Origin of the sequence: Bryocella elongata, assembly GCF_900108185.1 — a bacterium.
In the GTDB taxonomy this organism is placed as follows: domain Bacteria; phylum Acidobacteriota; class Terriglobia; order Terriglobales; family Acidobacteriaceae; genus Granulicella; species Granulicella elongata.
Window position 1 is genome coordinate 115,344 of record NZ_FNVA01000004.1, and the last position, 115,089, is coordinate 230,432.

Here is a 115,089-nt window from a genome sequence, read left to right on the forward strand (position 1 = left end):
ACGCGACTCGGGCTGGATGCGGAGTATCGCTGGTACGTGGATCCGCTGGACGGCACGACGAACTTTGCGCATACGTTTCCGGTGTTTGGGGTCGTGCTTGGTTGCGAGCATCGCGCGAAGAACCTGCCCAGCGACCAGGACGGTCAGCTGGTGGCGGGTGTCATCTACGATCCGCTGCGGGATGAGCTGTTCTCGGCGGAGCGGGGTGGCGGGGCGCGGTTGAACAACCGGCCGATTCATGTCTCGAAGACGCCTACGCTGGGCGAGTCGCTGACGGGGACGGGCTTTCCGAGCCGCAAGCGGCATGGGTCTCCAAACGTGCACTTTTACCACGAGTTCACGCTGCGGTCGCATGGTGTGCGGCGAGCAGGCTCGGCGGCATTGGACCTCGCTTGCGTAGCTTCGGGGCGGCTGGACGGCTTCTGGGAGTTCAAGTTGAACCCTTGGGATACCTCGGCGGGTGTGCTGCTGGTGGAAGAGGCCGGCGGCAAGATCACGCACTTCGATGGCGGCAAGTTCACGCTGGACAGCCGCGAGGTGCTGGCGACGAATGGGCTGATCCACGGGGAGATGGTGCAGCTGTTCAAGGATCTGTTTGCGGGTAAGGACCTGAGCACGCCGACGAGTCCGAAGGAGTATGCGGCGCAGATGTTGAAGGGCGAGGAGTGAAGAGCCTTGTCTCTCGAGAAGAGGTTTTGGCTCAGCGTTATTCCTGTGATTGGCGTAGCCGCCTGGTTCCTGTATTACCTCCAAGTTCCAGCGGATTGTGACTTGACCGTTGATGGCCCATGTAATTTGACGATGAGTCTCCGGCTCATTGGGTCGGTCATTGGGGCGGTGATTTTCCTGTGCTTCTGGGTATTGATTGTGAAGGCCTGTACCAGCGGGGCTCCATCGGAAAGAGGACCGACCTTTCGTCTTCGCCGCAGCGCCCGGGTGTTTCTCTTCAACGAAGACGGAGAACTGCTGCTGATCCGCTTTGTTGCGCAGCGGCCGGACGGGCCTTACACCTGTTGGGTGACTCCGGGAGGCGAGGTCGAGGTAGGTGAGCCCGACCTCGAAGCGGCGCAGCGGGAGCTGTTCGAGGAGTTGGGGATTCGGCCTGCGCTGACGGGTCCGGTGCATGAGGAGTCGGGTGGGGAGTACCTCCACCTGGGCGAGACGGTGCGGAACTACGACGTTTTCTTTGCGGCGCGATGTGGGTGCGCGGAGCCGGTGCTCAGCGGCGTGACCGAGGACGAGATTCGGCTGATGCGCGAGGCTCGGTGGTGGACGTTGGAGGAGTTGAATGCGGCCCGGGAGCCGGTGTTTCCGCCTCGATGCGCTCAGCTGGCGGGGCGGGTGCTGAGAGCGCTCGCTTAGGGAGCGGCTGTCCCTGCAGGTCTCCCCACTGCGCGTCGCCAGGGGCGCGACGCTTCGGTCGAGATGACACAGCTCAGGAAAAAGCAAACGCCGTCCGCAACAGTCCGAGTTCCCTAGCGAAAAACGAGCGCTTCGTCTGTGATCGAGTCACTGGACGGCGCGAGGTTTCTTGCTAGAATCGAAGCGACCTCGCAACCCGACCTCGCTGACGTTGGCCGTAAACGCGATGGACTACAAGGAGATTGACTAGATGGCGTATGTGATCGCAGAACCCTGTATCGGCACCAAGGATCGCGCGTGTGTTGACGCTTGCCCCGTGGATTGCATCCACCCCAAGGCGGATGAGGCGGGCGGCGATACCGCCGAGCAGCTGTTCATCGACCCGGTCGAGTGCATCGACTGCGGCGCCTGCGTTCCGGTGTGCCCGGTGTCGGCGATCTACGCCGGCGACGACCTTCCGGAAAAGTGGGAAGAGTTCAAGGACAAGGCTGCGGCTCACTTCGGTCGCTAAGGTTCCTCGAAAGTTTTGGTGGAGACAGACGCGCGGCTTCGGCTGCGCGTTTTTCTTTTGCGCTTTGAGAAGAACCCGCGTTTCAGATTCGAGACGTGGGGCACCCAGATGGTACGGGGATGAGACGATAGGGCGTGGCCGAAGGCAGGCAAATTCCGCATCACGGCGAGGCGATTGTGCTGCGGTCGTGGCCGTTTCTAGAGGCGGACCTGCTGGTGAGCCTGTTCACGCGCGAGCAGGGCAAGGTGAAGGGCGTGGCGCGGCATGCGATGCGGTCGCGGCGGAGGTTTGGGGGGGCGCTGGAGCCGGCGACCTATGTGCAGGCGCACTACACGGAGCGGCCGAAGCAGGATCTGGTGCGGCTGGATCAGTTTGAGATTCTTTGGTCGCCGATGACGGCTCCGGTGGACTGGCTGCGGGCTGCGGGGATGCAGTTTGTCGTCGAGGTGCTGGACGAGGCGATGCCGGATCTCGCGGCGGAGGATAACGTCTTTCGGCTGGCGATGACTTGTTTGACGGCGATGGAAGGTGGGGCGAGGGGCCAGGGGCCAGGGTTTAGGGCCCAGAGTGCTGAGGAGCCTAGGGGCTCCACGGTTTGGATTGCTGCGATGTACTTTGCGCTGTGGATGAATCGGCTGATGGGGTGGATGCCGGACCTGGCGCACTGCGCGGCGTGCGGGCTGGATCTCCGCGAGGAGATGCAACAGGGGCGGCCGGTGTGGTGGTCGCCGACAGCGGATGGGGTGAGCTGCGGGGATGATCGCAAGCCGGATAGCCGGGCGCTGAGTGCGCAGTCGGTGGCGGAGAGCTACAGGATTGCGCGGACTCCGCTGAAGGAGTTGCTGGAGGAGGAGTGGCCGGCGAAGCGGGCGGGGGATCTGCGGGCATTCGCGATTGCGGTGCTGGAGCGGCATCTGGAGCGGAGGATACGGAGTGGGGCGGGATTCTCTTGATTTTGCGTATGGGTAGGACGATGATCATTTTGTGGAAGGCGAGGCACCCATGATTACGGAAGTGAATGTCGCGGAGTTCGCTCAGAACGCGGGAGAACTTCTCAATCAGGTTTCTGGGAGCGGAAGCGTGGTCATTAGCCGCGACGGGACTCCGGTCGCTGTTCTGGTGGATGCAGAACTCTTCGCCCGTATGCAGCAGATGCAATGGGAACAGTTCGACAAGATCAGGAATCGGATTGCGGACGCCTATGCCAACGTGCCGGAAGAAGTTGGCCTCGCTGAAATCGATGCCCTCGTTGCGGATGAGCGCAGGCGGCAACGCCAGTAAATGCGTGCTGTTCTTGATACGAACGTGCTGGTGTCAGGCATTGTCTATCCCGTAAGTAAACCAGGGAAGATTCTCGCGGCCTGGAGGATCGGTGTGTTCGATCTCGTGGTGTCCCATTACATCCTCGAGGAAACGGTGCGTGTGTTGCCTCGCATGAAGCATGCCAACATAGGCCCTGAAGATGCACGGTCCCTTATCGAGAAATTGTCGGAAAAGGTTGAGATCGTTGCTCCGTTCTTGCGAGCAGACGACGAACTTCGGGACCAAGCCGACCAGCCGGTGCTGGGGACTCTGCTGGCCTCGAGAGCCGATTATCTTGTCACGGGCGACAAGGATTTGCTGGTGTTGGCGGAGAGGTATCCGATTGTCACGCCTGCGGAGTTCTGGGCGCGGCATGGGTAAGAGGCGGAAGTTTGCGATTGCGGTGCTGGAGCGCCGGATTCGGAGTGTGACGGGGCTGGTCTATCTAGCTCGCCGTTTTGGATGCTATTGCAGCCCTAGCCGAGTTTTTCTTTAGCGTGCGACCTGTCCGGTACAGGTACTTGTCCAGCGTCTTGTACGAAAGGTTGGGCTCGCACAACCGAGTTCGCAACGCATCGATTTCCTCTCGGAATGCCTTATAAGTGCGGTCGGCCTTAGAGACGCAACTCCTTCGCTTCTCCCCCTTCGCAAGCGCCATCAGTGTCCTGTAAACGTTGGCGTCGTAAATGGGATACTTCTCCGTTTGATGAAAGCTACAGTACTTCGTCGCGAACGAGAAGTGTATCCTCGTAACCCCATTAAGAGTGAGGCTCGCAATGCGTTCCACTACAGACGGGCAGCCGACGGCGAGGCAGTCGTCGATCACGCTGCCCGCTTCCGAGATGTGCGCAGCCATCTCGCGAACGGCGTAGACGTTGGTGGAATACAACTGATTGAGTGCCACTACCTTCAGCAACACTTTGTTGTAGTCGGTATTCCCCGTTGCCCAGCCGAAGAGATTTACGAGAGCTGTATCTGCTCGATCCTCTTGATCGAAGGCTTTCGCGGCACTGTTGATCTCGTACAGGGACGGCATACTGATGCTAGTTGCCATAGTTGTAAGTGCTCCAGTATATGGCGGAAGGATACACTGGTAGTGCAAGACTCAAGTTTGGAAGGCAATGTCGAACAAGAATCCTCTCACTTTTCAAGAGCTCCTCTTCACGCTCCAGAAGTTCTGGTCGGAGCATGGGTGTGTTTTGCAGCAGCCGTATGACCTTGAGGTCGGGGCGGGGACGATGTCTCCCGACACGTTTTTGCGGGTGCTCGGGCCGAAGCCTATTTCCATTGCGTACGCGCAGCCTTCGCGGCGGCCGGCGGATGGGCGGTATGGCGAGAACCCGAACCGGTTGTTTCGGCACACGCAGCTGCAGGTCATCTTGAAACCACCACCTGCAGACGTGCAGTCGTTGTACCTCGAGTCGCTGGTGGCGATTGGGATTGATCTGCGTCAGCACGACATCAAGTTCGAGGAAGACAACTGGGAGTGGCCGGTGGGCGGCGCGTGGGGCGTGGGCTGGCAGGTGATGCTCGATGGCCAGGAGATCACGCAGTACACGTACTTCCAGCAGTGCGGCGGCATGGATCTCGACCCGATCTCAGGTGAGATTACGTATGGCCTGGAGCGCATTGCGCAGTTCCTGCAGGACAAGGACTCTATCTACGACATCGTGTGGACGCGGGACGCGCAGGGTCGCGAGCTCACCTACGGTGATGTTCGTCTGCACGAAGAGCAGCAGTTCTCGGCGTATGCGTTTGACTATGCCGACACGGCGAAGCTGTGGGAGCACCTGAACCTTTATGAGGCGGAGTGCAAGGCGCTGCTGGATCGCGCGAAGATCGTCTTCGGCGAGGGCTCTAAGGCTGAGGGTTCAGGGGCCAGGGCCCAGGGCTCAGAAGGCGATGCTGCGGATGCGCTCACTGTGTTGCGGTTTCCTACGATGGGGGCTTATGAGCTGGCGCTGAAGTGTTCGCATACGTTCAATCTGCTGGATGCGCGCGGTGCGATCTCGGTGACGGAGCGTGTGGGTGTGATGGGGCGGATTCGCAACCTGATTGTGGGTGTGGCGAAGGTGTATGCCGAGCAGGGAAGACTGACGGCGCGAGTCAGCGAGTCGGCTGGTGAGCAAGCCAGCGTGGTGGGTGCATAAGTGGCAGAGTTTCTGTTTGAGATTGGATTGGAAGAAGTTCCTGCGCGGATGATTGCCTCGGCTGAAGCGGAGTTGTTGCGGCGCACGCTGGCGTTGCTGGGTAAGGAAGCGTTGCTGCCTGCGGGTTTCGATCCGCTGACGGATGCGAAGTCGTACTCGACGCCGCGACGGTTGGCTGTGCTGGTAAGCGATGTGCTGGAGCGGCAGCCGGACCTGAGCGAAGAGGTGGTGGGGCCTTCGGCCAAGATTGCGTTCAAGGATGGAGCCCCGGCGCCTGCGGCCGAAGCGTTTGCGCGCAAGAATGGCGTGGACGTGAGCGCGCTGCGGACGATCACGACGCCGAAGGGCGACTACGTTGCGGTGACCACGACGAAGGTGGGCCGCGCGGCGAGCGAAGTGATTGCGAGCGAGCTGCCGAAGGAGATTGCGGCGATTTACTGGGCGAAGAACATGCGGTGGATCGCAGGATCGAAGCAGACGTTTGTGCGGCCGGTGCAGTGGATCGTGGCGTTGCTGGGCGAAGATGTGGTGCCGGTGAGCTTTGGTGGGCGCACGGCGGGTCGCGCGAGCTTTGGGCATCGTGTGCTGTCGAGCGGCGAAGCCTTTGAGATCGAGACGCCCGCGAGCTATGTGGCGCAGCTCGAGGGCGAGTACGTGATCGCCGATGTGGAGGCGCGGCGGCACAAGATTCGCAAGGCGCTGGATCGTGTGTGCCGCACGGTGCCTGGTGCTCGTTGGCGTGAGGACGAGGCGCTGGTCGACAAGATGACGCATCTGACCGAGTGGCCGGATGTGCTGCTGGGCAGCTTCGATGCGGCGTACCTGGACCTGCCGGAAGAGGTGCTGGTGACGGTGATGCGCGACCACCAGAACTACTTCGCGGTGGAGAGCGCGGCGGGCAAGCTGGCGCCGTACTTCCTCGCGGTGACGAACATTGCGCTCGATGAAGAGAACGCGGGGATCGTCAGGCAGGGCAATGAGCGCGTGCTGCGGGCGCGGTTCAACGATGCGCGCTTCTTCTACGACTTCGATCAGCGGACTCCGCTGGTGGAGCGTGTGAAGCTGCTGGAGAATGTGACCTTCCAAAAGGACCTGGGGAGTTACGCGAAGAAGAGCGAGCGGGTGAGAGAGCTCTGCCATCGGCTTGCAATGACCGCGGGAATGATTGCTCCTACTTATGATGTGAACGCGATTCTGGACGCTGCGTCGCTGGCGAAGACCGATCTCACCACGGAGTTGGTGAAGGAGTTCACGGAGCTGCAGGGCATTATCGGTGGGCTGTACGCCGAGAAGCAGGGTGTGAGTCAGGTCGCCGCGGAGGCGATCTACGACCAGTACCTGCCAGCGAGCGCGGACGATCGCATTCCGCGGAGTGCCGAGGGCGCACTGCTGGGGCTTGCGGATCGGATCGATACGATTGCGGGGATGTTCTCGCTGGGGATGGAGCCTACAGGATCGAAGGACCCGTTTGCGCTGCGGCGTGCCGCGAATGCTGTGGTGCGGATTCTTGCGGAGTCGGGCTTGCCGTTGACGCTGAGCGATGTCATGGGCGCAGCGTCACCGCAGCCTGAGGTTGAAGCCAAGCTGAAGAGCTTCTTTGCGGAGCGCGTGGAGTTTTATCTGCGTGAAGCGAAGGGGCAAGCTTATGACGTCGTCAAGGCTGTGATGGCTCCTGGGTATGACGAGATCGCGGATGTGGTGGCTCGTGCGGAGGCGGTGAGTGCGGCGCGGGGCAGCGAGGATTTTCTTGCGGTGAGCGCGGCGTTCAAGCGGATGAAGAACATCCTGGCGCAAGCGGGGTATCAGGGACCGACGCCCGGCACAGGTTTCATTCACGCTTTCGAAGATCCTGCAGAGGCTCCACTCGCGCGTAAGTCCTTAGCTGCGGTCAAAGAGAGGCATGAGCTTTCGAACTGGCGAAGCTATGGTGAGAGGCTCGCATCGGTGGCATCGATTCGGCCCGAAGTCGACGCCTTCTTCGCACAGGTCATGGTGATGGATCCAGACATCGCGGTGCGAACTCGCAGACTGAATCTGCTGTACATGGTGCTTCAGAATTTCTCAGATATCGCCGACTTCTCGGAGATTGTGACTGCCGGATGACGACCTACACGGAAGGGTGATGAGGTTATCGCTATTTCGAATGGAATCAAGGGAACTGCGAAACGATTCGACCACGGTCGAATCGTTTCGTGTTTTGATGACATCTGTTCTTTGTGGCTATTGCCTATGGAGATGCTTCGAATGTCTACGCTTTTTGATCCGATCCAGGTCGGGGACCTGACGCTTCCCAACCGCATCCTCATGGCTCCGCTGACGCGGCTGCGTGGCACCAAGGACCACATGCCGACGGCGATCCAGGCGGAGTACTACGCACAGCGCGCCAGCGCCGGGCTGATCATCAGTGAAGGCACGCCGATTGATCCGATGGGCGTTGGGTATCCGCAGGTTCCCGGGTTGTGGTCGGAGGCGCAGGCGGAGCTTTGGAAGCCCATTACGGATGCGGTGCATCGCGAGGGCGGACGGATCTTCTCGCAGATCTGGCATGTGGGCCGTATGTCCGATCCTGAGCACCTGAACGGCATGTTGCCAGTGGCTCCGAGCGCGATTGCGGCGGCGGGGCACGTGAGCCTGCTTCGCCCGATGCGGCAGTTTGAGGTGCCGCGTGCGCTTGAACTGGATGAGATCCCGGATGTGATCGCAGCGTACAAGCAGGGGGCGCAGTACGCGAAGGACGCGGGCTTCGATGGCGTGGAGCTGCACGGGGCGAATGGGTATCTGCTGGAGCAGTTCCTCTCGAGCCTCTCGAACCATCGCACGGACAAGTACGGTGGCAGCGTGGAGAACCGGGCGCGGTTGATGATCGAGGCGGCCGAGGCAGCGGCGGAGGTCTTCGGCGAAGGCCGTGTGGGCATGCATCTCTCGCCGCGTTGCGATGGACAGTGCCCGGGCGATGGCAACCCGCTGGAGACGTTTACCTATGTTGCGGAGGAGCTGGGCAAGCGCAAGCTGGCGTTCCTGATGGCTCGCGAGTATGAGGGGCCGGACTGGATCGGACCACAGCTGAAGCAGGCGTTTGGAGGAGTGTACTTCGGCAACGAGCGTTTCACGCAGGCGAGCGCGGAGGCGGCGGTCGAGCGCGGCGACGTGGACGGCGTTGCTTTCGGCAAGCTGTTCATTGCGAATCCGGACCTGGTCCAGCGCTTCCGCGAGGATGCTCCGCTGAACGAGCCGATCCCGGCGACGTTCTACTCGCACGAGGCCGAAGGGTACGTGGACTATCCGGTGCTGACGCCGCAGAGTGTCTAGAATTCGCGGACCGTTACCCGAACGACTGACAAGCCCTCGTACTTCTTCAGCAACGCATGGTTGCTGTTGAGGTGCGAGGGCTTCAGGTTTTCCGGGGCGAGGTCGAGCGGGTGCTATTGAGCGATGAGCTGTGACGTTTGGAGCTATGAGGCTTAGTTCAGACGCTGCAGTCTTGCGATGAGCTTTTCGGCGAGGGGCTCTCCGCTCTCGGTCCAGAGGAGGCGGGAGCTGATGCCGCAGTGCTTCTCGATGAGCAGGGTGAAGGCGAGGAGCTTCTCGATGTTCTGCTGGATCTTGGCGGCGTCCTGGCGGCTGAGCTCTTCTTCTTCCTGGACCCATGGTGTGTCGAGGCCGAACTCTACGCGGACCTGGCCATTCTGGTCATAGGCGCCAGCGTCGAACTCGGGACCAAAGCCGGCGATGCGAACGCGGGCGGGTTCGAGCTTCCAGCGGGAGGGTTTGGCGGCGGGCATGGTGATGAGGTTCGACGGGCGGGCGTCCTCTTCGTCCTCGATGTCAATATCGAGGTGACCGGTGGATCTTTCGCTTTCGGAGGCGATGGACTTCATGTCGCTGGGAAGCCAGAGCAGCCAGCGCATCTCGAACTCGTAGGCGACGTCTTCGTGGAGCTGCTCCGTGGCCTCGGCGACGGCGTTCTCGATGATGGCGTCGTCGGTATCGGCGGTGTCGTCAGAGCGGGTGTCGTTGACGAAGATGCGCTGATAGGTAGGGGACTCGGTCCAATCGATGGGGAAGGCGCTGGCCGCCCAGACGCGACCGAAGAGGCTGCCAGGCTTCCCTTCGCCAGCGACGGTTGCGAACTGGCGCAGCACTCCCGTGAGCGCGCTCGGGAGCGATTCGAGGCGAAAGTTCGGATACCACAGGCTGAGATAGAGCTGATCGGACATGGTCAGCGTCATTCTACGTGGAGCCCGGGCAAGATACGAGCCTCGGGGGCTGAATCCGGCACGGGAGACAGTGGCGGGTTCGTTACGTCGGGCCGCGTGGGGATGAGAGAATCGAGGCAGGACTCTGGATGAGATTTTCGATTGAACGGCTGCGGTGGTTCCTGGTGGCGGGTGCGGTCCTTCTCATCGCCGGCCTGGTGGCGACCATCGCGATCAGCTCGTACCGGGCCAAGAAGGCCTTTGTCGAGAAGCTGAAGAACTTCGCTCATATTGCGCATGAGACGAAGAACTTTACGTACTCCGATGCTTTGCTGGGGCACACCTCGTACACGCTGCATGCGGGCCGGGTGGTGCAGCATGGCGATGGGACCTATTCGCTGTTCGATGTGGCCGTGCAACTGCACAGCAAGACCTCGACCGAGGTGGATCACATCTATGCCAACGAGATCGAGTATGACCAGAACACGGGTGTGGGCAAGGCCATTGGCGAAGTGCGGATGGAGCTTGAGGTTCCGCAGTCGGTGGCGGGGACACGGCATGGCACGCAGTCACCTCCGACCGCTGCGGTAACGACATCGCCGCAGGTCGTCTTCGTGGATACCTCCAGCGTGGTGTACGTGAAGAAGCTGGGTGTGGCCGCTACGGCGGACGAGGTTCGATTCCGCTGGGGCAAGCTTTCGGCGCGGGCGAAGGGGGCGGAGTTCAGCCCCAACGACAGCACGCTGCGGCTTCTGGCCGATGTCCATGCGACGGGGATTCTCCACCAGCAGCAGCTGGACATGACGGCGTCGGAAGCTCTGATTGATCGGAACAGCAACATCGCCACGTTTGGGCACCCGACGGCTCGTACGGGCAACCGCACGGGCAAGTCCGACTCGGCGATTGTGTACCTGCGCAAGGATGGGTCGATTGAGCATGGATCGGCGACGGGGAATGTGGAGCTTACGGAGGGCACAGCGCTGATCAAGGCTGCTCACCTCGATGCGGTGCTGAATGAGAGCTCGGTCCTGGAGTCCGCGAAGCTCATCGGTGGCGTGACGATGGTGGACTCGAACCCATTGCGGCCGACTCAAGGCAGCGCGCAGACGGTGGATGCGAGCTTCGATGCTACTGGCGCACCGACGGTGATCGTCGGCCGCGGGCAAGCGGCGGTCGCGATGCAGCAGGGGGCGCCAGGCGGGCGGACCATGCACCGCGCGATGCACGGTGACACGATCACGGCGAACTTCGTGCACGACGCAAAGCACGCAGGGGCCGGGCATGCAGGGAACGACGCGCACTCGAGCGCTTCGCTGATCAAAGGACTCCACGCGGTTGGTTCTGCGCAGGTGAGCGGGGATTCCGTGACTGCGGCTCAGGGTAAGGCGGCGGAGCTGAAGCAGAACGCAGTGGACGCCGATGACCTGGTGGCTTCCTTTACGCAGACAGCCGAGGGACGGGCGCTGCTGAGGACGCTGGTGGGCACGGGGCACACGAAGCTTCACCAGGAAGGCTCGGAAGGGGATGTCTCCGAGAGCAGGGCCGATGTGCTGAACGCCGACTTTGTCCCCAGCGCGACGGGAGCCGCTCAACTGGAGACGGCGAAGCAGACGGGGCACTTGACCATGATGAGCCGGTCTGTCCGGAAGCCGGCAGCGTCGGGCCAAGCACCGGGCAGTTCCAAAGGGCCCGCGACGCCGACGGTTTCGACCGGAAGCGCGGCCGAAGGTACCTACGTGGCGGCGACGGATACGTTGACGCTGGTGGGTGGGACGCACTTCAGTGACGGCGAGAATTCTCTGACGGCGAATGAAGTGACGGTTCACGAGGGCTCGGGCGACGCAGAGGCTCGCGGGAACGTGCTGGCGTCCATTGAGCAGCATGACGCGCAGCCCAGCGGCAAGGTGCGAGAGGCCCAACCGGTGACGCATATCGCGTCGACGGAGGCGAAGTTTGTCCGTGCCGGGAAGATTGCGGAGTTCCGAGGAACCGACGGAGCGCCGGCCCGGTTGTGGCAGGGCGGCTCCCAGGTGCAGGCGGCGAATCTGCTCTTCGACGGGGTGCGCCGGTCATTGACGGCACGGCCCGCCGGATCGTCAGGGCTGGTGCGGGCGGTCTTTGCCAGCATGGGCGGAACGGGCCAGGTCGTCGGAGCAAAGAAGGCCAGTGGAGAGCGCAAGACGGCTGCGACGATTGTGCATGTGGCCAGCCCGAGGTTGGACTACTCCGACCTGTCGCGCCAGGCGGTGTTTTCAGGTGGAGTGAAGATCGAAGGAACGATGGGCCAGGTGGAGTCGCAGCGCGCCGTTGCGACGTTGAATCCGTCCAAGCCGGCAGCACCGGCTGCGGATGGCCCTGCCAGTTCGGCGGCAGCGCAGGCTAACCCGGTCAACGGCACGCTGGAGAAGGTCGTGGTCTATGGCGATGTGCACATGCGCCAACCGGGGCGCACGGGCACGGGAGATCAGCTGACGTATACGGCGGCCGATGATGAATACGTCCTGACCGGGAGTCCGCCGCATCTACCTCATATTGTTGATGCCCAGCAGGGAAACGTAACCGGAGCCACGCTCGTCTTCAATAATGCGGGGAGTACGATCATCGTATCGGGGAACCCCGGCCAGCCTGGCGGGCGGGTTCGGACTGAAACAGAAGTGAGGCAATCGCATTGACGATGAGAACGCTTGCCACTGAAGAGCTGACCAAGGCTTACGGTGGACGGCAGGTGGTGCGAGGGGTAAGCCTCCATATCCGGCAGGGCGAGGTGGTGGGTCTGCTGGGGCCGAATGGCGCCGGCAAGACGACGACCTTCTACATGACGGTCGGCCTGGTGCGGCCGGACTCCGGGCGGATCCTGACGGACAACTCCGACATCACGCGGACGCCGATGTACCTGCGCGCGCGCGAGTTTGGCATCAGCTACCTTCCGCAGGAGCCTTCGATCTTCCGCAAGCTGACGGTGGAAGAGAACATCATGGCGGTGCTGGAGACGCTGCAGGTAAGCCTGGAGACGCGCCGGATGCGCATGGAGTCCCTGATCGCGCAGCTGAACCTGGGACACGTGCGGCGCACGCAGGGCTATGCTCTGTCGGGCGGCGAGCGCCGGCGCGTGGAGATTGCGCGCTGCCTGGCGATCGATCCGGCGTTCATCCTGCTCGACGAGCCGTTTTCGGGGATCGATCCGATTGCTGTGCTGGAGCTGCAGCAGATCATCCTGGATCTGAAGAACACGGGCATCGGGATTCTGATCACCGACCACAACGTGCCGGAGACGCTGAGTGTGACGGACCGCGCGTACATCATCAATGACGGTCGGATCTTCTTCGCGGGCACTCCCGGGGAGCTGGGGCGGAACCCGGAGGTGCGGCGCATCTACCTTGGGGAACATTTCTCGATGTAGGTGGGCTCGGGCAATTCCAGGGCCGCTGGCGCCGCAGGGTACCAGGATCGTTAATCCATCACCCGTTTTCGGAATTGCGCTGTCCGGAATCGCCTCTAATCTTTGGGCAGATGGAATTCGATTCCATGGCTTCCAGTTTGGGATCGCAGCTGGGCCGCTGCCGGGCGAAATTCTGGTGGCCTGCGGTTTCGGAGTACACTAGGCCCACGCCGGCCAGACAGCATAGGGCCGTCCGGCAGGCGCGGGTCGAACCGTGCTCGGCTGGCGGTTCCGCGGTGAGGTTGAAGAGTTGTTACAACCACGTCTGAACGTCAAGTTGTCGCAGCGCCAGGTGCTCACGCCCGGGCTTGTTCAGATGGTAGGCGTGCTCGCGCTGACCAAGCTTGAGCTGAAGGACATGATTAACGGGGAGTTGATCGAGAACCCCGTCCTGGAAGAGATCGACGAGACCTCCGAGACGCTGGACGAGCGTTCGGGCAAGGAAGGCGATCTCGAGCGCAGCGTGGCGGAGATCTCTGCCGAGAGCGAACGTCCTGAAAAAGATCCGTTTGATGAGATCGACTTTGGCAGCTACTTCCAGGACTTCCTGGACCCCGGATATCGCACTGCCGGCACGCTTGAGGACTACGATAAGCCCTCCTTTGAACACTTCCTCTCGGCGCCTTCAACGCTGACCGACCACCTCACCTGGCAGTTGGGCTCGATGAGCATCAGCCGGGCGTTGCGGCAGGCTGCAGACATCATTCTGGGGAACCTGAATGAGGATGGTTATCTCACCGCAACCGATGAGGAGATCGCCGAATCGCTGTCTGGTGAGCTTTCCATCGAAGACGGTCTGGCGCTGATAGCGCAGGCGCGTGAGGTCGTTGCGCAGCTAGACCCGGTGGGGATCGGCGCTCGCGATCTGCGCGAGTGCCTGTCGATGCAGATACGGGCGCAGCAGCGCGAGGCCCGCCATGCCGAGGAGCGCGCCACGCTGGGAGAGGAGCAGGCAGAGCATCTGCTGAGCGTTCTTGAACTGGCGTCGACCATCATCGACCAACACCTGGCGCTGCTGCAGAAGCGCGATATGCGGGAGCTGAACCGGCTCTGCCGCCAGCCTGCGGAGGTGGTCAATGAGGCTGTTGATGTCATCCGAAGACTCGATCCTCGGCCCGGCCAGCGATACAACCAGTCGGCAACACGACTGATCGAACCGGATGTGGCCTTTGTGCGGCGCGATGACGAGTGGGTGGTGGTGATGAATGAGGAGGACATGCCCGCTCTCCGGCTGAACAACAGCTACCGCAAGATGCTTCGCGAGAAGAGCGTGGAGCGCGATGTCCGGGAGTATGTGAAGGAACGCTATAAGTCCGCGATTCAACTGCTTCGGAACATCGAGCAGCGCAAGAACACGATCGTGCGGACGTGCGAGTCGATCGTGCGGCGGCAGCAGGAGTTCCTGGAGCGTGGGGTGGAAGGCCTGCGGCCGATGATGATCAAGGAGGTCGCCGAGGAGATAGGCGTTCATCCCAGTACGGTAAGCCGGGCTGTCGCGAATAAATATGTCCACACCACACAGGGCGTGTATGAGCTACGATTCTTCTTCTCCGAGGCCGTAAATGGTCCGGAGGGGGGAGATCTTCCGCTGCCGTTGCTGAAGCGGAAGGTGAAGAAACTGATTGAAGAGGAGGATCCCCGCAAGCCGTGGACAGATGATTATCTGGCCGCGGAGCTGCAGCGCCAGGGCATCAAGGTAACGCGCCGCACTGTAGCGAAGTACAGGGAAGACATGCAGATTCCCTCTACGCACCAGCGCCGACAGCGCTGATCCGGGCTTTTCTTCTGCCGATGCGAGTCCGCAGACGCGACACGCTATGACGTCCTTCCCGGGGAGGGACGCGCATGGAAGCCGGGTTTGGAGGAGTCGAACGACAGAGGACGGCTCAAGCGTACTCTCAGCTCCAGCCAAGGAGATATTCCACATGACGATCGAGTTCACAGGCCGTCGGACGACGGTAACTTCCCAACTCAAAGCGCAAGTCGAAGCCGGGATGGAACGTATTTCCCGGGTCACCCGCCGTTGTACCGGCGCGCACGTCATTCTCACTGAAGACAAGTACCGCCACATTGCCGAGATTCTGGTGAAGTGCCGCGGTGAAGAGCTGGTGGCCCGATGTGAGTCCACCGCCATGGAAGTAGCGCTGCATCATGCGTTGCAGACGGTTGAGCGACAAGCCATCCGGAACAAGCAACGATTTGAGACGGTGCGCCAGCACCCGAAGCCGCTTCCCGCAGCTGCCGCGTAGCCTCACCGGCTACATATAGAGCAGCTTCCACACCCAGGCCCTCACCAACCCCACTGAAGGAACCGCCGCGTCACATTGAATCCGCGTGGATGCTTTGCTGTCGAAAGAGCCAAAGCGATTTTCGCGGGGCAATGCTAGGATGCACGCATGGCGCGGCGGTCCTCAGAGAAGACGGGAAAGATCCCGAAGATCGAGAAGACCTTGGAGGTTCCCAAGGTCCCCAAGGCTCCTAAAGCGGCAAAACCCTCGAAGGCCGCAAAGCTTCCGAAGCCCCCCAAGACGAAGAACAAGAGAAAGAAATCGAGCGCGACCACGGTGAGTGGCCGTGAGCTGGCGCACCTGCCGGACGGCGAGACGCGCGATCTCGTGATCCTGACGGGGCTGTCGGGCTCGGGCAAGATGTCAGCGGCGAAGGCGTTCGAGGATCTTGGCTACTACTCGGTCGACAACCTGCCGATGGAGCTGATTCCAAGCTTCGCGGAGCTGGTTCTGAGCTCGGCTGAGATTACCCATGCGCTGCTGGTGGTGGATGTGCGCGAGGGCAGCCGGCTGGACCGCTTTCCATCGATCCTGAAGCAGGTGCGGAAGACGCTGCCGACACGCGTCGTCTATCTCGAGGCCAGCGAGGATGCGCTGATCCGGAGGTTCTCGGAGACGCGGCGTCCTCATCCTCTGCGCCGCGAAGAGACGGTGGTGGACTCGATCCGCGCCGAGCGGGGACGCCTGGAGCCGGTGCGCAACGTCGCCGACATTATCCTCGACACCACCAAGTTCAATGTTCATGAGCTGCGCGCGCACATCAACGCTCAGTTTGAGCGGGGGCATGGCGACGGGCAGGCGCTGTCGCTCTCGGTGATGAGCTTTGGCTTCAAGAACGGCGTGCCCGCCCACGCCGACCTGGTGTTCGATGTGCGCTTTCTGCCGAATCCCCACTTCGTCCCCAAGTTCCGCAACCTGACGGGGAAGGACAAGCGCGTCGCGAAGTACGTGATGGACTTTCCGCAGACGAAGGAGTTCCTGGACAAGGCTACGGAGATGCTTACGTTCCTGTTGCCGCACTACATCCAGGAAGGAAAGAGCTATCTCACGGTGGCGATTGGGTGCACCGGCGGACAGCACCGGTCGGTGATGATCGCCGAAGAGTTGCGAAAGCGGCTGGCCGACGCAGGCTACCGGGCGAAGGCGGAGCACCGCGACATGCCCCGATAGTTTCTGGCCCAAAGTCTTCTCCCGGGGAACTGCGCCCTCTCGCCCGCGGCGCACGTCTCACACCCCAGGGACGACGGCCTGATGCCGAGTCCGCGTACACTCACAGTGGATGGAACGAGCACGAATGAGATTGGCCGGTAGCCGCGGATGAAGCGCATTCTTCGCCTGTTGAGCTATATGCGACCGTATGCCCTGTACACGGTGGGCGCACTGTTGCTGATGGTCCTTTATGCGTTGATGGCGGCGGTGCGCGTGATGCTCATCAAGCCGATCATCGACAACGTGCTGAGCGCCCAGGCGTCTCCGGACAAGGTGCTCGTGTTCCCGATTCCGCATACGCGGTTGGTGTTCAACCTGCAGTTCCTGATCCCCCATCACTTCCACAATGCGTGGACGGTGGTGGCGGTGGCGCTGATCGGCTCGGCGATCATCAAGTCCATAGCGGACTACCTTGGGACCCTGCTGGCCAACAAGGCCGGGTTCGGCATGATCACGGACCTGCGCAACGCGCTCTACGAGTCGATCCTGCGGCGGTCCTCGGCGTTCTTTCAGCAGCATTCGTCCGGGACGCTGATCTCCACGCTCATCAACGATGTGGAGCGTGTGCAGACGGCGATGGCGACGGTGCTGATCGACTTCTTCCAGCAGTTTTTCACGATGCTTGTGCTGATCGGCGTGGTGATCATGACGGGCGGCTGGCTGGCGCTGGTGCTGCTGGTGTTTGTGCCGATCATCATCGTGTCGTCGCGCAAGGTGGGGCGCAGCGTGCGCAAGACGACGCGCAGCGGACAGGACAAGCTGGCCGAGATCCAGAACATCGTGCAGGAGACCATCACCGGTAACGGGATCGTGAAGGCCTTTGGCATGGAAGCGTGGGAGATGAAGCGGTTCCGCCGGGCCGCGGACAAGCTGCTGCGCGCGAACATGCGGTCGGTGTCGGTACAGGCGATCAGCTCGCCGTTGATGGATGCCCTTGGAGCTGTGCTGCTGGCGATGCTCCTCTGGCTGGGACGCACGGTTGTCCTTCGTGGAGCGTCGGAGGGCACCTTCATTACCTTTCTTGGCGCGGTGATCATGCTCTACGATCCGGTCCGCCGGATGCCGACCTACTACAACAGCTTTCAGCAGGCGGTTGGTGCGAGTGACGAGATCTTCCACTTTATCGACGAGCAGGATGACGTGCGCGAGAGCAAGGGTGCGACGTCCATCAAGGGCTTTGAAAGCGCCATTGAGTTTCGCAACGTGCACTTTGCGTACGATCGCCATGGCGAGACGCGCGAGGTGCTGCATGGAATCAACCTCACGGTAAGGCGGGGCGAGGTTGTCGCACTGGTAGGGCCCAGTGGTGGCGGCAAGTCCACACTGGTAAACCTGCTGCCCCGGTTCTACGACGTGACGGCCGGAGAGATCCTCGTCGATGGGCGCAACGTGCGTGACCTTACACTGGCGTCGCTGCGGGCACAGATCGGCAAGGTGACGCAGGAGACCGTGTTGTTCAACGACACGGTGCGGAACAACATCGCGTATGGCCAGCCCCACGTGTCAATCGACGCCGTGAAGTCGGCTGCCGGCGCCGCGCTGGCCGACGTCTTCATCGATCGCCTGCCGGGCGAGTACGATTCGGTGATCGGCGAGAAAGGCACGCGGCTTTCTGGCGGCGAGCGGCAGCGGCTTGCGATCGCGCGGGCGCTGCTGAAGGACGCGCCGATCCTGATCCTGGACGAGGCGACCTCCGCGCTGGATACCGAGAGCGAGGCTGCGGTGCAGGCCGCGCTGGCGAACCTGATGCAGGGCCGAACGACTCTGGTGATCGCGCATCGGCTTTCGACGGTGCGCCGGGCTGACAGGATCGCTGTGCTGGAACAGGGAGCGATCACCGAGCTTGGCACGCACGACGAGTTGCTGGCTCGCAATGGGACCTATGCGAGGTTGTATCGCCTGCAGTTCGGCGAGGATGCCGAAGAGACAGCTGTCGCAGAGATGGCTACCGCGGCGGGGGCTGAAGGCATCGCATAGCGGAAGGAGATGGTTTCGTGGCGCTGAAGTTTACATACTCCTACCTGGAAGATTCGCTCTCGCTCTTCCACTACTACAAAGGTCTGGCCGACCGAGCGATTGCCCAGGTGAACGATGAGCAGCTGTTCGCAAGCCTCGACGCGGACGGGAATTCGATCGCGATCATCATGAATCACCTGAGCGGGAACATGCGGTCGCGGTTTTCGGAGTTCATGGCGAGTGACGGTGAGAAGCCTACCCGGAACCGGGACGCTGAGTTCGATACTCCGCCGGTGAATCGAGAGGAACTGCTGGAGATGTGGGAGCAGGGATGGGGATGCGTCTTCGGCGCCCTGGAGCCGCTGACGGAGGCGGACCTCACACGGACGGTCACGATTCGTGGCGAAGCGCATTCGGTGATGCAGGCGATTAACCGGCAGCTGGCTCATTATCCTCACCACGTCGGCCAGATTGTGCTTCTGGCCAAGCACTTTGCGGGCGGGACGTGGCAGACGCTCAGCGTGGCTCGCGGAAGTTCGGTGGAGTTCAACCGCCGAGTGGCTACGGGCGAGATCAGCCAGCGTTAAGCTGTGCGGCGGGCCGGCTCCATTACACTAGCAGGGATCACCATGGCAGGCCTTCTCTTCATCATTTCGGCTCCCAGCGGGAGCGGTAAGTCCACTCTCGTCAGCGAGGTACGGCGACTTGTCTCCGGGCTGGAGTTCTCCGTCTCCTACACTACGCGCGCGCCTCGCGGCAGCGAGGAAGACGGCAAGGAGTACCACTTCATCACGCGCGAACGGTTTGAGCAGATGATCGCTGCGGACGAGTTTCTGGAGTGGGCGCAGGTCTTTGGCAAGGACTACTACGGCACAGCCCGCGCGGCCCTGACGCACGCCGGGGAGCAGGGGCATGACCTGCTGCTGGACATCGATGTGCAGGGCGCGTTGCAGGTGATGGAGAAGATGCCCGAAGCAGTGTCGATCTTCATCCTTCCGCCGAGTCCGCAGGTGCTGGAGCTGCGGCTGCGCAATCGCAGCCAGGCCGAGGGTGTGACCGAAGAAGAGGTGATCGAGCGGCGTTTGAACCAGGCACGCACGGAGCTGAGCCGGATCGAGCGCTACCGCTACGCGCTGGTGAACGACGTTCTGGACCAGGCTGCGAGCGAGATGCGGTCGATCGTTTTGACCTCGCGAAATGAGGCCAGCGAGGAAGAGGAGCAGCTTTCGCTGGCCTGCAAGACGTCTGCGGGCTCGCCGCGACTGGCGTCTTCGCTGGCGAGCTTTGGTGTGTCGCTAGGCGATTAGGTTGATCCCGCTGAACGGTTACTGATATACCTCTGAATTTGCGTTTCCTGCCGGTTCCCGTGAGTATTCGCAGGGGCTTCGGGGTTACTATGGACGCACTCCCCGGAGGTCCTATATGTCAGAGAGCTCTTCTCTCTTTAACAAGTATTCGCTTGTGAAGGGCGCTGCACGCCGTGCCCGCCAACTGCAGTCCGGAGCTCCCGCACTGGGTGTCTCGAAGTCCATGAAGGCGTGCCGTGTGGCTCAGGATGAGATTCGCAACGGCAAGGTGACCTACACGGTGGGTTCGACGAAGCCGATCTCCACAGCCAGCCTGTAGTTCTTCGGGGCCCGCTGGGCCTTAAGATAAAGATCGTCATGGAAGTCACACCCGCGCAGCAGCTGCGTTCGTACGTCGAGTACCTGCGCGAGCTTGGACTGTACGATCTTTATCGCCGTGCCGAACCATCGATCGCGCTGAGCGAGACGATGCGGCAGGCGTTGCTGCCTGCAGCCCCGCCTGTGCAGCCACGATCGGGGCCAGGTCCGACAGCAAGCGTGGCAGTTGCACCGGCTGTGGCGCGACCTGCTCCCGCGCGACCTGCTCCGCCAGCACCGAACCGTGGCGCAGGAGCGAGTCCCATTTCCGGTGCTGCGAACCCCGGGCCTTCGCCGTTTGCGCGTTCGAATGCCGCGGTTACCCCTCCTCCGGCAGCCGGGCCGGCGGCGCCGAAGTCTCCTGCTCTACCCGCCGCAGCGGATTTCCCGGAGTTTCCGGATCCGCTGGGCGACCTTGCTGCACCTATGCCCAAGCCAAAGTCTTTTGACAATCTTGCTCCGCCGCCGTTGGAGATTCTTCCTCCTGCTGCTCGAGTCGCCGCTCTTGCTGCGATCCAGGCTGACATTGGCGATTGCACGCGCTGCCCGCTCGCGTATGGAGGTCGCCACAAGATTGTCTTCGCGGACGGCGATCCCAACGCGACGCTCATGTTCGTGGGCGAGGGCCCGGGCGCGGACGAGGATGCGTCGGGCCTGCCGTTTGTGGGCAAGGCAGGGCAGCTGCTGAACAACATGATCACAGCGATGGGCATCGCGCGCGAGCAGGTATACATCGCGAACATCGTGAAGTGCCGGCCCCCGGCTAACCGCACGCCGGAGTATGTAGAAGCGACGACGTGCTCCCAGTTCCTGCTGCGGCAGATCGATGTCGTGAGGCCGCAGGTGATCGTGGCTCTCGGCGCTACGGCCGCGACGTACCTGCTGGGGGTGCGGCAGTCGCTGGGATCATTGCGGGGCAACTGGTACTCGGCGCGGGGAGCCAAGGTAGCTGTGACGTACCACCCGGCGTTCCTCCTGCGCGATCCGCGCATGAAGGGCGAAGCGTGGAAAGATCTGCAGCGCGTGATGGTCGAGCTGGGACTGAAGTCGCCGGTGAAGAGGAAAGACAGTGAGTAGCGAATAGTGAATAGTGAAAGGCAAGGCGCGACCTCAGTCGCGCCTTTGCCTTTGTTCCTGGCTTTCTACTTCACACTTCTCACTTACCACTCTCAGTTGGACGAGTCGTCGTAGCCGCCGCCGTCATCGCTGGATGAGTCGTCAAAGCCCGAGTCATCGCTTGAGCTGTTGTCGTCGAATCCCTGCTGGCTGTCGTCGTTCGCGTCGTTATTTCCGGTGTCCGCGAAGCCGCGGCGATCTTCGATGTCGGGTGAGAGGTCCTTGCTGCTGGCATCGTTGGCTGCGTTGTAGAAGCTGGAGTCGTCGTTGCCTTCGAGGTGATGCTCGTGGCCTGATTCGGGGCGATCGTCGTCGTAGTAGTTGTTGTTGATGACCTCGGTCGGACGGCTGCCCCCGTAGCCGCCGCCTTCATGGCCGAAGCCGCGGAACATGTCCTCCATGCCCTGGAAGACCATCTCTCCGGCGGCGACTCCCGCGGCGGTCTGGAGAGCGCCGCGAAGGAACCCGCCTCCGCCAATTGGGCTACCCATGCCTCCACCCATGCCATAGCCCATGGGCTGCACGGGAACGGCCTGCACATAACCGGGCTGGGCGTATCCCTGCGGAGGATAGCCTTGCGGATATCCCTGCTGCGGGTAGCCCTGCTGGGGCTGGGGATTGTCCGTGCCGAAGAGGTGTCCGAGGAAGCTGCCGGACTTCTGAGATTGCTGAGCCTGCTGCGCCTGGGCTCGCGCCTGGTCAAGCTGGGCCTGCAGGTCGTCTGCCTGCTGCTGGGCCGCCTGGAGCTGTTGCTGCGCGTTCTGCAGGCCATACTGCTGCACTAGCACCGTCTGTGCGAGCACGTAGAGCACGTCCGGCACGCTGTCGAGGTTCTGGTGAAGGTACTTGTCGGCGTCAACATCCTTGTCCGTCGCCGGGGTGGATCGGATGCGGCTGATGAGGCCATCGATGAGCTGTTGCTCCTGCGGGGTCATACAAGATCCTCCGTGTATCCAGAACGTGGGATGCGGGCGGAAAGTTCCGCGCTGCGCGAGTCGTGCCGCGAATCGCGCTGCCTTCGATTGGACTCCTTCTGTTGCTGATTGTCGCGGGCCTCGTGGCGCGGACATGAGGGAGGCAAGGAAAAAGGGAAGGTGCGGATCGGAAGCCACCGGGCTGGCCAGAGTTTTCCTGAGCCCCAATTGGTCGCTGCTGGAATCTCTGGTAAACTCACTTTTGAAGCAGGATGGATGCGCGCCAGATTGGCGGGCCCGGACTGCGCTCTCGTGGGGCTGTAGCTCAGCTGGGAGAGCGCCTCGTTCGCAACGAGGAGGTCAGCGGTTCGATCCCGCTCAGCTCCACCAATAAATCACTTTTCAATTAAATGTGGTGGAACGGATTCCCTTCCGAGGAATCTGTCTTTGTCAGCTCAAATGACTTCGGGAACAAGGTGGGCTCTCGCTGTTCCCTGATGCCAACCTTCGAAGGATTCAATCTCTGTTCATATAGACCGACTCTGCCTGTATAAGCAGAGCATTTTTCCACTAATATCTCAGACTTGTTGCTCATCATTTAGGCCCATTGATTGCCCTAGACCGAGTCGTGGTTACTTGTCTTGCACATTCAAGGGAAGATCGAACGCAATAAGGTCTTTCTTTTGCGTCGTTTCCATTGTGGTCATGACGCGATTTCGCGATATCGAGAATGTGGGGGCAGGTCACCCTTGTCCGGAATTTCTGCGTCAAACCTTTCAACACGCAAGGATTATGGCTCGACTGCCGTTCCTCAAAAGGATGTCTTCGGCGTCGGGCTGTGATGCTGTGAGGTGGACTTGCGCAGTAGAGTGGAACAGGACAACTGTTTGTCTAGAGAGCAAATCCAGGCATGCAAACAACGCAGAAGTCGTTGAAGCCGGTTGAAGTAGTGCGCCGACGTTGTAAACAGGGTTACGCCAGATGCGTTGCGCAGCAGACCTGATGACAATTGCAATAAGTATCCGCGTATGCATTGCTGGTTGGGTGCGACGGATCGCGGGCGATTCGCAATCCCTCACCTCAAAAAGCAGACGACACAGCAACTTGTGGCAGATACTGGGGTTCACCGCGACATAGGCCCGTCAAGACGCTATGATAAATTGACAACATTCCATCCCTTTGTCTTCAAGACGGATGCGCATTGCTTCAGGAATAGTTTTGTTGCATCAACCTCGTCTTCCACCTCTCTTCACCTTCAAGGAGGAACGCGTGCTTCGTGGGCTCGTAGAGGCTACAACTGCCCAAGTAAACGATATGGGCCCAACTCTTGCTGCCAAAGGCAAACCAGGAGTCACGGCCGATCCACATAGAGTACTTCCACTGAACCTAGTGCGGTCTGCAAGGACGCGAACTACATCGCTGCAATACGGCGTATGGAAACGGTTCGCTGATTTGCTCTGCTGTCTCTTGCTCATGCCTGTGGCGCTTCCTATCTTCGCTGCGGTAGCGATGGCCGTGCGGCTTAGTTCTTCTGGCCCGGTGTTCTATCGCGAGCAACGCGTAGGCAAGTCGGGAAAGCTGTTCAGGATCTACAAATTTCGGTCGATGTACACCAAGGAATATCAGCGTGAAGTTCTGCGGTATACGGAGTGTGACGTCCTCCAGATGCGTCGTCGCCAGGACCACAAGCATATGGGCGATCCCCGCGTCACGCCTGTGGGGCGAATCCTGCGCAAGTTGAGCCTTGATGAGCTTCCTCAGCTGATGAATGTGATTCGCGGGGAGATGTCCCTTGTGGGGCCAAGACCCGTCGTGGCGGCCGAGCTGCAGCGTTATGGGGCGGATGCCTATTTTTATAAGCTTGCGCGGCCCGGTATCACGGGACTCTGGCAGGTTTCAGGCCGCAATGATGTGAGCTACGAGCAGAGAGTGCGGCTTGATGTAACGTACTGCAGTGAATGGAGTCTTTGGCTAGATACGTTGATTATGTTGCGTACCGTTCCCGCAGTGGTGAAGACCAAGGGCGCATATTGATGGTGATAGCGGCTCCTGCGGCGGCACGGAGCCGCCTTTTCAATCTGTGGCGGTTAGATACATGCCAAGTCGTCCACATTAACGCCGCTCGGAGCGAGCGTAGTGGCATTATCGGATCGGACGATAACTCTCGCAGGCGTTTATGCTTGGTGGAGGATGGTCTGCAGCTCGGCTTACCCAAGTGATGTGCGCGGTGAGCTGAAGAGTCGAAGGGCTCGGCGTGGTGTGCCAAGTAGGGATCTTGACTGGATAGTCAGGCCATGGCCCGCGCCGTTCCCACTCTTCTACACGGGAGCAGTGATTCTTGAAAGAACCGCGGATGGATAGCGATGAGCTTTGGCGCAATACAGGGCCTGGACCGATGAAGTTCGGTGTGATCGTTCCGACGCTTCGTGCGGAGGGGATTTGGGATTCGTTCGCGAAGGCGCTTCAGGAAAACCTTGTGACTTCCGGACTGACTGCGTCGGATGTCCTAGTGATGGACTCCTCGTCGGACGATGCGACGCCTCGATTGGTTACCGAGTGCGGTTTTAGAATAAATTCCATTCAGAGATCGGAGTTCGATCATGGAGGAACCCGACAACTCGGGGTCATGCTCATGCCGGATGCTGATGTCGTTGTCTTCCTGACTCAGGACGCGGTGCTTGCTTCACCGGATGCGTTGCGAAGAATCCTCGGCGTGTTCGAGGATCCGCTGGTGGCGGCGGCCTACGGACGACAGTTACCCCACGCTGGGGCTGGGGCAATCGAAGCACACGCGCGATTCTTCAACTATCCGGCGGCAACAAGGATCCGCACACTGGAAGATCGCGTGCATAGCGGGATCAAGTCTATTTTCTTCTCTAACTCGTTCGGTGCGTATCGCCGATCGGCGCTGCTCGCGGTGGGAGGGTTCCCGGCAGGTGTGCTATTTGGCGAGGACACGATTGTGACGGGCAAGCTGCATCTGGCGGGGTATAAGACAGCCTATGTGGCTGACGCGGCTGTCCTGCATTCTCATGCGTACTCGGTCAGGGAAGAGTTTCGGAGGTATTTCGACATTGGCGTCCTACATGCTCAGGAGCGCTGGATGCTGGAGTCGTTTGGAGGAGCAAGTTCGGAGGGATCGCGGTTTGTTCGCTCCGAGCTGCGTTATTTGCTTGCTCACGAGCCATTAAGCATCCCATCCGCTGCCATGCGGACGGTGGCCAAGCTTGGAGCATACAAACTTGGCCGGGCCGAGCGCCACCTGCCTGCGGCTCTCAAGCAGTCGCTTTCGATGAACCGGATGTACTGGCGGCGCAAGGCAGCGGAAAACCTGAATTAGAGTTGGCCTTGTGGGGGGACGCTAAAGGTGCCCGCCCCCGGTTGGAGAGCGGGCACCCGACCTTGCAGGCTACTTCAATACGTTGATTGCAGCGACTCCCAAACCGAGCTGTCCGATCACGGTTGCAACGTCTACCAGATTACGGAGCAAAGGCCGCTTGTCCACCGTTTCGGGGACAGCGATCGTATCGCCTGGATTGAGGTGCTTATCGCGGAAGGAACCTGCGAGTGAAGCGCCGGAGAACTGCTTACTTTCGACGAGGCCATTGGCGCGCACGATGTAGATGCGATGGGTGTCAGCCGTACGCGTTCCGCCGCCGGCGTATTCTATGTAGTCCTTCACGCGGTGCTGACGCTCGTATAGGAACGAAGTCTGGTTATAGACGGCGCCGAAGACATTCACCGTGGCAGGAACCTGAGGGACGGTGAAGGTATCTCCGTCTTCCAGTGGAAGATCGGGGATGTCGGCCAGGTTGGTGCTTCCTGGTGGGATGAAAAGGACGATTCGTCCGGTGGCCTGCATCAGGCGGAGGCGCGCGGCGACGGTGCGGGCATTCTGCAGCGCCGCTACGGTCGCGACATCGTCCTGGGGAGTAAGGGAGTTGTTCGCGCTGTTGGCTTCGGCGAGCTTGATGCGCTGGTCGAGGTCATCGGCGTATGCGCCGATGCGCTGCTGCTGGACAACCCGGGTGGACTCACGGGTGAATTCCGAGCCATATAGGTAAGCGTCGTTTGCGAGACCGACGCGGGAGACGAGCTGTCGAAGTGTCTCACCTGAGTTCACGCGATATATCCCCGCGCTGGCGAACTCTCCTTCGAGGCGAACGAACTTGGTTTGCTGTGCCTGCTGCACGTGGATATCTGCAGTGGAGAAGATCGTCACGATATCGCCGGGCATCAGCTCAAGATTCTGAGCTGGATCGCCGTCGAGGATGGCCTTGCCGAGATTGAAGGGGATGAGCCGCGTAGAGAGATCGGCTGTATCGAGACGCTGGATGACGGCGTAAGACCAGTCGATTTCCGGTGCGCCGAGGATGACTTGATTGCGGACGGGGAATCGCGCCCTCACGTCCGTCACGGCGGCGCTGACAGAATCCCTTGGCGGCGCGCCCGGCTGCGATGCGCTGGTGGCATCGAGCGTGGCCGCTTGATCATTCTGGCTCCGGCGTGAGGCCGACTGTGAGGCGTTGCCTTGCGTGGTGGTGTTTGTTGTTACGAGGGGAGGAACCTCGACCTCGCGTCCGTAAACGTCGAGTTGGCGGCCATAGACGTTCGTGTCACTGTCCTGAGCATTGGGCAGGGATTGTGTCAGCGCCGTCGGCGACGGAGAGACTGCCCGACCATTGATCTGCGCGATGGGCTGGTCGGGAGCGTAGCGTCGAATGTCGGGCGTGGAATCCAGCGTGGGAAGGCCGAGTTTATTGCGCTGTTCCCAGTAGTTCCGGGTAAGCAGCGCTTCCTTGTTAGGAATAAGATCGCGGATGCGCATGCCCGGATGCCACGCGAAACGGCGCGGGTCGGCAACGTTTCCGCGGAGTGTCACGGCTTCCTTGAAACGATCAACGATAGGTGAGATCTCAAGGATGTCGCCATCCTGGAGGGTGCTTGAGAGGCCGCCCTCGTCCAGCTTGACAGCGGTAATGGAGCGGGTGTCCTCGGTGGTGCGTACTCTCTCGACCTGGAGATCGCTGGTGCGTGCCAGGGGAGAGAGGCCTCCTGCGAGCCGAATCACGTCTCGTAGGGACGTCGCGGACTTCAGCTCATAGATCGCCGGATGACGGAAGCTGCCGGCCAACGCGACGACTGGGCCTACCGGAGGGATGTAGATGACATCGCCGGACTCGAGGCGAATGTCTTTCGACTTGTCGCCCTTGAGGAGCAAGTCGTAGAAGTCGAATGTGCCAACGACTCTGTCCTTGCGGCGGACCTCAATATTTCGCATGCTTCCACCGGGCGTTGGACCGCCGCAGGCGAAAAGTGCATTGATGAGTGTGCTGAGCGAACTAATGGTGTAGCTGCCAGGCGTCTTCGCTTCGCCCACGACGAACACATCGATCGAGCGAAGCTGGCCGACATTGACGTTTAAGTCAAAGTTAGAGAAGTTTTTGCCAATCTGCGACTTGAGAAAATCGGTCAGGTGATCGTAGGAGATTCCAGCGACATGAATGGCTCCTACTTTTGGGATGAATATCGAGCCCGAGCGGTCGACCGTGAAGCTGCCATCGAGGGTGACGTGCCCCCAGATGCGAACGAGCAGCTCGTCACCTGGTCCGATGACGTAGTCCGGCGTGACAGGGATGCGGCTGACGGGGGCGAAGGTCGAAGGCGGGTTGCGGAACAGATCCTGACCGTACAGCGGCAGCACCTTGCCGATGGACGAGGCCGTGAGACGTTGGAAGTCGGTAAGTTCAACCGGCTGGTTCGGATTGCGATTTGGGGAGGTCCGATTGAGACTTTGCGTTGCATCCAGGTTCTGCTGGGCGTACGGATTTTGCTCCGCGTAGGGGCTCTGCTGTATCTGCGAGGAGGGTCTTGTAAGGTCCGAGCCTATCCGCGTGAAGGAGCCGGATTGCGTGGAACCATCGTCGCCGCCAGAGATCGGATTTCCCTGCGATTGGGATGACTGCCCGGATGAAGCGTCCTGCTGGGAAGATCCGGAGCTGGTGCTCTGGCCATGTATCGAGCCTGCTTCAAAGGCTGCGTATGCGAAGATCAGGACGCAAAGCCAGGTCGAACGGGACACCAGCAGACGCGGTTTGCTACACACCATAGTGAATCTCATTCCCTCAGCTTTGCTATTGAACGTTCCGAAGTTGTTGCCATGCCGATGCCTGATTTGAAGTGAATCGGAAAACAGAGCCACCGAGCGGTCTCGCTTGAGACCTACAAGAACGGCGCTTGTTCGAGACTCCGAGGAGGCGTTGAACAGAGCTCCCCGAACGCTTCAGTGGCGTCAGTGCAAGCCAAGTATAGTCGGCGGGGTCGCGGCTCGTCATCCGGCCTCGCTCGATGGCATTGGGGGGAAACTCTGGGATAAAGTACTGTGAGGTGAGTATGTCAAAGGAAGTTCGGCCCCCCCAGATTGTTTATGGCGTATTCAAGGGGATGGGGGATCTTCTGTGGGCTGTACCAGTGATTACTGCGGAGCTTGATCGTGGCTATCAAGTCCACCTGATCCTTTTTTCAAGTCCGGCTCTCGTAGAGTTCTGCACCTTGGTGGACTTTGGCCTGAATCGCAGCCTGCTCGTGATCCATACACTGCCACGGACCGCGCGCGAGGCCCTGGTGTTCCTGACGATGTGCAGTGGGGTGTCCCCGAAGATGGTATGGGTCTCGCCGCATGCGCCCGCCTTGGCGGCGAGCTGGAAAATTCCCCTGGTTTTGTGGACCCTGAAGACACTGTTCTGGGGATCGGCACGAGTAGTCGGCGCGACTACGGAGCCCATGGCGCGATTGTTCGATCGCGCACTGCCTGTGGACCGGTCCCTTCCCCTCAAGCAGCGGGAGTGGAGTATGTACGCGCTGTTGCGTGGAGATGCGGTTGCGGCAGACGTTCCACTGCCGCGATTCGCCCCGGAGATCATGCAGGAGGCAAGCGAGCCGTCGCGTTTCGATTTGATCATTCACCCCGGAGCCATGGCTCTGAATCGGACTTGGCCTCATAACAAGTATCCGGAGGTGATCGCACTGTTGCCGGAGGAGTGGACGATAGGGGTTCTGGGGCTGCCGCAGGACATAGAGCCACTGCGTGGGATGCTGCCTGCCGATCGGTCGATCGTGTTCCTTACCGGCTCGCTTCGGCAGGCGCTGTTGACATTAGCCGGGGCGCGGATTCTGCTGGTGATGGACAGCGGCAATGTTCATTTCGCCGAGGTGCTCGGGCGTCCGGCTGTCGCAGTGTTCGGCAAGGAGGATCCAAGCACGATCATTCCGCGTGGTTTGGTCGAGCCGGTGTATGAGAAGAGTGTTCCGTGCCAGCCATGTGGGCTAGCCGTATGCACGCAGACGGAGCCTTTCTGCATGACGAACCTTGCTCCGGCGACGGTTGCCAGCCGCCTCATACGTCTCGCCGGGGCCCATGCAAAGGGCATGGCATCTTTCTCAGCAGGCCGTTTCGATGTCCCCGCAGATTTGATTGCATTACTGAGCCATGATGCGTAGCGCTTACCGCGATACCACGTCAGCAGATTCGACCGTGCTACCGTACATCCTTCTCGCCGCCGGAATCATCCGCGCAGCTGTCGTCCTCCTGCTGCGCACATATCGCACCCCGCTTCTTTGGGAGGTTGGGCCACTCGCCGCGAATCTCTACCATCGGCTAGGCTATGCAGAACAACTGCCGGGACAGCAGCCGTGGCCCGCGATCTTTATGCCGCCCGGCTATGCTTTTTGGGTCGCGGCCTTCTACAAGGTTTTCGGGATGGGACCCACCGCATACATCGCCATCCAGGTATGCCAGATTGGCCTAGGGCTCGTTGTCGTGCTGCTGGTCTATAAGCTGGCCGTGATCCTCGTCGGACACGACTGTGCCGCTGCCGCTGCCGCAATGACCGCGCTGTACCCACCTCTGGTCTATCTCCCGGTCGAGTTTCATGCCATCAACCTCTATCTTCCGCTTGAAATGGCCTGCATCTACTTCCTTGCCGAATTCGCCACAGCCAGGAAAGGCACCACGTCGGTGTTCCTTGCCGCCGTCTGCATGGGGGGGCTCCTTCTGTTCCGCGCGGAGGCGTTGGCATTAGTGGTGATCTTCGCCGCTCTTCTCTTGGTCCTGCGTGGCAAATCTGCTCTCATACCCGCGCTATGGTTCCTGCTGATTTCGTTTGCTATCCTGGCACCATGGACCATTCGAAACTACGTCTTCTTTAGGTCCCTGATTCCGGTCTGTCAATCGAGTGGCACGAATCTGTGGATCGGTAATAACCCCCTGGCCACCGGGGACGATCGCTATCAGGCTGCGGACGACGTGCGGAGCGCGTTGAGCAAGGATACGAAGGGGGACGTCGCCAGGGAGTTTGGTCTCACGCAAATTCCTCTGGAAATCCGTGAGAGTTTCCGCCAAATACCTTTTGACAAGGACTCGTTGATCAGGAAGGATCGCGTGCTGCAAACCGTTGCGGTCCGTTTCATCGAAAGTCAGCCCAAGCAGTTCCTTCGCGTGGCCCTGAAGAAGAGCTTCTACTTTTTCTTCGTGGATTTCCATCACGAAATGGGACGCAGGCCTGTCTACTGGATTCCTGCATCGTTGCTGTCTCTTCTGGCTCTTGCAGGGCTCGTGCTTGGTTGGCGCGATTTGGACAAATCGTTCCTGCTCGTCATAGTGCCTATTCTTTTCTCTGTACTTTTAGGGGCTGTCGTCTTCGTCATTCCCCGCTACAGGATTGTCAATGATCCCCTCCTCATCCTTTGCGCGGCGTTACTCGCTCCGGCGATCAAACGGACGCGCGATGGAGACGCGCTCGTCGACCCGCTTGTCAGGCGTTTATCCTAGTGGAGGTGGAGCAGATGGCGTCAGAGAGCTTGGGCTGTTGCACAATAGTCAAAGGCAAGATCGGCATTGCCACAGTACTGTACAACTCCGGAGAGGTGCTGGCTGAGTTCCTCGCGTCCCTGCGGTCGCAGACTTACACGAACTTTGTGGTGTACGTTGTGGACAATGCTTCGGTCGACAACTCCGCAGAGCAATGCAGTCTCGCCGGCGATCGATTTATTGTGACGATCAACAAGCGGAATACCGGCTTCGCCTACGGAACCAATCAGGGGATCAGACAGGCTTTGGAGGATGGTTGCGAGTACGTCCTTCTGCTAAACAACGATGTGGCATTTGAGGCCGATTTCCTTGATCGATTCGTAAAGGGGATGGAGCGCACGGCAGCGGACATCGGAGCTCCGCTCACTTTCTACTACGACCGCCCCAATATTATTTGGGCGGCTGGAGGACGGTTTCAGAGGTGGGCAGGTTATCGCCCATTGCACCTCGGGATGGAGCAGCAGTACAGCGCAGAGTTTGCGCAAGATCGCCTCATCCAGTTTTCGCCGGGCTCCGGCTTGATGGCGCATCGACGTGTCTTCGAGCGCATTGGATTCCTGGACGAGACGTTCTTCACCTACTGGGAAGACACGGACTTCTCGGTGCGCGCGCTCAAGGCGGGCCTTCGGAGCTACCTGATCCCCAAGGCGAGGCTCTGGCACAAAGTGAGCAGCCTCACCGGGATGAACTCCGAGTTTCAACGCTTCTATGCGGTGCGGAATCACGCTCTGTATATAGCCAAGCACTGTGGCCCCCTTGAGGCTACGTTGCTCCACGGAATCTACCTCACGGCCTACCGTTTGATTGGGCTGCTGAGGCTGCGAACGGATGAGCGCGTGGCGTTCTGGAAGAAGGGGATTGAGATTGCTCGAACCGCCGGTTACAAATGACGCACTACTGCGCGAGGGCACGGATGCAACCGTCATGAAAGAGAAGCTTCCCGAGGCAAGGGAGGTAGCCAATAAGGCAATCTTCGGCATCTTGGCGCTGGGCAGCCGTCAGGTGCTGGTGCATGGCGTGAACCTTGCCGGCAACGTGATGCTGGCGAGATTGCTCTCCCCGAAGGACTTCGGCGTCTACGCGGTTGTGATCTTTCTCATAACTTTTCTGGGAACGTTCGGCGGAACGGGCCTGGCCAGCAATCTTATCCGTTCGGTGCGGCCGCCTACGGACGACGAGTACGCCGCCGTGTTCACTGCACAACAGATAGTGCTGTGCAGTGTGACTGGAGCGTTGACACTTCTGGCCCCGAAGCTCACGCAGATCTACCATTTGCAACGTTCCTACGTTTGGCTCTTCTGGTTGGCAGCGATGGCGTTGATGATCACTTCCCTCACCGTAATACCCCAGATTAGGATGGAGCGCGAACTAGCCTTCTCCAGACTGGCGGTTGCGGAGGTCTGGCAGACGATCATGTTCAACGTCTGCGCGGTCGTACTCGCCTGGCGCGGATTCGGAGGGATGTCATTCGGGATCGCGCTGCTTGTACGTGCCTTGACCAGCGTGATCGCGATTTATTTGCTGGAGCCGTGGCGCCCACGCTGGCACTGGGATTGGAAGATCATCCGCAGCAACCTGTCGTTCGGCATCTACTACCAGTTCTCCCAGGTGTTATCCCTCGTGAAGGACGCGATCGTTCCCTTGCTGCTTGGACTGGTTCTTGGAGCGGCGAGTGTGGGATACACGAGCTGGGCTAGCATGGTGGCTAGTTACCCCGTGCTTGCTCTCATGATTCTGCAACGAGTCTATCTGCCAACGTTTTCACGGTTGCAGCACGAGCCCCCAGCTCTCAAGCGCTTCGTCGAGAAAGTGGTGCTGGCGACCAATGCACTGGCGGCGCCAGCTTCGGTATTTATGTTGGTTCTCATCTACCCTTTGACGGCAATGGTCTACGGGCCGAAGTGGTACGTCGCCATCCCTCTTTACTTTCTTTTCTGGACGACCAATTTGTTTTCGCCCACGTCCACGCCGCTGCTTGCGTTGTTGAATGCCATGGGTTTCGCGCGGATCGTGTTTGCGTTCACGGTGCTCTGGATGGTAATGACGTGGGTCATCGGGATTCCCTTGGTGCTCAGGTTTGGAGCAATCGGCCTGGCATGGGCGAACGTCTGCGTGCAGGTCTCAAACTTGTTTCTCTTCGCTATCGTGAAGCGTAAGTTACCGTTGCTCATCTCCGCCTCGATTGTTCCTGGGTGGGCCCTGGCTGCCGTAGTGGGGCTGCTGTTGTGGTGGGTAAACCGCGTGCATCCTATTCAATCGATCGCGATGCTGCTGGCTTACTTGTCCGTCGGAGTGCTTGTGTACGGCTCCGGTATGCTTTACTGGCATGGGCCGGAGATAAGACAACTTCTTCCCCTCGTGCGCTCTAGGAGGGTGGCGTAGATGCAGACGGTAGGGCAGGATGGCGAGCACAGCAGACCCAGCATCACTGGAGTGATCGTGGCTCGCAACGAGGCCGATAAGGTGATGCATGCGCTTGCGTCTGTAAGGCCCATCTTGGATGAGTTGCTGTTCTGCGACATGGAAAGCAGCGACGCCACAGCCGCTATTGCGGCCAGCTTTGGAGCGACAGTGATTCCAGTGGCCCTCGCCACGGGGCAGGAGCCGGTACGCCCGGCAGCGGTGGCCAAGGCGAGCGGCGAATGGGTGCTGATGTTCGATGCGGATGAGGTGATCGAACCGCGTTTGCGTGAGACGCTGCTGCGCATCGCTCGCCAGGACGAAGCGGACGTGGTCAGCCTACCGCGCTTCAACTATCTCTTCGGCAAGCCGATGTACGGCGCGCTGATGGGCGCCAATGATGATCGACAGATCCGCTTCTTCAAGAAGGGAGCGGTCGAAGTGACGGCAGCGCTGCACGTACAACCCGTCGTCCAACCTGGGGCACGCCTCAAGGAACTTACCTTTCAGCATGATGGCGCCATCATCCACTTCAATTACGTCGATATCGACAATTACCTTACCAAATTCATTCGCTATACCTACATGGAGTCGCGAAAGCCGTCAGCCGCCGCCAAATATAAGCTTTTCCCTACCATTCTCAAGATGGGGTGGGAGTTCGTAAACCGGTACCTTCGCAAAGGCGGCTACCGCGACGGCTGGCGCGGTTTCTACATTGCAGCCTCGATGAGCTTTTACCGCCTCACCATATGGGCACGCGTGTGCGAAATGGAAGATGTAGGGACGCGGGAGCAGATCCAGTCAATATATTCCCGCGAGGCTGCTCGATCTGTACGCGAAAATCACTAACGAAAGCGTCTATGCGACATGATCGAAGGCAAGCGGGGTCACCTGTTTGAGCGCATGCCGATGCGACGTAGCAACCGGAACCTCGCAAGCCACGTGACGATCACGCCGAGAAGGATTGATTCAGGAAGATAGAACGGCCCGCTGATAGGGATAATACCCACACCGGCAAGATACAAGAACGCAATGAACACTCCTGGGCCCGCTCCACGGCGCAGCTTCCAAGCGAGCGTAGACATCAAGAAAGCGGCAAGGGCCGAGTATGCGCAGACCGCGAGAAGGGCGCAAGGTCCGAAGTCAGCGTAGGTCACTCCAAGGTCAAAAGCACCTGTCCCTTCGTCTAGGCGATAGGAGGCGGGATTGTAGATCTTTGCCAGCAGGAACGGGCCAAAATCCTTGGGTTTGTCGGGAAGTATCGCGCGCGGCACTCGCGAGTAGAACTCGTTCTCGAGCATTAGCCGACCGTAGTAGATCCTGCCGTGCGGATCGTCGATCACGAGCATGGCGTTGCGTACATAGTCCGCGTAATCGGAGACCGATACTAGGGTGTCCGCGATATCTCCTGCGCTCGAGAAGAGGGCGAATGATCCAATTAGCAATACAGCAATGGAGACAGCCATTGCTGATGCGGCGAGGATCCGGACGGGAATACCGCGGACATAGACGCGGTGCATCATCCATATCAGGGCGTAAGTGATGATCTGCCCTTTGCTGCCGTGCCAGTACGCAAGAAGCATGCAGAGAGAAAAAAATGCGGCCGTGCTCTTGACGGACTTGTCTTTGCGGAAGAGGAAGACGACGAATGCGAGGCTGACGAACGTGGTTGAGCCGTAAAAAGGGAGACCATAGCCGGTCCGCGTGAGCTCGTAGATGCGGCGAGGCTCGGCGAGATATTGATGAAACTGAATGAGGATAGGAAGGTAAAGCAGGAAGCCGATTAGCAGCAGGAGCCAGGGGAGATGGCTGAAGTCCTCGGACACCTCCGCGTCGCGGAGTTTAAGGGGCTTGACGTAGGCGTAGACGAGCGATCCAACAAGAAACGAAAGCGCGTAGGTGGCATAACAATAAGCGTAAGCGTAGCTGCTGCCGCCGGGATCTGTTGACATCCAGAGATAGAAGCCCTGGAAGACGTATTTGGCCCCAATGCTGAGAATGATGGTCGGGGTAGCCCAGTTGATCCAGCTACGGTCTTTCCATACAACGAGAAGGTAAGACGCAATGACAAGCAAGAACGACACAAACATGACTGTCGCGTCGAAGAGCTTGCTGTCCATGGTGACTCAGATCCTCAGCGGGAGATGCCGGCCGGGCAGAATAGTTGTTATGTCAGCCGGTGCTTTGTTGGACGGCCACTTCTTGAAGTGATCGCGCCTCAATAGAACACTTCAGGCCGAGGGCGGATGCTCTCTTGTTCGAAGGCCAGAGGCCTTCTTGAGTTCCTGGAGGCGTGATGCCTGACTGGGATTTGAATCGATTATCCTGAGGACGCCGGTCACAATGGCGAGGCAAGTTGCCAGCGTGAAGCCGACGAACATCAGACCGAGCACGATCAGCGCCCGAGAAGGGCCGGCCTTACGTTCGGGTGTCCTCGCCGGGGCAACGACCTGGATCTGGGGCGCTGACTTGGACTCGTCAAGGCTAGCCGCTTCGAATTGCTTCGCGAGCAGTTCGAGCAGGGACTCGTGGTAACGGACCTCGCGTAGCTTGCGGAGGTAGTCGAGTCCGGCCTCGGGAACCTTCCCGGAAGGAACTTGCACATCGCCGGGGAGCGTCGTGCCTTGTGTGGACTCGAGGGTTGCGAGCTGTTTCTTGAGGCCCGCGATCTGTTCCTCTAATTCGGCGATGTCCGGGTTCTGATCGGTCGCGTATGTACGAGCGACGCCTAGCTCGACTTCACGGCTTGCGATCTGAGCTTTGACGGAAGCGATGTTCCTGATGATCTCTTCGGCCTGGCCGTTGAGTTGAATGAGCCCCGTTTTCTCCTGGGTTTCCTTGAGCGCATCCTCGGCGTCTGCTAGTTGCTTGCGTTCATCATCCAGCTGCTTTTGGAAGAAGGTGCGGCGCTGCGCCGCCTGTCCCACGGCAAGTCTGGAGTTGAGCGCGTAGAGCTCGTCCACGTAGGCGTTGGCGAGTTGCGCGGCACGGGCGGGATCATGGTCGGAGACCTTGATATAGATGAGGCCATCCTTCGCCGCTTCGAAGTCCGACTCCTTCGCAAGTCGGTTCTCCGTGTCGATGTCTAGGCGGGTTCTGTAGACAGCCTGGAGATTGAAACGGCGGATTAGGTTCTCGGCGATGCCATCGCTCTTGAGGATGCCAACATACATATCGGCCGGATTCTTGAGGCCTACAGCGGACGCGGCGCCGAGACCACCAAGCGAGCTCAACTGACCGGCGATCGCAGACATTGTCCCCTGCTCCTGCTGTGGGGGCATGATGACAGCCGTAGCGGTGAAGTAGGGTTTGACTACGAACGCTATGACGACGCCAAGCAGGCCGAAAGCAAGTGTGCTGACGAAGATTCGGCGTTTGGCGCGTAGCACGAAGAGGAGCAGATCGATCAAGTCGATCCCGTCCTCGATAGGATTTGTGTGACGGAACGAGCTCCCTTCGCGAGGAGCTTGCGACTCTACCATGCATCTACTTTACGCGAATCGCCATCGAGTTATGGCATCGACCTCTGCGTAAAGCCCATGGCAAAGAGCAATGCAACGGGCGCCCAGAGCCAGACCATAGTAAGCGGACATCAGTCCCTTCGGTGGGGCTGCGGAAAGACTCGGAGCTGGATCGTTGTCGTCACGTCAGACTTCGTCGCAGGAGCAACTACGGGAAAGTTCCAGCTGCCAAATTGCAGCCCGCCGGATAGTTCCATCGTCGCAGTCGGCGTCCATGCGAACTTTACGCCGGTATCGCTGCGATGGCCTCCTTGGAAATAACCGGTGTCGGAGACCATCTTTCGGAAGTTGATCGTAGCGTGCGTTTTGGGTGAGAACCACCAGGTGCTGGACGCCTCGCCGCCGATCCCTTGGGGCCCCACCCAACTGCCGAGCAGCTGGCCGTAGTTGGTGTAGCCCTGCGGATAGCGGAGATTGTTGTAGAAGTAGCCCTGAATGGGAAGCTTAGGGAGATCGGTGTATGCCGCTTCAAGCCGCAGGTCAAGCTTAGGGGCCTTGGGAAGTCGGGGCACGTAGATGCCAGGTGAGAAGGCATAGCGCCCGACAAACTTTCCCTGGACGGGATCATCCCAGGCCATGGCTGAGGTATAGAGGACGAGACTCTTTCGCAGCAGTGGCGGGTGGTAGGCGAAGTTGAACTCAGTGACACGCTTTCCCGGGTCCAGTTCCTGGCCGTTGCCGTTCACGGAAAAGGTATGGAAAAAAGTGCTCAAGGTGAGCGGCCGCCCGTAGCCTGCGAAGATGACCGTGTGAGAGAAGCCCATCTCCAGGTATTCGGAAGGTTTTATCGTGAAGGCGAGGCCCCAGAGATACGGTGGAGGGTTGAGGGCTTTGGTTGAGCTTCCATACGTGGTGTAGATGCTTCCGCCATTCACAAATGTACCGAGGCCAATATAGTGAATGCCTCCCTGGCGAGCGAAGAAGGCCTCCAGGTGTGTAGGCCCGGCCTTGCGAAAAATGCTAGGGAGAATCATTGGCTTAGAGCGAGCGATGCGGAACATCGGTAATGCCTCGGCGTTGTTTGAGAGGATCAGCGAGGTGCTGCGATCCGGTCCCCACCAGAGACTTTGTTGGCCAAAGGAGAGCTGCCAACTGCCGAATGCGACGGAGGCATACGCTTCAACCGGGCGGAGGCGGCTTGTGGTGCCGAAGCGCAGGTTCCAGCCGTAAGGAGCGACGTCAAAAGCGTTGAGATACTGCTGGGTAGACGTGCTGTAGGGCGGCATCGCCGAGGCGTATTGGTACTCGGCACGGCCATAGATTGCAAGCGGCCCCCATTGCGCATGGGCTGCTAGGCCGCTGTAGGAGTTTGCTCCCTGGCCGAACGGGCGGCCAAAGTCGTCGACAATCGTGGACGCGAAATGGAATCCGTCACGGATAGGGGTTCCACCTATCGCAACGATTCGGGCATAGGCTTCATCGGATCGGGCGGAAGCGTTGTGGCCGCCATCAATGACGGCTGTCTCGTCACGAAATTCGACGTCGAGCGCGGCGAGGAGAGTGGCAGCGACGGAATCCGATAGGTCGACTGTATCGTGGGCTTCCGCGAGGAGACGGGCGCACTCGAGGCGTGTCCATGGGCGTAGTACAGCAGTACTGGTAGGGAGGTAGCCCATGGCTGCGAGGCGGTCGAAGCTAGGGTAAATCCAGCTATCGTCGAGAGGGACGTAGGTGGAAGCCTTATACGCCGTCGACGCCGAGATGCGACGTGCCTCTAACCTGTCGAAGTCAACGAGGGATGGACTTGGCTGCGCTGCGGTTTGCGGTTGCACGACGGGTGCTTGCGCCGATGAGCAGGCGAACGCCGTACAGCAGAGGGCTACTGTCGCCAAGCTGCGCACCCACTTACTTTCTACTTCGGAAAGGACTGTAACCAAACGCAGCGAAAAACCACCCATTCCCCACCCAGGATTGACCTGGAGTATAGCAAAGTAAGGCGACAGCCCTTCAGTGTTACGCAACTGTCGCGCTCCAACCGTTGTTCCAGAGCCGCGATGTCATTCGCCAAGAGTCTTGCGGCACAGTCCATGTTTTCGAAAGCTCTGGCCCCAAAAAGGCATTTGTGCCGGGTGCCCGTCCTGGGGCCCGTGGTAGACGAATGATCTCAGAGGGAGAGACTTCCAGTATCGACCTGGCTCGTCATTCCGTTTGCGAGTTTGATGCTCAGTGGGTTGATGATACGTCCAGCATCTCCCTCACGCGCTGCCGCAATACGCGCAGCGAGAAGGGCTTCTGGAGGTGTGCTGAGAGGCCGCTGGCGAGTTGGCGGCTGTCGAGTGCCTCCGCGCCGTGGCCCGTGGTGAAGAGCACCCGCACCCCGGGATGCTGGGCGCGGACTAGGCCGGCAAGTTCATGGCCGTTCAGGCCTGGGAGCATCAGGTCGGTGATGAGCAGGTCCGGGGCGCTGGGCATGCCTGCTAGGATTTCGAGCGCCTGCTCGGCGTTTGCGGCTTCGATGACTTCGAAGTCGGCGCTGCGCAGCGAAGAGGTTGCCAGCTCGCGGATATCCGGGCTGTCTTCCACCAATAAGATCATCTTCGGCCTTCCAGCATTTGGTTCGGGCGAAGTTTCCGGGGCCATCATGCTCCCCTCCAGTCTAGTTGCGGCAGCTTAACAGGTTTCGAGATGGCAGGCGAACGTTAATGCTCAGGAAGATACCCCCAGGTCCTGAATCGGTTCAGGTTGGAGAAGTTCTGACAAGGGACGACGGGAGACTTTCGCTCGTGCAATACTGCTTGCGCTTTTGAAACTGCTGTCTGACCTGTTGCGGGAGACCTCTGTCAGCAGAGGACGCCGCAGGCGCGGGAAACGAGGACTGGAATGAGTGTGAGGAATCGCAGGGAATTTCTGTTGGCGGGAGGGGCGGCAGCGGCCGTCACCGCCGCGAGCATGAGCGCAAAGAGCTACGCGGCCATTCCTGGCGCGAATGATCGTGTCCGGACGGCGGTAATCGGTTGCGGTGACCGCATGAAGCAGTCCCTGATCCCAGCCTTTGCCGAGAACTGCAAGGATACGAACTTCGAGATGGTCGCCGTCTCCGACATCTGGAACAAGCGTCGCGAGGAGGGTGCAGGCTACATCAAGAAGGTCACGGGCTTCACCGTCGATCCCGTGCGCAATAACGACGAGCTCTACTCGCGCAAGGACGTGGATGCGGTCTTGATCGCGACGGCGGACTTTCAGCATGCCCGGCACGGCATCGAGGCGGTGAACGCCGGGCGGGATGCCTACGTCGAAAAACCGACGGCCCACCTGATGGAGGATGCCCGCAACTTCCGTGCGGCCGTGCACAAGACCGGCAAGATCGTGCAGGTGGGAACCCAGAGGCGCAGCACCCCCGCGTATATGCGGGCGGCGGAGTACATCAAGAGCGGCCAGTTCGGCGACATCGTGATGGTGGAGATGTGCTGGAACGTCAACCAGCCTGGACGCTGGCGCAGGCCGGACGTCGTTCCCCTCCTCAAGGAAGAGGACACGGACTGGAACCGCTATTGCCTGGGTGTGATCAAGGACAAGTTCGATGCGCGCAAGTATCTTGAGTTCAGACTTTTCTGGCCGTATTCCTCGGGGATTCCCGACCAGTGGCTCGTGCACCAGATCGACACCGTGCATTGGTTCACCGGGCTTCCGCACCCGCGCAGCGTGGTGGCCAACGGCGGCACCTACCTGTGGAAGGACGGCCGCACCAACTGGGATACGATGACCGCGGTGTTCGACTACGGCCCGCTGGACGATCTGACGAAGGGCTTCCAGGTGCAGTACACCTCGCGCTTCACGAACTCCGCAGGCGACGTGAAGGAGCTGTACTACTCGAACGCCGGGATGATCGACATGGATAAGCAGACGGTGACCCCGACCGGCGGTCTGACGAAGAGATTTGCCGACGAGATGCACATGCAGCCCAACCTGCTGCAGCCGCTATCGCTGGGAGCTTCGGCGGCTGCTTCGCATGAAGCGAATACCGGGCGGGATCCTCAGACGGGAGCGAACATGCGGAACTGGATGGAATGCGTGCGCTCTCGAAAGACACCGAACGCGAGCATCGAGGCGGGTTATAGTCACTCCATCGCGCTGTGCATGAACGTCGCGGCCATCCGGACCGGCCAGAAGGTTACGTTCGATGAGAAGACGCAGCAGGTGATGGCGGGAGGCAAGGTGTATGCGTAAGTTCTGGGTGGCCGGCGCACTGGGGTGTGCGCTGGCCGCGACCAATGTGGGGGCGGCCTATGCGGCGTTTCCCATTCTCAAGAAGAAGGGCGAACCGACCGAGAAGAAGGAGGTCGGCGTGCGAATTGTGAAGCACGACGACCAGCGTCGCATCGATGTGATGATGGACGGCCAGCTGTTCACGTCGTATCGGTGGCCCACCACGCTGATGAAGCCGGTGCTGTTTCCGCTGGTGTCAGACGACGGCACGACGGTGACGCGTGGATTCCCGCTGGAGCCGCGTGATGGCGAGCGTGTGGACCACCCGCACCATGCGGGCATGTGGTTCAACTATGGCAATGTGAACGGGTTCGACTTCTGGAACAACTCGAATGCCATCCCCGAGACGCAGAGGCCGAAGATGGGCACGATTCGTCCCGGCAGGGTGACGCGAACCAAGAACGGCCCGACGTCGGGCGAAATCGTTGCGGATTCGGAGTGGATTGCAGGCGATGGTGGCAAACTGTTTGACCAGACCGCGACGTACGTCTTCTGGGAGAAGAAGGGCGAGCGTGGAATCGATCTGACGGTGACGCTGCGGGCGACGGAGGATGTGACCTTCAACGACGACAAGGAAGGTCTGCTTGGCATCCGCGTGGCGCGCTGGCTGGAGTCGCCGGAGGAAAAGGGCGGCATGTTTACGGACGCGAGCGGTCGTCCGACGCAGGTGGCTGCGGTGGATAATTCTCTTGCGACGGGCGTGTACCAGACCAGCGATGGCGTGAAGGGCCCGGCCGTATGGGGGACGCGCGGCCGGTGGTGCCTGCTTACGGGCCACACGGACGGCAAGACGGAGACGATCGCGATTGTGGATCATCCCGGCAATCCCGGCTATCCGACCTACTGGCACGCTCGCGGCTACGGCCTGTTTGCCGCAAATCCACTTGGTGTCAGCATCTTCGATACAAAGCAGCCGGCCTTCAAGTTCTCGCTGGCAAGGGGCAAGAGCGCGACCTTCCGGTACCGGGTCGTGATCTTCTCGCATGGTGCGTCGGCCGGAGAGTTGAATGATGAGGCGGACGCGTTCGCGGCGACGAAGTAGAAGCAAATTTACGGCGAGTAACGAAATGAGAGAGACAGCCTTCGGGCTGTCTTTTTTCTTGCTCCTGGGGCAAATGCTGCGAGCAGGGCGGGAGTGCGACATGATAGCGCTCCCATCAATGGTAGTATTTCGTCCGTGCGTACCTTCGTTACCGCTGCCGCTCTCGCCCTCGTCGTCGCTTCCGTTTCTGCGCAATCGTTTACACCTGTCCGCGAGGTAAAGAACCTCTCGCAGCCGGCCAAGGACACACTGAACACGCTCGCGTCGTTGGATGCGCTGCCAGCTACAGACTGGAAGTTCCATGCAGGCGACGTGCCGCACGGAGAGTCGGTGACGCTGGACGATTCGAAGTGGGAGACGGTGAAGGCTCCTTACACGGCGGCGAAGGAAGCTGTGTGGTTTCGGCGCGAGATCACGATTCCGAAGACGCTGAACGGTTATGACATCAGCGGTGCGCGGGTGTGGTTCCAGTTCCAGGCCGATGCCAACGGGCCGATGCCGGAGATCATCTACTTCAACGGACGCCGCGTGGCATTGGGCGAAGACCTCGAGCCGATCGTGATGTTCGAGCCGGCGAAGCCAGGCGACAAGATTCTCGTCGCGGTGAAGCTGCTGGCGACGGTGGATACGAAGCGATTCCGCGCGGTGCATCTGCGCATCGAGCCAGACGCGGATGGCAGCTCGAAGCGCCCGAATCCTGACGACATTCGCACCGAGGCGCTCGCGGCGCAGAGCATCCTTCCCGCACTCACGCCGTCACGTCGCGATCTGTTGCCGAAGGTGGAAGAAGCGATTGTGGCGATTGATATGAAAGCGCTCGCTGCAGGCGATCAGGAAGCGTTCGATGCTTCGCTGCGCAAGTCGCAGGCGATCCTCAATACGCTGCATCCGGAGATGGCGAAGGCTCGCGTCGTCGAGGCTGGCAATGCGCACATCGATGCGGCCTGGCTGTGGCCCAAGACCGAGACGGTCGACGTGGTGAAGCGTACCTTCTCGAGCGCGCTGCAGCTGATGAACGAGTACCCGGACTACACCTTCTCGCAGTCTGCGGCGCAGTACAGCCAGTGGATGGCCGACAAGTACCCGGAGATGAACGCGCAGATCAAGCAGCGCGTGAAGGAAGGCCGCTGGGAGATCGTGGGCGGCATGTGGGTCGAGCCCGACCTGAACATCCCTGACGGCGAGAGCCTGGTGCGACAGCTGCTCGTGGGGCAGCGGACGTTCAAGGATCTGTATGGTGTGACGGCTCGCATCGGCTGGAACCCAGATTCGTTTGGCTATAACTGGCAGCTGCCGCAGATTTACAAGCGCTCGGGGCTGGACTACTTCGTCACGCAGAAGATGCACTGGAACGACACGAACCAGCTGCCGTTCCGGCTGTTCTGGTGGGAGTCGCCCGATGGCTCGAAGGTGCTGACGTACTTCCCGACGGACTATGTTCACACCAATGTAAGCCCGTCGCGCATCTCGGCGGACTTCGCGGAGTCGGCTGAGCGCAACCCGGGCACCAGCGAGGTGCTGGATCTCTACGGCGTCGGCGATCACGGTGGTGGTCCCACGCGCGTGATGCTCGATGAGGCGGATCACTGGATCGCAATGGGCAAGCAGGGCGATGCGGCAGTGCCTACCCTGCGCTATGGCACTGCGCAGAGCTACTTCGACGATGTGCAGAAGAAGCTAAACGCGGATTCGCCGTCGTGGAACTACGACTCGCTGGCGAAGGGATGGACCGCTCCGGCTGCCGGCAAGCCCGGGATGATGGGCATTCCGACCTGGAAGGATGATCTCTACTTCGAGTACCACCGCGGCATCTACACGACCCAGGCGAAGCACAAGTGGAACAATCGGCACAGCGAGATTGCGACGCTCGATGCCGAGAAGCTGGCATCGTTCGCGTGGCTTGATGGCGCGGCTTATCCCGGCGATGAGCTTACAGAGAGCTGGAAGAAGATCACATTCAACCAGTTCCATGATCTTGCCGCGGGTTCGGGCATCGGTGTCATCTATCGCGATGCGCAGCAGGAGTACACAGAGGTGTTCCACTCCGACAAGCTGATCAGCGAAGCGTCCACGCAGGCGCTGGCGCTGCATGCGGACACGCGCGTGAACTCTGGAGTCCCCGTGATGCTGGTGAACCCCCAGGCGTGGCCGAGCTCAGGCACGGTGGAGGTCGCGGTTGCAACCCCTGATGCGGCGAAGGTTGTGCACTTCGTCGATGCAGCAGGGAAGCCGATGCTCGCCCAGCCGGTGACCGGCGCAAAGAACGATGGCCTGGTGCACATGCTGGTTGCGGCGCATGACGTGCCAGCGCTGGGTTATGCCGTGGTGCGTGCGGAGAGTGGTGCAGGAGAGGCAACGAGCAGCCTGAAGGCCGCGCAGACTGCGGGCAGCATCACGCTGCAGAATGCGAAGCTCTCGGCGATCATCGACAAGAAGACAGGTTGCATCACGAGCCTGCGCGCGGGCGGTACGGAGTTCTTTGCAGCGAACTCCTGCGGCAACCAGCTGCAGACGTGGGCGGATACGCCGAAGAACTACGATGCGTGGAACGTGGATCCGGGCACACTGGATAAGCCGATGACGCCGATCTCCGCGGTCGACTCCGTGTCGCTCGTGACCGATGGCCCGCTGCGCAAGACGGTGCGTATCACGCGTCACTGGCAGAAGTCGAGCTTCGTCGAAGAGCTTTCGCTCGATGCCGATGCGCCGTACGTGCGGGTCGATGGCAACGTGGACTGGCATGAGACCCACGTGTTGCTGAAGGCATCGCTGCCACTCGCCGCGACCGGACCGAAGGCAACGTTTGAGATTCCGTATGGCTCCATCGAGCGTCCTACCGCGCGTAGCAACTCGTTCGAGAAGGCGCAGTTTGAAGTACCTGCCATGCGTTGGGGCGACCTGGGCGATGGCAAGCACGGCGTGTCCCTGATCAACGATGCGAAGTATGGCTACGATGCGGTCGGCAATCAGCTCCGCATTACGCTGCTGCGCTCGCCGACGTGGCCGGATCCCGATGCTGATCGTGGAGCGCAGCACTTTGCGTATGCGATCTATCCGCATGAGGGCACGTGGAAGGAAGCGCACACGGTGCAGCTTGGCTACGAGTTCGACGACCCGATGGCCGGAACGCAGGTGTTGCAGCACGCAGGCTCAATGCCCGCGTCAGCTTCGCTGGTGAGCGTAGACAACCCGAACGTGGTGCTGACGGCAGTGAAGAAGGCAGAGGATTCTGATGCACTCATCTTCCGCATGTATGAGTATGCAGGCAAGGCCAGCGAGGTGAAGCTGCATGTGCCTGCAGGCGCGCTGCATGCTACCGAGACGAACCTGATGGAGAAGCCTGAGGGCGGGAGATTGAAGCTCTCGGACGATGTCGTGAGCACGGAGATCAAGCCTTACGAGATCCTCACCATCGAGGTCGCCTACCCGAAGAAGTAGCGTTGGTCGCGGAAGGAACAAGGGCTTCAGTTCTTGAGGATGTCGCTCAAAGGGCTGAAGCCCTTTACTATTGGGCCCCATGTCCACGTCAACGGAGATCTACTGCGCAGCGATGATCTCGTTCACCCAGTGCTTAAGCACGGTCTCTGGAACGACACCGTTGATCGAATGCATCACGTGGCCGTTTCGCGAGAGGTAGAAGGTGGTGGGCACCGTGTGCATGTCGCCGACGGCGTCATGCATCTCCGGTGAAAGCTGAGCCAGGGGATACGTCGCACCTTTGGACTGCATGTAGGCGACAGCGTCCTGGTAGTCCTGCGGGTCATCGACGATGCCGACGATCACGAGATCGTCTGCATGTTCGCGCTGCAATTGAGCGAGCCATGGAAGCTCCAGCTTGCATGGACCGCACCAAGGGGCCCAGTAGTTGAGCAGCACGGCTTTGCCTGCGAAGGTCGCGTTCGAGATGGGCGCACCGCGCAGGTCGCGAAGATGAAGCTGCACGACGTCAATCTGCTTTGGCGCGCGGAAGTGTATGGTCTTCCAGACTTCGAAGCCTACGAAGGTAAGGAACAGCAGTAGCGTGACGCGGCCGGTCCCCTTGCGGGGTTCAGAACGTCCGGTCGCTGTTGCATTGTGCTGAGGCATCCTGGTTGAGTGTAGCGAAAGGCGGAGCCAGAACATTTTCCCTATTGCTGGGTATCTCAAGAGAGGCGTGCTGTGGCGTTTTATTGCGGAAAACTCCCATAGGGATCAGGCCATCCCTGCACACCCATAGGGTGCTTCAGGCGTCAATGTCGAGGCCCAGGTCGAGGGCGCGTACGCTATGGGTGAGCGCGCCGACGGAGATGACATCGACGCCGGTCTCGGCGATTGCGCGCACGGTGTCGAGCGACACGTTGCCGCTGGCTTCGATGAGGACTTGCGGCGCTCTCTCGCGAATGAGTGCAACACCAGCGCGCATGTCCTCAAGGGAGAAGTTGTCGAGCATCACGGTGTCTGCACCGGCGGCGAGCACTGATTCGATCTGGTCGATACGATCGACCTCGACTTCCTTGTGGGTGGTGTGCGGCAGCGTGGCGAAGCCCTCGCGCAAGGACTCCGTGAGCGAACGCTCGCCGTTGCTGGTGAGGATGGCGAGGTGGTTATCTTTGGCCATCAGCGCGTCGGAGAGTGAGAATCGGTGGTTGTGCGCTCCGCCGCAGCGCACAGCATAGCGCTCGATGAGGCGCAGGCCGGGCGTCGTCTTTCGCGTGTCGACGATGCGTGCTGTGGTATGGGCAACCTCATGCACATAGCGTGCGGTCAGGGTCGCGATGCCGGATAGCCGCTGCGTGAAGTTGAGAGCAACGCGCTCGGCTGTGAGGATCGCGCGCGCGGAGCCTTCGATCGTGGCGATCAATGCTCCGCGGTTGAAGGTGCTGCCGTCGTGAAGTTGGAACGTCGTCGCGACGCCGCCGGTCAGACGCATCGCGGTGGAAAAGAGATCTTCACCACAGAGGACGCCGTCTTCGCGAGCGACGAGCTTCGCCGTTGTGCGTGCGTCAACGGGGATGAGCGTTTGTGCGGTGATGTCACCCCATGGCGCGTCTTCTGAGAGCGCCATGCGGACGAGCGCTTCAATCGCAGCGGGATCGGGACGCATCAACGTGAGAACTCCAGCTCGTTTGCGACCGTGGTCTGCGCTGCCGTCGAATACACGAGCGAGCGGTGCCACGCCTCAAGGGTTTCCGGGTAATCGACACGGAAGTGAGCGCCGCGAGACTCGGTACGGGCCAGGGCCGCGGCGGTGACGACGCGTGCGATCGCGAGCAGGTTCGCCGTCTCGAGCGAGTCGAGATCGCTTCCCGTCGCGCGCCACGAATCAAGCTGCACCAGCGCGGCGCGTAGCGTCGAGCCGTTGCGCTCGATGCCCACCGCATCCCACATGATGGCCTGCAATGCTGTGCGGCTTACAGGCCGCGTGAGCACGCTGGTCTCAGAGGGAAGCTGAAAGAAGCTGGCGAGCTGCGGCCCGGGCCCACTCCAACGCTCGCTTTGCCACTCGGCATCGTCGTTCAGCAGATTGGCGCAGCGCCAGGCGAAGACAAGGCTCTCGAGCAGAGAGTTGGACGCGAGGCGGTTGGCTCCGTGGACGCCGGTGCACGCCACCTCGCCTACGGCGAAGAGGCCGGGGATCGAGGTGCGGCCGTGCAGGTCGGTGCGCACGCCGCCCATCCAGTAATGTGCCGCTGGAGTGACGGGGATGGGATCGATGGTCCAGTCGAGGCCTCGCGCGAGGCAGGCGCGATGGATGCTTGGGAAGCGCCGCTCGAGGAAGCCTTTGCCGTTGCGCTGCTCAAGCACGGTCGCATCAAGGCGAACTGGTGTGCCGTTCTGCGCAGCCATCTGCATCGCGATGCCACGCGCCACAACATCGCGCGGAGCCAGCTCGGCATCGGGATGGATGGCCTGCATGAAGCGACGGCCATGGGTATCGACGAGCACTGCGCCTTCGCCGCGGACGGCCTCAGAGATCAGGAACGTATCTCCAGTGGCGAGCGCGGTGGGGTGGAACTGGTAGAACTCTGCATCGGCGATCTGAGCGCCCGCGCGGAGTGCCATCGCGAAGCCGTCGCCGGTGGCGCCGATGGGATTGGTGGTGTAGCGATACAGCTGGCCCGCACCGCCCGAGGCGAGTATTACGGCGTCTGCGCTGAGTGTGCGACGAAGGCCTGCCTGCAGGACCTCCATGCCGGTGAGCACGCCACATTCGATGACGAGGTCGCAGGCGAAGGTATGTTCCATCACGTTGACCTTCGACGATCGCACGGCGTGTACCAGCGCGAGTTCGATCGAGAGCCCGGTGGCGTCGCCTTTGGCGTGGAGGATGCGAGCGTGAGAGTGTGCCGCTTCGAGACCGCGGGCGAGTTCGCCATTGTGCTCGTCGAATTGCACGCCGAGGGCGATGAGGTCGCGGATGCGTGCGGGGCCCTCGGTGCAAAGGACACTGACGGCCTCGGGATCGCAGAGGCCCGCACCGGCACGGAGGGTATCGGCGATGTGCTCGGCGACGCTGTCGTCGGGGAACATGACGGCAGCGATGCCGCCCTGCGCCCAGCGGGTGTTGCTCTCGGCGAGCTCATGCTTGGTGACAAGCGTGACGTCGTGCTGCTTGCTCAGTTCCAGTGCCGCGATGAGGCCAGCGATACCGCTGCCGACGACGATGATCTTCCTGCGGGACGGGTTCATGCGGACCTCCTGTCCGTCGCAGGCTTCAGAGCGAGCATGCGTTCGAGCGCGACACGGGCGGGTGCGGCGATCGCTTCTGGAACGGTGATGCGGTTCAGGAGCTCACCGCGCTCCAGCGACTCCAGCACCCACGCAAGGTAGCTGGGATGAATGCGGTACATCGTCGAGCACGGGCAGATGATGGAGTCGAGGCAGAAGATGGTCTTGTCGGGATGCTCGTTAGCGAGGCGCTGCACCATGTTGATCTCGGTGCCGATGGCGAAGATCGAGCCTGCCGGTGCGGCTTCGACGCGCTTCTTGATGAGCTCGGTTGAGCCATGCTCGTCGGCCGCGTCGACGACCTCCATCGTGCACTCGGGGTGCACGATGACGTGGACGCCGGGGTGACGCTGGCGCGCAAAGCTGATCTGGTCGACGGTGAAGCGCTTGTGCACGGAGCAGAAGCCATGCCACAGGATGACGCGGGCGTCGCGGATCTGCTGGGGCGTGAGGCCACCCATGGGCTTGTTGGGATCCCAGACCGGCATCTGCTCCAGCGGAATGCCCATCTTCTTCGCGGTGTTGCGTCCGAGGTGCTGGTCGGGGAAGAAGAGCACGCGCTGGCCGCGTTCGAAGGCCCACTGCAGTACGGTCTCCGCGTTCGATGAGGTGCAGACCACGCCGCCATGCTCGCCGCAGAAGGCCTTGAGCGACGCGGCCGAGTTCATGTAGGTGACGGGCAGGACGGGCTGTTTGTCGGAGCCATCGCTGGCTGTACCGAGGACGGAAGCGAGTTCCTCCCAGCAGTCGGTGACGGAGTCGATCTCGGCCATGTCGGCCATGGAGCAGCCGGCGGCGAGGTTGGGCAGGATCACGGCCTGCTCGGCGCGCGAGAGGATGTCTGCCGTCTCGGCCATGAAGTGCACGCCGCAGAAGACGATGTATTCGGCGTTGGGCTTCGTTTTTGCTGCCTGGGCAAGCTGGAAGCTGTCGCCGAGGAAATCGGCGTAGCGGACGATCTCGTCGCGCTGATAAAAGTGGCCCAGGATCACGAGCCGGTCGCCAAGAGCGTGCTTCGCCGCGCGGATGCGGAGGTCGAGCTCAGCCGCGGTCGCGTTCCGGTATTCGCGCGGAATGATGCCTTGCCTGGGTGCGTCGGAGGGCAGGGGATCGGCGATGGAGGCGCCAGGACCGTAGCCCTCGTTGTCATGCTCCCAGGGTCCCTCTGCCAATGCGGACGAACACGTGCTGCTTCCGGCTCCTCGCTGTTCGCCTATGCGAATCAACTGGATGGTTTGATCGATCGATGCCACGTACAGCTCCTTCAGGGACCCGTTGACTACTCGCGCGTTGCAGATGCCGCGCCTCAACACTGCGTGTCGGGACCTCGAATGCGCTCCCGCGACGCACTCATTGGATACGGTGAGCCGTGCGCAGGTTTCGCCCCTTAACAGGCTATCGTGTTTGTCGTGTAAAGACTCGGAGGGGCTCAGAACCGGGTTGAGGATTCGGGTTCGGGTGTGGGCGTGAGGCTGGCGTCGGAGCCTGGCGTGATAAGGCCCTCGCCCAGGTCACGCTTTGCCAGCATGGCGAGGGACTGGCCCTCTTCTGACTGCTGGCGACCGAACTTGCTTCGTCCCACGCGCTGCGAGCCGTAGATGCCGGTGTGTCCGGAGAAGAGGTAGCTCACGACGCAGGCGATCGCGGCGTAGGCTCCGGCTTCGCCGCCGAAGAGTTCCACAGCGAGCAGGGTCGAAGAGATAGGAGTATTTGCTGCCCCGGCGAAGACCGCAGCGAAGCCCATACCCGCGAGCAGCCCGGCAGGGAGGGGCAACAGGCGCGAGAGCGCATTGCCCAGGGTCGCGCCGATGTAGAAGAGCGGGGTGACCTCGCCGCCCTTGAAGCCCGTGCCGATGGAGGCGGCGGTGAAGATGAGCTTGCCTGCGAAGTCATACGGCGGCAGCTTGTTGTGGAAGGCGTCGACGATGATGGGCACGCCGAGCCCAATGTAGCGCGTGCTGCCAAGTGCGAAGACCGCAGCCGTGACGACGAGGCCCCCGGCGATGGGGCGGAACTCCGGGCGGCTGATGAAGCGGCGCGCCGTGTGGGAGATGAAGTGTGTGAGGCGCGAGAAGGCCATCGCTGCGAGTCCAAAGGCGACTCCCGCGATGGCAGCCAGGACGATGCCTTGCACGGTCATCGCCGGGACGTCTCCGACCACGTAATGCGTGTGTGCGACGCCGGGGACGAAGCGCGCCCAGAAGCGGGTGACAAGGTCACCGACGAACGCGGCGAGGAAACACGGTGCGATGGCGTCGTAGCTGAGCTTGCCGATCGCGAGGACCTCGATGCCGAAGACCGCTCCGGCCATGGGTGTGCCGAAGACCGAGCCGAAGCCAGCGCTGATGCCGGCCATGAGCAGGATACGGCGCTCGGGTGACGTGAGGCGAAGGGGACCGCTGAGCTGGTCGGCGAGGGACGCTCCGGTCTGAATCGCAGTGCCTTCGCGGCCCACGGAAGCGCCAAAGAGGTGGCTGATAAACGTCCCGAGGAGGATGAGCGGCGTCATGCGCGCGGGGATCGTGGTGCGCGGGTCGTGGACCTCTTCGAGGATGAGGTTGTTGCCGCCTTCGACGGACTTGCCGAAGAGCTTGTAGAGCAGGCCCACGGCCCAGCCTGCCGGCGCGAGCAGAAGGATCAGCCAGCGGTGCGATTCGCGGATGTTGGTGGCCCAGGTGAGAGAGGCGAGCAGCGTCGCGGAGGCGGTGCCTGCCATCATCCCCACAACGGAGGCGATGGGAATCCAGCGAACCAGATCCTTGAGGATGTGGAGCTGTTCACTGAAGAGATTGCGGGACGTGTTTTCGGGCAAAGGAATCTCCTACGGATCTGGTTTGCAAGATCGCAGGAGTTATCAGCTCCAGCCAGGAGGCCGGGCATCGTAGCGAACTCCATCGCCTACGGTTGTAAGAACAAGATAGCAAGGGGAGAAGTTAGCGTCAATGCGTCTGGGCTTGCTCGCGAGGGCAAAGGTCCGAGGACGCCCTGGCTCTTTTAAAAAGGAGCTCAGAGGCGATCCGCCTGATAGCCAGCTTTGCGAAGCAGAGCAACGACTCCGCCCGGTCCAACGAGGTGTCCTGCACCGACTGCGACGAAGTCCGTCTGGTTGCCATGGATGAGCTCGGCGAGCCTGGGCATCCAGCTTCGGTTCCGGTCTGGTGGAGCACCTGAATCGTTGCCCCGGGCTTGGCGCGAAGATTGAGAGATCTCGAGGCCGATAGGAGAAAATGCCCCTGACAGTTGACGAATCATGAATGGAACGCAAACAGCTCCTTCCTCGACACGTCCGAGTCGCTTACAGAGGGCGGGGGTAAGCTATTCGCATGCGAGTGGTGCGTTGTGGTTGGCCGCTGTTCCTGTCGATAGTGGCCTTCGTGTGCATCATGTGCAACGCAACGCACTCCCAGGTGTTGGCACCGCCACGCGATGGCGTGCCGGGTTATGAATATAAGCTCTGGACGGATCGCGAGGCTGCGCCTTCCAATATCACGGCCATCGCGCAGACGACGGACGGTTACCTATGGCTGGGCGCTACAGGGGCTCTCTACCGCTTCGACGGCGAGTCCTTCGAGCGCCCAGAGACATCGGGCGCGAGTATTCAGTCTGTGCGCATTACCGCGCTGGAGGCCGACCGCAGAAATGGCCTGTGGATTGGTTATAACTGGCACGGCATCGCGTATCTGCATCATGGCGTCGTCACGGCGTACGAGAATCCCGCTGGCATATGGGGGACGGTGAGCCACATTGTTGTGGCGCCCGACGGGAAGGTATGGGCAGTCGTCGGTAACAACCTGCTCCTGTTTGAAAACAACACCTGGATCGATGTCACAAGCCGTTATGGTCTTGGGCCATCAGTCGACTGGCTCATCTTTCACGACGACGGCACTATGGTCGTCAGCGCAGACAGGGAGATTCTCGAATTCGTTCCTGGTGCAACGAAGCCCGTGCGAATCCTTCACACGGCAGGCGACGTGCGAGGCATGACTGTGCGGCCCGACGGCATCGGAATGCTGGTTGATAACTCCGGTGAGATCCGAAGCATTGTGAGCGAGACCTCTCCGCATAAGTCGGTCTTATTCGGAAAGGAGCCGATCGGACTTACCAGTGATCGTGAGGGCGGCCTTTGGAGCGCCGATCCCGGGGACGGAATTTGCAGGCTATCGCCAACATTCACGCAGAGTGGTGTGTTGGTCGCTCTGACACGCGTTGGCTGTGTCTATGAAGACGGAAGCACGTTTCCGATTGCGGTTTCTTACACTGACCGCGATGGCAACATCTGGGTGGTGGGATCTAAAGGTCTATATCGATTTCAGAAAGCGAGGTTCGTTGTAGCGCCGATTCCGGTGCAGTTAGGGGCGGCGTTTGCGGTCGATCCGACGGGCACGCTATGGTTGGGGACTCTCGGAGCGCCGCTATTCAGCTATGAGCGTGGAGAATGGCATGCCTGGGGGCCGCCACGTCAGATTCATACGATCTATGCCGCTACCGACAGTTCGGTCTGGTTCTCTTCCGCCATCGTCGGCTCGACGGATAACCTGTGTCACCTGTTGCATGGCCGCATTATCGAGACAAAGCCGCCTGTGGATGTGGGCACGTACCCGATGCAGTCGCTGGGGGTGGACGGGAATGGCGACGTGTTGGCAGGATTCGTGCGCAAGGGCGTCTACCGACTGCACATGGGCAAGTGGACGTCCATGGCCGAGCAGTTTGGCACCGCTCTGATGCCATTTGTGATGTCCGTGGCTCCCGACGGAAGAGTGTGGCTCGGGTTCGCAGGCGACCGCGTGGGCGTGTGGGATGGCAAGCGGTTCAAGTGGATTTCATTACCCTCGAACAGCGTGGGCTCCGTACTGGCATTTGCCTTCCATGCAAAGACCGTGTGGGTCTCCGGCGAAAATGGATTAGCCGCCATTCAGGATGGAGGCATGGTGCGGGTTCTACTCACACCATCGCTTGCGGGAGTGAGCGGTTTGGCGTTTTCACCAGATGGAGATCTCTGGATGAATTCTCTTGCAGGCGTGCTTCACACCTCCGCAGCATCGCTGGGGTCTTCGTTGCAGGATCTCAAAGTTCCACTTACCTGGGAGGTCATTGGCCAACGCGAGGGGTTACATGGACAGCCATCGCAGGTCCGCCCCCTCCAAAGTGCTGCGTTCGCGCAAGGGAGGCTGTGGTTCTCGACCGCGAAGGCGATCGGGAGTGTCGCCCCAGGTAGCCATGAAGTGGGCCTTGTTCCACCGGCAATCGTCCGCATGCAGCTGGCTTCAGATGGCCGCAGACTCTTGGACGCAGATTCGTATCAATTGCCGGCAGATACACGCCTGGTACAGGTGACGTCCTCCGCGGTAGATCTCTCGCGCCCGGAGGACCTGAGGTTTGCATATACGTTGAACGGGAAACCCGTAGCCGAGGGCTCTCGTACCCAGCAGCGGATGATCACCTTTGTAGGCTTGCCTCAGGGTTCTTATGAACTGAAGGTTGCGGCCTGCAATGTGGGAGGCGTCTGCAGCGCCTCCATGGCGGCCCTTCGTTTCGTCATTGCACCGCACTTTTATCAGCGGCAGACGGTTTGGATGGTCGCGGCTCTGACCTCGCTGGCCTTCGCATTTCTCTTCTACCGCTGGAGACTCCAACTTGTTTGCGAAAGGGTCGAAGCCGAAGCGAGGGGGCAATCTGCGGAACGCGAACGTATCGCACGAGAGCTTCACGATACGTTGCTCCAGAGTGTGCAGGGACTCGCGCTGAAGTTTCAGGCCGTGGCGCAGGGTATGGACGCTGGATCCGCTTCCAGGTCTCAAATCTTGAAGTACCTTGACGATGCGGATGAGGTCCTGGCTTCCGCGAGGGACCGGGTCCGCGGCCTAAGGTCGAGCGAGCATGGCGCCTGGGGCCTGCCCCAGCGGTTGCAGGAACTCATCGAACGCACTGCGGAGGGCGGATCCGCGATCGTACGACTTCATGTTCATTGCACCAGCTTCTCTGTCAGGGATCAGGCAGGTAAGGAACTTTTCGAGATCGGCGCGGAGGCGTTGCGAAACGCCTTGAGACATGCGCGTGCCGAACACATCAACATTCATCTTCGCTACGGTCTGCTTCGCTTTAGCCTGGAGGTGGTCGACGACGGTCAAGGGACCATGTTCGGCCGTGGAGGAAGACCTGATGCAGGGCACTATGGCATAGGTGGGATGCGAGAGCGGGCGAGCCTGCTGCGAGGTTCGTTCACGATGAGAAGTCTTGCCGGCGCCGGTACGCTCGTGCGCGTGGTCGTTCCCGGAGCAGTGGCTTACAACGATGGAGTGATCGCGCGCTTCTTTTCAGCCATGACCCGGCCCCGGGGGCGCGCTTCGGAGACGGTGCTTCCTTCTACATACAAGAATTAACGACGTTGCTCCTGGGAAGCCACTTGCTCAACCAGGGAGACCATCTCGGAAGATGGCACCTTCCTTCTGTTCGGGTGGCTGGCTCACGCCCCGCTGGATGTGCTTCGCAGGAACACGACGTGTCCGCGCAGGCGATTGCAAAGCTGCCGGAGAAGAGCCGTTAATCCTTCAAGGAACGGTGTCCTGCCGCCTGGACGAAGATGGAGCCGAGAGGGTGACCACCCCGGGTGGGATTGCCGCAGTAAGTCTCGGAACGGGCGTGCATTGCTAACACGAAGGAGTAGCTCATCTGCCGCCCGCATGAGGGCTGTTGCCGGAGCTGCGACCTGTCACTCTCATCTTACGAAGGAGGTGTCGCCTTGGACATCTTTGTTGTGGATGATGAGCGCATCATTGCGGAGACACTGGCGATCATTCTCAGGGGCTTCGGGTACGACGCCATCGCGTTCTGCGGTGCGCTTCCAGCGCTGAAGGCGCGCGCACTGCGACCGAAATTGCTGCTGACCGACTACAACATGCCCGATCTGGATGGAGTCACCCTGATTCGACGGTTCCTCGCGGATCAACAGGGAATCGCCGCCATTCTGTTTACGGGGAACGATGGTCATTGCTCAACTGAACTGCAGGATTACGGGCGCGATCCGCGCCGCAGGGTTCTGATAAAGCCTCTCGCTCCCGAGCGCCTTCTTGAGGAGGTGGCAATGTTGATAGGAGCCCCTTCTGGTGCACCCGCAGGCAGGTTGGCCGACTTCCAGCACGGAACGCCGGTCTGCGGCGCGGCGCTGGAGGCGTGTAGCACTACCCGGAAGGGGCAGGCGGTGTGCGGCAATCTCTGAGATTCTTAAGAGTGCCAAAGATTCCCCTGCGGCGGAAAGGCTCGGACGATGAAGGACACTTCGCTGCAGCCCATTCGCATCATGACGGTCGATGATCACCACGTCTTCCGCGAGGGCGTCGGCGCGATGCTGGCTACGCAGGGGGACATGGAACTGGTAGCCGAGGCTTCGACGGGCGAGCAGGCAGTCGAGATGTTCGCGATCCACAAGCCCGATATCACCCTCATGGATCTTCGCCTTCCCGGCATCAACGGGATTGATGCGATGTCATTGATCCGCGAGCGCTTCCCGCAGGCCAGGATGATTGTCCTGACGACCTACAAAGGCGATGTGCAGGCCCTGCGCGCCATGAAGGCGGGCGCTGCCGGCTATTTATTGAAGAGCATGCTGCGGGTCTATATGCTGGACACCATTCGAGCGGTGCATGCAGGCCAACGGCGGATTCCTCCTGAGATTGCATCGGAGATGGCAGAACACGCTGGGGCTGATTCCTTGACGGCGCGTGAGATGCAGGTGCTGCAGCATGTAGCGACGGGCAACGCGAACAAGATCATCGCCGACCTGCTGAGCATCAGTGAAGATACGGTCAAGGCTCACATGAAAAGTATCCTGTCGAAGCTGAGTGCCAAAGACCGAACGCACGCCGTCACGATCGCAGTTCGAAGAGGATTTCTCGATCTGCAATAGGGCAGTTGCGCATGAGCTCAGGCCCCTGGGCGAGTCTCCTGGTATTAGCCATCGACGTCGGCCGCGGAGAGCTCCACATTCACTGCGGAAAGCCGGCCCGAGACGCCTGCGGTACCAGGAGTCATGGTTGTTCGAGTCTCGCTTCCAGCGGTGGAATGGCCACCATCGCCAGTTTCTCCGCAGAGCTGAAACTTGTCGCACCCCATCCAGGCTGCTGCTCCCTCACCTGATGGAGTAACGGCGCGGGAGAACGATCACCACGAACACCGGGTTCTTCCGGGAAGGCTCGCGACAAGGGCCACGCAGGCGTGCATCGCAGCGGGCGACCGTCCGCCAGATTCGAGACCTCGAAACAACCTTGTTGCCAGGAGATCAGATGGCCGCTTCGGAGTGATAAGTTTCGCAGGCTATTGGGCGGTTTGCGATGTACCCGAATGAGGAGTCATGTCTCGCCTCGGATGAGGCTGAGCGAATGTTTGTTTTTCACTGATGATCAGCGTGGCTCGGACCAGGCGGCCATTGTGGTCTCTCGCGTCACCAGCCCTTGATTGCCAGCGAAACAAACTTGCAAGGAGCACACGTCATGGAATTCCTCTTCAAAGACACCTCATTCAAATTCGAAGCACTACGTGCGGCGGGGTTCGCCGTCGACAACGGTGCGGACATAAGCGAAGTGATCCTTACGGCCGCCGCAATTCCAGAGGGCGACGAAGAAGCCTGGATGCGCGAGTGGAAAGCAACGGCGGATCGCGTGCATGAGCGAGCCACGTATTCCCTCGAGCGGGGCGACAAGATTAGCGCCCGGGAGGCGTTCTTGCGCGCGTCCTCGTATTACCGCAGCGCAGAGTTCTACCGCCGCAAGGATGCTGTGAATGATCCGAACGTGCCGGAGTTATTCAATCTGTCCCGAGAGGCGTTCCTGAAAGCCGGAGCACTGCTGGACGGTCCGTTTGAGGAGATCTCCATCCCCTATGAGGGCGGAACGATGCCGGGGTATCTGCTCCTTGCGGATAACAGCCGCAAGCCTCGTCCTACCCTCATCTACTCCAACGGATTTGACTCCACCACAGAGGAGGGGTACTTCGTCATAGGCGCCGCTGCTCTGAAACGCGGATTCAATGTGATCCTCTATGACGGACCGGGCACCGGTCGCATGATTCGCGAGAGGGGCATTCCGTTCCGTCCTGACTGGGAAGCGGTTCTTGGTCCCGTCATGGACTACGCCGCGACACGTCCTGAGATCGACAACTCGAAGATCGTCCTGTTCGGATACAGCATGGGAGGCTATCTCTGCGCCCGCACCGCCGCGTACGACAACCGTCCTGCGGCGATTGTGCTCGATGACGGCGTGACGAGCTTCTTCGCGACCTATCCTCCGCTGCCGGAGTTTCTTGTCGAGTGGATCAAGGCGGGCGATGACGATCATGCGATCCAGGTGCTGGAGTGGATCAAGAAGAGCGATACGTACGCTCGTTGGGCTCTGCAGAATGGGCCGTGGGTGTACGGCACCAAGACCGAACCCGAGTACATCCGAAAGAGCGAGACGTTCGCTCTGACAGTTGAAGACATGCACAAGATCAAGTCTCCGGCGCTGATCCTCGAAGGAGAGAATGACTTTGTCTTCAAGGGACAGGCAGGCAAGCTCGCCTCCGAACTGAAGGCTCCGCATAAACATGTCATCATGCGGAACGTGGATGGGGCTGGCGAACATTGCCATATGGGCGCTATGCGTATTACGCAACAGACGATCTTCGACTGGCTGGCAGAGACGCTTTCACCCAAGATGTAACATCAGCGAAGCTCACTTACCCGGCGAGTGCAAATGTTTGGCTCTTCGCCGGGTAGGTGTTTGCGTTCAAGCTCGAGTGATGGTCGAGGCAGGAACGGTACAGGCGAACCTGGCCACCGGGAATTACCGGATCTGATTGAACGGCATAACGACGAGGCAGAACGTTTCCAGCTTGAGAGCCCCACGCACACTGTGTCGCGCCCCCGCCTTCTTTTCGTTTTCTCTCCTGATAGCCCGAACGCTTCCGCGCTGGTATGATTCAGCCATGGTTTGGGTCTCTTCACGCTCCGCTGCGATCGCCTTTGTGTGGTTCGGGCAGCAGAGTGGGTTACGGTGTGAACCGAGACCTGAAATTGCTGATTTCAAATGGTTGCGGGAGTAGTTCAGTGGCAGAACGTCAGCTTCCCAAGCTGAATGTCGCCGGTTCGATCCCGGTCTCCCGCTCCAAAAGATTGCAGGACATAGAAAAGCCGCCCATGGGGCGGCTTTTCTGTCATTCGAGCTGGTTGAGCGCTAGGGATGCGTGGTGTCCTGGCCGGGCACCTTGGCGGCCGAAGCCGTCTGCATGCCCTTCTGCTGCGAAGGCAGGGTGTGGTTTTCGAGGGCCAGCGCCTCGGGCATGAAGGTCAGAGCCTTCTGCACCTGCGGATCCCATTCGACGATCACCTGGTTTCCGACGGTGATACCGAACTGCACGGTGAAGATCTCCTTCTTGATCATCGCCTTGGTCCAGTCGAGGTTCTCCGCGAACTCCTTGTCGGTGAAGTCGACCTTCTGCTGGTGCAGGTAGGCCTTGAACTGCTCGAGGATCGCGTCATCGATGACGACATCCTTATCCACCTTGCGGTCCGACATGTAGTGGGTCGCGAAGCCGGAGAAGGAGTAGTGGATGAGCGTCATGTCCTGGAAGTGATCACTCTTGAGCTCAGGAATCTTCTCGTCGGGAGTGATGCCACCGCCGCCGTAGACCACGCGGCCGGAGTCGGTGTGCTCGACTTCCTTGTTGGTGTCATTCGCCGGCGCGGCGTCGTTGCGGACATAGTAGTAGTCGTAGAGGCTGACGCCCTCGTAGTTGCGCTGGATGAGGCGGCCCGAAGGCGTGTAGTAGTGGTAGGTCGTCAGCGCGAGGCCGGTGTTCTCGCTGATGGGAAACACCGTCTGTACGAGGCCCTTGCCGAAGGTGGTTTCACCAACGATGAGGCCGCGGTCATGATCCTGCAGCGCGCCGGAGAGAATCTCGGCGGCTGAGGCTGTATTGCGGTTCACGATCACCACGATGGGGAACTTGAGGTCGGAGCCCGAAGGCGCGCGATAGACCTGGTCGGGGAAGGCGCGGCCGCGTTGCGAGACGACGATCTGGCCCTTCTGCAGGAACTTGTCCGAGATGTCGACGGCCTCGTTAAGCAGTCCACCGGGGTTGCCACGCAGGTCGATGACGAGACCCTGGAGCTTGGGGCCGAACTTGTCGATTGCGTCCTGCACTTCTTTGGCGGTCGTCTCCGACTGGAAGTCCTGGATACGGATGTAGCCGATGGTCGGCTTGACCATGAAGGCCAGATCGACGGTGAGGCGCGGAATCTCATCGCGAACGAGATCGAAGGTCAGCGGCTTGGGAGCGCCTTCGCGTGCCATCACGACGGTGACGTGGGTGCCACGAGGTCCCTTGAGCAGGTTGGCCACCGCCGTGGTGTCCATGTTCTCGATCTTCTTGCCGTCGACGAAGAGGATCACGTCACCGGGACGGATGCCAGCCTTGTAGGCGGGCGCGCCTTCCATCGGCGCCACGACGACGACCTTCGTGTTCTGCGGCTGGATGGTCATGCCAACGCCGTAGTACCGGCCATGCTGCTGCTCACGCATCGCCGCAAAGGCCTTTGGGTCGTAAAAATTCGAGTGCGGATCGAGCACGTGGAGCATGCCGGGGATCGCGCCATCGTAGATGGCCTTGTCGATGTGATCGGAGTCGAGCTTGTCGGCGTAGTTCGCTTCCACGATCGAGTAGACGTCGGTGAAGGACTTCATCGAATCGCGGAGCGTGGATTCGTCGGTCGCGGACTGGGCTGCGACACGGCCGCCGAGCAGCGAACCGGTGATGCCGCACGCGGCGAGGAACAGCGATGCCGAGAAGAGAGCGCGACGCGTGGAAGGGGCCATAAGCGGGAGGTTCCTCAGATTCCGAGCACACCCCGGCGTGGTCGCCGGAGGCATGTGGATTGGACGGAGTATAGCACCGGGAGGATAGCCGGGACCCGCCTCGAAGGTGGGCAAACGTGCCCTGAGGCCCGTCGCGGAACGCCCTGGCAGAGAACCGGAAGGAGCAGAAATGTGCCGATCGGAGGGCATGCACAGGGGCGGACGGGAACGCTGCCGGCATCCACCCCGTCCGGGCAGGTAGAATAAGAGCGCTGACACCGCGCCCTGAAACTCACCTCTCGACCGATGCATGGTCTATTAGAGGAGACTCCAAGCAATGTGGCAGGGAACGACCGGCACGACAGCCGCAACTGATAGCAGGAAGGCAATGGGGCAGGAGTGAGGTTGGGCCTCGCCGCCGAAGGAACGGATGACTGAGAAGCTGACACGCACTAGGAAGGCCATGGGCGGAGCAGAGCGAGGCCTGGGAACGAGCAAGCTGCTCGTGGCCGCATCGCTCGTAGCAACACTGGCAGTCGCACCCGCGATCTGGGCACAGCAAAGTGGTGGCTTCCAGCCGCCAGCCTTTGGCCAGCAGCAGAAGCTTCAAGTGCCAACGCTGCCGAAGCCGCAGGCGATCACGCCGAACGGCGAGGTGGTCGAGGACGTCATCGCACGCGTGAATGACCAGATCATCACGCGCAGCGAGTATGAGCGGGCACAACAGCAGCTCATCGAAGACGGCAACCGGGCTCACGCCCCGGAGGCCGATATCGAAGATCGGCTTCACAACCTGCTGCGCGACATGATCGACCAGCAGCTTCTGCTCTCCAAGGGCAAGGAGCTGGGCATCACGGGCGAAGCCGAGCTGACGCGTCAGCTGGACGAGATCCGCAAGCAGAACCACCTGGACTCGATGGAGGCGCTGGAAAAGGCCGCCACGCAGCAGGGAGTCTCGTACGAGGACTTCAAGCAGCGGATCAAGGACCAGGTTGTGAGCCAGCAGGTGGTTCGCGAAGAGGTGGGGCGTCGCATCAACATGACGCACTCGCAGGAGCTTGCGTACTACAACGCTCACCAGAAGGACTTCGAGACCCCGGAGCAGGTTCATCTCAGCGAGATCCTGATCCCGACGCCGGACAACGCGACGGACGCGCAGGTTGGAACGGCGCAGGCCAAGGCCGATGCCATTGCGGCCCAGCTTAAGGGCGGAGCGTCCTTTACGGATGTTGCGAAGGCTAACTCCGGTGGCCCGACTGCTTCGGCTGGCGGTGACCTGGGCGACTTCAAGCGCGGCACGCTGGGTACGGTCCTGGAGAATGCCACGTTCTCGCTCCCCGTGGGTGGGGTGACGGCACCGATCCGCACGCGCCAGGGATTCGTCATTCTGCGCGTGGATAGCCACCAGAATGAGGGTGTGGCGCCGCTGGAGAAGATCGAGCCGCAGGTGCAGGAGGCTCTTTACCTGGACGCTCTGCAGCCCGCGCTGCGCGCCTACCTGACCAAGTCCCGGCAGGATGCGTACGTTGAGATCGCCAGCGGATTTACAGATACAGGCGCGGTGAAGAAGGCCTCCGGCCGGCCCGATGTTTCGTTCACGGCCTACAAGCCGCCGGCCATCAAGAAGAAGACGCTGAAGAAGCAGCGTCTGGAGCAGACCAAGGCAGCGCAGGCGCAGGCAGCATTGGCGTCGGCCCGCGAAAAGGTCGCTGAGAAGCAGGCCGAGAAGGCCGCGACGCAGGCTGCGAAGGTGAGCGGCGGAAAGAACGCCGATCGCCCGGTGAAGCCGAAGCGCATCCGCAAGGAAAAGATCCGCTTCGGCGAGGCGCCGCAGAATGCTCTGCCGAAGGCCGCCGGCGAGACAGCTGTGGAGAATGCCGGTGCTCCCATCCAGGGGCAGGCACCTGGTACGGCCATGGCTCCGACTCAGGCGGTGACGACGATCTCGACTGGCACGGGTGTTGAGGTCAACAACGGCGACGAGGACGCGCAGGTCGACGAGGCCCCGAAGAAGAAGAGCCGCTACACCTCACGCGAGAGCGAAGCCGAGGAGAAGAAGGCAGAGAAAAACCTGACCAAGGCTGAGGTGAAGGCGACCACTCGTCCCACGGCGGCCACTCCGCAGGAGTCGGTGACGGAGAAGGTTCAGGCGAAGCCGCTTGGCCTCAACGGCGATACCGTGGCCAAGAAGAAGGTCAAGCGCAAGAAGGGCGACCCGAAGAATCGTCTTCAGGAGAAGCCGAAGGAAGAGGCGCCGGCTCCGCCGGAGCCGACGGTCAACCCGACGCTGGCGAAGACGCCGGTGGCTCCAGCGAGCCAGGGCAGCACACCGCCCAGCTCAGACACGACCACCGTGCCACCGACGACGACTGGCGCCCCGGGTTCGAACCCTGCAGGTCAGCCGATTCCGAAGACGACCTCGGCGACACCTCCCCCGAGCACGTTTTAAGAACCAGCAGGGAGCAAGAAGCATGGCGCGGTCTTCGGACCGCGCCTTTGTTTTTGCCGCGAGTCCGCTGATGTGTCGCAGACGGTGCAGAAGCGTCGCGCGACACGATTTGCCTCGCGTAGGATCGTATCGATGAAGAGCTTTTATATCGCCGACTCGGCGACCTTCGAGAACCAGACCGTCATCACGTACTTCGTGGTTGCAGCGGTGAACGTGCGGGAGAAGACCTCCGGCGGGCAGTACCTGGCCTTCACCCTGGCGGACAAGTCCGGCCAGTTCGAAGCGAGGATGTGGGACAACATTGCCAAGGCTGTAGAGACCTGCAAGGCGGGTTGCTACGTCAAGGCCGAAGGCATCGTGAACGCCTACAACGGCAAGTTTCAGCTCAAGGTCAACCGTATTCGTGCGGCCGAAGAGAGCGAGATCGACCCGGCAGACTTTGTCCCGTCGTCGCAGTACAACCCGGAGGAGATGGAGGCGGAGCTGCGGAGCTACGTTGACGCCTTCGCTGAGCCGCACCTGCGCGCTCTGGTCTATGCCTTCCTCGACGACCCGGAGATTGGCCCTGCCTTCCGCGATGCTCCCGCAGCGAAGAAGCTGCACCACGCCTGGCTGCATGGTCTGCTGGAGCATGTGCTTTACCTGGTGCGGGTGCTCCGCGCCGTGGCGCCGTTCTATCCCGAGGTGAACCTTGACCTGGTCACGACGGGCGCGATCCTGCACGACGTTGGCAAGGTGCGCGAGCTGAGCTGGCGCTCGACCTTCGAGTACACCCTGGAAGGCCAGCTCATCGGCCACATCTCGATCGCGCAAGGGATGCTGACGGAGAAGATTCTCGATCTGGACGCGAAGGCCCGCGCCTCGGCTGCAGAGTCAGGAACCGAGCCCGACCTCTTTCCGCCGAAGCTGCGCGTGCTTCTGGAGCACATGATCCTGGCGCATCACGGCAAGCTGGAGTTCGGCTCGCCCAAGCTCCCCATGACGCCCGAAGCGATGCTGTTGAGCGCCTTCGATGACCTCGAAGCGAAGTTTCAGACGTTGCGCAACGCCTTCGCCGAGCAGAAGGCGGCCGGCAAGCCTTCAGGCGAGACGACCGAGTGGATTCGTTCGATGGACCGTCCGTTGTTCGATTCGCACCGCTGGCTCTCCGAACGGGAAGCTGAGACTCAGGACGCGGACTAGCTTACGGATGCACTCCGGCGCAGTCCGTTTACGCAAGCAGGCTGAGCATGGACGTCGCGTTGCTGCTGGCGCTGTCGCTCTGGATCAGTGAGGCAACCGAACTGGACGCGCTCGTCGCCCCGGACAAGCTTGCGCTCATCGACTGGAGGTAGCTCGCGCCCGCGGCGCTGGGCGATGCCGAGGCCAGCTGGTTGAGGATCGTTCCGGCCAACGAGTTGTCGCCAGCGCCCATGGCCTGCACTGCGGAGGCGACAAGCTCCTTCACCTCAGCGGTATTGTTGGTGGCGATCGTAGCGCTGGTGCCGGAGGCGGTCGCGCTTGCCGACGAGGCCGCTCCGAGGGCTGTCGAATCCAGGGTCAGCATGTCGGATTGCGCCGAGCTCAGGTCTCCGTTCTCGAGATCCGACCCAAGCTGGTTGAGGCTGTTGGTGAAGGCCGCAGCCGAGCTGCTGGATCCGGCGATGTTGCCCAGCATGCCCGTCGTGATATTGCTCGTCGAGGTCTCGGCGGAGGAACTTGCCGCGGCATTCAGCGCATCCTGCGACAGCGTGACGTAGTCTTCCTGCGCGGCGCTCAGGTTTCCGCCCTGCAGGTCGGACGCCACCTGGTTGAGGTCGGTCGCAAACTGATTCGCGGTTCCGCTGCTCTCCGCGAGGGAGGTGAACTGAGTGCTGGTCAGCGCGCTGATGGAATTCACGGTCGTCCTCTTGGGCGGGCTGCGGCCGTGTATAGGCCGCCTCGGCTCTGTCGCGTTATCGGTGGAGGACGGCGAGAGTTTAGCTGTGTCCAGGAAAGAGACGCGGGACGTCCCCGGAACCTTCTACCGCCCGGGATGGACAGCTGCAACCGTGTTGGCCGTCGTCGATGCGCTGACTACGGGAACGGCCGCAGCGAGTGGATCGGGTGCGTTGACGACCGTGCTGGGAGAGACCTGGGTGACAGGGGATTGGGCGGCGGCGAGATCCTGCTCCGTTGCTCCCTGATCGTCGGGAGAGGGAAGCGCGCTGGCAGTGCTGCTGATGGACGTCGTCGGTGGCGTCGTCGCCACTGCGACCGCGTCCACGCTGATGTCTACAAAGTCGATGATCTCGGCGGTCATATTGCCCGAGGCTGCGTCCTGGGAAAGCTGCTTTCGATCGGCATCCAGCTGCCGCGCCGTCGCCGCCGCCGCCTGCGAGGGCGATGAGAGCTCGGTGTGCAGATGGACTCGACTGACGTACAAGCGCTACCCCTTTCGATGTCGGGAGGTGTTAGCAGCCGGCGCTGCAGGTGTCATTCCGGCCTGTCGGAAGAATCGGCAACCGGCGGTAAGGGATCAGGACCTTGCCACTCATGGACATAACCCAGGCCTGCTCCCCGCTGGTGTCCTCGTTTCCTCCATACCGCGGTTGCTTCGCAACGGGAAATTGGGGCACGCGCGACCTATAATCAATACTTCATGTTTCGTTTTTCTACAGCAGGTGAGAGCCACGGCGAAGCGTTGGTGGCTATGGTCAGCGGAGTTCCCGCCGGGGTCGAGGTAGACCCTGCGTTCATCAGCCGGGAGATGTGGCGTCGTCAGCAGGGCTACGGCCGTGGCGGACGGATGCGGATCGAACAGGATCAGGCGCATATCCTCTCCGGTGTGCGGCACGGCAAGACGATCGGTTCTCCGATTGCCATGACCATCGCCAACAATGACTGGAAGAACTGGCAGGAGATTCTGCCGGTAGAGACGGGCGATGCCGCAAAGCATAAGGCCGTGGCCAGCCCTAGACCAGGTCACGCAGATCTCGCAGGTGCTTTGAAGTATGACTTCAAGGATGCCCGCTATGTGCTTGAGCGCGCTAGTGCTCGTGAGTCTGCAGCTCGCGTGGCTTGCGGCGCTATCGCCAAGTCGATCCTGTTGCCGCTGGGAATTGAGGTCGCGAGCCACGTGATTCGTGTCGGCGAGGCCGAGCTTTCGCGCCCTGCGACGTTTGCCGAGATTCGTGCCATCGCCGGGCGTGAGCAGGTGATGCTGGCCTGCGTGGATCCCGGGGACGAAGCGCGGATGAAGGCCGAGGTCGACAAAGCGCTCCGGACGGGCGACACCGTCGGTGGAATCTTCGAGGTGGTCGTTCATGGCCTCCCAGCGGGCGTCGGCACGCACGTGAACTGGGATGAGCGCCTCGACGGGCTTTTGGCCCAGGCGGTGATGAGTCTGCAGGCGGTGAAGGCGGTGGAGATTGGCCGCGGCGTGACCGCTGCCAGCTCACAGGGATCGACCGTGCACGACGCAATCACTTATGCGGGCGAGGAGCCCGCAGAGCACTACACGCGCTTCACGCGAGAGCAGAACAACGCCGGTGGCATCGAAGGTGGCATGTCCAATGGGGAGGACGTCGTCGTTCGCGGCTACTTGAAGCCCATTTCGACGCTCCGTCGCCCCCTGGCGTCCGTCAGCTTCGAGACGCGGGAGGTCACCAAGGCATCCTATGAGCGATCCGATGTGGCCGTCGTCCCGGCGGCTGGAGTGGCCGGAGAGGCCATGGTGGCGCTGGCGGTAGCCCGTTGTGTCCTTGAGAAGTTTGGCGGGGACAGCCTGCGGGAGCTTAGGCGCAACTTCGAAGGCTATTGCGAGCAGATCCGCGCCTTCTAGGGCCGTTGAATATAGAAAGAATAGAACGATGAGTGCAGCTAAGTCGAAATCAAAGAGCAAGATCGAGGAGGAGCTGGAAGCTCCGGATCCACTTCGCAAGATCTATGAGGTGGTGAAGTACCCCGAGCCTGTCCTGATGCAGGAGGGCGCGAAGGTGACCGAGTTTGGTCCCGAGCTGGAGGCGTTTGTCGCAGACATGTTTGCGACGATGTATGCCGCGCAGGGGATCGGACTGGCCGCCCCGCAGATCGGCGTGTCGAAGCGGATCGCGGTGATCGACGTGTCCTTCAAGGAGGATCCGCAAGACAAGCTGGTCCTGATCAACCCCGAGGTGATCGAGAAGGAAGGCAAGCAGTACGAGGAAGAAGGCTGCCTCAGCTTCCCGGACATCCGCGAGAAGATTCAGCGTGCGTCGTGGGTTAAAGTGCGTGCACAGAATGAGAAAGGCGAGTTCTTCGAAGTGGAAGGCGAAGAACTGCTGGCGCGAGCTCTGCAGCACGAGATCGACCATCTCCATGGCGTGCTCTTCATCGATCGGATCAGCAAGCTGAAGCAGGATCTGGTGAAGCGCAAGATCAAGAAGCTGATCAAGAACGGCGACTGGGACTAAGTCGAGTTGCTGGTTGTTTGGCGCCGGATCCTGGGTTGATCTGGATCGCCGCCCATTCGTTCCACACCCAAACTCCAGTACCGCAAAGTCGCGGCCGAACTGGCTCAGCCAAGGAGTCTCTCCAAGTGAAGGTAGTTTTCTGCGGAACTCCCGAGTTCGCCGTTCCATGTCTTGAGGCCGTACTGGCGGCCGGGCATGAGGTGCCGCTGGTGCTGACGCAGCCGGATCGCCCTGCGGGTCGCAAGATGGAGCTCCAGGCTCCGCCTGTGAAGAAGCTGGCCGAGATGCGTGGTTTGCGCATTCTCCAACCCGAGAAGATCAAGACCAACAGCGAGTTACGCGCGGAACTTGAGGCGATCCAGCCGGACGCGATTGCAGTCGTGGCGTACGGACGGATCATTCCGGGCTGGATGCTGGAGCTGCCCCGATTTGGGTGCATCAACGTTCACGGTTCGCTTCTGCCGAAGTACCGGGGAGCGGCGCCCATCCAATGGGCAGTCGCGAACGGGGAGACGGAGACCGGTGTGACGACGATGAAGCTCGACGCCGGGCTGGATACGGGCGAGATGCTACTCGAGGTTCGGATTCCTATCGGCCCCGATACGCGGTCTTCCGAGCTTTTTCCACAGCTGTCGACGGTCGGAGCGAAGGCTTTAATCGAGACGCTTGCAGGATTGAATACGGGCACCATCGCGCCCCGCCCGCAGGACGATTCACAGGCGAGTCTCGCTCCGATCCTGAGCAAGGATGATGGGCGTCTGAAGCTGGACGAGCGTTCCGCGGCTGAGGTCTACAACCGGTTTCGGGGCTTCTCGCCCTGGCCGGGCGCGTGGGGGATCTTCCGCGATAAACGCTTTCTTGTTCACGAGATGGCTCGCGTTACCGACACTTCGGTTCAAAGCATGCCCCACCCAGGCGAGATCCGTTTCTCAGACGGCAGGTTGCTGGCTCAGGCTGCGGATGGTCCAGTGGAGTTTCTAGAAGTACAGCTTGAAGGGAAGGCGCGTATGTCCGCCACAGAGTTTGCAAAGGGGTTTCAGTTGAAGCCGGGTGAGCGTGTTGAGTAACGATCGTCCACCGTATGGTGGAAAACCAGGCGGTGGAAAACCGAGCGGTGGTCGTCCCTCGGGACCCCGAACCGGTGGGGGAACTCCGCGGAGCAGTTCGGCCAGCCGTGGTCCCGGTCGTCCGGGCAGCGGTGGCGCGCGTCCTTCGGGGCCGCGACCGGCTGGTCCACGATCTGGCGGACCGGCTGCGCCGACAGCACCTCCGCTGCCCGCCAAGCCGATCAGTCCGGCGCGCAAGGCTGCGTTCGCAATCCTGGAACGTGTGCTCGAATCCGAGGCTCATAGCGACGATCTGCTCCACGGTCCCGGAATGTCTGCGCTGTCCCAACAGGACCGCAACCTGGCGACGGCGCTGGTCCTCGGCACGTTGCGGTGGAAGCTGGCACTCGACGCCGAGCTGATCCCGTTATTGTCGCGTCCCGACGTGCGGCTCTCGAATGCGATCGCGACAACCCTGGAGCTGGGTGCGTTTCAGCTGCGCCACATGGATCGCATCCCGGTGCATGCGGCGCTGGACGAGAGCGTCGAGCTGGTGAGGGCGGCGGGGCAGTCGCACGCGACCGGCATGGTCAACGCGATCCTTCGCAAGCTCTCCACGCAGAAGGCTCCGGCACCGAAGGTCTTCGAGACGCCAGCACAGCTCGCCGAGCGGCTCGGTCACCCGGGTTGGATCGTAGAGCGATGGGTGAAGAACTATGGCCTGGCTGCGGCCAGGGCAATCTGCGAATACGACCAGCGAGAGCCGGGCGCGCGTCCGAGTTCTGCGCTTGAGGCCGCCGAAGTCGCTCCACCAGAATCCGAAGTGACCGCCCCCGAGGTTGCCGAACCCGAGGCTCCTCAACACGGTGTCGCTGCGATCTTGGAGGTTGAGGCTCCCGCGACGCCGGAGCAGCTGATCGAGGCAGCGCCCGAGCTGGCTCCGAGGGCCGCGACCATCGATCCGGGTTCGCGCCTTGTGGCGGAGCTGACGGCGGCACTGGCCCCCGCTTCGGCGACACGAATCCGTGTCTGGGATGCCTGCGCGGCTCCCGGTGGGAAGACACGCGTCCTGGCGGAGCTTCTCCCAGACGCCGAGATCTTCGCCACGGATGTCAGCCCTCGCCGGATGAAGGCGATGCAGGAGCGACTGGAGCGCGATGGCCTGGCCGAGCGCATCCGGACCGAGGTGGCCGAGGCTGAGACGTTGTCGGAGGAGTCGGGGCCGTTCGACCTGATCCTTTGCGATGCTCCCTGCTCGGGCACCGGGACGCTGGCTCGCAACCCGGAGATCCGGCTGCGCCTGGAGCCTGCCCATCTCAGCCGGCAGGCCAAGCGGCAGCGCGAGATCCTGCGCGGGGTGCTGGGGCGGTTGCGGCCAGGCGGCCGACTCGTCTACTCCACCTGCTCGCTCGAGCCGGAGGAGAACGAAGCCGTGGTGGAGGCGGTCTTACAGAAGGTGGCGAACATAGGCCGCGTCGATCTGACCGCCGTCATTATGGGCAAGGTTGCGGCCGAGAACGCCTCAGCGATCGTCCGCAATGGATGCCTCCGCACTCTGCCCGGAGCGAACTTCGCGGGTGACGGATTCTTCGCGGCGGCGTTCGAGAGGCTTCCGGACGATGCTCCCAAGGGTGTGGAACCACCCGCAGTGGTTGCGGCGGAAGACTGAACTCGACCGAAGGAAAGCTCGTTCTAGTGAGACGGCCCCTGGCTGGAATTTCCGCCGGGGGCTCCGCTCGTTGCGGAGGCTGAGCTTCCGCCTCCGGGGCGGTAGTTGCCAAAGTAGAGCTTAACGACGTCTCCACGGCTGGCGCGATGGCCGGACTCCGGTAGCTGCGCCGTCACCGGTCCTGCCGGATAAATGGGCGCGGGCTTGGGGATCGCCTGACCGTTGGCGTCCAGGAGGGTGCCACCAGGGCCAGGCGTTCCGGCGACCTGCGGGGTCGGCTGGGGTTGCGGCATCTCGCCGATGGCAGCGACGCGAAGACCGAGGGCGATGGCGGCGCGGTTGGCCGCAGGGAAGCCCATTCCGGCGAAGGATGGCATCACGAAGGCGCTCGAAGCGTTGGCGGCGTTGGAACTGAGCAGCAGCGAGACTCGCGGTTGATCGACTCCGGCGTTGGGCGGCGGGGTCTGGGCAAGAACCATCTCAGGGTCGCCTGGGGCGTCGAGATGGGCCAGTGTGCCGAGGTCGAGTTGATCACGACGCACAGCCATGGAGGCCTCCCGAACGGGAAGCCCGACGACGTTTGGAATCGTGACCTCCTGCGGCCCGAGACTGACCGTGACGCGGACTTGCCAGCCATGGCGGACGCGCGAACCGGACGCGGGCGCCTGGGACAGGACGCGGCCGGCCGGCACAGTCGTCGAGTAGTACTTGTTCTGGATGTAGAGATCGACGCCGGAGCGGAGCGCGGACGTCGAGGCCTCGGGGATCGTCTCGCCGGCGAGATCCGGCACGGTGACCTCGTGCCCATGCAGGGCCACGCGGAGCGTGAGCGCGGCCGAGACCAGCATGACCACGAGCATGCACAGGACGGTGAAGACGAACTGGATCTTGCGCTTCATGAACGGGACCGGGTGGAGAGTAGCGTCGAGAAATTCAAGGATACGCGATTGGGTGCACGCGGCCGGAGAAAGGTTGCTGGGACCGGCGCCCGGCGCAGCTAGTCCTCATCCGCAAGCTGGGCCGCGACGAGTTCAGCCCATTCCTGTGCGAGCGTCGGGCGGCGAAACCCTGAGCCCGCGCGGCGATACCAGTAGCTGGCGTTAGCCTCGTCGCCTTCCTTGCGATGCAGATAGGCGTGTACGGACATGGCATCCGGTGTTCCGAGGTCGTTGACCAGGGCGTGGGCCCGGTCCCAATCGCCCTTCGCGTCCCACCAGAGGGATTGAAGCGGGAGGGGCAGCCCGACGGGAGGATCATCCTGGCTCAGCGAAGAGTTGAAGTCGGCAAGGGTCATTGTGGTTCCTGCGTTCTCTGGCTTCACTCTGCGTGGTGTTCAGAACCTGCGCGTTCACCGCTTGGTGTTTTCGACGCAGGTGGCCAGGTAGGCCTGCACCATCACGTCGAGCTCGTTGCGCAGCGTCGCGAATTGCTTTTCGGGAGATTTGGATTCGAGCAGCCTTCGCGAGGTGCCGTTGAAGGCGGCGATGACCATGGAGGCGACGATCTCCGGATCTTTGTTCAGGCCCTCGCGAGCCGTAGCAAAGAGTTCGGAGACGCGGCGCAGGCTGCGGAGACCGGCGGCCTTCGCGATTGCAGCGCCGTCGATGTCGGAGCTGACGGCATAGAGCGAAGCGCTGGCCTGCACACTCTTCATCTTGGCCGCGAGATATGCATCCAGCAGCGCGGTGCCCATGGCGAGCAGCGGCTGGCCGCGATGTTCGGTGCAGGTTCGGTTGATGGATTCGCTGACCTCCGTCATATGGCTCTTGAGGGCGGCCTGCAGCAGGGAAGTCTTGTTGGGGAAGTACTGGTAGAGCGTGCCCACCGACACTCCCGCGCGCTGGGCCACCAGGGTTGTGGTCAGCCGCTCCTTTCCCACTGCGACGAGAACCTGAATCGTCGCCTCGAGGATGGCCTCGACCGTGGCTGCGGACCGCGCCTGAAGGGGCTTCTTTCTTGGTTGTAGCGTGGTCTGGGTTGCCGTTGTCAAATGCGAACTCCAAAGCTGAAGATTCCTTCATCTAACCACAGGAAGCTCGGATCGAGCTTGGAGGATTGGGATGAGTCGACAGGAAAAGACATTGGGGGGCACGTTCACGCTGCCTGGAACAAGCATCATGGTAAAGCGCATGGGCTACGGCGCGATGCAGCTTGCAGGGCCGGGAGTATTCGGTCCGCCGAAGGATCGGGACGCCGCGATCAAGGTGCTGCGGGAGGCGCTCGCATCGGGTGTCGACCACATCGACACCAGCGACTTCTACGGGCCGCACGTCACCAACGAGGTCATTCGCGAGGCCCTCGCACCGTATCCCGCGGCCCTCACGATCGTGACCAAGGTAGGTGGCAGGCGTGGCCCGAAGGGCGAATGGCTGGAGGCCGCGAGTGCTGCGGAGTTGAAGCAGGGCGTACACGATAACCTCCGCAACCTGGGCCTGGAGGCGATGGACGTGGTGAACCTGCGGTTGTGGGGCGACCACGGTCATGGACCCAGCGAAGAGTCGCTGGCCGAGCGCCTTGGCGTGATGGTCGAGCTGCAGAAGGAAGGCCTCGTCAAGCACATTGGACTCAGCAACGTCACCGCGAAGCAGGTCGATGAGGCCCTGGCGATCGCTCCCATCGTCTGCGTGCAGAACCTGTACAACGTGGCGCAGCGTAGCGATGATGCGCTGGTGGATTCGCTGGCGGCGAAGGGAATTGCGTACGTGCCGTTCTTCCCTCTGGGCGGATTTACGCCGCTGCAGGCCAGTGAGCTGAACGAGGTGGCAGCGAGCCTCGACGCGACGCCGATGCAGGTCGCCCTCGCCTGGCTGCTGCACCGGTCGCCGAATATGCTGCTGATCCCGGGAACCTCGTCCGTGGGGCACCTGCAGGAGAACCTTGCCGCAGCGGAACTCGTGCTTCCTGCCGAGGCGCTCGCGAAGCTCGATGGCATAGGGAAGTCTGTGTAAGCCTCGGTATATTCGAGGTGCTCGACACCCACGCCTGCGGCGAAGACCTTCGCCGCAGGCAAGACTATTTACATACTCGTCAGAATTCATTTCAAACGAATCGCCGCCGGGCGCGTCTCTTGGAACAACGGAACGTGTTCGGACAGGATGATCGGTGAAGGGGTTGTTCCTGTCCTCGTTAAAATGTATACCTACTAGTACGTATTAATTGGAGATCGAAGATCATGCTTACCCTCCCCCGCCGTTTTGTCTATCTGACTGCTCTCTTTTGCAAAGCTTTTGTCCTCGTCGTCTGCGCCCAGGTACCTGAGACCGCGACCCTCACTCCACCGCGTCCGCCCGTCTGGTCTGGATCGAACGTCGAGCACGTCTACGGCCTGATGGAGGCCAAGGCCCACGCCAAAGGCACGCTCGCGTTGAACACGGACACACTCACCTTCAACTCCAGGAGCGCGCATGTTGTGCTTCCGCGCACGCGGATCCTGGCGATGAGCACAGGGCACGAGCGCGTCGAGTTGTTTGGAACGACCGGTCAGATCCTGAGGATGGTGATCCCCGATGGTGGTGGCATCGCCGCAGCGGCTGTGATGCACCACCGCGTGGACATGTTGACGGTGCAATATGTGGATGCGAAGGGCGGCGAGCACGCAGCGGTCTTCTATCTGCCGGAGATCCAGGCCGAAGCAGCTCTGGCCGCGTTCGGTACCGAGCCGCACTCTACTCACGTTGTAGCGAGCAAGGGCTGCGAGGGAGCCGTGGTCGAGCCGGGAAGTGTCCTGGTGAATACGGCAGGATGGGCTGACTCTTCCGTGCCGCCGGCGTATCGCGCGCTGGTGTACGAGCATGTGATCGACCGGCTGCGCAAGACCAAGGGCGTCCGTTATGTGTATCGAAGCGGAGAGTCCGGCCCGGGCGGAGTGTGTGCGCAGCACGTCATTACACTGACGCTCGAGGGCTTCCGGCCCGGCAACCAGGTGAAGCGCTCGGCGCTGGGCCCCATCGGATTGTTCGTCGGTACTACGCAGATGACGTTGTCCGCGAGGATTACTGGCGAAGGGGGGCTGAACAGCACGGAGGAGATCAAGTCTTCGGTGCGGGATCAGTCAGAAAGCATCACGGTGGCAGACAAGATCGCCAAGCGGGTAGCGAAGCGATACGCCGTAGCAGTGATGCCGCCGACGGGGACTGCTCCGCGCCCGGAGGCGTTGCCGCCGGCAACGGATTCTGCCTCCCGCCTGTACTCGGAGGTCGAATAGGATAGGAACGTCATGGCCCCCGAGAAGTTGAACAAGCACGAACAGAAGACGAGAGAGACTCGCGCCAGCCTGCTGAAAGCAGCGGAGGAGATCTTTCTTCGTGATGGGTACGAGCGGGCGGAGCTTGGCGAGATCGCCAAGCTCGCCGGCCGTACCAAGGGCGCGATCTATGCGCACTTTGCGGGCAAGGAGGAGGTCTTTCTCGCGCTGGTGGAGTTGCATGCGCTTCGTCGGCGCGCGCTCATGCAGGAATATCTTGCCGCAGCGAAGACGAAGGAGGACAACCTGCGGGCCTTCCGTCAGCTGTACCTGGCCTACGCCGAAGACGGCACCTGGGGACGGTTGCTGATGGAGTTCAACTTCTATGCGCTCAGACATCCGGAGTCCAAGAAGAACCTGGATCGCGTGTACGCAACGATTGTGGCCGAGGACGAAGAGGCGCGCTACACGGAGCTGCTGGGAGTGCCACGGAAAGGGAAGCTGGCAGTTCGCCGCACGGCCTCGGTGTACGGAGCTTTCGCGATGCTGACCGGTCTGATGCTGCAGTCGATGTTCAACCCCAGAACCGTCAGCGAAGACGAAGTGAAAAAGCTCGCGGCGAAGGTCTTCGACGCTGTCTTTGACATGAACTAGGGTCCCGACGAACGATTGCCGGCTAACGGTCGCTGGCTGTCGATAGCTGGTTTCTGCGCGCCGGGACTCGTTCCCGGCTAGATCTGGTAGTCGAGGAAGTCTTCCGGGAATAGTTCGTCTGCGTCGATGCAGGGCTGCTCGGGCTCGATCCTGAGGTGCAGCTCCGGCTGTGCCGCGCTCACCTGCTCGACGTGCCGATGCAGCCGCCCGCGCAGCTCCTGCACCTCGCGGGCGATGGCGATGACGGCATCGGAGAGCGGGTCGCGAATCTCTTTGGGATCGCTGATGACAACGCGCTTGCCGTCGCGCAGCACGATGTGGCCGGGCACGCCGACGATCGTCGAGTTCTCCGGCACGCTGCGCAGCACCACAGAGCCTGCACCCACGCGACAGTTGTCGCCCACGGTGATGTTGCCCAGGACATGAGCCCCGGCACCCACGGTGACGCGGTTGCCAATGGTGGGGTGGCGCTTGCCCTTCTCCTTGCCGGTGCCGCCCAGCGTCACGCCCTGGTAGAGCGTCACGTCGTCGCCAAGGACTGCGGTCTCGCCAATCACAACGCCCATGCCGTGATCGATGAACAGCCGTTTACCGACGACCGCGCCGGGATGAATCTCGGTCCCGGTGAGCAGGCGTGCGGCCTGCGAACCGAGCCGCGCGAAGAGGCGGAAGTTCCGCCGCCACAGCCAGTGCGTGATGCGGTAAGCCCACAGGGCATGAAGCCCGGGATAGCAGGTGAGGACCTCGACGTACGAGCGCGCCGCCGGGTCGTTTTCGACGACCGCGGCGACGTCCTCACGCATGCAGCGTAGAAAGGCGAGCATGGCTATTCGGTGGCGGTGAGCGCCAGAGCCCGCTGCCGTGTCTCCTCGAAGAGCGCGCTGCTGAGGTAGCGCTCGCCGAAGGAGGGAAGAACAGCGACGATGAGCTTGCCCGCGTTCTCCGGGCGACCTGCAACCTTGAGTGCCGCAACCACCGCAGCACCGGACGAAATACCGACCAGCAGACCTTCTTCGCGGGGCAGACGGCGCGCCATCTCGATGGACTCTTCGTTCGTCACCTGGATGATCTCGTCGATCAGCTCGGTCTTGAGGATCGAAGGAATAAAGCCTGCGCCGATGCCCTGGATCTTGTGTGGGCCGGGCTTCCCTCCGGAGAGCACGGGGCTGTCCGTGGGCTCAACCGCGATGACCTTGACTTCCGGCTTCTTGCCCTTGAGGTACTGGCCGACGCCGGTGATGGTGCCTCCGGTGCCCACGCCAGCGACAAAGATGTCGACCTTGCCGTCGGTATCGTTCCAGATCTCCGGACCGGTGGTTTCGATGTGGATCTTGGGGTTGGCAGGGTTATCGAACTGCTGCAGGATGTAGCTGTCGGGGGTTGCCGTGGCCAGCTCTTCGGCCTTGGCAATGGCGCCCTTCATGCCTTTCGGCCCGGGCGTGAGGACGAGATCCGCGCCGAGGGCGAGCAGCAGGGTTCGGCGCTCAAGGCTCATGGTCTCCGGCATCGTGAGGATGAGCTTGTAGCCCTTCACGGCTGCGACAAACGCCAGCGCAATGCCCGTGTTGCCGCTGGTGGGCTCGATGAGCACGGTCTTGCCGGGCGTGATCTTGCCGGCCTTTTCGGCCTCCTGGATCATGCTGACGCCGATGCGATCCTTCACGCTGGCGAGCGGATTCTGACTCTCGAGCTTGACCACAACCGTGGCTCCGAGGCCCTCGGCTACCTTGTTGAGACGGACGAGCGGCGTGTTGCCAATGACTTCGGTGAGGTTATTCGCGATCTTCACGGTCTTGATCTCCGGGCCTGAATAAGGCCCCACGAGCGATTTTCCCACATTCGCGGGGACTAGCGCCGGTTGTCGGTGGCTGGTTCGGGGTGGATGAAGACGCGGGCGACCTGTGGATGCCGCAGCCGGACCTCGCCTTCAAAGGCTGTAATCACCTCATGCACGCGACCCATGGGGAGGTCGTCCGCGAGGGTGCAGTGAAGATTGAGCTGGACGCTGTTCGCCGTTCCGCCATGGCCCCGGGTCATGGTGATCTCGTGGATGTCGAGGATCTCGGGGAACTCGAGCGCGATCTCGCGGAGCTGGCGATCGAGGTTGCGGCTGGCTTCGATCTGCGCGGAGTGGGAGATGGTCGCAGGCTCGCTTTCGATGTGGGTGAGCACGCTGGCGAGGGCCGGTACCTCGCTGCGCATCTCGTCTTCGAGCTGCGTGGCGATGTTGTGGGCATCGCGAAGGCTGGTGGTCTCGGGCACCTCGAGGTGCTGCTCGACGTGGAGCTGGCCGTCGATCTGGTGGATGGAGACGTCGTGCACTGCCAGGCCGGAGCGTGCGGCGACGGCTCGAACGCGGTCGAAGACGCTTTCTCCAAGTGTGGCGGTGGGGACGGTGGAGATGACGACGTCCGCGCCGGGGAGACGTTCCTTTACGGCTTCTGTCGCGGCGAAGGTGACCTGCTCGGCGCGCTGGAAGGTGAGATTGCGCGGAAGTCCCAGCGTGAGGTCGACGAAGTAGTTCGAGCCGGACCGGCGCATGCGCAGGCGCTCGACAGAGACGATATCGGGGACAGCCTTGAGAGCTCCCACGAGCTCGCGCCGCATCTGCACGCGGACTTCCGGAGGCGTGGCATCGAGCAGCGAGTCGAGCGTCTTGCTGGAGAGCTGCACGGTCACGCGGAGGATGACTCCTGCGACGAGGAGCGCGGCGATAGGGTCCGCATACTCCAGCGCGGGAAGATGAAGCCGCTCGCCCAGCATGGAAGCGCCAAGACCGAGCAGCACCGCGGAGGCGGACCAGATGTCCATGCCGAAGTGCACGGCGTCGGCTTCCAGGGCATCGGAATGGTGTTGCGTGGCTACACGATGCAGGGCTCGCGAGCGGGAGTAATCGACTGCGATCGAGAGCAGAAGCACGATGAAAGGCCACGGCGAATAGCGCAGGCTGAGGTGCGTGTGGTGCAGGATGCGCCCCAGGGCCTCGGCGGCGATCCAGACGCAGGAGCCGAGCATCAGCACGATCTCGAAGCCGGCGGAGAGATTCTCCAGCTTGCCGTGGCCGTAGTTGTGCTCTTCATCGGCAGGGCGATCGGCTGCACGGACGGCGAAGAGCGTTACGGTGGAGGCGATGAGATCAATGCTGGAGTGGGCCGCTTCGCTGAGCATGCCAAGCGATCCGGTTAGCAGGCCGGTGAGCAGCTTGAGCAGCGTAATGCCCAGTGCGGCCAGCGCGGACGAGAGCGCTGCCGAGCGCTTGGCGGCGCTGCGCTGGGCTATGTCTGTCGTGCTGAAGCTGCCGGGCATCAGCGCAAGGATACAGGAGGGTGCAGCTCCATAGGGCCTACGCCTTCACCGCACGATAAAGCCCGGCGGCGTGAAGGAAGTAGCCCGTCCACGAGGCGTCCGTATATCCGTTCTCGCGCAGCATCGCAAGCATCTGCGGCGAGCGCGGGAAGCGGGCGATGGAAGCAGGAAGATAGCGGTAGGCCTCACGCTGTCCGGACACGATGCCGCCGACGAGCGGCAGCATGTGGTGCAGGTAGAAGTTGTAACCCAGCCCACGCAGTCCGGAGGGCTGGTTGCACTCGAGAATGCCGAGCTGCCCGCCGGGCTTGAGCACACGATGCAGCTCGCGCAGTCCTTCTGCGTAGTTGGTGAGATTGCGGAAGCCGAAGGCTGCCGTGATGAGATCGAAGCTCGCGTCGGGATAGGGCAGATGCATGGCATCGCCTTCGACCCAACGGATGTTGGCCGCGGGATACTTGGCGTGGGCCCGGGCGAGCATCTGGGAGGAGAAGTCGAGCCCGGTCAGCGGCTCTCCGTTCGCGGGGCGAAGAGCCAACAGAGCGTGGGTCATGTCGCCGGTGCCGCAGCAGAGGTCGAGCACCTGAGCCTCGGGGCGTGTAAGGACGTCGCGGAAGACGCTTGCAGTTCGGCCCCACCAGCGACGATCAAGCCCGAGGCTCAACAGGTGATTGAGCCGGTCGTACGTAGGAGCAATGGAGTTGAAGAGCGACTGAACGTTGGCCGCCGCGGCAGCTTCGCTGGCTTCGTTGGTGGGGCGGGCTCCAGGATTGATCGTTGGTGAAGACATGCTCAGGCCACGCCGTCCCTGGCGACCATCGCCATCATGCGCTCAGCCGTGTACGTCAGCTCGTCGAGCGTCACATCCTTGAAGACGGCGGAGGTACCGATGCTGGTGGGTAGAACGAAGCTGCGATTGCCTCCACGGTTCTTCTTGTCCTTCGCGGTGAGGGCGACCAGGTGAGCCGGGTCTGCCTCGAAGCGCTTCAGGGGGCCGTAGGCGACGATGACGCGCTCCATACGATCATGTTCGTCCACAGTGATCAGGTTGCGGCGCTTGGCAATGGCGATGGCCGCGAGCATGCCCCAGGCGACGGCCTCGCCGTGCAGCAGCTGCTTGTAGTGCGTGGCCGCTTCGATGGCATGACCCAGCGTGTGGCCGAGGTTCAGCAGCATGCGTAGGCCGCTCTCTTTCTCATCGGCGGCGACGACGTCGGCCTTTACCTGCACGCTGGCGGCGACGACATGCGTCAGCGCCGCGGGATCGCTGGCGAGCACCTTGTCGCTGTGGGTGTCGAGGTACTCGAAGAGTGCACGGTCGCGAATGATGCCAGCCTTCACCGACTCCTGCAACCCGGCGCGAAGCTCCGCTGCGGGAAGCGTTGCCAGCACATCGATGTCGGAGTAGACCGCGAGCGGATGATGAAACGCGCCGACGAGGTTCTTGCCTGCAGCGAGGTTCGCCCCGGTCTTGCCGCCGAGCGAGCTGTCCACCTGGGCTAGCAGCGTCGTGGGCACACCGATGTAGCGGATGCCGCGCATGTAGATGGCAGCGAGGAAGCCGGTCATGTCGCCGATAACGCCGCCGCCCAGCGCGATGAGTACCGTGTCGCGGTCGGCTCCGCCTTCGGCGAGCTGCTCGAGCAGCGTCTCCAGCGTGGCGAAGCGCTTGTATTGTTCGCCCGCAGGGATGCTCAGCACCGTCGGAGGTGTGGGGAAGCCTGCAAGCAGCGCCGCCGCCCACAGTCGTGCGATCTCAGGCGAGGTCACAACGAAGACTTTAGCCTTGCCCGCGGAGAGTGCACCGTCGAGCAGCGCATCGACGCGCCCGCCGACGAAGGGTAACAGGCCGGAGCCAATCTCCACGTTGTAGGTAAGGGCAGGCGTGCGGACGGGAATGCTGATCGTGCTCACTCGGTTAAGGATAGCAATGTTGCGGCGACGGGGTATGGAAGAAGCAGATTCCCTGCGGGAATGACAACAAGTGGGGCAAGGAGCCCATCAGGCAGATGCCTTCGGCTTCGCCAGCAGGGAAGCCACGATCGTGACGACCAGCACGCCACCGATGATCGCCAGCGACAGCACAGGGCCGATGTTTACCCAGTCGGCGATGAGCATCTTGATCGCGGCAAAGGCGAGCAGGATGGCCAGCCCGAAGTGCAGGTAGCGCAGTTTGGAGAGCATCGCTGCGAGCAGCACGTACACCGAACGCAGGCTCATCACCGCGAGGATGTTCGAGGTGTAGGCGAGGAAGGGCTCGCGCGTGATCGAAAGCACGGCTGGAATGGAATCCAGTGCGAAGACGACGTCGGTGAGTTCGACGGCGAGCAGTGCCAGCAGCAGCATGGTTGGCATCCAGCGCGGCGGGCCGCCGGGCGTAACGGCTTCGTGCTTTGCGAAGTAGTCCGTGTTGTTGCTGATGGGCCGTATGCGCTCGAGCCATTGGATCCAGCCCGGCTTCTGACGAGGGCTGCCGTCGTTCTCACTGGGCCGCAGCATCTTGATCGACGCATACAACAGGAATGCCGCAAAGAGATAACTGACGAAGTGGAAGTGCTCCAGCAGGCCAACGCCCGCGGCGATGAAGAGGCCGCGCAGAACGATCGCTCCGAGTATGCCCCAGAAGAGCACGCGCGGCTGGCGATTGGCAGGAATGCCGAAGACCTGGAACAGCAGCAGGAAGACCAGCAGATTGTCGACCGAGAGCGCCTGCTCGATGGCATAGCCCGCGAGGAACTGGGTGGAGGCCTCCGCCGACCACGTGTGCGCGAAGTAGGCGGCGAGGGCCAGTGTCGCCACGATCCACATGCCCAGTGCGATGGCTGCTTTACGCCGCGGCTCCGGCAGCACCATGTGAACCAGGTACTCGGCGGCCATCAGGACAACAATGGCGACGTGGAACCAGATCCAGTGGTTGTGCGTGATCACAGGTTCAAGGGTAACGGATTGTGTAGCGGAGAGGTGGTGGCCTAGAGCAGCGCCACGCATACGCGGGCGACGTTCGCCGACACCGCCGACTGCTGTGCATCGCTGACCTTGGCATCGTTCAGGTAGACGGTGAGTAGCCACGGCTGCTGGCCCGTTGGCCAGATGATGGCGATGTCGTTGGAGGTACCCTGGCCGCTGTTGCCGGTCTTGTCGCCGACGCGCCAGGCAGCCGGTATTCCGGCGCGGATCTTCTGGTCGCCGGTCTTGCAGTCGATCATCCATCCGGTGAGCAGATCGCGCGAATGGGCGGAGAGTGCGCCGCCGAGGATGAGCTTCTGCGTGTCCGCAAGCATGGCCTCGGGCGTGGTGGTGTCGCGCGGATCGCCGGGCCGGCACTCGTTCAGCGTGGGCTCGTTTCGATCGAGGCGCGAGACTGTGTCGCCGAGGGTGCGCGCGTAGGCCGTCCAGGCGTTAGGGCCGCCGAGTTCCTCCAGCAGGAGGTTCATTGCGGTGTTGTCGCTCAGGGTGATGGCCGCTTCGCAAAGCTCGCGGAGCGTCATGCCCGGCGGCCCAAGCTTCGAGCTTGTGGCGGGAGAGTAGCCGGCAATGTCGCGCTTGCTGAAGATGATGGGGCGGTCGAGGTGGTCCTGCTCACGGTCGATGACGTGAAGCATCGCGGCCACGGCCAGCAGCTTCGAGGTGCTGCACATGGGGAAGCGCTCGGCGGCGCGGTAACCGTGGCGAGCGCCGGTGCTGGGCTGGTACATGGCGACGCCGAGGCGTCCGCCGCTGGCGCCCTCCAGGGTCTTCATCTCGCTCTCAAAGTCCACGGCGGCGAAGATTCGTGAGGGCAACGCGGCGGAGCAGGTGGCGAGAGCGGTGGAGGCGAGCAGTCGGCGGCGCGTAAGCATAGCGCCGATGGTAGCCGAGCAGGTCGGTGCTGCTGTCGCAGATTCGGTGCAGAGGCTGAATTTCGTCGCGGGCGAAGCTGCTGAGGCAACAGCCAGATGATGAAATGAATGTACCGATGGAATTTACAAGCGAAGAGCAGATGGAGCGGATCGCGTGGGGATTTGTCGCGCGCATGCTGCCGGGCAAGGAGTTCACGCATGCGGCACACTTCGCCACGGCAATGTGGCTGATGGTCAGGCGGCCGGAGATCGACCTGCCCACGCAGATGCCAGCGATGATCCGCGCCTTCAACGAGAGCGCGGGCGGCCAGAACATCGACACCTCGGGCTATCACGAGACGATCACGCGGGCGTCGCTGCGGGCGACGAAGATCTTCCTGCGCGAGCACCCGGACGAGCCGCTGGTGGACGTGCTCAACGCGCTGCTCAGTTCGCGCCTGGGACGCAGCGACTGGATGCTGACCTACTGGACGCGGGAGCGCCTGTTTTCGGTCGACGCGCGAAAGGGCTGGGTCGAGCCGGACCTGCTACCGCTGCCGGAGTGAAGCGCAGTCTCTAGTGCTCGTTGATGAGCTTGATTACGCCGAGGAAGAGGTCGGCGGACACTTGCAGGCTCTGCACGCTGAGCTTGTCGATCGTGTCCTGGGCCGTGTGGTGGAAGGCCTCGGGATCGGAGCTGGTGCCGTACTTGTAGTCGATGATGTCGAGCACTGGCACGCCGCGCTGCTTGAACGGAATGTGGTCATCATCGACCGCCATCGACTCGCGGAAGACGTAGTTGGAGTGCCCCGTCTCCTTCGCGGCCTTCGCAAGCAGGTCTTCGAGCCACGGTGTGGAGTTAGTCTCGCGGGTGACGTTCATGTCCTTCCAGCCGATCATGTCGGCGAGGACGAAGGCCTTGATGTGCGGCAGGGTACCGTCGCCGGACCACTTGGCCGCGATGTGGCGCGTGCCGTAGAGCGAGTCGGAGTCGCTCCACTGTGAGGTGATGGATTCTTCGCCGTCGGTGAAGAGCAGCCAGACGGAGTCGCCCGTCGGAGGGTGATCGCGGAAGTACTCGCCCAGCGCGATGAGCAGCGCTGAGGTGCAGGCGCCATCGTTTGCACCCACGAAGTTGATGTCTTTCAGCCAGTAGTTCGTCTCGTAGTGGCTTGCCAGCACGATGACGTTGTCGCGCTTCGCTGGATTGGTCGAAGGGAACTTCACCAGCAGGTTGTGCATGGTCATGAAGCCCTGCGGCGTGCGCGCGGTGAAGGTGTCATCGATGTAGTTGCCCTTCGCGGCTTCGGGCTTGAAGTGGTCGTGGATGAAGTGCTCGGCCGCGAGGTGTCCGGGCGAACCGATGTAGCGCTTCGGCGCAACGGCGAGATACTCCTTCGTCAGCTCCATCACGTGGGCACCGGTGACGGGCTTCTGCGCGTTCACGCCGGACGTAAGACTGAGGGCGAGGGTGGCGGCGATGCAGAGCGCGGTATGTTTCATCGAAGTCCTTGCTGGGGCGAGCATCGCGAAATACGGGGGTTCTTCGCTTCGCTCAGAATGACGAACGGAAAGCGCACGATTCGTGCGCCTCGTTTCTTGGCTTAGACTCCTGCTGCCTTCTTCTTGTTGCGGTGGTCCGGGTGCACTAGGTACGCGACCAGTACGCCGACGAAGTACAGAAACAGCATGGGCAGCGCGAAGACGGTCATCCCGATGGGGCTGGGGTCGGGGCAGAGGATGGCGGCGAGCAGGAAGATCGCCAGCACAGCGTAGCGAAAGTGGCGCAGCAGGAACTTCGCGTCCACGATGCCGAAGAGCGCAAGGAAGAAGATCACCACAGGCATCTCGAAGGTAAAGCCGAGGCCAAGGATCACCGACATGAAGAAGTCGGTGTAGTCCTCGATGGTGATCATGTGGGTGAAGTTCTTACCGATGTCTTCGACGAGGAAGTGCATCGCGCCCGGCAGCACATACCGATAGCCGAACCACGCTCCGGCCAGGAAGAGCAGCACGGTGACGCCCATGAAGGGGACCACGTAGCGCTTCTCGTTGGAGTACATTCCTGGCGAGATGAAGAGCCAGATCTGGTACAGGATCAGGGGCGACGAGAAGATGGCACCGAAGACGAGAGACGTCTTGATGTAGTAGTTCATCGCGTCGATCGGGTGGGTCATCGTCATCTTCAGGCCGATGGAGAGCAGCGGCTTCTGGATGATGTTGGCCAGCCCGGAGTGGAAGAACCACGCAACCGCGCAGCCCAGCAGCAGATAGATGACAGCCCAGAGGATGCGCTTGCGGAGCTCGTCGAGGTGCTCCATCAGGCTCATGCCGGGGAGCTCGACGCGGTCGTGGGCGGCGGATCGCGCGCGGTCGATCAGATCAGTCGGCATGCGCGGCCTCTTTTCTGGTGTCCGGAGTCGACTCAGGGATCGATTCGATGACCGGGCCCAGGGCGCTCGAGCCTCCGCGGCTGACCGGCAGGCCGGTGTCCGGGGGCATCATGTTCAGCGAACCGGCGGTCGCGATGGGCAGTGGGGAAGAAGACGCTTCCGCCTCGACGTTTCGGATCGAGTGCTCGGGAATCTCGCCGCCTGACTCCGCCTCATTATTCCGGGCCGCGTCGCGGACGGACGGAACGAGAGGCGTTTCGGACTCCGTGGCGGAAGATTCACTGGCCAGGGCAGGAGCAACCGGAGCGGCGGCTTCCATGGCAGCGATCTGCTTCTGGCGGTCGGCCTGTTCGGACTGCCGCAGCTCTTCTTCCATCTGGTACTTGAACTCGTTGGAGGCGCGGCGGAACTCGGCGACCCACTTGCCCAGCTCACGCGCCAGGACGGGCAGCTTTTTCGGCCCGAAGAGGAGAAGCGCGAGGATTGCCAGAACAATGTCGTCGGCGAAGCTGGGCATACTGGAAATGATGATACTTGAGGAGCAGCAGGAAGTTGGAGATCGACGTCACAGACCGTTCCTGCAAAGAAAGCGCGAAACGATCCGCGAGGCGGCATCTCATGCACAGAGTACGAGTGGATCTCTGAAACGGATGGGCCTTCTGCACGTCTAGGACTTCAGGACCACAGCTCAGCTGGATTTGAAGGATGTACGAGGGAATGATGGTGAGGATGCAGAAGAGGGGCGTGTTTCGGGCGTTGGCGCTGGCGGCGGTGGGTGTCTGCGTGAGCCTGGGAACAGCAACGCTGACCGGGTGCAGCAACTTCTTTGTCTGCCAGAAGAGCAGCTGCACGTCCTCGTCGACGACCACGGGAACCGGAGACTACGTCTACGTTTCCAACAGTTCCAGCGGAAGCACCTATGTCAGCGCCTACGAGATCGGCACGGGGACGTTGACGGCGATTTCGGGCTCGCCCTACAACCTCAGCTATGTTCCGGTTGCGATGGCGGTCTCTCCGAACGACGCTTCGCTTTACGTGGTTGCCGCGGCGGGCAGCACCTATTCGGGGCTGTACCGCTACCCGATTACGACCTCAACCGGGGCCATTTCGACGGGGTCGGAGCTGGAATCGGGCAATTTCTCGGCCATGGCCATTTCGGCGGACGGGAACTTTCTGTTCACGCTGGACTCCTCGACCGGCACCATCCTGACGCAGTACACACTGAATACGAGCACCGGCGCTGTGACCGCGGTCGCGACCTTCACGACTCCCGGCGGACCTTCGGGTGTGGGCTGTCCCGTAAGCTCGGCGACACCGTCCAGCGCAACCTGCGCCGTGGCCACCTCTCCGTCCGAGAACTATGTCGCGGTGTCGCTCGGGACGAACGGCACGGTGATCTTCCCGTACACATCGAGCGCAGGCATTACGGCCAACTACACGGGCTACATTGCGTCTCCGTCGACCGCCTCGGGCGACTACTCGGCCGCGTTCGATGCCAGTGGGTACATGTACATCGCCCGCACGATCGAGCTGACGCCGTATACCTCCCTGGCGGCTACGACGCCCACGGCGGGGACCAGCATTACCTTCTCCTCTGGCATGGTGCCGCGCTCCGTCACGCTGTCCACCGCCTACGGATACCTGTATACAGCGGATGAGGGCGCAAGCGAGATCTCTGCCTTCAGCTTGAGCAGCGGAGCGTTGTCGCAGCTTACAGGCTCACCGATCACTGCACCGACCTACGTCTCCGCGCTGGCTGCGGACCGCAGCGGGACCTACCTGCTGGCGGCAGGCTACAACGCGTCGACCGGCCTGGAGATGTTCCCGATCTCAACGACGGGGCTCTCGACGGCCGTCGCCAGCGAAGCTACCGGGACCACCACCACGATTCCGGTCGTGATGGCGGTCTCGCATTAGTCGGGGCGGGAGCCTGGCTCGAAGTTGGAACCATGTCGCTGCACCGAATGTGAAACGTGCGACCAACCTGTTCTGTTCGCGGAAGCATCCTCTCAAGGGTATGGAAGAATGGACAACGGGTTTCACGCCGGGGCCGGAGCGCTCACGGTGAAGGCGCACGGGACGATGGCAGGCACGATCGCGGCGAAGACCCGCAGGCAGGGAAGCATCAGGGCAGCCCGGTGGGCCGCAGCGGGATTTGCGCTGCTGTTCCTCTCCGGCTGTGCGCAGTTCCGCAAACAGCAGGAAGAAAAGTACGTCTACGTGACCTCCAAGGAGGCGACGCTGAGCGATCGCTTTGCGGCGGTGTCGAACCACGTCGGTACGGTGGCGAACGGAGACAAGCTGACGGTCGTGGAGCGCGGACGCCATGCGCTGAAGGTCAAGACGGCGCAAGGGGTGATCGGCTGGATCAAGGAGATGGATGTCGCCGATCAGGAGACCGCTGACAAGTTCGATCAGCTGAAGAAGGACCACGCCAAGGATCCCGTGGTGGCGACCGCGACGGCGCTGAATGACGTCTACCTGCACGACTCTCCGGGCCGCAAGACGGACCATTTCTATCGCCTGAGCGAAGGCGACTCGATGAGCCTGCTGGAACGGGCCTCGGTGGAGAAGCCGCAACCTCCGGGAACTCCGGTTGCGGCCGCTGCTGCCCCTGCGGCTGGTGCAGATCCCGCCGCCGCCCCCGCTGGGCCTCCGATGGAGGACTGGTGGCTGGTGCGCGACACCAAAGGGAACACCGGCTGGATCTACTCGCGCCTGATCGATGTGAGCGCGCCCGACACGGTCTCCCGCTATGCCGAAGGCCAGCGGATCGTCGGAGCCTACCTCCTGACGAAGGTCGACGATCCCGACTCCGGCATGATCGACAATGGGCAGCCGGTGACGCAGATTCCGGAGTATGTGACGGTGCTGGGGCCCTATAAGGCGGGCCTTCCCTACGACTTCGACCAGATTCGCGTCTTCACCTGGAACCTGAAGAAGCATCGCTACGAGACGGCATTCCGCGAGAAGAACGTCGAGGGTTACCTTCCGGTGATCATCGACCAGCGCAAGAACCCGTATCTGAAGGACGCGATCGGGGCGGTGTCATTGCCGTCGTTCACCTACAAGGTGCTGGCAGCGGACTCTCCTGCTCCCGTGCGTTGTGAAGACGGCGTGATGAAGCCGGGACGGCTGATCACGAAGACCTACCGGCTCGAGGGCAATATCTGCAGGCGCGTCATCGCTCCCAACGTCCCTCCGCAGGATGTGGCGCATCCCGTGGCCGAGGTGAAGAAGGACAAGAAGGACGCGAAGAAGAGGAAGCGGTAGGTGCGACGTTCTCCGTTGTCCAGTCGTCCGTTGTCCGTAAAAGCCTGAGATCCGGATCGCTGGCGCTCACACTGGGAACGGACAACGGAGAACCCAAGTAGTTCCCGCTTGTCTCAGCGATAGAACCTTCGAATCGCCTCGACCACCGTGGCCGCCTCGGCGTCGCGCAGCTCCGGATAGATTGGTAGCGCGAGCACTTCCTTGGCAGCCTGTTCCGCGACAGGGAACTGGCCCTCGCGATAGCCCAGGTGGGCGAGGCTCGACTGCAGGTGCAGCGGCAGCGGGTAGAAGATCTCGCTGCCGATCTTCAGTTGGCTGAGGTGCTCGCGCAGCTGCTCGCGGTCACTCACCCGAACCACATACTGGTGGAAGACGTGCCTGGCGCGCGGATCTGTGTGCGGCAGGACGATTCCGTCGGCGATGTCCCACGACCCCGCGGGCGCGGCGAGGCCCGCTTCGCGGAACAGGCGGCCATAGAGGGCCGCAATTTCGCGGCGACGCTCGTTGCCAGCCTCCACGCGGCGCAGCTTGATCGACAGCACTGCCGCCTGCACGGAGTCCAGGCGGCAGTTCCAGCCCACCTCATCGTGGTAGTAGCGCTTGCGCATGCCGTGGGCGCGGAGCATATGCAGCCGCTCGGCGGTCACGTCGTCGTTGGTGGTTGCCATGCCGGCGTCGCCCATAGCGCTCAGGTTTTTCGTGGGATAAAAGCTGAAGGCTGCGGCGTCGCCGAGTCCGCCGGCAAGCTTTGTCGTGCCGTTCGCGTAGGTCCAGGAGGCGCCCCAGGCCTGCGCCGCGTCCTCGACCAGCTTGACGCCAAACTCATCGGCAAGGGCCTGGAAGCCGTCCATGTCGGCGCACTGTCCGTAGAGGTGGACAGGCTGTATTCCCTTGACCTTCGTGGCTGCGCCGGAGGCCGCATGCGCGGCGATGGCTTCGCGCGTGGCTTCGGGGCAGAGGTTGTAGGTCAGCGGATCGATGTCCGCCAGCAACGGCTGCGCTCCCGCGCGCAGCACCGAACTGACCGTCGCGAAAAAGCTAAACGGAGTTGAGACTACAGCGTGTCCCGGGCCGATCTCGAGCGCTGCCAGTGCCAGCCACAGTGCGTCCGTGCCGCTGGCACATCCCAGAGCGTGCTTCACTCCAAGCGCGGCTTCGGCCTCCCGCTCAAACGCGTCCACCGCAGGGCCAAGAATGTACTTCTGCGTGGAGAGGACGGCCTCGATGGCCTCCATCACCTCAACGTGGATCGCGGAGAACTCGCGGCCGAGGTCGAGGAGGGGAACCGGAGCGAGCTCCCGCGTGGAAGGGCTGGTCAGGACGGCGGAGCTGCGGGTCTCGGGGGCTTCGGGCGACATCGCTTCTATCGTAAATTGGCGCGAGCTGGAGAGTTGGTGCTGACGCGCACCGACAGCGCTTCAGTGGCTGGAAACCAGCGGTTATCGAAAGTGCCGGGTGCGCTTGCCCTTCGTGCCGGAACTCTGTAGGGTTGTCACTGCACCGATGCGCTTGTTCTTCATCTGATACAGCGAGCACCTGCAGTACCTGGCTTGCTGGCAGCATCGGGCAGGCAGCCATGGCAAGACACAAGTTACGGGGAGATCGGCCCATATGGAATCAAAGCCGGCGCAGAACATCCAGGACACGTTTCTCAACACTGTCCGCAAGGACAAGTCGCCCATCACTATCTACCTGGTGAGTGGCGTCAAGCTGACGGGCAAGATCCGTTCCTTCGACAAGTACTCCGTTTTGCTGGAGAACAATGCGCAGGAGCAGCTGATCTTCAAGCACGCGATTTCGACCGTCGTAAGCGGCCGCGCACCGAGCCACGGTGAGCGTTCGGGCGGGCCGATGGATCGCGCGGCGGCTCCGGCTTCCGCGGAAGGAAGCGGCCCGATCACTCGGTAGCCGCACCAGCACCCAGGTTGCAACAACTGAACCCAAGAGATCGCCAACGCGAACAGCGACTGCTGGAAGCTCGCCAACGTGCCTCCGGCGAAAAGGCCGTGCTCGTCGTCGTGGAATTCACCAGCGCGCGCTACAAGCTGTCGCCCATTGCGCGACAGGCCCGCTCGGTTGCTGCGATGGACGAGCGTGCGCGTGCGCATGCGTCCGAAGAAGATGAGGACTGGACACCGTCCGCCGGCGATGTCGCACAGACTGCGGCTAGCGCGGCCTCGCCGCTCGTCTCGGACATGGACTTCGAGGCTTCGCTGGCGGAGTTTCAGGAGCTGGCCCGGTCGGCCGGCGCGCAGATCGCAGCGGTCCTCGTTCAGCGTCGCGCCAAGCCCGATGCCGCGACGCTCGTCGGCGGCGGCAAGCTCGACGAGATTGTAGCGACGGTAGCCTCCACAGGCGCGTCCCTGGTGCTCTTCGATCATGACCTGACGCCTTCCCAGGCCCGTAACGTGGAAGCTCGCCTGCCGGTCACGGTCATCGATCGCACGCAGCTCATTCTGGACATCTTTGCCCGCCACGCGCGTACCCGGGAGGGCATGCTGCAGGTGGAGCTGGCGCAGCTCGACTACTCGCTTCCAAGGCTGGGAGGCAAGGGCAAGACGATGTCGCAGACCGGAGGCGGCATCGGCACGCGAGGTCCGGGCGAGACGCAGCTCGAGGTCGACAAGCGAAAGATCAACGTGCGGATCGACCGCATCAAGCAGCAGCTGGAGGCCGTGCGCCGGATTCGCCGCCAGCAGCGCGGACGCCGCGAGGCAGTGCCGGTGCCTACGGTTGCGCTGGTGGGCTATACGAACGCCGGCAAGTCGACGCTGTTCAACTCGCTGACAGGGGCTGAGGTGCTCGCTTCGGAGCGGATGTTTGCGACGCTCGACCCCAAGCTGCGGCAACTCACTTTGCCGTCCCGCCGCCGGATTCTGGTCAGCGACACGGTGGGCTTCATTCGCAATCTTCCGCATGGGCTGGTCACCAGCTTCCGGGCCACACTGGAAGAGGTGGAACGTGCGGAACTCCTTCTGCATGTGCGAGATGCCGCGAGCCCGACGCTGGAGGAGCAACGGGTGCAGGTGGAGGCGGTCCTCGAGGAGCTGGGCGTCAGCAGAAAGCCTGTGCTCCAGGTCCTCAACAAGATCGACCTGCTGCCCCCGGACGAGATCTTCCCTCCCGATGCCATCCCGGTCTCCGGCATGACAGGGCAGGGGCTGGACGCGCTGCTCAAGGCGATCGACGCGGCACTGACGCGGGATCCGCTCATGGAGGCCGAATTCCGTATTCCCCAGAGCGAGGGACGGGTGATCGCGTCGCTGGAGCGGGGAGCGACGATGCTGCAGCAGCGCTATGAAGGGAACCTGGTGTACCTGAAGGCCGTCGGGCCGACATCGCTCCTGGAGCGCTATCGCCGCTACCAGTGGAAGGGCGCGGAATCCGCCCATGCGACGGAGAGCGACGGTTCAGCAGGGGAGATTTGAGGCATTAAAGTAGGCCGCCTGAGGGGGAGCGGAGGTAATTCCCCAGTCACGCGGCCTACATGACCCGGAACCGGGTCTCGGGTGGTGAACCTAGTGTACGCTTCGTGGTTGGAAGCGGAGCAGAAAAAAGTATGACGGTCACGTGACTTTTGCAGGATGGAACGCGTCGATTACCGAATTTCATCAACGGTTAGCGCCCCAGCCTTTGACCGTCCAGAGCCTTCTTTGTTACAACGGAAAGGAATCGCGTACAAGGATTTGTGCGTCTGTACGGAGCCTGTGAAACCGGCTCCAGCGCCCTCCCTGAACGATCAAGCAAATATCAATGGACATCCTGACGCAACTTGGCGGTCTTGTGCTCGGCTCTGTGCCGACGATCGTGCTCTTCGTACTGCTTATCGTGGCCTACAACGTTCTGGTTCGTAAACCGCTGGCGAAGACGCTGGCGGAGCGCAATGCCAGAACGGGTGGTGCGGTAGAGCAGGCCCGCGAGGCGATCGCCGCGGCTGAACAGAAGACGGCACTTTACGAAGAAAAGCTGCGCACCGTGCGCATGGAACTGCAGACCGAGCGCGAGAAGCGCGTGGCTGAGTGGAACTCCGACCGGGAACATGCCCTGGGCGTGGCGCGTGATGCTGCCCGCCTGAAGGTGGATGTGGCTCGCAAGGAGATCGAAGATTCGACGGCTTCAGCGCGTCAGCAGATTGAGGACGCAACAGCCATGCTGAGCGAACAGATCCTGCGCGCCGTGATGCCGTCCGGTGCACCTCGTTCGGAGGTGCAGCAGTGAGGTTTGGATTGAAGCGGATTTCATTTGGCCGTCTGGCCGCGATGGCGCTGGTTGCGGGCGTGCTGTTTGTCCCTGCGCAGCGCAGCCACGCACTCCTGCAGGAGACTGCAGCGCATGCGGGCGATCACTCCACGCCCGAGGCGCAGGATCCTGCGAAGAAGGAAGAGGAGCAGGAGAGCAGCTACCAGTACACCCATTCGCCGGCGGTGCAGACCTTCGGCAGGATGGTGGGGCTGAACCCCGATCAGGCTGCCACGGTCTTTACCCTGATCAATTTTGTGCTGCTCGCCAGCGCTGTGCTGTACGGCCTCGCGAAGATGCTGCCGAAGACCTTCCGCAATCGCAACACCGCGATCCAGAAGGGTCTGGTCGATGCCCGTACCGCGACGGAAGAGGCTCGCGCCCGCCTGAGTGCGGTGGAAGCTCGTCTCTCCAGGCTCGATGAGCAGATCGGCGGCATGCGTCAGCAGGCCGAGGCCGATGCGGAGCGCGAAGCGGAGAAGCTGCGCGCCGGCGTTGAAGCGCAGAAGGCTAAGATTGTTGCCGATGCCGAGACCGAGATCCAGGCTGCTTCGGCAGCCGCACGCCGCGAGCTGCAGAAGTACGCAGCCGAGCTGGCGATCTCGCAGGCGGCCCGCAAGCTCGAAGTGACTGCGGCGACCGACAAGCTGCTGGTGGAAAGCTTTGCCAGCAAGCTCGGCGGTAAGGGAGGGCAGAACTAATGGCGGCAGTGGATCTACGCTACGCACGCGCTCTCGCCCAGGTCGTGGAAGAGCAGAAGCTCGATACCGCTGCTGTTCAGCAGCAGGTGGCTGATTTCGCCGACCTCCTGGACGAGAGCTTCGAGCTCCGCGAGGTGCTCTCCGACCCGTCGATTCCCGAGTCGCAGAAGGTTGGCGTTCTCGATGGACTTTCCGCGAAGCTGGGCCTGAACAAGACGGTTCGCAACTTCCTCGCTGTTGTTGTCGGCCACGAGCGTCTTCACGAGCTGCGCGGCATCCTGGAAGGCTTTGCCGGGATCATCGACGAGGAGAAGAAGATCGCCGAGGCGGAAATTGTTACCGCGCGTCCGCTGGATGCGGCGAGCAAGCAGCTGCTGGAGGCCAAAGTGGCCGAACTGGCTGGCGGAGAGACGGTGCGCGCCACCTATCGTGAGGATCCCTCACTGCTGGGCGGCGCTGTGGTCAAGCTGGGCTCGACGGTGTATGACGGTTCGGTGAAGGCACAGCTGGAGCAGTTGAAGGCAAAGTTGGTCGCAGCCGTCGCAGCGTAAGCGCGAAGAGATTGCGTGAAGTTAGAGATTGAAAGCGAGTCCGTAGCTCGCTAAGTACAGAGAAAAGGAACAGCATGGCAAAGATTCAGGCAAACGAGATCACCGAGCTGCTTCGCCAGCAGATCGAGAACTACGACCAGCGCATCCAGGTGGATGAGGTCGGCACGATCGTGACCCTCGGCGACGGCATTGCGCGTATCCACGGCCTCGACAAGGTCATGGCAGGCGAACTGATCGAGTTCCCGCACGACGTGATGGGCCTCGCGATGAACCTCGAAGAGGACCAGGTCGGCGCCGTGATTCTGGGCGACTTTGCTCTGCTCGAAGAGGGCAACCAGGCCAAGCGCACCGGCCGCATCATGGACGTTCCGGTGGGTGAAGCTCTCATCGGCCGCGTCGTCAACGCGCTCGGTCAGCCCATCGACGACAAGGGCCCGATCAACACGCCGCATCGTCTGCCGGTGGAGCGCCTCGCTCCCGGCGTCATTGCGCGTCAGTCGGTCACCGAGCCGATGTACACCGGCATCAAGGCCATCGACACGATGATTCCCATCGGCCGTGGCCAGCGTGAGCTGCTAATCGGCGATCGCCAGACGGGTAAGACCGCCGTCGCGCTCGACACGATCATCAACTCCGCCAAGAACGACCTCATCTGCATCTACTGCGCGATCGGACAGAAGCGTTCCTCCGTGGCGCAGGTCGTGCAGACCCTCGAAGAGTTCGGCGCGATGGCCTACACCATCGTCGTGGCCGCGACCGCTTCCGAGCCGGCTCCCATGCAGTACCTCGCTCCGTTCGCGGCGACCGCGATGGGCGAGTACTTCCGTGACAACGGCAAGCATGCGCTGATCATCTACGACGATCTCTCCAAGCACGCCGCTTCGTACCGCGAGATCTCGCTGCTGCTGCGCCGTCCGCCAGGACGCGAAGCGTACCCCGGCGACGTGTTTTATCTCCACTCGCGTCTGCTCGAGCGCAGCTCGAAGATGTCGAAGGAGCTCGGCGGCGGTTCGCTGACGGCTCTTCCGATCATCGAGACCCAGGCCGGCGACGTCTCCGCGTACATTCCGACCAACGTCATCTCGATCACCGACGGCCAGATCTTCTTCGAGACCGATCTGTTCAACTCGGGCGTTCGCCCGGCCGTGAACGTCGGTCTCTCGGTATCGCGTGTAGGCTTCGCCGCTGCGATCAAGGCGACCAAGCAGGTCGGCTCGACGCTGAAGCTGGACCTCGCGCAGTATCGCGAGCTGGCTGCGTTCTCGCAGTTCGGTTCCGATCTCGACAAGGTGACGCAGAATCAGCTGAACCGTGGCCAGCGCCTGACCGAGCTGCTGAAGCAGCCCCAGTTCAAGCCGCTCACCGCGGCGCAGCAGGTCGCGATTCTGTACGCCGGAACGCAGGGTCTGCTCGACGACGTTGAGGTCAAGGACCTGCGCGCGTTCGAGGATGGCTTCTATCCGTACCTCGACACGGCTGCTCCGGCGATTCTTTCGGACATCGCCACGAAGAAGGCACTGGACGACGATCTTCGCAGCCGCCTCACTGGCGCGATCAAGGACTACAAGGCCGACTTCCTGGCGGGCCTGCAGGACAAGAACAAGCTGGCAACGGCCAAGGCGTAAGGGAACGATGGCGAACGTACTCGATCTAAGGCGGCGTATCCGCAGCGTGAAGAACACGCGGCAGATCACGCGCGCCATGAAGATGGTCTCGGCGGCGAAGCTTCGCCGCGCGCAGGACCGTGCCATGAAGGCGCGGCCCTACGCCCTGATGCTGACCAACGTGCTCGAGTCGCTGGTGCGTCGCACGGATCTGATCGACGAATCCGGTGAGACGCTGCATCCGCTGCTGGTGGAGCGCGAGGAGAAGAACGTCCTCGTGCTCGTCATCGCGGGCGACAAGGGCTTTGCAGGCGGCTTCAACTCCAACATCTCGAAGGCAGCGCAGAAGTTCATCGATGAACGTCGCGCGAAGGGGCAAAATCTTGACATGGAGCCGATCGGCAAGAAGGCCATCGGTTTCTACAAGAAGAAGTACCCTGCAGCCTTCTACGAGCACACTGACAAGGCCTACGATAACGACCTCGCACACCACATCGAGGACATTCGTCAGCGCAAGGCTCCGGTCGAGGTTGCTGCCGAGCACGCGGACATCCTGCTGAAGGGTGACTTCGAGCGCATCAGCGAGCTGGCGAACTCGATCATCGCGCGGTACGAGCGCGCGGAGATCGACTCGGTCTACATCGTGTTCAACGAGTTCAAGAGCGTCATCTCGCAGCGCGTGGTGGTTGAGAAGCTGCTGCCGATCCGCAAGCTCGGCGAGCATGAGATCACCGCGTCCGAAGAGATGAGCGAAGAGCAGAGGGAAGCGGCAGCCAGGGCTGCGCAGACCGCAGGCGTCTCGCTTTATGAGCCCGAGGAGACGGAGGTAGAGCGCGAGGCCAAGAAGTTTGGCACCGCAGAAGTGGATTACCTCTTCGATGCTCCGCCGTCCAAGCTGTTCCGTCACCTGATGCCGCGCTACGTGGCGACGCAGATCTTCCACGCGGTGCTGGAGTCGACCGCAGCGGAACATGCGGCACGTATGACGGCAACGGACGCGGCGACGAAGAACGCGGGCGAGCTGATCGACAAGCTTTCGCTCACGATGAATCGGCTTCGTCAGGCGGCGATTACCAAGGAGATTATCGAGATCGTGTCGGGCGCCGCAGCGCTGTAAGGCGCAGCAGAGTTCAGGAAGTTTCGAGAGACATTTATGGCAGATACCAAGAACATCGGAAAAGTGATCAGCATCAGCGGCCCGGCCGTTGACGTTCAGTTCAACGAAGGGCATATGCCCGCTATCTACCAGGCGCTGCGCATCACGAGCGAGGGCTTCAACGTGCCCACGCCGCTGGATGTCATCGTCGAGGTACAGCAGCACCTGGGCGAGGGCCGTGTACGCTGCGTCGCCATGCAGGCCACCGAAGGCATGGTGCGCGGCATGCAGGCAGAGGACACGGGCGCTGGCATCAGCGTTCCTGTGGGCCGTGAGACGCTGGGCCGTGTGCTCAACGTGCTCGGCCAGCCTGTGGACGAGCTTGGCCCGGTGAACGCCAAGGTGCATTGGGAGATCCATCGTCCCGCTCCCGCGTTCGACGAGCAGTCGACCTCGGAAGAGATGTTCGAGACCGGCATCAAGGTCGTCGACCTGATCCTCCCCTTCTTGAAGGGCGGCAAGATCGGCCTGTTCGGCGGCGCCGGCGTCGGCAAGACCGTCGTGATTCAGGAGCTGATTAACAACGTTGCGACCAAGCACGGTGGTTTCTCGGTCTTCGCCGGCGTAGGTGAGCGCACCCGTGAGGGCAACGACCTCTGGCACGAGTTCCAGGAGTCGGGCGTTATCGACATCCACGACTTCAACAAGAGCAAAGCCGCGCTGATCTATGGCCAGATGACCGAGCCGCCAGGAGCACGTCTGCGCGTGGCGCTCACGGGTCTCACCGTCGCTGAGTACTTCCGCGACAACGAAGGCGCCGACACGCTGCTCTTCATCGACAACATCTTCCGCTTCACGCAGGCGGGTTCCGAGGTCTCCACGCTGCTCGGCCGTATGCCGTCGGCCGTAGGTTACCAGCCGAACCTTGCGTCCGAAATGGGCGAACTGCAGGAGCGCATCACGTCGACCAAGAAGGGTTCGGTAACCTCGGTGCAGGCAGTGTACGTGCCCGCCGACGACATCACCGATCCGGCTCCGGCGACGACCTTCGCTCACCTCGATGCGACGATGCTTCTGTCACGTCCTCTGTCGGAGCTCGGCATCTACCCGGCCGTGGATCCTCTCACGTCGACCTCGCGTATCCTCACGGCGCGCGTCGTCGGCCAGGAGCACTACGACGTGGCGCAGGGCGTGAAGCGTATTCTGCAGCGTTATAAGGACCTGCAGGACATCATCGCGATCCTGGGTATCGACGAGCTCTCAGAAGAGGACAAGCTCACCGTCGCCCGTGCGCGTAAGGTACAGCGCTTCCTGTCGCAGCCCTTCCACGTGGCCGAGATCTTCACCGGCATCCCCGGTGCCTACGTCAAGGTCGAGGACACGGTGCGCAGCTTCAAGGAGATCATCGAGGGCAAGCATGACTCGATTCCTGAGCAGGCGTTCTACCTCAAGGGCGGCATCGAGGATGTCCTCGCGGCTGCCGAGAAGATGAAGGCGAGCGCCTAAAGTCAGCCTCTAGCCACTAGTTCCTAGCTTCTAGCGTGTATTGAGATTGGGAAACCAGCCTCGACTCACGCGGATCAGCTAGGAGCTAGAAGCTAGTAGCTAGGAGCTACAGAACATGGCAGACACAACCAACTCGGAACTCCTGCAGGTACGGCTGGTAACGCCGGACAGCATCTTGGTCGACGCCACGGCGTCGGCGGTGGAGCTGCCCGCGCGCGAGGGTTATCTGGAGGCGCTGTACGGTGCGGCACCGCTGCTGGCCGAGCTCGGCGCAGGCGAGGTTCGCCTGCACGGCGGGACGGCTGGCGAACAGACCTTCTTCGTGGCATGGGGATTCGTCGAGGTGCTCCCGGAGCGCGTGACGATCCTCGCAGAGACGGCGCTGCACCCCAACGAAATCGACGTCAACGCAGCTCAGGCTGAGCTGAAGCATGGCCAGGAGATGTGGGATAAGGCCGGCGATGACGCCGAGAAGTATGATTCAGCCGACGCGGTGATCCGCGTGGCGGAAGAGAAGATCTCGAGCGCGCAGGGCAAGCACTAACCACGATTGCGGTTTCAACCTTGAGCGCGTCCTTCGGGACGCGCTCTTTGTCTTGGTCAGGTTTTCCGTCGGGGGCGATTTGCATTGCTGGAATGGGATCGCGGTAGACTACCGCGCATGGGAATCTCCTTGGGTAATCTTGATCGCCGCCGGTTTGTTTCGTTGACCCTTGGCGCCGTCGCCGCGGCAGCGGTGGCTCCAGCAGCGCTGGCCCAGCGGGCCGACGACTTCGACTTCCTCTTCTTCACCGACACGCATCTGCAGCCGGAGATGGATGCGGCGAAGGGCTGCGATATGGCGTTCAAGAAGATGCGGGGCGACAATGTCGCCTTCGCCATTCAGGGCGGAGACCACATCTTTGACGCGCTCGGTGTGCCGACAACGCGGTCGCTGAGCCTTTTTGACATGTACGACAAGACCGAGCAGGACCTGGGGCTGAAGGTGTATCACACGGTCGGCAACCATGATGTCTTCGGGATCTACACCGAGAGCGGGATGAAGCCCACCGACCCGCTTTATGGCAAGAAGTACTTCCGCGACCACATCGGCAAGCCGTACTACAGCTTCGACGCGAAGGGCGTGCACTTCATCGTGCTGGACTCGATCTTCATCACGGCGGACAGGCACTACGAGGGCCGCATCGACGACGCGCAGCTGAAGTGGCTCGCTGCAGACCTTGCCGCGCAGGCGGCGACGCAGCCGATCGTCTTGGTGTCGCACATCCCGCTGGTGACGGCGTATGAGCTCTACAACGATGATGTAGTGGCCTCGAACCCGCGGCCGCACCAGCTGGCCGTGGCAAACACGAACAAGATCTTTCCGCTGTTCCATGGCAAGAACGTGCTCGGCGTGCTGCAGGGGCACACCCACGTGAATGAGCTGGTGGAGTGGCAGGGCGTGCCCTACATGACCTCCGGCGCGGTGAGCGGAAACTGGTGGAAGGGCACTCACCTGGGAACGCCGGAGGGCTACACGGTGGTGTCGATCCGTGGGGGCAAGCTGACGACGCGGTACGAGACCTATGGCTTCAAGAGTGTGGACCCGCACAACACGTAGGGTGGCCCCCATCCCCCCGGGTGCCGGTAAGGTCTTCAGGGGATTGGGGTTAGGTTGCAGGATACGGCTATATTCCTGGAAGCATGGGCGATATTTGTAAAATCTTCATGGGTCGTGAGTTAGCTGGTCCTCCCAGAGCAAGAAAAAGCGCGGCTTTCGCCGCGCTTCTTCGTTTCTGCTCTCACCTTAATTGTATCTGGGGTGTCAAGGGGTCTGATCTCGTCGAGGCGTTTGCGGGGGAGGGAGACGCGGGGCTGATTGGGCGTTGATGGCAGCTTCGTGATGAGATGCCGACTTATCAGGACAGACTTTCCCATAGTCTCAGATGAGGAGTTTGAGAAGCGAACCGATAGCACGCGAATGCGCGTCAGCCCTCGTCCCGAAACTTACAGTATGGGCATCTCGGCAACTTTGTCACCATCGGACGCTTTTCTTTAGAAACCACGACCTTCAGACACAAGTCGCTTACCTCTTTCCAGCCGATCGGTCGGCCCTCAAAGGTCAGAGTGCCGTTTGCATCCGAAAGCGCTTTTTCCTGCACGAATTTCTCTGGAGGAATCACGATCACTAGCCCGTGAACCTGAGCACAACCCTTCGCCTTTTTCGACGTGGTGGCAATGTGCTCCGGCACTTCCTTTTCAAAGTCTCGGGCGTTATTCGTTACGATGATGCAGCCGCGCTCTGAGGCTGCTTCGACAATTTCCCCATCAGAGCTATGCTGCGACAACCCCACATCCTCTAGCATCAGCACTTGCTTGCCGGGAAAGGATTTGGCGAGATGCCGCACGTCGTGATCGAGTAGGAATTTGAAGGATGCCATATCCGATACCTCCAGTCTATGCTTAGGCTTCGGTAACGCACTGACTATCGCCGCCAAGAATCCGACTTATGAGGAGTGATTGTTGCCATGGGTGGATGGCACGGCTTACCAGGAAAGATTTGCAGCCCGAGCATCAGCTTCTGAAAAGGAGAGCGTCTTGTCAGCGTCAGAGAATGCAATGATCTCAGAAGTGATATCTCTGATGTCGCCTATCTCTAAGAGCATTGGCGCAGTTCCTAGACTATCGACTGCAATCCTATATTCTCGCTGGTGGGCAAAACGCTTAGGCTTCTTGAACCTGTCTAGCTTGCCCGTGTAGGCTTCGTCATCGTAATACTCAATCAAACGGCCTTTCACCGACAGATTCTTAGCTCTACAAGCAGCCAATACCCGACTTAAGAACTCTTGAGTGTTGCGTATGAGAACTACAGAGTCACCAAACCACTCGTGTTCTGCAGGAAATAGCGATCCGTTTATCGGTTGCGTGATGGCGTGAAGGCAAAAGAGATTGCAGCAGTGCTCAGAATTCATTGACAAGGTCGTTGCTGCTGCCAAATCCCGGGAATCCACTACGAACTCTCCGAATCCCGGAGCCGAGAACTTCATAATCACGTCTTTGGGCTGGAAGATATGCGTGACACCTTCAAAATGATCCGCTCGGGCTGGGTCACCATCTAATTCACGAAAATAGCTTAGGGTGTTCATGTACAGCAGCCCACGGCGAAACTGTTCCATGTGTTCGTTCTGGCCCATCTTGAGCAGGAACATCGCGGGATTGCCGTTCTGGTCGCGCAGCATACGATTATTTTAGGACTAGCCGGGAAGTTCAATTGTTTATCACTCCCATAAACGCCCTTGTGGGAGGCCTGTGGGCTGGAAGTCGCTAGTGTGGTGAGTGGGAAGTTCGTTTAAGAATTCGCGGTTGGAAAGGTTCTGAGGTTTGAGTCGATACGGGCACTTTCGGGGTCCTTCGACTGCGTTTGACGCAAGGAGCCGCGCCAAACTTCGCTCAGGATGACAGGTCTTTTGTTGAGCGAATTTCCGACTCGCCACACTAGCGGTTGCGTTGGTTTAGCGGTTTCGGGGTTCTTCGACTGCGCGCCTGGGGCGCTACGCTCAGAATGACGGGCGTTTGAGGTGGGTCCTTGCAGGACTCGGTCAAATATTTGTCCCGATAGGCGCTCTTGCCGGAAGGCACCGATCTCCCCTCCGGCACGGGCGTTGTTTTTTCTATTGCAGATTCATGGACATCTCCAGGTTCCCTGCCAGTGCGATGGACAGGTAGCCTGGCGTGGCGTTGCGCATCGGGAGGACATCGTCGGGGCAGTGGTGCGCGTCGTCTGCGAGTACGAGCGAGCGCCTCGTCGTCCATCTTGACGTGGGCGGAGGTGGGCTTGGGCGAGCTCATCGGGCGATGGACTTATGTTGTCGGGTCAAGGGCTGGAAACGAAAGGGCGCGGGCTGAAGCCCGCGCCCTTCTTCTTTTCGAGGGTTGTTATGGCCCGGTTGAAACCGGGCCCTTCCGGCGCTTGCCTCACCCGGAGTTCGTTAGAGCGTCCTTGAGACGTTTGCGCATGAGTTTGATGGCTTCGGGGTTTTCGTCGATGAGGAGATAGTTGCGGTTGTTGCGGGCGGCGGCTACTCCGGTGGTGCCGGAGCCGGCGAAGAAGTCGAGGACGGTGTCGCCTGGGTTGGAGTGGACGCGGACGATGCGTTCCAAGATGCCTAGCGGTTTCTGGGTGGGGTAGCCAGTCTTCTCCTTGCCGGTGGGGGAGACGATGGTGTGCCACCAGACGTCGGTGGGTGTTTTGCCGCGGGCGGCCTTCTCTTTGCCTACAAGCGTGGGCGCCATGTAGGGGATGCGGTCGGTGGCGCCGAGGTTGAAGGTGTAGTGCTTGGGGTCTCTGGTGTACCAGAGGATGTTGTCGTGCTTGGCGGGCCAGCGTTTGGAGGAGCGGGCGCCGTAGTCGTAGGCCCAGATGATCTCGTTCTGGAAGCAGTCTCGGCCGGAGTGTTTTTCGGTGGTGAAGAGCTGGTCGAGGAGGACCTTGGCGTAGTGGACCTCGCGGGGGTCGATGTGCAGGAAGAGCGAGCCCTGGGGTTTGAGGATGCGGATGGCTTCGACGAGGCGTGGGCGGAGGAAGGCGATGTAGTCGTCGAACTGGTCGAGGAAGGTGGGCGCGGAGGCGAGTTTCTCGGTGCGGTAGCGGAGGCCTCCGAAGCCGGTGCGGTCTCCGGCTTCGTCGCGGATGGTGCGGATGCGGGTGCGCTGCTGCGTGACGCCGCTGTTGAACGGCGGGTCGATGTAGATGAGCTCGACGCTGGCGGAGGGCAGCTTGCGGAGGGCGGTGAGGTTCTCGCTCTTGAGGATGCGGTTCATCTGGATGCGGTTCATCGTGGCGGCTGAGGTTGAGTGTAGCGGAGAGGCTAGGGTCCAGGGTCCAGGGTTCAGAGTGCAGAGGCTTGCGGAGCGCTGCTAGACTTCTGCGCGTGTGACGAGGTGGATCATGGAGCAGCGGCGGGTCGGGGTTGTGGGTGCGGGAACGATGGGGAACGGCATCGCGCATGTGTTTGCGAAGGCGGGCTTTGCGGTTTTGCTGTGCGAGGTAAACGAGGCTGCGATGGAGCGTGGCCTGGCGACGATTCGTACGAACCTGGATCGTGAGGCGGCGAAGGGGAAGGTCGATCCGGCGGAGGTGCCTGGGATCATGGCGCGGGTGCAGCCGGTGCGGTCGCTGGTGGGGCTGGCGGGCTGCGAGCTTGTCGTGGAGGCGGCGACCGAGCGGCTGGCGGTGAAGCAGGAGATTCTGAGTGGCCTCGACGAAGTGCTGCGCCCTGAGGCCGTGATTGCCTCGAACACGTCGTCGATCTCGATCACGAAGCTGGCGGCTGGAACGAAGCGGCCGGACAAGGTCATTGGGATGCACTTCTTCAATCCGGTGCCGGTGATGGCGCTGGTCGAGGTGATTCGGGGGCTCCAGACGTCGGACGAGACGTTTGCGCGGGTGCGGGAGATCGCGCTGGCGCTGGGGAAAACCCCGGTGGAGGTGAACGATGCTGCCGGGTTCGTCTCCAACCGCGTGCTGATGCCGATGATCAACGAGGCGATCTTTGCGGTGATGGAAGGCGTGGCGACTGCCGAGGCGGTGGACGAGGTCTTCCGGCTGGGGATGGCGCACCCGATGGGGCCGCTGACGCTGGCGGACTTCATCGGGCTGGATGTGTGCCTGGATATCATGCGGGTGCTGGAGGAGGGGATGGGTGATCCAAAGTATCGGCCTTGTCCGTTGCTGGTGCGGATGGTGGATGCGGGCTGGCTGGGGCGGAAGTCGGGGCGAGGGTTTTACCGGCACGGGTAAGGGGAAAGGCGTTATCACGCGGAGAACGCCCAGTCGTTTACCGAACAGACTGTGCGAGGAGCGGTTGGCCGCCTCTGCTCCTGTCCCGTATCTTGATCTGACTCGCATCTCGCAACTTATGTCTCGCATCTGACCTTGAAGGAGAGCTTCATTGGCGCAAGAACAGGAACTGTACTTCGAGGACTTTCACCCGGGAATGAAGTTTGATTCGCTGCGGTCATACAAGGTGACGGCAGACGAGATCAAGGAGTTTGCGGAACGTTATGATCCGCAGCCGTTTCACCTGGACCAGTCGGCTGGCGAGAGCTCGTTTTTCAAGGGGCTTGCGGCTTCGGGCTGGCTGACGTCAGCGATCGTGATGCGGTTGCGGGTGGAGTCGATCCACGTGGCGGGCGGCATGATTGGCGCGGGCGTGGAGGAGATGCGCTGGACGCACCCGGTGCGGCCGGGGGATTCGCTGCGGACCGAAGCGGAGATCATGGGAGTGCGGCACTCGCAGTCGCGTCCGCAGTATGGGATCGTGCGGTCGCGCACCACCTGCTACAACCAGAATGACGAGGTTGTCCTGCGGAGCATTGTGAACTTCCTGGCGCCATTGCGGCCCAAGGGGCAGCAGAACAGCTAAATAGCAGAACAGCAGAACAGCTAAATAGCAGAACAGCAGAACAGCTAACAAACCAGAGGCCAGCTATCGCGATCCCGAACCTGGGCCGGTTCCTTCATACACAGCCGGTCGGCGTATCGTTAAGCCTGTGCGAATGACGGTTCTGGCATCGGGTTCCAAGGGCAATGCGACGATCGTCGCTGCCGGCCAGACGCGTCTGCTGGTGGATGCGGGGTTGAGTTGTCGCGAGCTGACGCGGCGCATGGCGATGGTGGGGGAAGAACCTGCGTCGCTCTCCGCCATCCTGATTACGCATGAGCATCTTGACCACGTTAACGGACTTTCCGTACTGGCGCGGCGCTTCAATATCCCGGTGTTCTTCACGGAGGCGACGCATCGCGCGTGGATGCGGATGATGCGTCCGCGCAAGACGATGACGTACGCCGCCTGGCTCGACCAGATGGAGGCGGAGCGGAAGACGCGGGCCGAGGAGACGGCCCGGGCGCAGGCTCCGGCGCACACGGTGGTGGCGGAGATGGCGGCTGCGGCTGAATGTGGCCCTGACGAAAGGTTGGCACCGGACGTTGACCATGTCGGAAGCGAGGCGAAGGCGGCTGAGGCCGAACCTGAAGAGACGGCGATCAAGGCCGATCCGGCGTTTCTGCCTGCGGTAGAGTACTTTGCGGCGGGGAAGTCGTTCTCCATCGGCGAGATCGACGTGGATCCTTTCACCATTCCACACGACGCAGCTGACCCTTGCGGATTCGTCTTCCATGCACGGACGGAGTCTATCCGGATGGCGGTTGCGACCGACCTGGGGTATGTTCCGCCGAACGTGAAGCAAGCGCTGAAGAACGTGGATGTGCTGCTGCTGGAGTCGAACCACGACCTGGAGATGCTAAAGGACGGGCCGTATCCGTGGAGCGTGAAGCAGCGGGTGCTGTCGCGGGTGGGACACCTTTCGAACGCAGCCTGTGCGGAGTTTCTGACCAACGACTATGACGGCGGAGCGCACACAATCGTGCTCGGCCACCTGAGTGAGCACAACAATATGCCGGAGCTGGCGCGGATCACCGCCGAGCAGGCGATTGCAGGGCGGATGAGCCTGCTCGGAAATCGCCTATTACTTGCAACACAAGAGAGTCCGTTGGACCCGATTTGCCTCTAATGCGTAAGGCCCCCCGGAAGAGCTACTTGAGCCCAGCCGTTTTAGGGTCTTGGGGATAGCAGGGCAGTGGTTTATGATTACTGAAAGGTGAATATGCGCGGCTACTCGAGAGTTCCAGAAGAGCACCGTCCGGCCAGTTGCACGGACCCGGTTGTCGGCGCGATCCTGTCGGGTTGGCGTTACGACATCTCGGGTGTGGCCCCGGAGTTGCGTGTCGACTACGAGGCACACCTGATCGAGTGTGGCAACTGCCGCAAGCGTCAGCGAATTCACCGTACCGTGGATGTTCTTCTGCTGGCTGCGACGATGATGTGCACCATCGCGTTCCTGCTGGCTGCGCTGGTGATGCGCCGCGTGGAAGAGATTCGCCACATCAGCAACCTGCGCGTCCTGCACCTTCCCCATGAGAGCCTGGTCGCCCTGACTCGCGTACCAGAGAGCATCACGATCAGCCTCGAAGCAGTTGCCATCACGGGTCTCGTGATCTCGGCGCTGCTGTGGATTCTGGTGGCGATGGTGACGCCGATCCCGACGATGGTATCGACGGTGATCCGCGAGCGAATTGTGCCTGAATGGCGCGAGCGCCGCAAGGCGGCCTGAGTCCCGCGCCGGGCATAGCTGTGAACAGCGACACACCGCTTACGGATGCAGCACTCCCCCTCGAGGAGCCGGTCTCTGGCTCGGGTGAGGCTCCTCCTGCTGAATCACTGCTGGCGTATCCCGCGACCTACGCTCTGCTGGCCGTCAACGTGGTCGTCTTCCTGCTGATGTTGCGGCTCGGCTCGGGACCGATTCTGGTGGCAATCCGCAATCACGAGTGGGCGCAGCTTTTCACCGCGCCCTTCGACAATCGAACGCTCATCCGGTTCGGCGCTTCGGATGCTTCGATGGTGCTGGGCGGCGAGTGGTGGCGGCTGGTCACGGCGATGTTCGTCCATGTGACGCTGCTTCACATCCTGCTGAACATGTGGTGCCTCTGGAACCTCGGGCTGTTTGGAGAGCCTCTGCTGGGCAAGCAGGGGCTGTTTGCCGTCTACCTGCTGACCGGGGCAGCCGGCATGATCGCATCGCTGGGCTGGGCGGTGCTGATGACGCTGCTGACCGGCACGCCGCACGATATCGCGACCGCGGGCGCCTCTGGAGCCATCTTTGGGATCGCGGGCATCCTGATCATCCTCCTGTCCAACCGCAAGCTGTCGCTGCCCTGGGACGAGCTGCGGGACCTCCGCCGGATGGTGATCTTCTTCGCCGTAGCGAACCTGGTGATCGGCATCGGTCCAGACCTGCTGGCACGCTTTGCGAAGGGGGTACCGCGGATCGACAACACAGCGCACGTGGGCGGATTTGTGTGCGGGCTGGCGTTGGGGCTGCCGCTGTTTCCTCGGATGACCAGCGCGCGCTCGTCGTACCGGGCGAGGCAGCGATGGACGTTTGCGGTGGCTACGCTCGTGCTGTGCCTGATTACCTACGCGATTCAGGCGGGAGCCAAGGGATAAAAGAGCTAGTGGGAAGTAAAACGGCAACGGCTGCGATCTCTCGCAGCCGTTGCCGTTTGGATTCAGCTCCGTTCCCAGTGAGCCAGATGTCAGTTGCCCGATCGGAATGGTCAGCTCATGGCCGGGGCGGCGGTGGTGGCGAACTTCTTCACCATGGCGAGCAGCAGGCGACGGTCGCTGTCGGTCAGGGACGAGGAGTATCGCTGTACCTGAGTGAGGAAGTGAATCTCCTCCTGGCTCATGGAGACACCAGGGACGTCACGTACAGTTTCTTCCGCGAAGAAGTGGCTCAGCGGGAGGTCCAGGGCAGAAGCGATCTTCTGCAGGGTTTCCAGCGAGGGAATGGTGTGGCCGTTCTCGACACGCGAGAGATAGCAGCGGAGGAGCCCCGTGCGCTTTTCGATATCGCCTTGCGACATGCTTCGCTGGAGCCGGAAGTTGCGGATCGTTTGGCCGATGTTAATCGGGGTCGCCGCGTGATTTGCGATCACCGTCATCGGCACAGATGTTTGCATGTTCGCCATTAGCCGTAAAGTAACGACCACCGCTTGCGATAGCAAGAACCAAATGCAGTGGAAGCGTCACAGTTGAGTATCAATGGAGATTCGTGCAAAGCAAGAGTACCTGCGATTGCTCTTGATGGTGACTAAGGTCCATGTCACTAGCGACGAAAGATGCGAAAACACTGGCGATGAGGAATGGCGCCAGGTGAATCGAAAGTGGCTCGACGCATTTGCTATGGGCCAAAGCTATCGAGCCATTTTGGAACGGCAATTTCTGTGCAGCGCCGCTGCTTACCCCATGTACAAGCCGCCATTGACGTCGAGGGTGTGGCCGGTGATGTAGCCGGCGCCTTCGGAGGCGAGGAAACCTGCCGCCGCGGCGATGTCTTCCACGGCGCCGTAGCGGGCGAGCGGAACCTGCGCGAGGATGCCGGTCTTCTGCGCGTCGGTGAGGACGTCGGTCATGGCGGTCTGGATGAAGCCAGGGGCGATGGCGTTGACGGTGATGCCGCGGGAGGCGAACTCGCGGGCCAGCGACTTGGTGAGTCCGATGAGTCCGGCCTTGGAGGCGGCGTAGTTGGCCTGTCCCGCTGCGCCGGTCTCGCCGACGACCGAGGTGATGTTGATGATTCGGCCCCAGCGGGCCTTCATCATGGAGCTGATGACGGCCTGGGTGAGCAGGAAGGAGCCGGTGAGGTTGGCGCGGAGGACGTCCTCGAAGTCGGAGGTCTTCATCCGGAGGGCGAGCGTGTCGCGGGTGATGCCGGCGTTGTTGACGAGGATGTGCACGGCGCCGAGGTCGGCGAGCACGGCCTTAGCCGCAGCCTTGATGGACTCTTCGCTGGTGACGTCGATCGTGAAGGCCTTTGCGGCGCCGCCGGCGGCGACGATTTCGGCGGCAACGGACTCCAGCTTGTCGAGCGAGCGTGCGGCGAGGGCTACGGTGGCGCCGTGCTTTGCCAGTTCGAGTGCGATGGCGCGGCCGATGCCCTGGGAGGCGCCGGTTACGAGGGCTACTTTGCCGTTCAGATGACTCACAGTTTTCCTCAGATCCTGGTGCAATTTCTGCTGGCTACTAGGGTACCGCGAGCCTCCATGGAGGGGATATCCTTGATCGTGCCTATCTCGAGCGTGCCTACCACGCCTTCCGACGCTGCTGCCCCTGCCTCCTCTGCTCCCACCGGCCGGGAGGCGGCTCCGACTGAGGTCTACGCGATCCACGGCGCGGAGCCGGAGGTGCTGGCCTACGCGATGGCGAAGTACTCGCGTTCGGCCCTGACGATGCGGGAGTCGCTGACGGAGATCAGCACGCAGCGGGCGGAGCAGTTCCTCAACACCTTCTACTTCCAGTACGGGCACCGCTCGATTGCGGACCTGGCGCACATTCCATTTGCCATCGAGCGCCTGAGCCTGCTGGCGGCGATCTCTCTGGTCGACGAGACGCGCTGGGACGGCCAGGAGCGGTCTACGCGCTACCAGGACTTTCGGCGCTCCGGCTGGTACACGCCTTCGCTGGAGGAGCCGCAGAGGGCAGCGTATACGGCGGCAGTGCAGGATCTGTTTGCAGCGTATGACCAGCTGAGCGAAGGCATGCTGGCCGCGCTGGAGAAGGCCATTCCACGTCCGGAGGAGATGAAGCCTGAGGCTTACCGGCGCACGCTGAAGGCGCGGGCGTTCGACGTGGCGCGTTATCTGCTTCCGCTGGCGACGAATACCTCGCTGGGGCAGATCGTGAACGCTCGCACGCTGGAGACTCAGGTCTCGCGGCTGCTTTCGAACGAACACGAGGAGATTCGCGAGCTGGGGCGGAAGCTTCGTGCCGCCGCGAGCGAGCCGGCATGGAATGTGCAGCGCGATCGCCTGGAAGAGATGGCCGGGGAGGGAATCGTCCCTGCGGCAGCGACGGCGGAGATCCTGACGGAGCTGATGCCTCCGGTGCGTACCGCGCCGACGCTGGTGAAGTATGCCGAGCCGAACGAATATATGATCGCCACGCGCAAGGAGCTGGTGCAGGCGGCGCAGGAGCTGATGGCCGGGGCTCCGCTGTATCCCGCGCCTACAGTCGATCTGCTCGATGACGATGAGGACCTCGAGGTTGAGATCGCGACGTCCCTGCTGTATCCGCACTGCCAGTACTCCTACCGCCAGATTCGCGGCATGGTGACGGCGATGGGCGAGCGGCGGCGGAACGAGATGATCAAGCTGGGAGCAGCACACCGCGGACGCCACGATGAGCTACTGCGCAGCTTCCACTCCGGCCATGGCTTCCGCTTCGACGTACTGATGGATATTGGGGGATTCCGCGACATGCATCGGCATCGGCGCTGCGTGCAACTGATCCAGCCGTTCTCGTCGGTGCATGGGTATGACGAGCCAGTATGCCCGGGGCAGCCTACGCTGGAAGAGGCCGGGCTGGCAGAGATGTACCAGGCAGCGATGGACAAGGCTGTGGCTGCGTACCAGGCGCTTTCGGACTCAGGGGTTGCGGAGGCCGAGCAGAGCGCGCAGTATCTGCTGCCGCTGGGTATGAGGTGCCGGGCGATGTTCAAGATGGACTTTGCGGAGGCGCTGTACATTTCAGAGCTGCGTTCGGGCTCGGCGGGCCACTACAGCTACCGGCGCGTGGCGTGGGAGATGTATCGGGCCGTCGCAGCCCGGCATCCGGCGCTTGCGGGCCTGTTCCGGATCGAGGATGTGACGGTGCCAGTGGACCTGCTGAAGCGATAGTTAGGTGGTCCGCTGGATGAAATATAGCGTTCGATAACTCGCGACATAACTCAAATATCTGTCCCAGATTGATACACCAGAAGGCCGCCCTCTCCGGGCGGCCTTTGCTGTTTTCGATCCAGGATTCGCCGACGCGATGAGGCGCTACACCAAGATTGCAAAAAGTGTCAGCAAAATCCTTCTAATCATCGCCTTTACGCAACATGTCGTATCGCCTGCGTTGGATTAACCCCGGATTCTCTACTCCTTTCTTCTCTTCGCGATAAGCGTCATTTCGCTGCTCGTCTGAACGCGTTGTTTCGCCAGCGCAACAGATTGCGGAAATCAAAGAGAAAAGTGAACTTAGCTCCCTACTCTCCGACTCGAGCGCGATACGCGCCGACTAGGAGAAAGAGCAATGCAGAAGAATATTTTTCGTAACCTCGGTCTGGTACTTACGCTGGCAGCTGTACTTGCTGCCCCTCTCAAGTCATTCGCCGATGACCCAATTGTTGGCGGCGGCAATCCCGATCCGGGACCTGGCGGTAGCAGCGATGCCATCGCGCTGGTGCTCGCACTGGCGACCGCGTAAACTATGCGTCGTAGGCCGCCCGACGCGGGCAGGCGGAAGGCGAGGCGCCACCGGTTGCATCTTCTCGAGGGGATCGATTACGCTTTCTGGCTCCTTGGTTTTTGTTCCCAACTTATGTTGCTGGGAGTGCTCTTCGCGCGAGACCGCGCGAAGAGCTTTCCAGTTTTTACGTCGTGGATTCTGGTCGGCGCCGTTCGGGATGTTGTTCTGTATCTCGTCCATCGCTACGCGCTGCACGCTTACTTCAATACGTTCTGGGCCTTCGGATCCATCGATGTCTGCCTGCAGCTCGGAGTCTTCTTCGAGATGGCATTCAAGGTGTTTTGCCCGCTTGGCTATTGGGCTTCCGATGTGAAACGCGGGTTCCAGCTCGTGCTTGCGGGTAGCTTCCTGGTTGCTCTGCTTTTGACCTGGACAGCGCATCCTTATTCGCGTGGAACCATTGCCATCGTGGTCCACAAGATGGACTTTTTCTCGTCGGCACTCCTGAGTGAGTTATTTCTGGGGACGCTGATCCTATCTTCGTGGGCTGGGTTGCCCTGGAAGACTCACGTGGCGCGTATCTCGCAGGGCCTTGGAACGTTCGCGGCGATCGGTCTTATTACGCAGGGAGCCCACACGCAGCCCTCGAGCAGCAACCTGACCGTGTACTTTTTCTGGTCGCACGTGGAGATCTTCTTTTATCTCTGCTGCATGTCGTACTGGATCGTGACACTTTGGCGGGAGGCAGAGGCCCCTCGCGAATTACCTGATAAGATTCGCGAAGAGCTTGCACACCTCAACCGTCTCCTGACGTTTGGGGGTGGAGGGAGCACAAGGCAATGAACGCTGAGTTTTTTTTCATTGCGATGATCGTTCTTGTAGCCGCCATGGCTGGGGTGGCCTTCTGGTTCATGCAGAGGGCTCGTCGCCGGGACGCCGCTACATGGGAGAGCCTGATCGCGAGGCTTGAGCCGGTCAACCGCCGTGCGGTCGCCGCCATCGCGCTCGACCTTTTCGATGAATCCGGCACCCGGAGAAGCGGAACGGACAGCGACCTGCTGGATCCGTCCGAGGTCTGGGACATGATTGGTGGGCTCACCGGGCTTGAAGCGATGGAACGTAACTGCGCTGTGCTGATCGACATCGCGGCGCACGTGCAGCGCTGGTATCCGGAAGCCGTCGTTGTGGCAGAGCAACTTCGCTTGAACGCGCGCGAGGTGCAGTTTCATCTCGGCCGCCTGAAGGGGGCTGCCCGGACCGGAAATCTGCATAGCGCCTTCGCGGACTATGCCCAGCGTGCTGTCGCAACGTATTACAGGATGACCCGCAGTGTTCTGGCGCTTTGCGAGCACGCCCATGCTCCTGGGCTGATGGCGCTCGAGAAAGCGATTTAGGGGGCGCCGGTTTGCAGCGTCGCCCCGGGACGGACTGCTGCTACGAAACCCGCCGCAGCGCGACACCCGTTACCGTTCCGATGACCTCGATCTCTTTGCGATACTTCCAGCGCCGGCTGGACTCGTAAGAGAGCGGATGCGGAACGAGTGTGAGCCAGGTGGACTCCTTGTCCAGCTCACAAAAACCAGTCACATAGCCGTCACGGGTGAGCAGGAAGTAGATGGGGCGATCGAATTCGCTCGTCCACTCCCGCCGATGGGCGATGGCCCTCTTCTGCGTATCGATGAGGACGATCGAGCCGGGACGGATCATCGGCTCGAGGGTGCGATCGCGCTGGCCGACGACGCCTCGGCGCAGCGGACTGCTACCGTTCCCGTTCTCGCTGGGTAGAAGCATGGTTTCGGCCGGCGGGGTTTCCGTGACGAGGGTGTCAGGAAGCCATGCGCGCGCGTGGTCATTCAACGGGCCTTCGGAGAGCAGAAGCGTAGCGTTGGGGCTCGAAACGGGCTCGACGGACTCCGCCGGTGGACTTGGGGGGCAGAGCGCGAGCATCTGATCGGGATTCAATCCGTAGACCGCAGCAAGCACGATGAGCTTCATCGCGGAGAGATCGCGGTTCTCCCGCTCCACACGGTCCAGCCAGCTTGCGGAGATCCGGTATGCCGGATTGTTCCACTGCTGGGCGAGGCGCTGAGTGCGCTCCTCTACCTCTCTCAAGGAGAGCTTCCAGTGATTCCGGATCGTGCGCAGTTTTCCGCCGAAACCGTCCATAAGGTCCTCGCTCTCAGCGTCGGCCGCACCGCGCAGGAAGGTCTTCAGCGGTACAGAAACGCGAAGACAAGCGGTTGGGCTGGCTGGAGGAAATGCGGTGATGATACAGGACGGGGACGTTTTTTGTTGCTTTGACGCGACAGGATCGTCGGGGTACGAGCCCCAGGCCCGATTCTGCTCAATAGAATCAAAAGGTTACGGACAGCTGTTGCTCATAAGCAACAGAGCTTCAAGGTATGTCGTGCGGAAAGCTACGATCCGGCACTCTGTAGAAGCTTCTCGTCAGAGAGGGCAAGTCGTCCGGGGTATCGCGCCTCCCCCAGTGGAGGTCGCCGAGCTGCTTACAGATGCTTCGGGCGACAAAATTCTGTGATGTCTCGAGATGCTGGTTGAGGGAGATATTTGCTGAGCTCGTCTCCTTCGCTAGCTATTCCGAACCCCAGTCATTCAAGATGGCTCTCTGACGACGATTGGCTTGAGAATCCTATGGCTCGCGGTCCTCTGCGCGTCCCCGCGATCGCGCGCCGACATGAAACGGATTGAAGTCCGTGTGGGCGTCATAGGCGTCGGACTGCTCGGCCCGCTTGAGCCACCCCACAACCAGATACGTCATAGGCGTCGCCGCAGCCTCGTACCCGACCTTGATGAGATAGCCGGTGACGATGATGGCAGCCAGCTTGTGGGGTGAGTACATGCCGGCGTACGTAATAGCGATGACCAGCGTTGTATCCACGGCCTGGCCGACCATCGTGGAACCGACGGTTCGGGTCCAAAGCCAGCGGCCTCTAGTCAGCAGCTTGAGCCGGGCCATGGTGTAAGAGTTGGCGAACTCACCGGCCCAGAAGGCGATGAGGCTCGCGATCAGGATCCTCGGCAGGATGCCAAAGACCGTCACGAAGGCCTGTTGATTTCGGAATTCCGGGTCAGACGGAAGCCAGATGACCAGGGCGGAGACCCCGTACATGAGTGCAGTGCCGAAGAAACCGAGCCAGATGGCGCGACGGCTGGCGCCATAACCGTAGACCTCGGTGAAGACGTCGCCAAAGATATAGGTGATGGGGAAGAGGACGACCGCGCCTGAGGTCGAGAAGGCGGGAATGTGCCAGTTGCCGCCGATCGGGATGGGGCCGAGGCGAATGAGTTTCTGCGCGACGAGGTTCGATACGAGCAGGATGACGACGAAGGCCGTGGTCAGGGCGTCGAGGTAACGGAAGCGGCGCATGGGTCTCCATCATCGCATTGGGATCGGGGCGTGGAAGGGAGAATTTGTGCTGCTTTTCCCTCAGCGGTCTTCGCTTTTTATTTGCTGCCGCAAGAATCCGGTGCTAGACTCCGACTTGCGTGAAACCCACGCAATCTTGTCCCCACCCCGAGCATCTTGCGTGGCAATAAAAGGAGAGTTCCCAGTGGCAGATGACCGCACGCGTGCAATCGAGTCAGCACTTTCTCAGCTAGAGAAGCAGTTTGGAAAGGGCTCGGTCATGCGGCTCGGGCAGAAGGATGCCATTGGGCCGATCTCTGTCATTCCAACGGGCTCCATCTCCTTCGACGCTGCCCTTGGAGTGGGCGGTGTGCCTCGTGGTCGAGTGATTGAGATCTTCGGACCGGAATCCTCGGGCAAGACGACGATTACGCTGCAGATTATTGCCGAGGCCCAGAAGGCTGGCGGCCTGGCAGCGTTTGTGGATGCCGAGCATGCCCTTGATCCGGCATACGCCCGCAAGCTGGGAGTGGATACGGACAACCTGCTGGTGTCGCAGCCGGACTACGGCGAGCAGGCGCTCGAGATCACGGAAGCGCTGGTGAAGTCCGGTGCGATTGATGTGCTGGTGGTCGACTCGGTGGCAGCGCTGGTGCCGAAGGCCGAACTCGACGGCGAGATGGGCGACAGCCACGTTGGTCTGCAGGCCCGACTGATGTCGCAGGCGCTGCGCAAGCTTACGGGCACGGTATCCAAGTCGCGGACCTCGCTGATCTTTATCAACCAGATCCGCGAGAAGATCGGCGTGATGTTCGGCAATCCCGAGACGACGACCGGTGGCCGCGCGCTGAAGTTTTACTCGTCGGTGCGTATCGACATTCGCCGCATTGGCGCGGTGAAGGAAGGCGACGTGGTCGTCGGCTCCCGCACCAAGGTGAAGATCGTGAAGAACAAAGTGGCGGCGCCGTTCCGGGATGCCGAGTTCGACATCCTCTACGGTGAGGGCATCTCGCGAGAGGGCGATGTGCTGGATCTGGCGGTGCTGCATAACATCGTGGACAAGTCGGGCGCGTGGTACAGCTTCTCGGGCGAGCGACTGGGGCAGGGGCGCGAAAGCGTGCGCAACTTCCTGAAGGAGAACACCGCAATCTTCGCCCGGATCGATACCGAGTTGCGCAAGAAGCTCGGTATCAAGGCTTCGACCGAGGTCGACGTTCCGGCTGTCCCGCAGGACGGCGCAGCCGTGGCTGAGGCCGTGGTGAAGCCGCGCCGCGGAGCAGCAGCTTCAGCGTAGGAGCGGTCTTTTCACGCGCC

Annotated in this window: 103 protein-coding genes and 2 tRNA genes (1 of these 105 cut by a window edge); 67 read left to right on the forward strand and 38 right to left on the reverse strand. The window is 61.5% G+C overall.

Features of this window, described 5'->3' with window-relative positions:
• The 6 genes from C4S68_RS12415 to C4S68_RS12440 all read left to right on the forward strand — a co-directional run.
• On the forward strand, window positions 1–669 hold the 3' portion of the coding sequence (locus C4S68_RS12415) for an inositol monophosphatase family protein (RefSeq protein ID WP_103933715.1). Its footprint begins 201 nt before the window's first position; 669 of the gene's 870 nt are visible here — the last part of the coding sequence; the start codon falls outside the window, past its left edge; its stop codon occupies window positions 667–669.
• A gap of 132 nt (window positions 670–801) precedes the next feature.
• Window positions 802–1,362: an NUDIX hydrolase gene (locus C4S68_RS12420; protein WP_146072134.1), complete on the forward strand. Its 561-nt coding sequence runs from the start codon at window positions 802–804 to the stop codon at window positions 1,360–1,362.
• 250 nt (window positions 1,363–1,612) lie between these two features.
• Complete coding sequence (locus tag C4S68_RS12425; RefSeq protein ID WP_103933412.1) at window positions 1,613–1,873, forward strand: 4Fe-4S dicluster domain-containing protein; 261 nt, start codon at window positions 1,613–1,615, stop codon at window positions 1,871–1,873.
• A gap of 134 nt (window positions 1,874–2,007) precedes the next feature.
• Window positions 2,008–2,826 (forward strand): DNA repair protein RecO, encoded by an 819-nt coding sequence (gene recO / locus C4S68_RS12430; protein WP_103933413.1) that lies wholly within the window; start codon window positions 2,008–2,010, stop codon window positions 2,824–2,826.
• Between the two features lie 49 nt (window positions 2,827–2,875).
• Window positions 2,876–3,154 (forward strand): type II toxin-antitoxin system prevent-host-death family antitoxin, encoded by a 279-nt coding sequence (locus C4S68_RS12435; protein WP_103933414.1) that lies wholly within the window; start codon window positions 2,876–2,878, stop codon window positions 3,152–3,154.
• Window positions 3,155–3,556, forward strand: a complete 402-nt coding sequence (locus C4S68_RS12440) for a putative toxin-antitoxin system toxin component, PIN family (RefSeq protein ID WP_103933415.1) — start codon at window positions 3,155–3,157, stop codon at window positions 3,554–3,556.
• Between the two features lie 64 nt (window positions 3,557–3,620).
• On the opposite strand, the gene C4S68_RS12445 is transcribed toward C4S68_RS12440, so the two are convergent.
• Window positions 3,621–4,229 carry a hypothetical protein gene (locus C4S68_RS12445; protein ID WP_103933416.1) on the reverse strand — a complete coding sequence of 203 codons (609 nt, stop codon included), beginning with the start codon at window positions 4,227–4,229 and terminating at the stop codon, window positions 3,621–3,623.
• A gap of 67 nt (window positions 4,230–4,296) precedes the next feature.
• On the opposite strand from C4S68_RS12445, the gene C4S68_RS12450 reads away from it, so the two are divergent.
• From C4S68_RS12450 to C4S68_RS12460, 3 genes are all read left to right on the forward strand, one after another.
• Window positions 4,297–5,325: a glycine--tRNA ligase subunit alpha gene (locus C4S68_RS12450; RefSeq protein ID WP_103933417.1), complete on the forward strand. Its 1,029-nt coding sequence runs from the start codon at window positions 4,297–4,299 to the stop codon at window positions 5,323–5,325.
• Complete coding sequence (glyS, locus tag C4S68_RS12455) at window positions 5,326–7,428, forward strand: glycine--tRNA ligase subunit beta (RefSeq protein ID WP_103933418.1); 2,103 nt, start codon at window positions 5,326–5,328, stop codon at window positions 7,426–7,428.
• 141 nt (window positions 7,429–7,569) lie between these two features.
• A complete protein-coding gene (locus C4S68_RS12460; protein ID WP_103933419.1) occupies window positions 7,570–8,634 on the forward strand; it encodes an alkene reductase in 1,065 nt (354 codons plus the stop codon).
• Between the two features lie 152 nt (window positions 8,635–8,786).
• Here the strand turns inward: C4S68_RS12460 and C4S68_RS12465 are convergent, their stop codons facing one another.
• Window positions 8,787–9,542, reverse strand: coding sequence for a hypothetical protein (locus tag C4S68_RS12465; protein ID WP_103933716.1), 756 nt, complete (start codon window positions 9,540–9,542; stop codon window positions 8,787–8,789).
• A gap of 128 nt (window positions 9,543–9,670) precedes the next feature.
• Between C4S68_RS12465 and C4S68_RS12470 the strand changes: the two genes are divergently transcribed.
• From C4S68_RS12470 to C4S68_RS12515, 10 genes are all read left to right on the forward strand, one after another.
• Window positions 9,671–12,193 carry an LptA/OstA family protein gene (locus C4S68_RS12470; protein ID WP_103933420.1) on the forward strand — a complete coding sequence of 841 codons (2,523 nt, stop codon included), beginning with the start codon at window positions 9,671–9,673 and terminating at the stop codon, window positions 12,191–12,193.
• A gap of 2 nt (window positions 12,194–12,195) precedes the next feature.
• Window positions 12,196–12,921: an LPS export ABC transporter ATP-binding protein gene (gene lptB / locus C4S68_RS12475; RefSeq protein WP_103933421.1), complete on the forward strand. Its 726-nt coding sequence runs from the start codon at window positions 12,196–12,198 to the stop codon at window positions 12,919–12,921.
• Window positions 12,922–13,210: 289 nt separating this feature from the next.
• Window positions 13,211–14,731 (forward strand): RNA polymerase factor sigma-54, encoded by a 1,521-nt coding sequence (rpoN, locus tag C4S68_RS12480; RefSeq protein ID WP_103933422.1) that lies wholly within the window; start codon window positions 13,211–13,213, stop codon window positions 14,729–14,731.
• 154 nt (window positions 14,732–14,885) lie between these two features.
• The gene (gene hpf / locus C4S68_RS12485; protein ID WP_103933423.1) at window positions 14,886–15,209 is read left to right on the forward strand and encodes a ribosome hibernation-promoting factor, HPF/YfiA family; all 324 of its coding nucleotides are present in this window, start codon (window positions 14,886–14,888) and stop codon (window positions 15,207–15,209) included.
• A gap of 147 nt (window positions 15,210–15,356) precedes the next feature.
• On the forward strand, window positions 15,357–16,418 hold the full coding sequence (gene rapZ / locus C4S68_RS12490) for an RNase adapter RapZ (RefSeq protein ID WP_103933424.1): 1,062 nt from the start codon (window positions 15,357–15,359) through the stop codon (window positions 16,416–16,418).
• Between the two features lie 147 nt (window positions 16,419–16,565).
• Window positions 16,566–18,434, forward strand: coding sequence for an ABC transporter ATP-binding protein (locus C4S68_RS12495; RefSeq protein ID WP_103933425.1), 1,869 nt, complete (start codon window positions 16,566–16,568; stop codon window positions 18,432–18,434).
• A gap of 17 nt (window positions 18,435–18,451) precedes the next feature.
• The gene (locus C4S68_RS12500; RefSeq protein WP_103933426.1) at window positions 18,452–19,000 is read left to right on the forward strand and encodes a DUF1572 family protein; all 549 of its coding nucleotides are present in this window, start codon (window positions 18,452–18,454) and stop codon (window positions 18,998–19,000) included.
• 42 nt (window positions 19,001–19,042) lie between these two features.
• The gene (gene gmk / locus C4S68_RS12505) at window positions 19,043–19,720 is read left to right on the forward strand and encodes a guanylate kinase (protein ID WP_103933427.1); all 678 of its coding nucleotides are present in this window, start codon (window positions 19,043–19,045) and stop codon (window positions 19,718–19,720) included.
• A gap of 115 nt (window positions 19,721–19,835) precedes the next feature.
• Window positions 19,836–20,039, forward strand: coding sequence for a DNA-directed RNA polymerase subunit omega (gene rpoZ / locus C4S68_RS12510; RefSeq protein ID WP_103933428.1), 204 nt, complete (start codon window positions 19,836–19,838; stop codon window positions 20,037–20,039).
• Between the two features lie 38 nt (window positions 20,040–20,077).
• Complete coding sequence (locus tag C4S68_RS12515) at window positions 20,078–21,154, forward strand: uracil-DNA glycosylase (protein WP_103933429.1); 1,077 nt, start codon at window positions 20,078–20,080, stop codon at window positions 21,152–21,154.
• Between the two features lie 92 nt (window positions 21,155–21,246).
• Here C4S68_RS12515 and C4S68_RS12520 read toward each other — a convergent pair whose 3' ends face one another.
• Complete coding sequence (locus C4S68_RS12520) at window positions 21,247–22,128, reverse strand: DUF2076 domain-containing protein (RefSeq protein WP_160115127.1); 882 nt, start codon at window positions 22,126–22,128, stop codon at window positions 21,247–21,249.
• Window positions 22,129–22,421: 293 nt separating this feature from the next.
• Here C4S68_RS12520 and C4S68_RS12525 point away from each other — a divergent pair.
• From C4S68_RS12525 to C4S68_RS12535, 3 genes are all read left to right on the forward strand, one after another.
• Window positions 22,422–22,497 (forward strand) — tRNA-Ala (locus tag C4S68_RS12525).
• 924 nt (window positions 22,498–23,421) lie between these two features.
• Window positions 23,422–24,141, forward strand: a complete 720-nt coding sequence (locus C4S68_RS12530) for a sugar transferase (protein ID WP_268807283.1) — start codon at window positions 23,422–23,424, stop codon at window positions 24,139–24,141.
• A gap of 319 nt (window positions 24,142–24,460) precedes the next feature.
• Complete coding sequence (locus C4S68_RS12535; RefSeq protein WP_200821540.1) at window positions 24,461–25,447, forward strand: glycosyltransferase; 987 nt, start codon at window positions 24,461–24,463, stop codon at window positions 25,445–25,447.
• Window positions 25,448–25,516: 69 nt separating this feature from the next.
• Here C4S68_RS12535 and C4S68_RS12540 read toward each other — a convergent pair whose 3' ends face one another.
• The gene (locus tag C4S68_RS12540; protein WP_160115129.1) at window positions 25,517–28,189 is read right to left on the reverse strand and encodes an SLBB domain-containing protein; all 2,673 of its coding nucleotides are present in this window, start codon (window positions 28,187–28,189) and stop codon (window positions 25,517–25,519) included.
• A 311-nt stretch (window positions 28,190–28,500) separates the two neighbouring features.
• Between C4S68_RS12540 and C4S68_RS12545 the strand changes: the two genes are divergently transcribed.
• The 5 genes from C4S68_RS12545 to C4S68_RS12565 are packed head-to-tail and all read left to right on the forward strand — an operon-like array spanning window position 28,501 to window position 34,225.
• Window positions 28,501–29,607, forward strand: a complete 1,107-nt coding sequence (locus C4S68_RS12545; RefSeq protein ID WP_160115130.1) for a glycosyltransferase family 9 protein — start codon at window positions 28,501–28,503, stop codon at window positions 29,605–29,607.
• The gene (locus C4S68_RS12550; RefSeq protein WP_103933434.1) at window positions 29,597–30,937 is read left to right on the forward strand and encodes a glycosyltransferase family 39 protein; all 1,341 of its coding nucleotides are present in this window, start codon (window positions 29,597–29,599) and stop codon (window positions 30,935–30,937) included. The genes C4S68_RS12545 and C4S68_RS12550 overlap by 11 nt, the downstream gene beginning before the upstream one ends.
• A gap of 14 nt (window positions 30,938–30,951) precedes the next feature.
• The gene (locus C4S68_RS12555; protein ID WP_103933435.1) at window positions 30,952–31,866 is read left to right on the forward strand and encodes a glycosyltransferase family 2 protein; all 915 of its coding nucleotides are present in this window, start codon (window positions 30,952–30,954) and stop codon (window positions 31,864–31,866) included.
• A 34-nt stretch (window positions 31,867–31,900) separates the two neighbouring features.
• Window positions 31,901–33,358, forward strand: coding sequence for an oligosaccharide flippase family protein (locus C4S68_RS12560; RefSeq protein WP_160115131.1), 1,458 nt, complete (start codon window positions 31,901–31,903; stop codon window positions 33,356–33,358).
• A complete protein-coding gene (locus C4S68_RS12565) occupies window positions 33,359–34,225 on the forward strand; it encodes a glycosyltransferase family 2 protein (RefSeq protein ID WP_103933437.1) in 867 nt (288 codons plus the stop codon).
• Between the two features lie 38 nt (window positions 34,226–34,263).
• Here C4S68_RS12565 and C4S68_RS12570 read toward each other — a convergent pair whose 3' ends face one another.
• From C4S68_RS12570 to C4S68_RS12585, 4 genes are all read right to left on the reverse strand, one after another.
• Window positions 34,264–35,496: a hypothetical protein gene (locus C4S68_RS12570; RefSeq protein ID WP_103933438.1), complete on the reverse strand. Its 1,233-nt coding sequence runs from the start codon at window positions 35,494–35,496 to the stop codon at window positions 34,264–34,266.
• A gap of 111 nt (window positions 35,497–35,607) precedes the next feature.
• Window positions 35,608–36,786 (reverse strand): GumC family protein, encoded by a 1,179-nt coding sequence (locus C4S68_RS12575; protein WP_160115132.1) that lies wholly within the window; start codon window positions 36,784–36,786, stop codon window positions 35,608–35,610.
• Window positions 36,787–36,968: 182 nt separating this feature from the next.
• The gene (locus tag C4S68_RS12580; RefSeq protein ID WP_160115133.1) at window positions 36,969–38,669 is read right to left on the reverse strand and encodes a capsule assembly Wzi family protein; all 1,701 of its coding nucleotides are present in this window, start codon (window positions 38,667–38,669) and stop codon (window positions 36,969–36,971) included.
• 391 nt (window positions 38,670–39,060) lie between these two features.
• The gene (locus tag C4S68_RS12585) at window positions 39,061–39,480 is read right to left on the reverse strand and encodes a response regulator (protein WP_103933441.1); all 420 of its coding nucleotides are present in this window, start codon (window positions 39,478–39,480) and stop codon (window positions 39,061–39,063) included.
• Window positions 39,481–39,717: 237 nt separating this feature from the next.
• Here C4S68_RS12585 and C4S68_RS12590 point away from each other — a divergent pair, with 237 nt between their 5' ends.
• The 3 genes from C4S68_RS12590 to C4S68_RS12600 all read left to right on the forward strand — a co-directional run bounded on the left by C4S68_RS12590 (window position 39,718) and on the right by C4S68_RS12600 (window position 45,583).
• Window positions 39,718–41,064, forward strand: coding sequence for a Gfo/Idh/MocA family protein (locus C4S68_RS12590; protein ID WP_103933442.1), 1,347 nt, complete (start codon window positions 39,718–39,720; stop codon window positions 41,062–41,064).
• Window positions 41,057–42,145, forward strand: coding sequence for a DUF6807 domain-containing protein (locus C4S68_RS12595; RefSeq protein ID WP_103933443.1), 1,089 nt, complete (start codon window positions 41,057–41,059; stop codon window positions 42,143–42,145). Before C4S68_RS12590 ends, C4S68_RS12595 begins: the two co-directional genes overlap by 8 nt.
• A gap of 135 nt (window positions 42,146–42,280) precedes the next feature.
• The gene (locus C4S68_RS12600; protein WP_235011563.1) at window positions 42,281–45,583 is read left to right on the forward strand and encodes an alpha-mannosidase; all 3,303 of its coding nucleotides are present in this window, start codon (window positions 42,281–42,283) and stop codon (window positions 45,581–45,583) included.
• A gap of 99 nt (window positions 45,584–45,682) precedes the next feature.
• Here C4S68_RS12600 and C4S68_RS12605 read toward each other — a convergent pair whose 3' ends face one another.
• The 6 genes from C4S68_RS12605 to C4S68_RS23795 all read right to left on the reverse strand — a co-directional run bounded on the left by C4S68_RS12605 (window position 45,683) and on the right by C4S68_RS23795 (window position 52,105).
• A complete protein-coding gene (locus C4S68_RS12605) occupies window positions 45,683–46,231 on the reverse strand; it encodes a TlpA family protein disulfide reductase (RefSeq protein ID WP_160115134.1) in 549 nt (182 codons plus the stop codon).
• 136 nt (window positions 46,232–46,367) lie between these two features.
• Window positions 46,368–47,228 (reverse strand): carboxylating nicotinate-nucleotide diphosphorylase, encoded by an 861-nt coding sequence (gene nadC / locus C4S68_RS12610; RefSeq protein WP_103933445.1) that lies wholly within the window; start codon window positions 47,226–47,228, stop codon window positions 46,368–46,370.
• On the reverse strand, window positions 47,228–48,814 hold the full coding sequence (gene nadB, locus C4S68_RS12615; RefSeq protein ID WP_103933446.1) for an L-aspartate oxidase: 1,587 nt from the start codon (window positions 48,812–48,814) through the stop codon (window positions 47,228–47,230). The genes nadC and nadB overlap by 1 nt, the downstream gene beginning before the upstream one ends.
• Window positions 48,811–50,106: a quinolinate synthase NadA gene (gene nadA / locus C4S68_RS12620; RefSeq protein WP_200821541.1), complete on the reverse strand. Its 1,296-nt coding sequence runs from the start codon at window positions 50,104–50,106 to the stop codon at window positions 48,811–48,813. Before nadA ends, nadB begins: the two co-directional genes overlap by 4 nt.
• A gap of 176 nt (window positions 50,107–50,282) precedes the next feature.
• Complete coding sequence (locus tag C4S68_RS12625) at window positions 50,283–51,665, reverse strand: chloride channel protein (protein WP_235011564.1); 1,383 nt, start codon at window positions 51,663–51,665, stop codon at window positions 50,283–50,285.
• Window positions 51,666–51,859: 194 nt separating this feature from the next.
• Entirely contained in the window at window positions 51,860–52,105 is a 246-nt protein-coding gene (locus C4S68_RS23795) for a TraB/GumN family protein (RefSeq protein ID WP_103933447.1), read from the reverse strand.
• Window positions 52,106–52,236: 131 nt separating this feature from the next.
• Here C4S68_RS23795 and C4S68_RS12635 point away from each other — a divergent pair, with 131 nt between their 5' ends.
• The 5 genes from C4S68_RS12635 (at window position 52,237) to C4S68_RS12655 (ending at window position 58,992) form a co-directional block, all read left to right on the forward strand.
• Entirely contained in the window at window positions 52,237–55,233 is a 2,997-nt protein-coding gene (locus C4S68_RS12635) for a sensor histidine kinase (RefSeq protein WP_160115135.1), read from the forward strand.
• A 359-nt stretch (window positions 55,234–55,592) separates the two neighbouring features.
• Complete coding sequence (locus C4S68_RS12640) at window positions 55,593–56,069, forward strand: response regulator (RefSeq protein ID WP_160115136.1); 477 nt, start codon at window positions 55,593–55,595, stop codon at window positions 56,067–56,069.
• A 48-nt stretch (window positions 56,070–56,117) separates the two neighbouring features.
• On the forward strand, window positions 56,118–56,756 hold the full coding sequence (locus tag C4S68_RS12645; RefSeq protein WP_103933450.1) for a response regulator: 639 nt from the start codon (window positions 56,118–56,120) through the stop codon (window positions 56,754–56,756).
• 583 nt (window positions 56,757–57,339) lie between these two features.
• A complete protein-coding gene (locus C4S68_RS12650) occupies window positions 57,340–58,545 on the forward strand; it encodes an alpha/beta hydrolase family protein (RefSeq protein WP_103933451.1) in 1,206 nt (401 codons plus the stop codon).
• A 372-nt stretch (window positions 58,546–58,917) separates the two neighbouring features.
• Window positions 58,918–58,992: transfer RNA gene (locus C4S68_RS12655), tRNA-Gly, on the forward strand.
• Between the two features lie 66 nt (window positions 58,993–59,058).
• Here C4S68_RS12655 and C4S68_RS12660 read toward each other — a convergent pair.
• Window positions 59,059–60,699: a S41 family peptidase gene (locus C4S68_RS12660; RefSeq protein WP_103933452.1), complete on the reverse strand. Its 1,641-nt coding sequence runs from the start codon at window positions 60,697–60,699 to the stop codon at window positions 59,059–59,061.
• Window positions 60,700–61,108: 409 nt separating this feature from the next.
• On the opposite strand from C4S68_RS12660, the gene C4S68_RS12665 reads away from it, so the two are divergent.
• Window positions 61,109–63,127 (forward strand): peptidylprolyl isomerase, encoded by a 2,019-nt coding sequence (locus tag C4S68_RS12665; protein WP_103933453.1) that lies wholly within the window; start codon window positions 61,109–61,111, stop codon window positions 63,125–63,127.
• Between the two features lie 132 nt (window positions 63,128–63,259).
• Entirely contained in the window at window positions 63,260–64,309 is a 1,050-nt protein-coding gene (locus C4S68_RS12670; RefSeq protein WP_103933454.1) for a 3'-5' exoribonuclease YhaM family protein, read from the forward strand.
• Window positions 64,310–64,337: 28 nt separating this feature from the next.
• Here the strand turns inward: C4S68_RS12670 and C4S68_RS12675 are convergent, their stop codons facing one another.
• Window positions 64,338–65,006: a hypothetical protein gene (locus tag C4S68_RS12675; protein ID WP_103933455.1), complete on the reverse strand. Its 669-nt coding sequence runs from the start codon at window positions 65,004–65,006 to the stop codon at window positions 64,338–64,340.
• 123 nt (window positions 65,007–65,129) lie between these two features.
• On the reverse strand, window positions 65,130–65,531 hold the full coding sequence (locus tag C4S68_RS12680) for a hypothetical protein (protein WP_103933456.1): 402 nt from the start codon (window positions 65,529–65,531) through the stop codon (window positions 65,130–65,132).
• 216 nt (window positions 65,532–65,747) lie between these two features.
• On the opposite strand from C4S68_RS12680, the gene aroC reads away from it, so the two are divergent.
• The 4 genes from aroC (at window position 65,748) to C4S68_RS23205 (ending at window position 70,254) form a co-directional block, all read left to right on the forward strand.
• A complete protein-coding gene (gene aroC / locus C4S68_RS12685; protein ID WP_103933457.1) occupies window positions 65,748–66,929 on the forward strand; it encodes a chorismate synthase in 1,182 nt (393 codons plus the stop codon).
• 28 nt (window positions 66,930–66,957) lie between these two features.
• Complete coding sequence (gene def, locus C4S68_RS12690) at window positions 66,958–67,539, forward strand: peptide deformylase (RefSeq protein ID WP_103933458.1); 582 nt, start codon at window positions 66,958–66,960, stop codon at window positions 67,537–67,539.
• 125 nt (window positions 67,540–67,664) lie between these two features.
• Window positions 67,665–68,606, forward strand: a complete 942-nt coding sequence (fmt, locus tag C4S68_RS12695) for a methionyl-tRNA formyltransferase (RefSeq protein ID WP_103933459.1) — start codon at window positions 67,665–67,667, stop codon at window positions 68,604–68,606.
• Complete coding sequence (locus tag C4S68_RS23205) at window positions 68,596–70,254, forward strand: transcription antitermination factor NusB (protein WP_268807284.1); 1,659 nt, start codon at window positions 68,596–68,598, stop codon at window positions 70,252–70,254. Before fmt ends, C4S68_RS23205 begins: the two co-directional genes overlap by 11 nt.
• A 23-nt stretch (window positions 70,255–70,277) precedes the next feature.
• Here C4S68_RS23205 and C4S68_RS12705 read toward each other — a convergent pair whose 3' ends face one another.
• The 3 genes from C4S68_RS12705 to C4S68_RS12715 all read right to left on the reverse strand — a co-directional run bounded on the left by C4S68_RS12705 (window position 70,278) and on the right by C4S68_RS12715 (window position 72,244).
• Window positions 70,278–71,153, reverse strand: a complete 876-nt coding sequence (locus C4S68_RS12705) for a PASTA domain-containing protein (RefSeq protein WP_103933460.1) — start codon at window positions 71,151–71,153, stop codon at window positions 70,278–70,280.
• 98 nt (window positions 71,154–71,251) lie between these two features.
• The gene (locus C4S68_RS12710; protein ID WP_103933461.1) at window positions 71,252–71,548 is read right to left on the reverse strand and encodes a hypothetical protein; all 297 of its coding nucleotides are present in this window, start codon (window positions 71,546–71,548) and stop codon (window positions 71,252–71,254) included.
• A gap of 54 nt (window positions 71,549–71,602) precedes the next feature.
• Window positions 71,603–72,244, reverse strand: a complete 642-nt coding sequence (locus tag C4S68_RS12715) for a TetR/AcrR family transcriptional regulator (RefSeq protein WP_103933462.1) — start codon at window positions 72,242–72,244, stop codon at window positions 71,603–71,605.
• A 70-nt stretch (window positions 72,245–72,314) separates the two neighbouring features.
• Between C4S68_RS12715 and C4S68_RS12720 the strand changes: the two genes are divergently transcribed.
• From C4S68_RS12720 to C4S68_RS12730, 3 genes are all read left to right on the forward strand, one after another.
• A complete protein-coding gene (locus C4S68_RS12720; protein WP_103933463.1) occupies window positions 72,315–73,202 on the forward strand; it encodes an aldo/keto reductase family oxidoreductase in 888 nt (295 codons plus the stop codon).
• Window positions 73,203–73,426: 224 nt separating this feature from the next.
• A complete protein-coding gene (locus tag C4S68_RS12725; RefSeq protein WP_103933464.1) occupies window positions 73,427–74,458 on the forward strand; it encodes a hypothetical protein in 1,032 nt (343 codons plus the stop codon).
• Between the two features lie 12 nt (window positions 74,459–74,470).
• Window positions 74,471–75,091, forward strand: coding sequence for a TetR family transcriptional regulator (locus tag C4S68_RS12730; RefSeq protein WP_103933465.1), 621 nt, complete (start codon window positions 74,471–74,473; stop codon window positions 75,089–75,091).
• Window positions 75,092–75,168: 77 nt separating this feature from the next.
• On the opposite strand, the gene cysE is transcribed toward C4S68_RS12730, so the two are convergent.
• The 7 genes from cysE to bla form a co-directional block, all read right to left on the reverse strand.
• A complete protein-coding gene (cysE, locus tag C4S68_RS12735) occupies window positions 75,169–75,915 on the reverse strand; it encodes a serine O-acetyltransferase (RefSeq protein ID WP_103933466.1) in 747 nt (248 codons plus the stop codon).
• Between the two features lie 2 nt (window positions 75,916–75,917).
• Entirely contained in the window at window positions 75,918–76,880 is a 963-nt protein-coding gene (gene cysK / locus C4S68_RS12740) for a cysteine synthase A (protein WP_103933721.1), read from the reverse strand.
• Window positions 76,881–76,939: 59 nt separating this feature from the next.
• Window positions 76,940–78,397, reverse strand: coding sequence for a cation diffusion facilitator family transporter (locus tag C4S68_RS12745; RefSeq protein ID WP_103933467.1), 1,458 nt, complete (start codon window positions 78,395–78,397; stop codon window positions 76,940–76,942).
• 37 nt (window positions 78,398–78,434) lie between these two features.
• Window positions 78,435–79,187: a bifunctional demethylmenaquinone methyltransferase/2-methoxy-6-polyprenyl-1,4-benzoquinol methylase UbiE gene (ubiE, locus tag C4S68_RS12750; RefSeq protein ID WP_103933468.1), complete on the reverse strand. Its 753-nt coding sequence runs from the start codon at window positions 79,185–79,187 to the stop codon at window positions 78,435–78,437.
• A gap of 2 nt (window positions 79,188–79,189) precedes the next feature.
• A complete protein-coding gene (aroB, locus tag C4S68_RS12755) occupies window positions 79,190–80,311 on the reverse strand; it encodes a 3-dehydroquinate synthase (RefSeq protein WP_103933469.1) in 1,122 nt (373 codons plus the stop codon).
• Window positions 80,312–80,398: 87 nt separating this feature from the next.
• Window positions 80,399–81,325 carry a TerC/Alx family metal homeostasis membrane protein gene (locus C4S68_RS12760; RefSeq protein WP_103933470.1) on the reverse strand — a complete coding sequence of 309 codons (927 nt, stop codon included), beginning with the start codon at window positions 81,323–81,325 and terminating at the stop codon, window positions 80,399–80,401.
• Between the two features lie 41 nt (window positions 81,326–81,366).
• Window positions 81,367–82,236: a class A beta-lactamase gene (gene bla, locus C4S68_RS12765; RefSeq protein WP_103933471.1), complete on the reverse strand. Its 870-nt coding sequence runs from the start codon at window positions 82,234–82,236 to the stop codon at window positions 81,367–81,369.
• A gap of 116 nt (window positions 82,237–82,352) precedes the next feature.
• Here bla and C4S68_RS12770 point away from each other — a divergent pair, with 116 nt between their 5' ends.
• Window positions 82,353–82,781, forward strand: coding sequence for a hypothetical protein (locus C4S68_RS12770; RefSeq protein WP_103933472.1), 429 nt, complete (start codon window positions 82,353–82,355; stop codon window positions 82,779–82,781).
• A 10-nt stretch (window positions 82,782–82,791) separates the two neighbouring features.
• Here C4S68_RS12770 and C4S68_RS12775 read toward each other — a convergent pair whose 3' ends face one another.
• From C4S68_RS12775 to C4S68_RS12785, 3 genes are all read right to left on the reverse strand, one after another.
• A complete protein-coding gene (locus C4S68_RS12775; RefSeq protein WP_103933473.1) occupies window positions 82,792–83,718 on the reverse strand; it encodes a M28 family peptidase in 927 nt (308 codons plus the stop codon).
• Between the two features lie 101 nt (window positions 83,719–83,819).
• A complete protein-coding gene (gene tatC / locus C4S68_RS12780; RefSeq protein ID WP_103933474.1) occupies window positions 83,820–84,608 on the reverse strand; it encodes a twin-arginine translocase subunit TatC in 789 nt (262 codons plus the stop codon).
• Entirely contained in the window at window positions 84,598–85,125 is a 528-nt protein-coding gene (locus C4S68_RS12785) for a Sec-independent protein translocase subunit TatA/TatB (protein WP_103933475.1), read from the reverse strand. Before C4S68_RS12785 ends, tatC begins: the two co-directional genes overlap by 11 nt.
• A 212-nt stretch (window positions 85,126–85,337) precedes the next feature.
• Between C4S68_RS12785 and C4S68_RS12790 the strand changes: the two genes are divergently transcribed.
• Window positions 85,338–86,525 carry a lactonase family protein gene (locus C4S68_RS12790; RefSeq protein ID WP_146072137.1) on the forward strand — a complete coding sequence of 396 codons (1,188 nt, stop codon included), beginning with the start codon at window positions 85,338–85,340 and terminating at the stop codon, window positions 86,523–86,525.
• A gap of 108 nt (window positions 86,526–86,633) precedes the next feature.
• On the forward strand, window positions 86,634–87,881 hold the full coding sequence (locus C4S68_RS12795; RefSeq protein ID WP_235011566.1) for an SH3 domain-containing protein: 1,248 nt from the start codon (window positions 86,634–86,636) through the stop codon (window positions 87,879–87,881).
• A 113-nt stretch (window positions 87,882–87,994) separates the two neighbouring features.
• Here the strand turns inward: C4S68_RS12795 and C4S68_RS12800 are convergent, their stop codons facing one another.
• Window positions 87,995–89,239 (reverse strand): DegT/DnrJ/EryC1/StrS family aminotransferase, encoded by a 1,245-nt coding sequence (locus C4S68_RS12800; RefSeq protein ID WP_103933477.1) that lies wholly within the window; start codon window positions 89,237–89,239, stop codon window positions 87,995–87,997.
• 253 nt (window positions 89,240–89,492) lie between these two features.
• Here C4S68_RS12800 and hfq point away from each other — a divergent pair, with 253 nt between their 5' ends.
• The 10 genes from hfq to C4S68_RS12850 all read left to right on the forward strand — a co-directional run bounded on the left by hfq (window position 89,493) and on the right by C4S68_RS12850 (window position 99,178).
• Window positions 89,493–89,789, forward strand: coding sequence for an RNA chaperone Hfq (gene hfq, locus C4S68_RS12805; RefSeq protein ID WP_103933478.1), 297 nt, complete (start codon window positions 89,493–89,495; stop codon window positions 89,787–89,789).
• 176 nt (window positions 89,790–89,965) lie between these two features.
• A complete protein-coding gene (gene hflX / locus C4S68_RS12810; RefSeq protein WP_103933723.1) occupies window positions 89,966–91,309 on the forward strand; it encodes a GTPase HflX in 1,344 nt (447 codons plus the stop codon).
• 325 nt (window positions 91,310–91,634) lie between these two features.
• Complete coding sequence (locus C4S68_RS12815) at window positions 91,635–92,099, forward strand: F0F1 ATP synthase subunit B family protein (protein ID WP_103933479.1); 465 nt, start codon at window positions 91,635–91,637, stop codon at window positions 92,097–92,099.
• Between the two features lie 8 nt (window positions 92,100–92,107).
• Complete coding sequence (locus tag C4S68_RS12820; RefSeq protein ID WP_235011568.1) at window positions 92,108–92,821, forward strand: F0F1 ATP synthase subunit B family protein; 714 nt, start codon at window positions 92,108–92,110, stop codon at window positions 92,819–92,821.
• Window positions 92,821–93,372, forward strand: a complete 552-nt coding sequence (gene atpH, locus C4S68_RS12825; RefSeq protein ID WP_103933481.1) for an ATP synthase F1 subunit delta — start codon at window positions 92,821–92,823, stop codon at window positions 93,370–93,372. The genes C4S68_RS12820 and atpH overlap by 1 nt, the downstream gene beginning before the upstream one ends.
• 74 nt (window positions 93,373–93,446) lie before the next feature.
• On the forward strand, window positions 93,447–94,997 hold the full coding sequence (atpA, locus tag C4S68_RS12830; protein ID WP_103933482.1) for a F0F1 ATP synthase subunit alpha: 1,551 nt from the start codon (window positions 93,447–93,449) through the stop codon (window positions 94,995–94,997).
• Window positions 94,998–95,004: 7 nt separating this feature from the next.
• On the forward strand, window positions 95,005–96,093 hold the full coding sequence (locus C4S68_RS12835) for a F0F1 ATP synthase subunit gamma (RefSeq protein WP_103933483.1): 1,089 nt from the start codon (window positions 95,005–95,007) through the stop codon (window positions 96,091–96,093).
• A 36-nt stretch (window positions 96,094–96,129) separates the two neighbouring features.
• Entirely contained in the window at window positions 96,130–97,578 is a 1,449-nt protein-coding gene (atpD, locus tag C4S68_RS12840) for a F0F1 ATP synthase subunit beta (protein WP_103933484.1), read from the forward strand.
• 115 nt (window positions 97,579–97,693) lie between these two features.
• Window positions 97,694–98,122 (forward strand): ATP synthase F1 subunit epsilon, encoded by a 429-nt coding sequence (gene atpC / locus C4S68_RS12845; protein WP_103933485.1) that lies wholly within the window; start codon window positions 97,694–97,696, stop codon window positions 98,120–98,122.
• A gap of 129 nt (window positions 98,123–98,251) precedes the next feature.
• On the forward strand, window positions 98,252–99,178 hold the full coding sequence (locus C4S68_RS12850) for a metallophosphoesterase family protein (protein ID WP_235011569.1): 927 nt from the start codon (window positions 98,252–98,254) through the stop codon (window positions 99,176–99,178).
• A gap of 367 nt (window positions 99,179–99,545) precedes the next feature.
• Here C4S68_RS12850 and C4S68_RS12855 read toward each other — a convergent pair whose 3' ends face one another.
• From C4S68_RS12855 to C4S68_RS12865, 3 genes are all read right to left on the reverse strand, one after another.
• Window positions 99,546–99,998 carry a DUF5615 family PIN-like protein gene (locus C4S68_RS12855; protein ID WP_103933487.1) on the reverse strand — a complete coding sequence of 151 codons (453 nt, stop codon included), beginning with the start codon at window positions 99,996–99,998 and terminating at the stop codon, window positions 99,546–99,548.
• A 105-nt stretch (window positions 99,999–100,103) separates the two neighbouring features.
• Window positions 100,104–100,796, reverse strand: coding sequence for a hypothetical protein (locus tag C4S68_RS12860; RefSeq protein WP_103933488.1), 693 nt, complete (start codon window positions 100,794–100,796; stop codon window positions 100,104–100,106).
• Between the two features lie 736 nt (window positions 100,797–101,532).
• Window positions 101,533–102,393: a DNA-methyltransferase gene (locus C4S68_RS12865; protein WP_235011570.1), complete on the reverse strand. Its 861-nt coding sequence runs from the start codon at window positions 102,391–102,393 to the stop codon at window positions 101,533–101,535.
• A 112-nt stretch (window positions 102,394–102,505) separates the two neighbouring features.
• On the opposite strand from C4S68_RS12865, the gene C4S68_RS12870 reads away from it, so the two are divergent.
• The 5 genes from C4S68_RS12870 (at window position 102,506) to C4S68_RS12890 (ending at window position 106,625) form a co-directional block, all read left to right on the forward strand.
• Window positions 102,506–103,357, forward strand: a complete 852-nt coding sequence (locus C4S68_RS12870; protein ID WP_103933489.1) for a 3-hydroxybutyryl-CoA dehydrogenase — start codon at window positions 102,506–102,508, stop codon at window positions 103,355–103,357.
• Between the two features lie 151 nt (window positions 103,358–103,508).
• Complete coding sequence (locus C4S68_RS12875) at window positions 103,509–103,982, forward strand: MaoC family dehydratase (RefSeq protein WP_235011571.1); 474 nt, start codon at window positions 103,509–103,511, stop codon at window positions 103,980–103,982.
• A 133-nt stretch (window positions 103,983–104,115) separates the two neighbouring features.
• The gene (locus tag C4S68_RS12880; RefSeq protein ID WP_103933490.1) at window positions 104,116–105,129 is read left to right on the forward strand and encodes an MBL fold metallo-hydrolase; all 1,014 of its coding nucleotides are present in this window, start codon (window positions 104,116–104,118) and stop codon (window positions 105,127–105,129) included.
• Between the two features lie 93 nt (window positions 105,130–105,222).
• The gene (locus C4S68_RS12885) at window positions 105,223–105,729 is read left to right on the forward strand and encodes a hypothetical protein (protein WP_103933491.1); all 507 of its coding nucleotides are present in this window, start codon (window positions 105,223–105,225) and stop codon (window positions 105,727–105,729) included.
• Window positions 105,702–106,625, forward strand: coding sequence for a rhomboid family intramembrane serine protease (locus tag C4S68_RS12890; protein WP_235011572.1), 924 nt, complete (start codon window positions 105,702–105,704; stop codon window positions 106,623–106,625). The genes C4S68_RS12885 and C4S68_RS12890 overlap by 28 nt, the downstream gene beginning before the upstream one ends.
• A gap of 110 nt (window positions 106,626–106,735) precedes the next feature.
• Here C4S68_RS12890 and C4S68_RS12895 read toward each other — a convergent pair whose 3' ends face one another.
• Both C4S68_RS12895 and fabG read right to left on the reverse strand, forming a co-directional pair.
• Entirely contained in the window at window positions 106,736–107,149 is a 414-nt protein-coding gene (locus C4S68_RS12895; RefSeq protein ID WP_103933492.1) for a helix-turn-helix domain-containing protein, read from the reverse strand.
• 270 nt (window positions 107,150–107,419) lie between these two features.
• Window positions 107,420–108,166, reverse strand: a complete 747-nt coding sequence (fabG, locus tag C4S68_RS12900) for a 3-oxoacyl-[acyl-carrier-protein] reductase (RefSeq protein WP_103933493.1) — start codon at window positions 108,164–108,166, stop codon at window positions 107,420–107,422.
• Between the two features lie 78 nt (window positions 108,167–108,244).
• On the opposite strand from fabG, the gene C4S68_RS12905 reads away from it, so the two are divergent.
• The 4 genes from C4S68_RS12905 (at window position 108,245) to C4S68_RS12915 (ending at window position 111,802) form a co-directional block, all read left to right on the forward strand.
• Window positions 108,245–109,855: an FAD-dependent thymidylate synthase gene (locus C4S68_RS12905; RefSeq protein WP_407641108.1), complete on the forward strand. Its 1,611-nt coding sequence runs from the start codon at window positions 108,245–108,247 to the stop codon at window positions 109,853–109,855.
• 397 nt (window positions 109,856–110,252) lie between these two features.
• Complete coding sequence (locus C4S68_RS23210) at window positions 110,253–110,426, forward strand: hypothetical protein (RefSeq protein WP_160115138.1); 174 nt, start codon at window positions 110,253–110,255, stop codon at window positions 110,424–110,426.
• Between the two features lie 114 nt (window positions 110,427–110,540).
• On the forward strand, window positions 110,541–111,251 hold the full coding sequence (locus C4S68_RS12910) for a hypothetical protein (RefSeq protein ID WP_146072138.1): 711 nt from the start codon (window positions 110,541–110,543) through the stop codon (window positions 111,249–111,251).
• Window positions 111,248–111,802, forward strand: a complete 555-nt coding sequence (locus C4S68_RS12915) for a hypothetical protein (protein WP_103933496.1) — start codon at window positions 111,248–111,250, stop codon at window positions 111,800–111,802. The genes C4S68_RS12910 and C4S68_RS12915 overlap by 4 nt, the downstream gene beginning before the upstream one ends.
• Before the next feature lie 40 nt (window positions 111,803–111,842).
• Here C4S68_RS12915 and C4S68_RS12920 read toward each other — a convergent pair whose 3' ends face one another.
• Window positions 111,843–112,520: an XRE family transcriptional regulator gene (locus C4S68_RS12920; RefSeq protein ID WP_235011573.1), complete on the reverse strand. Its 678-nt coding sequence runs from the start codon at window positions 112,518–112,520 to the stop codon at window positions 111,843–111,845.
• A gap of 538 nt (window positions 112,521–113,058) precedes the next feature.
• On the reverse strand, window positions 113,059–113,796 hold the full coding sequence (locus tag C4S68_RS12925; protein ID WP_103933498.1) for a queuosine precursor transporter: 738 nt from the start codon (window positions 113,794–113,796) through the stop codon (window positions 113,059–113,061).
• 184 nt (window positions 113,797–113,980) lie between these two features.
• On the opposite strand from C4S68_RS12925, the gene recA reads away from it, so the two are divergent.
• Window positions 113,981–115,069 carry a recombinase RecA gene (gene recA, locus C4S68_RS12930; protein ID WP_103933499.1) on the forward strand — a complete coding sequence of 363 codons (1,089 nt, stop codon included), beginning with the start codon at window positions 113,981–113,983 and terminating at the stop codon, window positions 115,067–115,069.
• Window positions 115,070–115,089 lie beyond the last annotated feature (20 nt).

What these genes read in the sequence shown, in the direction of transcription:
- C4S68_RS12465 (WP_103933716.1), bottom strand. Translation starts at nt 9,542, where the DNA reads ATGTCCGATCAGCTCTATCTCAGCCTGTGGTATCCGAACTTTCGCCTC.
- C4S68_RS12515 (WP_103933429.1), top strand. Translation starts at nt 20,078, where the DNA reads ATGGAAGTCACACCCGCGCAGCAGCTGCGTTCGTACGTCGAGTACCTG.
- lptB (WP_103933421.1), top strand. Translation starts at nt 12,196, where the DNA reads ATGAGAACGCTTGCCACTGAAGAGCTGACCAAGGCTTACGGTGGACGG.
- rpoZ (WP_103933428.1), top strand. Translation starts at nt 19,836, where the DNA reads ATGTCAGAGAGCTCTTCTCTCTTTAACAAGTATTCGCTTGTGAAGGGC.
- nadC (WP_103933445.1), bottom strand. Translation starts at nt 47,228, where the DNA reads ATGCGTCCCGATCCCGCTGCGATTGAAGCGCTCGTCCGCATGGCGCTC.
- C4S68_RS12590 (WP_103933442.1), top strand. Translation starts at nt 39,718, where the DNA reads ATGAGTGTGAGGAATCGCAGGGAATTTCTGTTGGCGGGAGGGGCGGCA.
- C4S68_RS12570 (WP_103933438.1), bottom strand. Translation starts at nt 35,496, where the DNA reads ATGGACAGCAAGCTCTTCGACGCGACAGTCATGTTTGTGTCGTTCTTG.
- bla (WP_103933471.1), bottom strand. Translation starts at nt 82,236, where the DNA reads ATGCTTACGCGCCGCCGACTGCTCGCCTCCACCGCTCTCGCCACCTGC.
- C4S68_RS12710 (WP_103933461.1), bottom strand. Translation starts at nt 71,548, where the DNA reads ATGACCCTTGCCGACTTCAACTCTTCGCTGAGCCAGGATGATCCTCCC.
- C4S68_RS12555 (WP_103933435.1), top strand. Translation starts at nt 30,952, where the DNA reads ATGGCGTCAGAGAGCTTGGGCTGTTGCACAATAGTCAAAGGCAAGATC.
- C4S68_RS12550 (WP_103933434.1), top strand. Translation starts at nt 29,597, where the DNA reads ATGATGCGTAGCGCTTACCGCGATACCACGTCAGCAGATTCGACCGTG.
- C4S68_RS12470 (WP_103933420.1), top strand. Translation starts at nt 9,671, where the DNA reads ATGAGATTTTCGATTGAACGGCTGCGGTGGTTCCTGGTGGCGGGTGCG.
- C4S68_RS12835 (WP_103933483.1), top strand. Translation starts at nt 95,005, where the DNA reads ATGGCGAACGTACTCGATCTAAGGCGGCGTATCCGCAGCGTGAAGAAC.
- C4S68_RS12895 (WP_103933492.1), bottom strand. Translation starts at nt 107,149, where the DNA reads ATGGCGAACATGCAAACATCTGTGCCGATGACGGTGATCGCAAATCAC.
- C4S68_RS12650 (WP_103933451.1), top strand. Translation starts at nt 57,340, where the DNA reads ATGGAATTCCTCTTCAAAGACACCTCATTCAAATTCGAAGCACTACGT.
- ubiE (WP_103933468.1), bottom strand. Translation starts at nt 79,187, where the DNA reads ATGTCTTCACCAACGATCAATCCTGGAGCCCGCCCCACCAACGAAGCC.
- C4S68_RS12775 (WP_103933473.1), bottom strand. Translation starts at nt 83,718, where the DNA reads ATGAAACATACCGCGCTCTGCATCGCCGCCACCCTCGCCCTCAGTCTT.
- C4S68_RS12425 (WP_103933412.1), top strand. Translation starts at nt 1,613, where the DNA reads ATGGCGTATGTGATCGCAGAACCCTGTATCGGCACCAAGGATCGCGCG.
- aroC (WP_103933457.1), top strand. Translation starts at nt 65,748, where the DNA reads ATGTTTCGTTTTTCTACAGCAGGTGAGAGCCACGGCGAAGCGTTGGTG.
- atpC (WP_103933485.1), top strand. Translation starts at nt 97,694, where the DNA reads ATGGCAGACACAACCAACTCGGAACTCCTGCAGGTACGGCTGGTAACG.
- C4S68_RS23210 (WP_160115138.1), top strand. Translation starts at nt 110,253, where the DNA reads ATGCAGAAGAATATTTTTCGTAACCTCGGTCTGGTACTTACGCTGGCA.
- C4S68_RS12535 (WP_200821540.1), top strand. Translation starts at nt 24,461, where the DNA reads ATGGATAGCGATGAGCTTTGGCGCAATACAGGGCCTGGACCGATGAAG.
- atpD (WP_103933484.1), top strand. Translation starts at nt 96,130, where the DNA reads ATGGCAGATACCAAGAACATCGGAAAAGTGATCAGCATCAGCGGCCCG.
- C4S68_RS12445 (WP_103933416.1), bottom strand. Translation starts at nt 4,229, where the DNA reads ATGGCAACTAGCATCAGTATGCCGTCCCTGTACGAGATCAACAGTGCC.
- C4S68_RS12785 (WP_103933475.1), bottom strand. Translation starts at nt 85,125, where the DNA reads ATGCCCAGCTTCGCCGACGACATTGTTCTGGCAATCCTCGCGCTTCTC.
- C4S68_RS12915 (WP_103933496.1), top strand. Translation starts at nt 111,248, where the DNA reads ATGAACGCTGAGTTTTTTTTCATTGCGATGATCGTTCTTGTAGCCGCC.
- C4S68_RS12925 (WP_103933498.1), bottom strand. Translation starts at nt 113,796, where the DNA reads ATGCGCCGCTTCCGTTACCTCGACGCCCTGACCACGGCCTTCGTCGTC.
- C4S68_RS12790 (WP_146072137.1), top strand. Translation starts at nt 85,338, where the DNA reads ATGCAGAAGAGGGGCGTGTTTCGGGCGTTGGCGCTGGCGGCGGTGGGT.
- C4S68_RS12770 (WP_103933472.1), top strand. Translation starts at nt 82,353, where the DNA reads ATGGAATTTACAAGCGAAGAGCAGATGGAGCGGATCGCGTGGGGATTT.
- C4S68_RS12660 (WP_103933452.1), bottom strand. Translation starts at nt 60,699, where the DNA reads ATGGCCCCTTCCACGCGTCGCGCTCTCTTCTCGGCATCGCTGTTCCTC.
- C4S68_RS12670 (WP_103933454.1), top strand. Translation starts at nt 63,260, where the DNA reads ATGAAGAGCTTTTATATCGCCGACTCGGCGACCTTCGAGAACCAGACC.
- rapZ (WP_103933424.1), top strand. Translation starts at nt 15,357, where the DNA reads ATGGCGCGGCGGTCCTCAGAGAAGACGGGAAAGATCCCGAAGATCGAG.
- C4S68_RS12635 (WP_160115135.1), top strand. Translation starts at nt 52,237, where the DNA reads ATGTGCAACGCAACGCACTCCCAGGTGTTGGCACCGCCACGCGATGGC.
- C4S68_RS12730 (WP_103933465.1), top strand. Translation starts at nt 74,471, where the DNA reads ATGGCCCCCGAGAAGTTGAACAAGCACGAACAGAAGACGAGAGAGACT.
- hflX (WP_103933723.1), top strand. Translation starts at nt 89,966, where the DNA reads ATGGACGAGCGTGCGCGTGCGCATGCGTCCGAAGAAGATGAGGACTGG.
- atpA (WP_103933482.1), top strand. Translation starts at nt 93,447, where the DNA reads ATGGCAAAGATTCAGGCAAACGAGATCACCGAGCTGCTTCGCCAGCAG.
- C4S68_RS12530 (WP_268807283.1), top strand. Translation starts at nt 23,422, where the DNA reads ATGGGCCCAACTCTTGCTGCCAAAGGCAAACCAGGAGTCACGGCCGAT.
- C4S68_RS12865 (WP_235011570.1), bottom strand. Translation starts at nt 102,393, where the DNA reads ATGAACCGCATCCAGATGAACCGCATCCTCAAGAGCGAGAACCTCACC.
- C4S68_RS12565 (WP_103933437.1), top strand. Translation starts at nt 33,359, where the DNA reads ATGCAGACGGTAGGGCAGGATGGCGAGCACAGCAGACCCAGCATCACT.
- C4S68_RS12745 (WP_103933467.1), bottom strand. Translation starts at nt 78,397, where the DNA reads ATGCCCGGCAGCTTCAGCACGACAGACATAGCCCAGCGCAGCGCCGCC.
- atpH (WP_103933481.1), top strand. Translation starts at nt 92,821, where the DNA reads ATGGCGGCAGTGGATCTACGCTACGCACGCGCTCTCGCCCAGGTCGTG.
- C4S68_RS12495 (WP_103933425.1), top strand. Translation starts at nt 16,566, where the DNA reads ATGAAGCGCATTCTTCGCCTGTTGAGCTATATGCGACCGTATGCCCTG.
- C4S68_RS12860 (WP_103933488.1), bottom strand. Translation starts at nt 100,796, where the DNA reads ATGCTGCGCGACCAGAACGGCAATCCCGCGATGTTCCTGCTCAAGATG.
- C4S68_RS12605 (WP_160115134.1), bottom strand. Translation starts at nt 46,231, where the DNA reads ATGCCTCAGCACAATGCAACAGCGACCGGACGTTCTGAACCCCGCAAG.
- C4S68_RS12450 (WP_103933417.1), top strand. Translation starts at nt 4,297, where the DNA reads ATGTCGAACAAGAATCCTCTCACTTTTCAAGAGCTCCTCTTCACGCTC.
- nadB (WP_103933446.1), bottom strand. Translation starts at nt 48,814, where the DNA reads ATGAACCCGTCCCGCAGGAAGATCATCGTCGTCGGCAGCGGTATCGCT.
- C4S68_RS12855 (WP_103933487.1), bottom strand. Translation starts at nt 99,998, where the DNA reads ATGGCATCCTTCAAATTCCTACTCGATCACGACGTGCGGCATCTCGCC.
- C4S68_RS12800 (WP_103933477.1), bottom strand. Translation starts at nt 89,239, where the DNA reads ATGTCGCCCGAAGCCCCCGAGACCCGCAGCTCCGCCGTCCTGACCAGC.
- C4S68_RS12720 (WP_103933463.1), top strand. Translation starts at nt 72,315, where the DNA reads ATGAGTCGACAGGAAAAGACATTGGGGGGCACGTTCACGCTGCCTGGA.
- C4S68_RS12435 (WP_103933414.1), top strand. Translation starts at nt 2,876, where the DNA reads ATGATTACGGAAGTGAATGTCGCGGAGTTCGCTCAGAACGCGGGAGAA.
- C4S68_RS12420 (WP_146072134.1), top strand. Translation starts at nt 802, where the DNA reads ATGAGTCTCCGGCTCATTGGGTCGGTCATTGGGGCGGTGATTTTCCTG.
- C4S68_RS12460 (WP_103933419.1), top strand. Translation starts at nt 7,570, where the DNA reads ATGTCTACGCTTTTTGATCCGATCCAGGTCGGGGACCTGACGCTTCCC.
- C4S68_RS12440 (WP_103933415.1), top strand. Translation starts at nt 3,155, where the DNA reads ATGCGTGCTGTTCTTGATACGAACGTGCTGGTGTCAGGCATTGTCTAT.
- C4S68_RS12910 (WP_146072138.1), top strand. Translation starts at nt 110,541, where the DNA reads ATGTTGCTGGGAGTGCTCTTCGCGCGAGACCGCGCGAAGAGCTTTCCA.
- tatC (WP_103933474.1), bottom strand. Translation starts at nt 84,608, where the DNA reads ATGCCGACTGATCTGATCGACCGCGCGCGATCCGCCGCCCACGACCGC.
- C4S68_RS12795 (WP_235011566.1), top strand. Translation starts at nt 86,634, where the DNA reads ATGGACAACGGGTTTCACGCCGGGGCCGGAGCGCTCACGGTGAAGGCG.
- C4S68_RS12705 (WP_103933460.1), bottom strand. Translation starts at nt 71,153, where the DNA reads ATGAAGCGCAAGATCCAGTTCGTCTTCACCGTCCTGTGCATGCTCGTG.
- C4S68_RS12815 (WP_103933479.1), top strand. Translation starts at nt 91,635, where the DNA reads ATGGACATCCTGACGCAACTTGGCGGTCTTGTGCTCGGCTCTGTGCCG.
- hfq (WP_103933478.1), top strand. Translation starts at nt 89,493, where the DNA reads ATGGAATCAAAGCCGGCGCAGAACATCCAGGACACGTTTCTCAACACT.
- C4S68_RS12560 (WP_160115131.1), top strand. Translation starts at nt 31,901, where the DNA reads ATGAAAGAGAAGCTTCCCGAGGCAAGGGAGGTAGCCAATAAGGCAATC.
- C4S68_RS12545 (WP_160115130.1), top strand. Translation starts at nt 28,501, where the DNA reads ATGTCAAAGGAAGTTCGGCCCCCCCAGATTGTTTATGGCGTATTCAAG.
- C4S68_RS12595 (WP_103933443.1), top strand. Translation starts at nt 41,057, where the DNA reads ATGCGTAAGTTCTGGGTGGCCGGCGCACTGGGGTGTGCGCTGGCCGCG.
- C4S68_RS12585 (WP_103933441.1), bottom strand. Translation starts at nt 39,480, where the DNA reads ATGATGGCCCCGGAAACTTCGCCCGAACCAAATGCTGGAAGGCCGAAG.
- C4S68_RS12890 (WP_235011572.1), top strand. Translation starts at nt 105,702, where the DNA reads ATGGCGCGAGCGCCGCAAGGCGGCCTGAGTCCCGCGCCGGGCATAGCT.
- C4S68_RS12645 (WP_103933450.1), top strand. Translation starts at nt 56,118, where the DNA reads ATGAAGGACACTTCGCTGCAGCCCATTCGCATCATGACGGTCGATGAT.
- hpf (WP_103933423.1), top strand. Translation starts at nt 14,886, where the DNA reads ATGACGATCGAGTTCACAGGCCGTCGGACGACGGTAACTTCCCAACTC.
- C4S68_RS12520 (WP_160115127.1), bottom strand. Translation starts at nt 22,128, where the DNA reads ATGACCCCGCAGGAGCAACAGCTCATCGATGGCCTCATCAGCCGCATC.
- C4S68_RS23795 (WP_103933447.1), bottom strand. Translation starts at nt 52,105, where the DNA reads ATGATTCGTCAACTGTCAGGGGCATTTTCTCCTATCGGCCTCGAGATC.
- cysE (WP_103933466.1), bottom strand. Translation starts at nt 75,915, where the DNA reads ATGCTCGCCTTTCTACGCTGCATGCGTGAGGACGTCGCCGCGGTCGTC.
- C4S68_RS12885 (WP_103933491.1), top strand. Translation starts at nt 105,223, where the DNA reads ATGCGCGGCTACTCGAGAGTTCCAGAAGAGCACCGTCCGGCCAGTTGC.
- C4S68_RS12725 (WP_103933464.1), top strand. Translation starts at nt 73,427, where the DNA reads ATGCTTACCCTCCCCCGCCGTTTTGTCTATCTGACTGCTCTCTTTTGC.
- C4S68_RS12880 (WP_103933490.1), top strand. Translation starts at nt 104,116, where the DNA reads ATGACGGTTCTGGCATCGGGTTCCAAGGGCAATGCGACGATCGTCGCT.
- C4S68_RS12665 (WP_103933453.1), top strand. Translation starts at nt 61,109, where the DNA reads ATGACTGAGAAGCTGACACGCACTAGGAAGGCCATGGGCGGAGCAGAG.
- C4S68_RS12870 (WP_103933489.1), top strand. Translation starts at nt 102,506, where the DNA reads ATGGAGCAGCGGCGGGTCGGGGTTGTGGGTGCGGGAACGATGGGGAAC.
- gmk (WP_103933427.1), top strand. Translation starts at nt 19,043, where the DNA reads ATGGCAGGCCTTCTCTTCATCATTTCGGCTCCCAGCGGGAGCGGTAAG.
- def (WP_103933458.1), top strand. Translation starts at nt 66,958, where the DNA reads ATGAGTGCAGCTAAGTCGAAATCAAAGAGCAAGATCGAGGAGGAGCTG.